Below are 115,343 nucleotides of genomic sequence, written 5' to 3'. Positions count from 1 at the left end.
CGGCCACCAGCTGGAAAATCCTGGCATGGGTCGCTTCGAACACCGCCGGGCGCTCCACGCGCAACCCGCCCAATTCGTTGACATCGAAGAAGCGTCGCCAGTTGATGTCGTCCGCCGCCGTGCGCCAACTAGCCAGGCGATAACTCTGGCGCTCCAGCAGATTATGCAGGCGTGGAAAACCTTCGGCGGTCAGCGAGTCGTAGTTGTTCAGGTGCCGCTCAATGGCAGAGGCAATGGCCGGATCGCTGGCGAGGTCACGCAGCTGCGCTTTAAGTGGTTGTGCCAGGCTGTGCGCGTCAGTCTGATAGCTCAGGGTACTGAAGCGATCAGCCAGGGCTTTGAGTTGTTCCCCGTGCTGTACGTTGAGCGGTGCGTCAATCTTGAGCAGTTCGCCATAATCACTGGGGCAAATCGGGAAACGATGTTCATGGTGCTCGACATGAAACGCGCCCAGCTGAGCATCGAAACGCAAGGGCAGGGTGCCTTCCTGCAGCGCGATGCCATAGTCGCTACCCAGGAACGGCAGTAGCAGTTGGCCTTCCATCAACGGGTCGGGTGAGTGCCACTGGATATCGAAAAACTCGCCGTAGGGGCTCAGGCGTCCCCACTCCAGCAGGTCGAGCCACCAGGGGTTATCGCCGCCGCCCACCGCCATGTGGTTGGAGACAATGTCGAGGATCAACCCCATGTTGTGCCTGCGCAGCGCGCTGACCAGACGCCCAAGCGCCTCTTCGCCGCCCAGTTGCGGGTTGATCGTGGTCGGGTCGACCACGTCGTAACCATGCATGGAGCCGGCGCGGGCGCTCAGCAGCGGCGAGGCATAGACATGGCTGATGCCAAGGCGGGCGAAGTACGGCACCAGCGGTACCGCATCATCCAGGGTGAAGTCCTTGTGAAATTGCAGGCGCAGGGTGGCCCGCAGTGACGGGCTGAACGCTTCGGTCATCGATCACGCTCGACGGCTTGTAGTCGCGCACAGGCGAGCAGCTCCAGGCGCCGGGCGGCGTCCACACCATCGAGCAGTGCTTCGCTGTCGCCCGATAGCCGTCGTGACCAGTTGGGGTGGATATCGACAGTGCCCGGCAGGTTGGCCTGTTGTTCGATGCCCAGGGCATCTTCGAGCGGCAGCAGCACCAGAGGCGCCCGGGTATGGCCGAGAAATCTTACGCTGGCGTCGAGGACCTGATCGGTTTCATCATGGGACTCTTCACGGAAATTCTGCGGGTCCTGGCTCAACGCCCGGCGCAGGCCTTCACGCTCGCGTTCGCGGTGTTGTCGCCATTCGATTTCGCCGCTGGCATCGACCAGGCCAAGGCGGGCGTACCAGTCGATATCGCGACCGTGCCACCAGCCGTTCAGAGTCGGCAGGTCATGGGTGCTGGTGGTCGCCAGGGCGTTGTCCGGCCAGTCGAGGATTGGCTTGAAGTGGGTGTTGTCCTGTTCGAACAACAACACGCGCATGCCGAGCATTGAACGGGCGATGAGTTTTTCCCGCAGGCCTTCGGGCACGGTGCCGAGGTCTTCGCCGAGCACGATGGCCTGATGGCGATGGGACTCCAGCGTCAGCAGGCGCAACAGATCGTCCACCGGGTAATAGAGGTAGGCGCCGTCGGCCGGTGGCGAACCGTTGGGAATCACCCACAGCCGTTGCAGCCCCATGACATGGTCAATGCGCAAGCCCCCGCAGTGGGCGAAGTTGGCCCGCAGCATCTCGATGAAAGCGCGGAAGCCGTGACGCACGAGGCCTTCGGGCGCGAACGCAGAAATCCCCCAGCCCTGTCCGCTACGGTTGAGTATGTCCGGCGGCGCACCCACGGTGAGGGACGCGAGCAGTTCGTCCTGGCGGCTCCAGGCCTGGCTGCCGGCGCCATCGGCACCCACCGCGAGGTCAGCGATCAGGCCGATGCTCATGCCGCTGCTGCGGGCGGCGGTTTGCGCGCGTTCCAGGCAGCGAGTGATCAACCACTGGCAGAACGCATGGAAACCGATGCGCGTGGCATTCTCTTCGGCGAATTCGGCGAGGGCGGCACTGCGCGGGTCGCGCCACTGGTCCGGCCACTGCCGCCAGTCGAGGCTCTCTCCGCGGGCCGCGCAGGTTTCCTGGATGGCTTCGAAGCGGCAGTGGTTCTCCAGGGCTTCGCCGCCGGCATGACGGAAGCTGCTGAAGTCCGGGTGCAATGGGTGTTCGCCCTGGACAAAGCCTTCATACAGCGCCTGCAACAGTCGATGCTTGGCTTCGGCAGCGGCCGGCCAGTCGATCAGTGGACGTTGTTCCAGATCCTTCAACTCGGCCGCCAGACCGGTAGCATCTATGGCGCTGCGCATCGCGCGCTCGCCAAGAATCGCCCCCGGTGCGCAGTACAGGCTATTGAGAAACAAGCGGCTGGACGGTGAGTAGGGGCTGTAGCGCCGGGTGTCGCTGGAAAACATCGCGTGCAACGGGCTGATCGCCAATGCCTCGGCGCCGCGTTCGCCGGCCACCCGGGCCAGGTCTTCCAGGGCCTGGGTATCGCCGAAACCGCCATCACCGGGGCGGCGCAAGGCGTATAGCTGCACGCTCAGGCCCCAGGCGCGGGGAATCGGGCTGTCCACGGCATCGCCCACACTGAAACAACGCTCAGGTGCGACGGCCAGCGTGAAGGATTGCCCGTCGATACTGACGTGCTGGTAGCCGACCGGAATCAGGCCGGGCAATACCGCGTTGGCGTCCAGTTTCAGGTGCAGCCACGCGCCATCCTCAAGCTGAATTTCACACGGGGTGTGCGGGGCAAAGTAGCGCGCCAGGTTCAGACCAACGCCAAAGTCGGCGGTAATCAGTGGCGGCAGGTGCAGAGTCTGCTGCGCCGCCTGCAACTCCAGCAGGCTGGCGTCGATTTCCTGAGCGCTGCCGGCGGGGTGGCCGAGCCCGGTCAGAACGGCGCGCAATACCGAGGGTGCGACTTTTTGCGGCCGTCCGTTGGCGTCGATCCAGTCGACCGCAAGTCCGGCTCGGCTGGCCAGTGTTTCCAGTTGCGCATCACTCATGGGCGCTCTCCATCCGGGGGTAGCAAAGGGGCTGCGATCGTCAGGCTGACGATCGCGCAATACGCAGCAAGGGTGCCCTGATCAAGCAGACCGGCCGATTGCGGCGGCTCTTCGAAGAGTAGCTCGGCACCGGCCTGTGGGGAGTGGACCACGGCCTTCTCGCTGAGGTTCAGGTCAATTCGCAACTGACTGCCATCGCCCAGTCGCCAGGTTGCGCTGACGGCGCCCGGGCCCAATACGGCGGATTGCAGCGCCTGTGCACCCGGCAAGCGCGGGACGATGTGGCGATGGCGCAGCTGCAACAACTGGCGATACAGTTCGTGCATCGGCCCATGGCCGGTCGCCGGCAGCCCAGGGCGTGATGCTTCAAAGGTTGCCTGGGCGTTAGGGTCGGGAATCTGCTCACGCCGCTGCGGGTCGGCAAAGGCGCTGAATGCGGCGAACTCGTTGCGCCGACCATCGCGTACCAACTGCGCCAGTTCACCGTGGTGGCTGGTAAAAAACAGGAAGGGCTGCTCGGCTGCGAACTCGTCGCCCATGAACATCAAGGGAATCATCGGCGCCAACATCAGCAGCGCGGTGGCTGCCCGCAACGCTTGCGGGTGCGCCAACTGATGCAGGCGCTCGCCAAAGGCGCGGTTGCCAATCTGATCATGGTTTTGCAGAAACAGGATAAAGGCGCTCGGCGGCAAGTGCCCGCTGGGCTCGCCGCGGGCGACGCCGTGGCGGTTGATATGGCCCTGGAACACGAAGCCCTGATTCAGGCAGCGCGCCAGTTGTTCGGTTGGGTTTTGCGCATAATCGGCATAGTAAGCGTCGGTTTCGCCGGTCAGCAGCACGTGCAGGGCGTTGTGGCCGTCGTCGTTCCACTGGGCGTCATAGCCTTGCTCGAGCAGGCTGGCCTGGTTGTGTTCGTTTTCCACCATCAGCCACACATGCCGCTGCGGCGCGATCTGCCGGCGCACCCGTCCGGCCAGTTCCTGGAGGAAGTCCGGGTCTTCTATGGCGTGAACCGCGTCCAGGCGCAAGCCGTCGAAGCGGTATTCCAATACCCACATCAAGGCGTTTTCGATAAAGAAGTTGCGCACCTCGCGGCGGCGCAAGTCGATAGCCGCGCCCCAAGGTGTGTGCCGGTCTTCGCGGAAGAAGCCCTTGGCGTAATGGTGCAGGTAATTGCCGTCGGGCCCGAAGTGGTTGTAGACCACGTCGAGAATCACCGCCAGGCCGTAGCCGTGGGCAGTATCGATCAAATGCTTGAGCTGTTCTGGAGAACCATAAGACGCCTGGGGCGCGAAGGCCAGGACGCCGTCATAGCCCCAGTTGCGGTCGCCGGGGAATTGCGCCACCGGCATCAGTTCGATCGCGGTAATACCCAGGTCTACCAGATGCGCCAAATGCTGCTCGACCGCGCTGAAGCCACCGAGCGCCCCCACATGCAGTTCGTAGATCACCGCTTCGTGCCAGGGCCGTCCATACCACCCGCTGTGGCGCCACTGATAAGCCAATGGATCGACGACGATACTGGGCTGGTCGATACCGCCGGCCTGGGCGCGGGAGGCCGGATCTGGGACCTCCAGTTCGCCGTCGATGCAGTAGCGGTAGCGCATGCCTGCCGGGCATCGGACGTCGCTGACAAACCAGCCATCGTCCTGAGGCAGCAGTGCCACGGATCGTCCATTTTCCAGTTCGACGCTGACGTAGAACGCATCTGGCGCCCACAACGCAAATTGCGTGTGCTGATCGTCCAGCATGAGTGCGCCGTGGGGCCAGGTCTCAAAGCTCCGTAACGGCATCTAAAAAGTCCCTTACTGTTTGCCCGATTTACCCAGGGCTTTAGCCACCAGTTGTTCATAAAGTTCGGCGTAGGGCTCGACCGCCTTGCACCAGTTGAACGGCGCGGCCATGGCCCGGCAACGCATGGCGTTGAGCAGGTCGGGGAAGGCGAACACCTTGAATGCACGGCTCACGGCTTCCTGGTAGCTCTGCACCGTCGACTCGTCAAAGAGGAAACCGGTCACGCCGTTTTCAATGGTGTCGGCCAGCCCGCCGGTGTTGCGTGCCACTGGCAGCGAACCGAAGCGCTGGGCGTACATCTGGCTCAGGCCGCAAGGCTCGTAGCGCGAAGGCATCAGCAGGAAATCGCTGCCGGCAAACATGCGTCGGGCATCGGTTTCGTTAAAGCCGATGCGTACGCCGATCTGCCCGGGGAAACGCACGGCCAGTTCACGCATGGCCTGTTCTTCTTCCGGTTCGCCCCGACCGATGATCGCGATCTGGCCCCCGGATTTGACGATGTATTCAGAGACCGCTTCGGTCAGGTCCAGGCCCTTTTGGTAGACCAGGCGCGAGACCACGGCGAACAGTGGGCCCTCGCAGGCGTCCAGGCCGAACAGTTCACGTACGTGGGCGGCATTGACTGCCTTGCCTTCCCATTCGCCGATTTTGAACGGGCAGAACAGATGGGGGTCGGTGGCCGAATCCCAGCTTTCATCGATGCCGTTGGGGATGCCGCTGAGCAGGCCTTGCTGAGTCTTGGAGGCCAGAAAGCCGTCCAGGCCGCAGCCGAAGTCCGGAGTGGTGATTTCCTGGGCGTAGGTCGCACTGACCGTGGTGATGTGGCTCGCATAGGCCATGCCGGCCTTGAGGAACGACATCTTGCCGTAGAACTCCATGCCTTCCTGCTGGAGCGCATGATGGGGGATGCCCAGCTCAGGGCATGAGCCAAGACTGGTCACGCCCTGGTACGCCAGGTTATGGATGGTGAACAGTGTCGGGGTCCGCTGCCCTCGCCAGTGCATGTAGGCGGGCGCCAGCCCCGCCGGCCAGTCATGGGCGTGCACCAGGTCCGGGCACCAGTGGATTTGTGCAAGATTGGCGGCCATGTCGGCAGCAGCAAGGCCCAGGCGGGCGAAGCGAATATGATTGTCCGGCCAGTCACGACCGTTGTTGGCACCGTAGGGCGAGCCTTCGCGCTCATAAAGCTCGGGGCAGATCAGTACGTAAATGACCAGACCGTCGGGCATGTCCATGCGCCCGATCTTGCACGCGGGCACAGCGGCGTGCCCACCGAGTTCGCCGACGATGTGAATCGGGTTTTCACTGTTGAGCACTTGCGGATAGCCTGGAATCAGCACCCGCACATCATGCAGATGGGCCATGGCACGGGGCAGCGCTGCAGACACGTCGCCCAGGCCGCCGGTTTTCACCAGGTCAGCGATCTCCGAAGTGACAAACAGCACTTTCTTGCGGTTGGGATTCTGGTTGACCACTGGCGTCAGCGTCTTGGAGCCTGGCACGTTGACAGGTTGACTGGTGGCGACAGTCAAGGCGCTCGTTTCGCCGACCTGATGAGCACGCTCTCCCTTTAATTCCAAAGCCGTACTGATCATATGAATCTCCCGTGTTGTGATCTAGTTCTAGGTCTGGCAAACGGTGTTCCATGGCCAATCCCGTGGCCGGGCGCAAACGCGCCGCGCATCAGTGAGCAAGCGCTGCCCAATGCGCTGAAGCAGGATGTGTGAATGAGCCGTTGCAAAGATTGCACCAGTCGCAACGCACCTTCTTGTCAGATGACCGACCGGTATAGGTAAAAGTTTCGCGACTATTTTTCCAGTTTGTGACCGACCGGTTTCATCTCGAGAAAATGAGTCTAGGCCAGAAGTTAGAGCGGTACAGGCTCGATGGCAAAATTGTTCGACAATCGGTTTAAAGCGGCACGGACGTGCCTGATAGAGAGGCAAGCGCACCGACGAAGGGCATGTTTTTATGCGTTTATGCCTCAAAATTTAACCATTCGGTCATATGAATGTGCGAGGGCTTGAAAGCGTGCGCACCGTTGTGGTGCGCGATAGGCGAGTCCCGCATTTGGCCGAACCACTGCCTTACTCCCCACCTTGGTGCCTTGTTATAGTTCTGTCCTCTTTTTTGCCCGCTAAAGGATCACAGGCATGTCTCAATACAGCGCGTTCAACGTCGAATTGGTCGAAAAAATCGCCCATGTGCAGATCAATCGTCCGGAGAAGATCAATTCGATGAACGCGGCGTTCTGGAGCGAGATCGTCGACATATTCCAGTGGATCGATGACACCGATGAAGTGCGTGTCGTGGTGCTGAGCGGTGCCGGCAAACACTTCTCGTCGGGCATAGACCTGATGATGCTGGCCGGCGTGGCCAATGAACTGGGCAAGGACGTGGGCCGCAATGCACGCCTGCTGCGGCGCAAGATCCTCAACCTGCAAGCGTCGTTCAATGCGGTCGATAACTGCCGCAAACCGGTGCTTGCGGCGATCCAGGGATATTGCCTGGGCGGCGCCATCGACCTGATTGCCGCGTGCGACATGCGTTACGCCGCCGAAGACGCCCAGTTCTCGATCAAGGAAATTGACATCGGCATGGCCGCCGACGTTGGCACGCTGCAACGCTTGCCCAGGATCATCGGTGACGGCATGCTGCGTGAGCTGGCTTACACTGGTCGCACCTTCGGCGCCGATGAAGCGCGGGGCATGGGCCTGGTCAATCGCGTGTACAGCGACAGCGCCAGCCTGCTTGACGGCGTGATGGGCATTGCCCGCGAAATCGCCGGCAAGTCGCCGATTGCTGTCACCGGCACCAAAGAGATGATCAGCTACATGCGCGACCATCGCATCGATGACGGCCTCGAATACGTCGCCACCTGGAACGCCGCCATGTTGCAATCGACCGATCTGCGCGTGGCCATGGCCGCCCATATGAGCAAACAGAAACCTGAATTTCTGGATTGATGAAAAATGATTTCTCGCTGGACCACTGCAGTACTGGATACCGATCAACCTGGTGGCTGGGCCGTGGCGCGCAGTCCCGAAGGCTTTCTGTTCGATGACAACGGCGCGCTGTTTCCCCGGGAATGGCTCAAGCGCCAGGATCTGTCGATCATCGCCGAACATGGCATCGGTCATCTGGATGGCGAGCCGGTCTATCTGCTGGAGCTGCGCAGTCACAGTGAAGTGCCGGGCTGCAACTGGAAGGGCTTGCGGGCATTCATGCTCGAAGGCGATCCCACGCTCTACAAGGTGCTCGGTTACGCCGCACAGATTGGCACCTGGGCCCGCGAGCACCGCTTCTGTGGCAACTGCGGGCAGGCGACTCACCAGGTAGTGCGTGAACGGGCGATGTATTGCCAGCCCTGTGATCTGCGCTATTATCCGCGAATCTCACCGAGCATGATCGTGCTGGTGACCCGTGGCGACGAGATCCTGCTGGGGCGCTCGCCGCGCTTCGTTCCAGGTGTCTACAGCACCCTGGCAGGCTTTGCCGAGCCGGGCGAGTCGGCCGAGGATTGCCTGATTCGCGAGGTTCGCGAAGAGGTGAGCATCGAGGTCAGGAACATCCAGTACATGGGCAGCCAGTGCTGGCCGTTCCCGCATTCGATGATGCTCGGTTTTCATGCCGAATACGCCGGGGGCGAGATCAAGTGCCAGGAAGACGAAATCGAAGACGCCCAGTGGTTCAACGTGCACGAGCTGCCGCCGTTGCCGGCGTCACGCTCGATTGCCCGCTACCTGATCGACGTCTATGTGGCGCGACGTTTAGGTCACGCTGAACCAGTGTTGCCAGGCTAGCCGTACGGTCAGGCCCAGCACCACGGTAATGAACACCGGACGAATGAATTTGGCACCGCCACTGATGGCGGTGCGCGCGCCGAAGAAGGCGCCGACCATCAAGGACGAACCCATGCACAGGCCGATGACCCAGTCCACCTGACCGGAAAAAATGAACACCGACAGCGCCGCCGCGTTGCTGACGAAGTTCATGCTGCGCGCCACGCCGCTGGCCTTCACCAGGTCGATGGGGTAGAGCAGCAGGCTGCTGACCGTCCAGAACGCCCCTGTACCGGGGCCGGCCACGCCATCATAGAAACCCAGGCTGAAGCCCTGGGTCGATTGCCATTTCTTCTTGATGGGTGCCTCGCTGTCGAGCGGCGCTTTCGGCGTGCCGCCAAACAGCAGATAGACGCCACAGGCAAACACGATCACCGGCAGCATCTTGTTCAGCCATTCCGCCGGCAGGTAATGGGCGACCACGGCACCGGTCAGCGCGCCGACCAGAGTGCCGACGATGGCGTGCACCCATTGTCCGGGGTGGAACAGCTTGCGACGGTAGAAGGTGAAACTGGCAACCGCCGAGCCGAAGGTCGAACTGAGCTTGTTAGTGCCCAGCACCAGGTGCGGCGGCAGGCCGGCGGTGAGCAACGCCGGGGTGGTCAACAGACCACCGCCACCGGCAATGGCATCGATGAAACCGGCAACAAAAGCGACAAGGGCCAGAATGGCCAGGGTAGAGAGGTCAACGCTGAGTTCGAAAGGCATGGGATCGGCTTATTCGGCGGGAGCATGAAGGCTGCGGGGAAGGGGTGACATATTACCCACCTGAACATCACAAAACCAATGTGGGAGCGGGCTTGCTCGCGAAAGCAATGTGTCAGTCAACGTTGCTGTTGAATCTGACGGCCCCTTCGCGAGCAAGCCCGCTCCCACAGGGAAATGTGATTCAAAGGTGGGAGCGGGCTTGCTCGCGAAAGCGGCTTCACAGACAGTGACAAGACCCGACCCCGTCGATGGTGTAAGCTCTCGGGTTCTTCGGATTCGACCCATTGCGAGCCCTATGCCGTCGCTTTTCAAACGCTCTCTGCTGCCAAAACTGCGCAGTTTTCCGCTGACCGCCGATAGCGTCAGCATCCTTTGCGGCGCAGCCGAATTCCGTCGTTGCCTGCTGGAAAAGATCGCCAGTGCAACCCGGCGCATCTATATCGTTGCCCTGTACCTGCAACAGGACGAGGCCGGCCAGGAAATTCTCGATGCCCTGCACGCGGCCAAACTGGCGCGTCCTGAACTGGACGTGGTGGTGGCCGTTGACTGGTTGCGCGCCCAGCGCGGCCTGATCGGTGCCGGCAAGCAGCCAGGCAACTCCGCCTGGTATCAGGAAATGACCCGCACCCACGCAAGCGTAGTGCCGGTGTACGGCGTGCCGATACAAACCCGCGAGCTGTTCGGCGTATTGCACCTCAAGGGCTTCGTGATCGATGACTGCGTTATTTATAGCGGCGCGAGTCTGAACAACGTCTATCTGCACAAGTTCGACAAGTACCGTTACGACCGTTATCACTTGCTGCACAACCGCGACCTGGCCGATTCGATGCACCACCTGGTGCAGCACGGTCTGGTCGCTTCCAAGGCCGTGCATCGCCTCGACCTGCCGAACCTGCCGACCACCCGCAGTCTGCGCAACGATATCGGCGACCTGCGCAGCCGCCTCAAACACGCCGCGTACGACACCACTGCAGGCACCACGGACAAGGCGGGGCTGTCGGTCAGCCCGTTGCTCGGGGTTGGCAAGAACAACCCGTTGAGCCGGGTCATTGGCGAATTGATTGCCGGCGCCCGGGATCAATTGACCATCTGCACGCCGTATTTCAACCTGCCATTGGCCGTGACCCGGGAAATCAACCGGGCGCTGGCGCGAGGCGTGAAGATTGACATCGTGGTTGGCGACAAGACCGCCAACGACTTCTACATTCCGCCGAGCGAGCCGTTCAAGGTCATCTCGGCGCTGCCATACTTGTACGAAATCAGTCTGCGTCGGTTCGCCAAACGGCATCAACGCAACATCGACAGCGGCCAGTTGAACTTGCACCTGTGGCGTGATGGCGACAACACCTATCACCTAAAAGGTATGTGGGTCGACCAGCGCTACACCTTGCTGACCGGCAACAACCTCAATCCGCGGGCGTTCCGTCTCGATCTGGAAAACGCCTTGTTGATCGATGATCCGAAAAGTGAACTGCAGGCGCCGCGCAGCAAGGAACTGGCGGAAATCTTCCAGCACACCCGGCGCATCGAGCGCTTCCAGGATCTGCAAACCCTCGCCGAATATCCGGAAGGCGTGGCCAAGTTCCTCAAGCGCGTCAGCCGGGTGCGCATCGAGCGGTTGCTCTACCGCATCCTGTAATGGGTTCTGACTTGCCAGCGATGGTCATTTCACAAACGCCATCGCCAGCAAGCCGGCTCCTACAGTAAATCTGCGTACGACTACAAATCCCCTGTGGGAGCTGGCCTGCCGGCGATGGCGGCGTGTCAGTCGCCAGTGATGTCGGGTGTGCCGGCCTCATCGCCAGCAGGCTAGCTCCCACAGTAAATCTGCGTACGACTACAACCCCCCTGTGGGAGCTGGCTTGCCAGCGATGAGGCCCTGCAGGCGCTAGAAGCTTCAGTTCAGCCCCAGCTTGCCACGCAACGTCGACAAATCCTCAGCCAGCGTATTGACCGGCCCCACCAGAGCCTTGCGGTCGTTGTCCTTCACTTTGTCGTAGGTTTCGAAACCGCCGTCCTGGGTTTTGTACCTGGCCAGGATCTTGTCCACGGTGGCGAAGTTCTTGTCGACCTTGGCCACAAACGCCGGGTCCTGCTGCTCGATCTGCGCACGGAACAGGTCGACGATTTTCTTCGCGCCGTCGATGTTGCCCTGGAAATCGTAGAGGTCGGTGTGGCTGTAGCGATCTTCTTCGCCAGAGATCTTGGTGGCCGCCACTTCTTCAAGCAAAGCGGCGGCACCGCCCACGACTTTCTCCGGCGGGAAGGTCAGGCCGGCGACGCGCGACTGCAGATCCAGGATGTCCTTGCTCAGGCCATCCGCCAATCCATCCAGGCCCTGGGTGCTCTTTTGCGAGAACAGCGAGTACTCGATGCGGTGAAAACCCGTGAAGTCTTTGGCCTCCACACCCTGCTCGTGGTCGTCAACGCGCGAATCGATAGACGCATCCAGGTCACTGAACAATTCGGCGATCGGCTCAATCGACTCGTAGTACACCCGGGTTGGCGCATAGAGTCTTTGCGCGGTGACCAGGTCGCCTTTTTTCACCGCATCGGTGAACTGCCGGGTATGGCTGGCCAGTTCGTCCAGTTGTTCGGTGACGTAAATCTTGTAGTCCGAAACCGGTCCCACCAGGTCCATGGGCGCTGTCGCAGCGAAAGCTGAAAGCGAGGTGTTGAGCAAGCCGAGGGTCAGGATTAACGCGAGGGGGGACTTTTTCATTGCAGGGTTCCGTGCGGGTGGTGCCGATCAGGCGGTGGTCTTCGGGTGTGTAGATTCAAGCAGCGAGCGACCGATGAAATCCTGCGCGCCAGTAACACCGGGCAAGGTAAAGAAGTACCCGCCACCGATTGGTTTGAGGTATTCCTCCAGTGGTTCGCCATTGAGTCGGGTCTGCACGGTGATGAAGCCTTTTTCCAGATCGGCCTGGTAGCAGATGAACAGCAGGCCCATGTCGAGCTGGCCGTTCTTGTTCACACCGTTGGAGTAGTTGAACGGCCGGCGCAGGATCAGGTTGGCCTGGGTCGCGGCGGTACGCGGATTGGCCAGGCGGATGTGGGCGTCGAGTCGGGTCAGCTTGCCTTCGGGGTCTTTGTGATAGTCCGGCACTTCGCTTTCGTGGGAGCCACCCATGGGCGCGCCGGTGCTTTTGACCCTGCCGAGAATGCTTTCCTGTTCCTGTAGCGGTGTGCGGTCCCAGCGTTCGACGAAGTTACGGATGATCCGCACTGCCTGGTAACTGCCGTTGGCTGCCCATGCCGGTTCGTCGCTGCCGGACTGCACCCAGACAAGGCTGTCCATGGCTTTGGCGTCGTTGGAATCGGGGTTGGCCGAGCCGTCGCGAAAGCCGAGGAAGTTGCGCGCGCTCTGGGCCGGCAGGCCGGGTTTGGCCGGGGCCTGGGGCGGCACGCTGCCTTCCTGTTTCCAGCGCACCAGCAGCAGGTCCGGCAGGTTCTTCACGATATCGCGCAAGGCATGGATATTGGTGTCAGTTGTGTTGGCGCAGAACTGCAGGCTGAGGTCGCCGTGGCAGCAGTCTGCCTCCAGCGCATCGTTGGGAAAGCCAACCATGCGCGTCAGCCGGCGCGGCTTGGCGTCGGCCAGGCCAAAGCGCTCATCGAACAATGAATGTCCCACCGAAACGGTAATGGTCAGGTTGTCCGGGGTCACCACCGGACCGAGGATGCCCGAGTCCACAGGCGGCAGTTTCGGGTCGACCTCGGCAACCGGGCCACCCTTCATCAGGAACGCGATGCGCTCGTTGAGCGTACGAAACAGCCGCTCGAGATCTTCGCGATCGCTGGCAAGCACATCAAACGCCACCAGCATGCCCGACGCCGGGCGGGGCGTGACGATGCCGCTCTGGTGCTTGCCATGAAAGGCGTGGCGGTCTTCGGTCTTGTCGCTACTAGGCGCTTCGGTGACTTGCGCCGGGCTTGCGGCCATGGCCGGACAGCTCAGTGCCGAACCTGCCAGGGCGACACCGGCGGCCCCCATGCCCATCAATACACGACGGCGCTGGAGATTGCATTGCTCTGAATCATTCATCGAAAGAGGGTCTTCTGTTTACAGGCCGGAAAGGCCAAGGGCGGGATCGATTGCATCGAGTGCGGCGGCCAGTGCCTTGGCCTTGTCGGCGATCTGCTGGCGCTGCCCGGCACTGACGCTGTCGTAACTGGCATAGCCGTTGTTGACCTTGAAACCATTGAGTTCGGTATCAAAAGCGTTGAGGGCACTGTCGATTTGGAGCAGCAGGTCGGCGGCGGACTTCACCAGCAGCGGACGTAACAGATCGACGACTTTGCGCGACGCTTCAAGGTTGGCGGCGAAGCCGTTCAGGTCGCTGTGGCTGTAGCGTTCTTCTTCACCGCTGCTGGCGCGAACATCAGCGAGGTTGTTGAGATTGCGCAGGACGATGCTGACCAGTTGCTCCGGCGGCAGCGACTGGGCCAGCAGTTGCTGCTTGAGGCGGGTGACATCCGTCAACAGGCCCTGGGCGACCGGCGCCAGACCGTCGAGATTGCGCTGCTGGAATAGGGCGTATTCAATGCGGTGGAAGCCGCTGAAGCCCGGGTCTTGCTCGCGCTTTTCGAAATAGTCGGCGCGCGCATTGATCGCATTATCCAGCTGTGCCAGACGTTGCGCGGCCGGGGCGAGCCGTTGATAGGCGGCGCGGGCCGGCAGGTACAAGGCTTGAGCCTGGCTGAGGTCGCCGGCCTCGATCGCCTGTTCAAGGGCGCTGACGGCCTTGATCAAGGCGCTGCCCTGGGTGCTCAGGTACACGCGAAATTCCGACAGTGGCCCGACAAAAGCCACCATCGATGGCCTGGCCTTGGCGGCCGCATCGGAGGCAGCGGTGGGTGTGACGTGCAAGGTGCCGCGCGGGTTGCTCAGCAGGCCGCAGGTGATCGCGTAGTCGCCGGGTAACAGGTTGGCATTGATCACCTGGCTCAGGCCGGGGGCGATGTTTTCCCGTTCCTCCACCACCAGCACACCGTCGAGGATCTCCCATTCGACGGCACGCTCAGAGCGGTTGACGATGCGGAAACTGGCGCGACCGGCCGGGACCGTCAGGGCATTGGGTTCACAGCTGTGCGGATGGATCGTCACCAGTACTTCATCGTGGTTGGCCTGGCGCTTGGCGGCAGCGATGGTCGAGGCGTAGTAGAACAGGCCGCCGGCGGCGATCATCACGATCACCGAACCGGCCACCGCCCAGCGCAGGACGCGGGGAGAGGGTGGGGTTTGATTTGGCATGGGTGCCCTTACTGACTGGAAATTCTGGAAGACTGTTTGACGGGAGTGGCGACCGGGTAAAAAAACAACACCAGCGCCACCAACAGATACAACAGCCAGGCGCCAAGGGTGCTGACGGTGGGCGCATCCTGATAACCGAACATGCCGGCCAGTACCGAGCCCAGGGGGCCATCCATCGGCAGCGTGGCGCTGATGTCGAAAAGTACCGTTTGCAGGTGATTCCACAGCCCGGCTTCATGCAAAGCCTGCACAGAGTTGGCGAGGATTCCGGCGGCGACCACGAGGATGAACAGCCCGGTCCAGCGGAAAAACTTACTGAGGTTCAGGCGCATGCTGGTGCTGTAGATGAGCACGCCAACGATGATTGCCAGAACCAGGCCGAGCAGGGCGCCGACCGGTGCCGCCGGGCCTTCGCTCTGCTGGAACACGGCGAGCAGGAAGAACACTGTTTCCAGGCCTTCCCGGGCCACGGCGAAAAACACCATGGCGATCAGCGCGGTCACCTGGTGCTTGGAGCCGCTCAAAGCGTGGTCGAGGGAGACGTGCAGCGAATGCTTGATCGAGCGGGCGACCTTGCGCATCCAGAACACCATGGAACTGAGGATGCCGACCGCCAGCAGACCGATGACGCCTTCAAACAGTTCTTGCTGCTTTTGCGGGAATTCGGCGCTGACCAGTTCCAGGCCACCGCCCACCAACAGGGCCAGGGCTGCGGCAAGGAATACGCCAATCCAGACGGCGGGCATCCATTGGCCGCGGCCGGTTTGTTTAAGGTAGCTGGCGATGATGCCGACGATCAGCGCCGCTTCGATGCCTTCGCGCAGCATGATCAGAAAAGGAACAAGCATTCAGCGGCGTCTCGGATTTAGATAGGGAGCTAAGTTGTAACATAATGACACTCATTCCTATATGGCATTGATTGTTATTTCCTGAACCTAAGCTGAACAGATCAAAAGATCGCAGCCTGCGCTAATATGCCAGCCACTCAAACAATAGGGTTCGCCTCGCTCAATGTCGGAAAAAGACACCATCTCCATCCACTTGGTGCGTGAAGCGCTGTTGCAAAGCTGCGCCCCGGGCGTTGCCACTGAAGAGGTGTTGAGCAAGGTCGGCATCGATCCGCAGTTGCTGGGCAGTGCCGACGCCCGCGTACCGGCCAGCGCTTATGCGCGTTTGTGGCGACTGCTGGCGCGGCGGGGGGACGATGAATTTTTTGGCATGGACCCGCGCAAACTCAAATCCGGCAGTTTTGCTTATCTGTGTCGTTACGCCATGGCCCAGCCGAGCCTGGCGGCTGGCCTGAACTGTGCTTTGGGGTTCCTGTCGTTGATGTTCGAGCGCATGCCGGCGCTGCTGGTGCGCCAGCAGAGCCTGGCAGAAATCGTGCTGCTCGAAGACGACCATGAACCGCGCCGGGCCTTCAGCTATTTCACCTACTGGATGATCGTGCACGGTGTTGCCTGCTGGCTGGCGGGACGGCGGATTCCGATCCTGGCCATTGAATTGCGCTGCCCGCGGCCGGATTTTTGCGATGACTACCAGGTGATGTTCTCCGAGAACCTGCGTTTCGACCGCCCACGCACGCGGATGATTTTCTCGGCCGATTGCCTGGACCTGCCGATCAAGCGCAGCGCTGAAGAGCTCAAGCGGTTCCTCGCTTATGCACCGGCCAACATACTGGTCAAATACCGCGATTCGCAGAGCCTGGCCAGCCGCATCAAGCATGACCTGCGGCAATTACCCGGCGAACATTGGCCGGAAACCGAAGCGCTGGCGCAGCGTCTGTGCATGTCGGCCTCGACTTTGCGCCGCCGCCTGGCCGAAGAGGGCCAGACCTATCAGGGGCTCAAGGACAGCGTGCGCAAGGAGTTGGCCATCGTCTGGCTGGCAGAGCCGAGCATCAGCTTCGCCGAGATCGCCACGCGCCTGGGCTTTGCCGATGTCAGCTCGTTTTACAAAGCCTTTCGCAAGTGGTCCGGTTCCAATCCGGGGCATTACCGCAGCCTGATCCTCAATGAAGTTGAGTAACCTCAGCGGCGCTCCAGCCACTCCTCGCGGGTGATTTCCCAGACCTCCCGGGTGAACTGCCCGGCGACAAACCTGCCTGAGTCGCTGCGAATCAAGCGCATGCCGGTGCGTTCGGAGAGCTTGCGCGAACCGATGTTCGGTGCGGCTTTCGGCACCCGCAACACGGATCGACCCAGGGTGTTGAACCAGAACTCGGTGACCGCGGCGCTGGCTTCGCTGATCAACCCCTGGCCCTGCCATTTTGGTCCCAGCCAGAAGCCACGGTTGTTGTCCTGTTCGTTCATCAGGCTGATGTTGCCGATCAGTTGCCCGGGTGCTGATTTCAGGCGGATCGACCAATGCCATTCTTCACCCCGGGCAACCGCCGGCAGGGCATTGTCGCGCAGATAGGTCAGCGCGCCATCAGCCGGGTAGGGCCAGGGCACGAAAGCGTTGAGGTAGCGCACCACTTCCCAGTGCGGGAACTGCTGCTGGATAGCATCGGCGTCTGCCAGTTTCAATGGCCGCAGGATCAGGCGCCCGGTGACAAGCGTGGGTGTGTCTTCCATAGGGGGAAACGTTCCTTGAGCAGGCTCTGTTAACGGCTGCCGGTAGTAGGCCCCGGCAGGTTTAGATTGCCACTATCGATGAAGCGCGTGGTGCTGAACCAGCCACCGCCCAGTTTTCCGCGCAGAATGTAGGGCATGTTGTTCAGCGATTGCATCTGGCCCAAGCCGTAGGTCTGGCGGATCACCGAAAACGCCGAAACGCTCACCGGAACACTCACCACCGTATCGGAATAACCTTCAACCGAACCGTATCCGTCCGTGACCCCTGAGGCAAATGGATGGCCGTTGATGTCCATGTCCAGTGCCACGCCGTGGAAGTTGATGGCCGCTCGATTGGGGTTCAGCACGCGGATGTGTACCGTATATCGCATCTCCATACCCTCGCCCCGCAGCGGTTCGAGGCCAACAACGCTGACCTTCACCGGATCGCGATGGGGATATGAATAGGGATATGTGGTACAGGCGCCCAGCAAGAGCAACAGGAAGGAAATCAACACCGCGTGGACGCTACGCATGGGTATGCTCTCGTCTGGTAAAGGGCTGGACCGCCGACGGCGCAACCCTGAGCCAGTCTAGCGGTTTGACTGTGTGAGACCTGCCGGCGTCGAGGATCCACTCTTGGCCGGTACCTCCGGATTCTCCATGACTTGCAGAATCGAGGCTTCCGGATCGAAATCGTCTTCTTCCAGCTCGATGAATTCTTCAGGCAGGAAGATATTAAGAACGATAGCGCACAGCGCGCCAACGGTGATGGGCGACTCGAAAATGTTGTGCAGCGCCTTGGGCAGCTCGCGCAAGACCTCCGGCACCGCGGCCACGCCCAGGCCCATGCCGATGGAGATCGCCACGATCAGCATATTGCGCCGGTGCAGCCCGGCCTCGGCGAGGATCTTGATGCCGGCCACGGCGACGGTGCCGAACATCACCAGCTCCGCACCGCCCAGCACGGGTTTGGGCATCAGTTGCAGCAGCGCGCCGATCATCGGGAACAATCCGAGCAGCACCAGCAGGCCGGCAATGAAAAACGCCACATAGCGGCTGGCCACGCCCGTCAGCTGGATCACCCCATTGTTCTGGGCAAAGGTCACCATCGGCATACTGTTGAAGACGGCGGCCATGGCCGAATTGAGCCCGTCGGCGAGCAGGCCGGACTTGATCCGGCGAATGTAGATCGGGCCTTTGACCGGTTGCCGGGAAATCATCGAGTTGGCCGTCAGGTCACCGGCGGCTTCCAGCGGCGACACCAGGAAAATCACCGCCACCGGGATGAATGCCAGCCAATCGAAGGAGAAGCCGTACTTGAACGGCACAGGTACGCTCATCAGCGGAACGGCGGGCAGGCTGTTGAAATCGACGTGTCCTATCAGCCAGGCGACGAAATAACCGAGGGTCAGGCCAATTACAATGGCGCCCAGGCGCAGGAACGGCACATCCACCCGGTTCAAGACGACGATTGTCCCCAGCACCAGTGCGGCCAGCCCCAAGTGGCTGGCGGCACCCAGGTCAGGCGCGCCAAAGCCGCCAGCGATATCGGTCATGGCGACTTTGATCAGCGACAGCCCCATCAGGGTGATGATAGTGCCGGTGACGACCGGAGTGATCAGCATCCTCAGCTTGCCGATGAACTGACTCAACACCACTTCGATGAATGCGGCGAAGAAACACACGCCAAAGATGGTCGAGAGAATCTCATCGGTACCACCGCCCCGGGCCTTGACCATGAAACCGGCGCTGAGGATCACGCTGATGAACGAGAAGCTGGTGCCCTGCAGGCACAGCAATCCCGACCCGACCGGGCCGAAGCGCCGCGCTTGAACGAAGGTGCCCAGGCCGGAGACGAACAACGCCATGCTGATCAGGTAAGGCACTTCACTTTGCAGCCCAAGGGCGCTGCCCATGATCAGCGTCGGCGTGATGATGCCGACAAAACTCGCCAATACGTGCTGCAGGGCGGCGAAGATGGTCGCGCTCAGGTGTGGGCGGTCATGGAGGCCGTAGATCAGGTCATTATTGTGCGGGCTTAGGACTTTTTCAGAGGCGGTCATGGTGGTCTGCGTGCCAAAAGGCTGGCCGGGTCGGAAAATGGAGGCGCAGGATGCCAGAACCGTCTGCCTACCGCAAAAAAGACTCGGCGCGCGTTTGCTCAGAGCCGTGGCGCCAGTACCTCGCCGACGCTACGGCGCCTGGCATGCAACTCGCTGGCGTGTATCAGTTGTTCGAGGTCTTCGGGGGTGACGTCAAAGAAAGCCTCCATGTCCGCCAGTGCGCGTTTGAGATCCTCGGTGGTGATTGCCTGGCTGTCGACACGCGGGTGATCGGCAGGAATAAGGGTTACCGGTTCACTGGCACGCTTGGGGTAGCGAACCCGCGTCAGGTTGTTGTAGGCAAGGGCGCACAGCAACATCGTCGCCGCGCCAAGCATGACCGGTCCCAGGGCTTTCCAGTCCATGGCGATGGTGGCCGGATCGGCCAGCACCAGCGTCAGGGCCAAGGCGCCGGCTGGCGGATGCAGACAGCGCAGCCAACACATCAGGACCACGGCCAAACCCGCTGCCAGGCAGGCGCTGCCGAGCGTGCGGCCCAACAGATGGGCCATCAACAGGGAAACCAGCGCGGCGCTCAGGTAGCCGCCGAGAATAGACCAGGGCTGGGCCAGGGCGCCGGACGACACGGCAAATAGCAGTACTGCCGATGCCCCCAGCGGGCCAATCAGGTGTTGTGCCACTTCGATACCGAACACCAGACTGCAGACCCAGACACTGAGCAGTGTCCCCACTGCCATGCCGATGGCGGCACGACTCCATTCGCTCGGGCGGGTATTGATGGTGGCAGGTAACCAGCGGGAAAACATTTGCAAAAAGCTCCAAAAAAACGAGGTAAAAAAAGGGCTTGGCCGGGAATCCCGGAAAGCCCTTGAAGTTGTTCCTGCCATTGGGGGAGGAACGGGCGATAGTGTGCCGTTCAGCTCATATGCTGACAAATTCATATTAATGAAGTTTCAGTGCATTAATTTTGCTTTAACGAAGCGCGACGCCCGCTCATGAAGCACAACAGACCGCCCACCGCCGCCAGGGCGCTCAGGGCATAAAACATCGTTGGAGCGGGTGTGTGCATCAACAGGAAGCCGCAAATCACCGGGCTCAATGCGCCGCCTAGCGCCGCCAGGTTTTGTGCGCCGTAGTAACTGCCACGCAGTTCTTCCGGAGCCAGGGTGTCGACGAAGAGGAATTCGGCCGGGTAGATGATGATTTCCCCGAGGGTAAAAATGAACATCGCCAAGCACCAGGAGATCAGGCTGTCTGCCAGGCTGAAGCCAATCAGGCCGACAATGAACAGAGCAGTACCCGCGACTATCCAGTGACGCAGCTGTTCTCGCTTGAGGAAACGCCCGATCTGGTATTGCAGCAGGATCACGCTGAAGGCGTTGCAAGCCAGCAGAGCGGCCATGATCTGCATGGTGTGCCCGGGATTGCTGGTCACCAACAGGTATTGCGACAAGTAGAAAGTAAAACGGCCATGGACCACGGTGCTGAGCAGGCAGCCACAGGTGAACATGATCAGCGTGCGGTCGTTTTTCAGGGTGATCAGGGTTTTAAGGAAGCTTTGAGCCCGACCGATGACAGGAGCCTGCGGCGGATCCCCGGGAATCCCGGTCATCAGGAAAATGCTGAAAAACGCGATGCCCGCTGCAATCAGGAACGGCGCAGCGGTATAGGCACCGGCGATCACCACACCGAGCATCGGGCCGACCGCGTAGCCGATGTTGGTCAGGGTGTAGCTCAGGGAAAACGCCTTGGCACGCTGACCCACGGGCAGGTTTTCACTGAGGACCGCCTTGGAACCGATGAGGAACAACGCTGAGGCAGTCTCGGTGACGATCAGGGTGAGAGTGGTCAGGTAGAGGTTGCTGGCAAACGTCAGCAATACCAGGCCGATGGCGCTGGAGAGCATGGCGAGGATCAGCAGCCGACGTTTTTCGAAGCGATCAATGATGTAGCCCCCATAAAGGGCGAGCAGCGTGGCGATGAACACGGCTATGCCAAGCAGCAGGCCGACGTCTTGTTGGTCCAGGCCAAGCTTGTCGCTGACGAAGAGCGTGAGCAGCGGGCTGGTGATGGCGCGGCTGACAACAATGGTCAGCGAGCAGATCAGTAACCGGCGAATAACGAGGGAGTAGGTTGCCACTGGAACGAATGTCCTTATTCACAGGCAGGCTGGGTCGTCGGAGTGATCATGCTGCCTTTAATGTGACAGTCAAGGCAATCCAGAGCGCATCGCACTGCGTCGATGGCCACAAAGGCAATGTGTTATCGCCGCACATCGGCCGGGGGAAAGCAGGTTGGCAAGCTGTTCATTTCCTGCCATTGAGCGGGAAAAGTCCTGCAGTAGTTTTTAGCTGTATCCGAAAAATGTTCTAATTATCAATTTTTTCTTTCTGTCGTTATCTCTCAAGGCTGTTCCGTTTGATTGACTTGTCTACTGCTGATAAACGTAATTCCATCACCAGTCCGCTGACCCTGTACCTGGCGCGACTGGCGCCCTCAAGCCAGTTGACCATGCGCTATGTGCTGCAAGATGCCGCCGACCGTCTCGGTTTCGAAGACAGCGACATCGAGGAAATCCCCTGGCATCACCTGCAGCCGGAGGATGTCATCGCACTGGTGGCGACCTTGCGTACGGACGGCTACGCGCCCAACACCTCCTCGCTGTACGTCAACGCAGTGCGCGGGGTGATGAACGAGGCCTGGCGCATGAGCCTGATCAGTCAGGAGCATTTGCTGAAAATGCGTACGGTCAAGGGCATTGCCGGCACGCGGCTGTCCCAGGGGCGAAATCTGCGCCGCACGCTGATCCAGGAATTGATGGCCGTATGTGCGGCCGATCCACGGCCACAGGGGCTGCGGGACGCGGCGATCATCGCGATTCTGTACGGCTCGGGGATGCGCAAGTCGGAGTCGGTCAACCTTGAACTGAGTCAGGTCAATTTCGCCGAGCGCAGCCTGCAGGTCACCGCCAAAGGCAATAAGCAGCTGATCAAATATGCCCCGGCCTGGGCCTTCGAGAAACTGGCCGCATGGCTGGAGCTGCGTCGCTCGCAGTTGAAGGAAGGGGAGGTGGACGATCCGTTCCTGTTCAACCGAATCCGGCGCGGCAGTCATATCACCCGCGAGCGCATCACCAAACACGCCATCTACTACATTGCCCGGCAACGGGGGACGCAGGTCGGAGTGAAAATCATGCCCCACGATTTCCGGCGTTCATTCATTACCCGGGTGATCGAGGAGCATGACTTGTCGATTGCGCAGAAACTGGCGCATCACAGTAACATCCAGACCACGGCCAACTACGATGTGCGCGATGACAATGAGCGGCGGCGGGCGGTCGATCGTTTCGATCTTTGAACTTGCTAGCTCAGGCTTCGTTCAGGACATGGGCATGGCCGATGGTCGAGACCTGAACCGCACTGCCGGCCGGTGGTGCGTACATGCCCGAACTGCGTACCAGCAGTGATCGACCGGGGAGTTCATCGCTGGCCGAAGTCTGCAGTTCCACCGTCAGGGTGCAGGTGTTGCCGCTGAAGTCGCGCTCGGTGACGACAGCTCTGCATCCGCCAGCGCCCACGTCATTGGGCAGAATACTGATCAGTTGCAACTGTTCGGGCCGCAGCATGATCTGTGCCGAGCTGTTGTTGCGATGGTTGTTGACCGGTATCCGCCCCAGGTCGCAATGGGCCCAGCCGGCCTCGATCCGCGCGGGCATGACCACGGCGTCACCGAGGAACAGCGCGGTTTGCTCATCCTCGGGGTAACGATACAAATCCAGGGGGTGCCCCGACTGGACCAGCCGGCCATGGCGCATCACCGCCAACTGATCGGCGAATGACAAGGCTTCACTCTGGTCATGGGTCACCAGAATGGTCGTGACGCCGGTGTCTTCGAGCAGTCGTGCGACCATTTTGCGCATCGCGGCGCGCAACCCCGTATCGAGGGCCGAAAACGGCTCATCCAGCAACATCAAACGTGGCTGTTGCGCCAAGGCGCGCGCCAGCGCCACGCGTTGCTGCTGGCCGCCGGACAGTTCGTGGGGCCAGCGCTCGGCCATTTTCGAATCCAGTGCCACGCTGTCCATCAACTCAGCGACGCGCTGCTGTTTTTCCGTGCCCTTTATCGACAGGCCGAAGCCAATGTTGGCGGCCACGGTCATGTGCGGGAACAGCGCGCCGTCTTGCGGCACGTAGCCAATCAGGCGTTGATGCGCCGGTACTTCGTGGGTGTTGTCGACCAGGGTCTGGCCATTGAGCGAAAGGCGCCCGGTGTCGGGAAATTCGAAACCGGCAATCATCCGCAGCAACGTGGTCTTGCCCGAGCCGGAAGGGCCGACGACAACCGTGCGGCTGCCGCTGGGCACCGACAGGCTGACGTTGTCCAGGGCGCGATAGGAGCCATAGGATTTGTTGAGGGCATGCAGTTCAAGTGTACTCATCGGCCGGCCGTTTTTTTCGATTGGTGATACAGGATTGCGGTCAGCGGAAGTGACAGCACAATCATCAGCAAGGCATAGGGTGCAGCGGCGGCGTAGTCGATTTCGCTGGTCATCGCCCAGAACCCGGTGGCCAGTGTGCGCGTGCCGTTGGGGGCGAGCAGCAGGGTGGCCGTCAATTCGTTGGTGATGGCCAGGAACACCAGCGCCGCGCCGGCAGCGGCCCCGGGGGCTGCAAGGCGCAAGGTGATCAGCCACAGTGCCCGGGAGGGTGTGCGACCAAGACTGCGGGCGATGTTTTCCAGCTCCACCGGCGCCTGGGCGATGCCTGCGCGCAGACTCACCAGGGCCCGGGGCAGAAACATCAGCAGATAGGCGAGCAAGACGGTGATCGTGGTCTGGTAGATCGGTCGGGCGAAATGGATGGTGACCGTCACCAGGGCCAGCGCGACGACAATCCCCGGCAGGGAGCTTGTGATGTAGTTGCAGCTTTCCAGCACCCGTTGCATACGGCCGGGGTAGCGAATCGACAGCCAGGCAATCGGGATCGCCGCGCAGGTTGTCAGTGCCGCGCCGGCAACTGCGAGCAGCAAGGTCTGTTCCAGGGCCGGCAGCAATTCAGCCATGTCCCAGACTTGTACGCCACCGGCGATCAGCCAGTTGCCCAGGGTAATCAACGGAACACCCAGGGCGAGGAGGCAGGTCAGGATCAACAGGGCCAGTGCGAGCACCGTCGACGTTGTCTTGAGGCGCAGCACCCGTTGCTCCCGGGCACTTCCAGAGCCGACCCGGGCATAGCGCGCAGAACCTCGGGCCGCCGATTCCAGGGTCAGCATCGCCAGGCAACACAGCGCCAGAACACTGGCCAGCATGTGCGCGGCGGGCCCGTTGAAAGTCGACTTGAACTGGTCGAAGATCGCCGTGGTAAAGGTGTCGAAACGAATCATCGCATACAGGCCGTACTCGGCCAGCAGATGCAGGCCGACCAGCAAGGCTCCACCGCAGATGGCCAGGCGCAGTTGCGGGAGCACCACACGGAAAAACACCGCCCAGGGTTTTAGCCCAAGGGATTCGCCGACGTCTTCGATGGCTGGATCGAGGCGGCGCAGGGTCGCCGCCACCGGCAGGTACAAAAACGGGAAATAGGCGATGACCGAGACCAGCACCCCGGCAAACAGCCCGTGAATCGGTGGCACCAGACTGACCCAGGCATAGCTGTGCACGAAGGCGGGTACGGCCAGTGGCGCGGTCGCCAGCAAGGACCACCAGCGCCTGCCCGGCAGGTTCGTGCGTTCCGTGAGCCATGCCAGCGTCACGCCCAGTGCCACGCACAGGGGGATCGTCAGCAGCACCAGCAACACGGTGTTAACCAGCAGTTCGCCGACCCGTGGCCGGAACACCAGCGTCACCACGCTCGACCAGCCGGTCTGCAGGGAGACCCCGATGACGTAGGCGATTGGCAGCAATGCCAGCAACGAAACCAGCACGGATAAACCGATCACCCACGCACCGCCGCGTCCGGCGAACACTCCGCGGGACCGTCGACGCAGGTTTGCGGACGTCGCCTCGGCGACGTCCGCTGGCAGGCTTTCAGGTATCAATTAGAGCAGTCCGGCTTGTGTCATCAGCTCTACGGCCTTCTTGCTGTCGAGTTTCGAGGCATCGACTTTGGGCGCATCGAGTTGCTGCAGGGGCATGAGTTTAGGGTTCGATTCTGCGTTCTTGCCCACGGCGTATTCGAACGATTTGCCGTTCTTGAGTACCGCCTGGCCATCCTTGCCGGTGATGTACTTGAGGAACGCCTGGGCTTGTTCCTTGTGCTTGCTTGAGTCCAGCACGCCGCCACCGGAGATGCTGACAAAAGCGCCAGGGTCCTTGTTCTTGAAGTAGTGCAAGGCTGTGTTTTTGCTGTTTTCGCCGGTCTTGGCCTGATCGATGAAGGCGTAATAGTGATAAATCACGCCGCTGTCGATCTGCCCGGCATTCACCGCTTTGAGCACCGAGCTGTTGCCTCGGTATGCAGTGAAGTTGTTTTTCATTGCCTTGAGCCATTGGAGGGTCGCCGCTTCACCTTTTTGCTCGAGTATGGCCGCGACGATCGCCTGGAAGTCCGCACCGCCCGGCGACGCCGCCCAGCGACCTTTCCAGTTTGGCTCGGCCAGGTCCATGATCGATTTCGGCAAATCGGCTTCTGCCAGTTTGCTCGGGTTGTAGACGAATACGGTAGCGCGGGCAGCAATACCTACCCATTTGCCGTGGGCCGGGCGGTAGGCGTTATCGACCTGTTCCAGGGTAGCGGCGTCGACCGGGGCGAACAAACCCGCGTTGTCGACCAGCACCATGGCCGGGGAGTTTTCGGTCAGGAACACATCGGCCGGGGACTCGGCGCCTTCCTGCACGAGCTGGTTGCCCATTTCGGTGTCGTCGCCATTGCGCAAGGTGACCGGGATACCGGTTTCCTCGGTGAAACCCTCTACCCAGGATTTCGTCAGGCTTTCGTGTTGTGCGTTATAGACCACGATGCCAACGGAGTCGGCCGCGTACGCCTGGCCCGCGCTCAGCAGGGCTGTGACCAGCAAGGCTTTTTTCAGCAACGAAGGGATCTGGGGACTCATTGTGCAGCTCCGGTATTGTTAGGATCGCGCACGCAGATTCGACGGAATCGACGGGAAAGGTCGTCGATCAGTGTAGAACAATAGGAATCATTTGCATGTTTGAGGTGCGCGAATGTAGAGGGCCAAATGAGAAAAAAACGTCAAATTATTGGTTAATTACCGTGAGCAATTGACGTGTCTGGGACGTTCGCTCAATGACGGGGCAAGCCGCCATTGAACGACGAGGGAAAGACCGTCCCGCAGGTCAGGCCGCCGGGCAACCCCCCTGTGTTTTGGCGGAGGCCTGGCTGATCAGCGCGGCCAGGCGTTTGACGTTGGTCTGCTGCGCCGTCACCAGTTCATCGATGGACGGTCCGGAAGGCGTCTGCAATGTACTGCGGCAAGTCATTAAGCCACTGTCACCTTGATTGACACCACGCAGGCGCCACTTCACGTCGATCAGGCCGTATTGCCCGGGAATCGAATCAAACCGCAGCACTTCCACCAGTACTGACACCTTGCGCTGAGGATTGTTGTTGACCATCTGGTCCGCCAGGGCGCTGCGCAGTTCGTCCACCAGGCTGGCACCCCACCACTGGGTTTCAAGAATGGCCATGCCCGTGTTGCCTTCGCGCACAACGATCTGTGGACGATCGACCTGTGGCGGTACGGTGAGTACCTCGATTTCAATCTCCGAGGTGGTTCTTGCGCTCGTGCCGAGTTGCACCGGGGTCAGGGTATGGAACTCGATAGGATCGCTGCGGCAAGCGGCGAGCAAAGCCAGCGCAGCGACCAGTGTGATCTTTAGCGGAAAAGCCATGGGGGTAGCTCCTTTGGTCATTTGCTCGGTGGCCCTTTCAGGTCCATGGGCGCGGCATGATCGGGACGGCCGCGAATCAGCGATTCCGGATGCCGGCCCAGATAATCCGCCAGGTCACGCAAGGAGCGCGATGTACGTCCCAGTTCATCCAGGGTCTGACTCAGTTTTTCCCTTTGCGGTGAATCCTCGGCCAGGGTCGAGCCGGCCGATTTCAGCGTTGTATCGGCGGTTTGCAGGGTCTTGCTGACGTCCTGCAGGGTGGTGTTCACACCAGGCAGGGTCTTGGCGTTGAACTGCACCAGGCCTTTGCGCAATTCCACCAGGTTGCTGTCGAGGTTGCCGGCAATGCGCTCGATCGGCAGCTGATTGAGTTTGGTGACCATGGCCTCGAGTTTTTCCTGCAACTGTTCAAGATTACCGGGCACCGTCGGAATGGTGACCGGGCGCGCGGCCGGATCGAAGGCGACTTTGTCGGCTTTCGGGAAGAAGTCCAGGGCAATGTACAACTGGCCGGTCAACAGGTTGCCGGTGCGAGCCTGGGCGCGTAGACCGTTTTCGATGAAGGTGCCGAATACGCGTACACCCGCCGCTTCGTCATTGGGGTCATGATTGAGGGCCTTGAGCATTTCGGTGTGGGCTTTGCCCAGGCGCTGCGGGTAAATCACGATGCCGACATTGAGCGGGAAACTGCGCTTTTTCGCATCGAAATCCAGATTGATCGACACCACCTTGCCGATTTCCACGCCGAGGAACTCCACCGGTGCATCAATCTTGAGCCCGCGCAACGCCTGTTCGAAACGCAAGGCCAGGTACTGGGGCTTGCCGTTGGGCGGGGCGAGGGCGGTTTGCTGGTCTTCGAAGAGTTCGTAGGTGTATTCCTCGGCCGCAGCCTTGTCGCCAGGGCTGTATTCAGGCGCGCGGAACGCAATGCCGCCCACCAGCACAGAGGACAGGGATTCGGTCTTGACTGCAAAACCGTTGGCGCCGACGCTTACGTCAATGCCGCTGGCGTTCCAGAATCGGGTGTTTTCGGTGACGTACTGATCGTTGGGCGCATGGATGAACAGGTCGATGTTCACACCTTTACCGTCCGGGTCCAGGGCGTAGGCCACCACTTGGCCGACTGGAATCTTGCGGTAGTAAACCGGGGAGCCGATATCCAGCGACCCGAGGTCCTGAGTGTGCAAGATAAAACGCTTTCCGGGCTCGCCGTAGGTGATGGCTGGCGGATTCTCCAGGCCCTTGAAGTTTTTTGCCCGGCCATTGGCCTGGCCGATGTCGGCGCCAATATAGTCACCAGACAGCAGCGTATCGATGCCCGACACGCCGCCAGCGCCAATGCGTGGCCTTACCACCCAGAACTGCGAGTCCGAGCGAGTGAAGGTTTCTGCCTGTTTGGCCAGTTTGATGGTGGCATTGACGCTTTTCTGGTCACTGCTCAGTTCCACATCCGAGACATGGCCGATCACCACATTGCGGTACTTGACCTCGGTCTTGTTGGCGGTCAAACCGCTACCGGTCTTGAACGTGACGGTGATGGTCGGTCCTTCCTGCAACATGCTGTGAACCACCAGCGAAATCCCCACCAGGACCGCGACGATCGGTACGATCCAGACGAGCGATACGCTGAAACGACTGGTCTTGATCGGTGCCTGTCCAGGGGGTTGTAACCCGTCAGTGGCTTTCGACTGCATCCTTGACCTCCTCGTTTAGTGGCTCTTTGCGCTTTGCATCCCAGATCAATCTTGGGTCGAAACTCATTGCCGCCAGCATTGTGAACACCACTACCAGACCAAAAAACAGAATGCCCAGACGCGGTTCGATGTCGGCCAGGGCTTGAAATTTCACCAGTGAAGCCACCAATGCGACGACGATGACGTCGAGCATCGACCAGTAACCGATGACCTCGACGAAACGGTACAGCGCCGATCGCTCCTTGCGCGCCCAGCGGCTTTCACGCTGCACGTTCACCAGCAGCAGGGTGAGGGCGACAAACTTGATGCCCGGTACTGCGATGCTCGCAATGAAAATGATCAGGGCGATGTCCCAGGCGCCTGCGGCCCAGAACTCCAGCACGCCGCTCATGATCGTACTGTCGGCACCGTTGCCGACCATCTCGGTGTTCATCACCGGCAACAGGTTGGCCGGAATGTAGAACACCAGCGCCGTGATCATGTAGGCCCAGGTACGGATCAATGAATTGGGTTTGCGCCGATGCAGCGGTGCGCCGCAGCGCTCGCATTCGTGAGGGTCCAGGGTCATGTCGCAGGCCAGCCCGCAACTGTGGCACAGGCACAGGTTAAGTTCGCCGGCGACTGGAGGCCTGCTCATACGATGTCCCACAGTTCACGGATGTCGCGCCCGGCGATGCGGATCATCATCAGGCTGAGCACCGCCAGGGCAAACAGACCAATGCCGGGCAGTACGTCCAGCAGGCCAGCGAGTTTGATCACCGCGACCATCGCCCCCAACAGACAAACCTCGAGCATGCTCCAGGGCCTGAGGGATTCCAGCCAGCGCATGCAGAATTTGAACCCGGGCGCTCGCCGGAAGGTAAGGGCAAAACCCAGGACCCAGATCAACAGCAAAAGCTGGAAGATCGGCGCAATGATCATCGCGATCGCTGCCACCAAAGCGATGAAGGTGATCGGCCCCAGAGTCAGGGCGAGCACCGAGTCCCACAGGGTGGCGCTGTTTTTCATGCCTTTGAGGCTGATGCTCATGACCGGATAGAAATTGGCGAAAATCCACAGCATCAACGCCGCGAAGGTCAACGCCAGGCGTTGTTCCACCGTCAGGCCGTTATAGCGCTGTAGCACGCCGCCGCAGCGTGTACACAGGGTTTTCTGATGTTTGGCGAGCGTCACTTTTTCATACACGCAATCGCAGTGCTCGCAGATGATCAGTTGATCAGTATTTGCCATGGGCCAGGCTCGACAGGAGGCAGGAAATTCAGAGCACCCCCTCAATATAGAAGTGACTCGCGATTGAGCAAATCGAAAGTCGAAACAAGGGGATGGAATCAACACGCGGTGCTGGCGATGTCGTGAGCCGGGATTTGACAGTAGCAGTTGCGCGAGGCGCCGGTTGCCCGGATGGAGCGACTGCCGGCGGTGCTAAAATGGTCACCTGACCCCTGGCCTTGCAGGAGCGAGCATGCTCGCGATGGGCTCAAGAACGCCGTGGTTGACCAGTAGACACGTGTTATCGTTATCGACCATCGCGAGCATGCTCGCTCCTACAGAAATACCACGGGTCAAGCGGCCATGTTGCCCGCTGCCCGATCCTTTTTAACACTGGCTCTCATGGCCTCCATCTGACTGCCGAGGTCATCAAGCCTGGCTTTGCCCAACAGTTTCTTCGCCTGAGGAAACATTTCGGTTTCCTCCTCTTCGATATGGTGTTCCAGCAACTCTTTGACCACCTTGACGCGACCCGCGAACTCCGGCGTGGACGGATCGGTCAGCTTCAGGTCCGGCAACACCAGCGAGTCCACGGTGCGGTGTTCTTCCTTGGCTTCAAAGTACATGATGTCCTGTTCCTTGCTGCCAGCCTCCTTGAACGCCGGATACAGAATCTCCTCTTCCAGCCGGGTATGAATTGAAATTTCCATTTCAAGTTTTTCCAGGAGCTCGGTGCGCTTCTTGATCGCACGATCCGTCGACTCGCTCAACTGGGCGAGGATGCTCTTTACCTTTACATGGTCGGCTTTGAGAAGTTCGATGGCATTCATGGTGGTGTGGCCTCTGCTCTTGACGGAGTGACGACCCGGGCGGGTCGACGTTGTGCATTCCTCAATGCAGTCGCATTTCCCATGCCAGCGCCGAAATCGGAGCCAGTGCTGAAAATTCAATGACTTGCGTCCGTCGGGCAAAAACAGTGGCGTGCAGTCTGCAAGAAACGCCTGGCAGAGCATTGCAGATAGCCGATATTCAGTTCCGCCGTTCGGCCACCAAGAGCAACGATTGCGGCACAGGACTCTGCGGATGCTGTGGCTCCTGCAGCCCGACCAACTGAAAACCGCCCATGTCCAGGGCATTGAGCCAACTGGATAATGTCCGCAAGTACCACGGCATGGGTTGCCACTGCCCCTTTAACCCGGCAAAGGTTTCCTCGCGCCAGCCGTCCTGATAGTCGCCCGCCGCCGCAGCCCAAGGGTGCAGCGTCTGGATCACCAGTGCACCACCCGGGGCGAGCAGGGCGTGCAGGGCGGCGAGCAGCGGGATGATGTCCTGGTGCAGCAGGGCGAAATTGGCGCAGATCAGGTCGTAATCCCTGCCGATATCCACGCTCGCTTCCACCAACGTTTGATAGCTGGCCAGATGCACCGGTGCTGATCCCGCCGCCCGTGCCGCCTCGACCAGGGTGGCATCGCCATCCACTCCAACCACCTCGACGCCGCGTTCACTCAGTGCACGCAGCAGCCATCCTTCGCCGCAGCCCAGATCGAGCACGCGCTGCGGTTGCCGGCCCAACACCGCCAGCAGGATTGCCTGGTCGGTGACCTTGTGCCGGCTTTCGATGCTGGCGCTGCGGATGGCTTCGATCCAGGCATGGGCGTTGTGGTGCCAGCTTTGGAGGAGGGTGGACTCAGGGTCGGGCATTTGCAAATCCGGCGGTTGAAGGATGCAAGCAAGGATAGAACATGCGGGTCTTGCGAACCTTTGCCCTGCTAATGTTCGCAGGACTCAACCGCTCACCTTTTTCCTGATTGACGTGTCCGAAGGGTAAAGCCTTGGCACAATGCGCCTTTTGTACACTCACTTCGATACTTTATCCAAAGTTCGGGGTGAGTACCTGGCGTGGTTTTATCTGAGATCAACCGGGTTTCATGCCGCGCAAACCCCATAACCAGGAGTCGCAATGCCTGACCGAACAGCAAGGGACGCGTTTACGCGAGGTGTCCGGGCGCTCATTCCTTTGATTCCCGGTGTCATTCCGTTCGGTTTGCTGACGGGGGTGATGGCGATCAATCTGGGCATGTCGCCAGCCACGACCATGGGCATGACGCTGCTGTTCTATTCAGGGTCCGCACAGATGGTCGCACTGCAACTGCTGAACATGGGGGCAGTGCCCATGGCCATTGTGGTCACGGCCCTGGTTATCAACTTGCGCTTCATCATGTACAGCGCGTCATTGGCCCCTCATCTGCACCATTTACCCCGACGCTGGACGTGGCCGGTGTCCTATATGCTGTCGGACCAGTCCTACGCATTGTGCAGTCTCAAGCTTTCCTCGGGCGAGTTGGGGCAATACGCACACTACTATTACGCCGGCACAGCCGTTGCCATGTGGCTGTCATGGCAATTATCGGTATTGGCGGGCGTTTACCTGGGTGCAAGTATCCCCGAAACCTGGTCATTGAGCTTTGCCATTCCGCTGTCTTTTCTGGCGCTTCTGGTTCCCGGCATACGCAGCGCTGCGAGTCTGGGCGCTGCTCTGGTCGGTGGTTTGCTCGCCGTGTTTGCCGTGGATATGCCCTATAACCTCGGGTTGGTAAGCGCTTCCATTGGTGGGGTCATGGCGGGTCTGTTGATTGAGACTGTTCGCCAAAAAAACATGAGCAATGCGCTGACAGATGACGTCGAGAGGGACACGCAATGAGTGATTTAGCCTTGTGGGGGCTTTTCCTGGCGGTTGGCCTTGGAACCTTTGCCATGCGCCTTTCCTTTGTCGAGCTGTATGGCCGGCTGCGAATCCCGACGCTGCTCAGTCGCGCCCTGCTTTACGTGCCGGCGAGTGTATTGGCCGCCCTGGTGCTACCGGCCGTGGTCTACCCCGGCGGGCATGGTGAATTCGTGCTGGATAACCCTCAGATCCCCGCCGCCCTTATTGCTGCCTGGGTCGCCTGGAAGACTCGCAATACTTTGCTGACACTTGCGATCGGGATGGGAACGCTGTGGTTATTGAAGTTTCTGGATTTGTGAGGCGCCAAGTGCCACGGATGTCTGCAGGCAAAAAGCACAACACCGGCGCCAGGCCGGTGTTGTGCTTTGCATCGTGTCACCCGGGGGTAGCAGGGCTGCCCCGACGAATGCCTTAGAAACGGTACTTCGCCGAAGCAGTAATGCTGCGCGGTGCGCCGTACGTCAGGGCACCGTAGGCATCGAAGATGTCGAAGTACTTCTCGTCGGTGATGTTGTCGGCATTGACCTGGGCCGAAAGGTTTTCGGTGATTTCGTAACGAGCCATCAGGTTGACCAGCGCATAGGCGTCCTGCTGGATCTTCTCGGAGTTGCCCGCCGGGTTGATGGCGTAGGTGTAGATCGAGTCTTGCCAGTTAACCCCGCCGCCAATGGTCAGCTTGTTGAAAGCGCCTGGCAGACGGTAGGTGGTAAACGTACGCAGCAGCTTGGTGGGGTACAGGGTGTTGACGTCGTCGCCTGCGGCATCTTCGGCGTTGAACTGGGTGTAACCCAGCGATGCATTCCAGTTTGGCGCGAGCTCTCCGGAAACTTCCAGCTCAAAACCCTTGCTGGTCGCGCCTTCACTTGCCTCGTAGGCGAAGCCGCCGACAGGGTTCGAAGGATCGATCAGTACGCCGGTGTTCTGGCCCAGATTGTCCTGTTTGATCTGGAAAATCGCAGCAGAGGCGTTCAGACGACCATCGAAGTACTCACCCTTCAAGCCGATTTCACTGCTCTCGCCAACGATCGGCTCCAATTGCTGGCCACTGGCGTCGCGTACCGACTGCGGCAGGAAGATTTCCGTGTAGCTGGCATAGGCCGAAAGATTTTCGGTGAGGTCGTAGACCACGCCGGCATAAGGAGTCAGCTCGTGATCGACATCGGTCTTGCTCACTTCCGAGAAAATGTCATCAGCGGTCTTCTCGTACCAGCTCTCACGCGCGCCGAGAATCACTTTCAATTCGTCGGTCACGTTCAGGCGGGTTGCTGCATAAAGCCCCTTCTGACGGGTCTCGCTGTAGCCATAGTCGGTTCTTGCACCCCAGATCGGTTCAGGGAAATTGCCGTTGTAGCCATCGAAGTCGGCCACGCCGCCAAAACCTGATTGCGCGTCGCGTGAATCGGCGTCGAACTCCTGCTTGCTGTCCACATAACCGAAAGCCACTTCGTGCTCACGACCCAACAGCGAGAACGGACCATTGAAGCGGATGCCGTAATCGTCCTGGGTGGTCTCGGTCTTGTAGGTCGCCGGGAACGAAGACATCGGCGCGCTACCGTTGCGGCCCGGGTTGCCGGACAGGTACAGCAGGGAAGAGTCGCCGTGTCGCTCGCCACGATTGTAGCTCAGGTTCATTTGCCAGTTGTTGGCAAAGGTGTGATCAAGATTGACGAAGTACGTGTCGTAGGAGGTATCCCACTTGCTCCAGTCTGCGGAGGTTGTCTTCGAACGACTCCAGTTGGTGCGGCTGCCATCTGCGTACCAGACTGGCAGGCCACCCCACATCGGCGATTCGGCGTTGCTTTCCTGGTGGCTCAGACCGAACCACAGGGTGGTGTCGGGAGTCAGGTCGATATCCATTGTGCCGTAGAGGGTCTGGCGCTTGTTCGAGTTCATGTCGATCCAGGTATCACCCTGGTTGGTCTCTGCGACAAATCGCCCGCGCACAGTGCCTTCCTGGTTCAGCGCCGTAGACACATCGGTCTCTACGCCAAAGGTGTCCCAGGTGCCAGCGCTCAGTTCTACCGAGCCCTTGAGGTCAGTGCTGTTGGCGCGCTTGCGCACCATGTTGATAGACGCCGAAGGATCGCCAGCACCGGTCATCAGACCGTTGGCGCCACGCACCACTTCAACGCGGTCGTACATGGCCAGGCTGCTGAAAATTTCTCCCGAGCTCCATGGTTGTTCATAGATGGTGGGAACGCCATCGATCATCAGCGAGTTGAGTTCGAAGCCACGGGCGTTGAACTGCGCACGGCTGGTTTCGTAGCGGTTGACCGACACACCGGTGGCGTTGTTGACCACGTCGAGAATCGTGTGCAGGTCCTGGTCCTGAATGCGCTGTTGGGTGATGACGCTGACTGATTGCGGCGTCTCTCGCAGTGACATGTTCAACGGCGTGGCGGTGCGCGCCGAATCGGTGGTGTATGAGTTGGTGTCTTCGGTGACGCCAAGGCGTTCACCCGTGGTGACTTCCGTAACAGCGATCGGGGCCAGGGTCACCGAGCTTCCCGTCTCGGTCTTCTCGTTCGGCTGCGCTGCGTGCGCTCCGGGCGCAGCGAAGGCGATGCCAGCTGCCAGCATATGCACTGCGAGAGCCAAGGGACGCACTGTCATTGGTGCGCGCGGCATGTCGGAGCTTTTTGAACACAGGAGAGTAGGGACGGGCATACGAACTCACATTTGGGATTTGGTGTTATTTGAGAATCGATATCATACGCAAATGTTATAAGTTGTTAAACACTTGTTTGCAAAATGTGTTTTGTTGTGAAAATCGGCGATTTCCGCCTTAAAACGCGATGTGTGCGAGCAGTGATTTCGTAATTGAGAATCACTATCGGGCGTGATAGTGTCGGCAACCTTCTCTGGCGCGACCTTTAACCGATAATGGCCCTACATGAACGTCTCTCCCTGACCCAACTGGTCGAGCTCCATTACGAGGACATCAAGGGGTATATCCAGCGCAAGGCCGGCTCAGCGGTGACGGCGTCGGATATCGTCCAGGAAACCTGGCTGCGCGCGGCCAGGCATTCGACCAAACAGCCCGAAAGACCCCTCGCTTATCTCTATCGTACGGCCGCCAATCTGTTGCTCGACAAGCAGCGCCATGACCAGACCTATATCCGTCACTTCGGTGATTGCGTCCTGGAGGAAGAGTTAGAGTGCCCGTTGGCACCACCGGACAAGGCTGCCGGCATCCGTCAGGAATTGGAAATACTGGCTGATGCGCTGGGGGATCTACCGGAGAAATACCGCGCGGTATTCCTGCTATCGCGTTGCGAAGGATTCACCCTGCGCGAGATCGCCACGCAGCTTGATATAAACGAAAGCACCGTCGAAAAGCAGATTGCCAAAGGTATGCAACACTGCCGTGCACGGCTGCTTGGCACCCGTAGCGGCATCAGGTAACGATATCGAACACGCACATCGTTCCCATGGGTGGGACCGATCAAAATCAAAAGATCTCAGCCTCGTTTCACTCGACGGCTCCTGCAAGCCATTGACTTGCGCCCGTCGCCCGGCTAATTTTCGGGCATGACTTTCACCGTATTGCGCTGCCAGCCAAGCATTATTACCGCCATTCCTCACTTGGCGGGCTAGCTCACGACTGCAGCACCCAACCCGCCCTCGAGGCGGGTTTTCATTTTCTGTCTCGGGGCACTGATCAATGTCAGGAGACGATCATGTTCACGCCCGCCCAACAAAACCTGCTTGAGTATTACGTTAAGAAGATTCTTGCCGCGCCGGTCTACGAGCTGGCCGTGTGTACACCGCTGCAAGCGGCACCGGCGTTGTCCCAGGCCTTGGGCAATCAGATCCTGCTCAAGCGCGAAGACCTGCAACCAACGTTCTCCTTCAAGATTCGTGGCGCCTATAACAAACTGGTGAACTTCAATGCCGAGCAGAAAAAACTCGGCGTGATCACCGCTTCCGCCGGCAATCATGCCCAGGGTGTGGCGCTGGCAGCACGGGAGTTGGGCATCGATGCCACAATCGTCATGCCGGGCAACACGCCGGAGTTGAAGGTGCTGGGCGTACGCAGCCGCGGCGCCCAGGCCCTGTTGCACGGTGACAGCTTTCCGTTCGCCCTGGCCTATGCGCTGAAACTGGCAGAGCAAACCGGCAGGAACTTTGTTTCACCCTTCGACGATCAGGAAGTCATAGCCGGGCAGGGCACTGTCGCCATGGAAATCCTGCGTCAGCATCAAGGGGCGCTGGATGCGATTTTTGTCCCGGTGGGCGGTGGCGGTTTGATCGCAGGCATTGCGGCCTACGTCAAATACCTGCGGCCAGAGGTGCGAATCATTGGTGTCGAGTCGCAACACTCCGCTTGCCTGTACGCAGCTTTACAGGCCGATGAACGCGTGGTGCTGCCTGACGTAGGCACCTTCGCCGATGGCGTGGCGGTGGCGCAGATCGGCGCCCATGGTTTCGAAGTGTGTCGCTTCTGCGTAGACGAGGTGATAACCGTCAGTAACGATGAGCTTTGCACTGCGACAAAGAACATCTACGACGATACCCGCTCCATCACCGAGCCTTCTGGCGCCCTGGCCGTGGCCGGAATCAGGAAGTACGTAGCGCGTTCTGGTGTCCGGGGGCAAACCCTGGTCGCCATCGACTCCGGTGCCAATATCAATTTCGACACTTTGCGCTACGTGGCCGAACGCGCCGCATTGAGTGATGCGTCGGCCTGATGAAGGCTTCTGCTGAACGGCAGTTATCCAGATGTAACTGCCGGCACTCGACATATTATCGAACTGTTCGCTTCTGGCCGATCGATGCCTGTGACATGTGCGGCAGTAAGATACGGTCAATGCCGGCAACTACAAAGCGTATTCAGCTACTTCCTTTTCTATCTCGACAAAATAATTTCTTATTATCCCAAAAGCCTGTTCTGTTGAAGGCACCAGGGTACGCAGCGCCAATCGTACGATTCCCAGCGTCATGTCCAGATCAAGTTTTGGGTACACGTCAAGGGCTACAACGGCTTTGCTCTTCAGTGGTTGCAGCATTGCGTTGTAGGTTGAGGGCGAGATCATGTTGGAGGAGGAGAGGAGTTTATGGATAGTTTCCAGATTGTTTATATTGACGGAGAAGTTTTTTTCAAGAGGTAGTTGCCAGCCGTACAGCTGAGAAATCTTGTAGGCTAAGGTACCGCTAATGTAACCAGATCCAATGATGGGGTAATGTTCCAGTTCGCTGATTGTAATTTTCTTTTTTCCGGCAAGCGGATGATCATGCCTTACAAACCAGCCGTAAGTGCATTTATATAATGGCTCGGCCAACAGATCCGCCGAACTCGCCGCCGCGCTGACGTCGCCAACGAAGAAATCAAGTTTTTCCCTGCGCAGTGAATCCAGCAAAACATCGGTGCTTTCGACCTGAGCCTGAACCCTCAGATTAGGGCCATTGGAAATCAATTCGTTGATCAAGGGCGCGAGCAGGTCTACCGCCAGGGAGGATCCGAGCCCCAACGCCAGTGGCCCATAGGCACCGTTCTTCATGAGACTCAATGCCCGCGCACCCTCGCGCTCGTCAAAGACGATGCGGCGCGCTCGATCCAGGTACTCGAGTGCGTAAGGAGTCGGGCGCAAGCGCCGGTTACTTCTATCAAAAAGCGATACACGGAGCTCGTCTTCCAGAGCTTTGAGGCTGCGCGACAGCGCCGGGAGGCTCAAGTGGACAGCCTCGGCAGCAGCGCTGAGCGACCCGGTATCCATAACCGCCACAAAATGGTGAAGCTGCCGGGTGTTCATGTGTGAGATCTCCAGTTGCAATATCTGCAAGATAATAAGCGGATAATTGCAATTTACCTAAATAAAGCTGGCTCCTACACTCGGGCCATACACACAAATACAAGTACAAATTCATGACCAACGCATTGCCCCTCTCGCCAGTCAAGCCACTGGTAGCTATCGCCGCCGACCGCGTGGAGCGTTACGGTCATCAAGCACATGCCCTATTGCACGGCTACGTGGATGCGGTGGTATCGGTATCCGGAGGGATGGCCCTGGCGCTGCCTGCTGACGAAGCGGCGATCGATATCGCCAGTTTGATCGCCCATGTAGATGGCGTCGTGCTGACGGGAAGCCCGTCGAATGTTTCCCCGCATCAATATGGACAGACATCGATTGCGCCGGGGGCAATGCTTGACCTGGACCGCGATGCGACGGTTTTACCCCTGATCAAAATGCTCGTTGCAGCGGGTGTCCCGGTGCTGGGGATTTGCCGCGGGTTTCAGGAAATGAACGTGGCCTGGGGGGGAACCTTGAATGCCGCGGTTCACGAGAGACCCGGGGCCATCGACCATCGGGAGGGTGATCAGACCCGACCCATCAAGGATTGGTATGAGGACTGTCATTCGATCGAGATCATCTCTGGCGGAATTTTGTCAGTGCTAAGTGCCGAAAAATACGTGCTGGTGAATTCGCTGCACCACCAGGGTGTAGAGAGATTAGGCGAAGGATTGAAGGTTGAAGCGATTGCCCCGGACGGGTTGATTGAAGCTTTCTCGGTAGAAGGCGCACCCGGTTTTGCTTTGGCTGTGCAGTGGCATCCGGAGATGCGAGTAGAGGACAGCGACCTGGCTCGAGGGATATTCGAGGCCTTTGGGGCTGCATGCCGACAGCGAGCAATTATTCGCGCGCAATCGTGCAAGGCAAGTCAGTGAAAAACGAGATTCCAATGAACACCAAAACAATAACTCAACTATTCAGTCGGACCTACGCGCAATCGCGGGAAAAATTCCTGAGCGCTGCGCATTCTAGAGGCCTGGCGGTCGAAAGTTATGAACTGCAACTCAAAGGTGCAGAGGGTGAGGCGCTCGCCACCGATGTGGTGGTCGATGGTCCGCTGGACGCCTCCAGAATGCTTATGGTCATCAGTGGCGTTCATGGTGTCGAAGGGTTTACCGGCTCGGCCGTGCAAACCGGTTTGCTGAGGCTGGAACTGCCAAAACCTGACGATACGGCTGTGCTGTATGTACACGCTATCAATCCGTTTGGATTCTCGCACCTGCGCCGCGTAACGCAGGAAAACGTCGACCTGAATCGAAATTTTATCGACTTTGGTTCCAACCTGCCGCAGAACCCGGGTTACGAACAGATTCATGACGCCCTGCTTCCGCACAAGTGGCCGCCCGAGAGCGATGAAGTATTAGAGACCTATCGCCTGGAACATGGTGACAAGGCCCTGCAAAAGGCCATGTCCATAGGACAATACACATCTGAAAATGGCATGTGGTTTGGTGGCAAGGCGCCCACCTGGAGCAACGATACCTTTAGAGAAATCCTGCGCAAGTACACCGGGCAAACAAAGGTAATTGCTTCAATTGATATTCATACCGGGCTCGGGCCCTATGGTTACGGTGAAAAAATATTCGCCGGTCATGATCATGGCATTTTCAGCATGGCACAGGATTGGTGGGGCGAACTGACCAATGTACACACAGGCACTTCCACCAGTGTACCGATGAGTGGCCCGATACAGACCGCAATCGTTCAAGAGTGTATGAACGCCAAACACATCGGCATTTGTCTTGAGTACGGAACCTACCCTCTGGAACGAGTGATTACTGCACTTCGGGCCGATCATTGGGCTCACCGTCATGAAATGCGCATGACAGCACAGGGATCAGCGATAGCAAGTCATCTCAAGGACACCTTCTACCCGGACGAGTCCGAGTGGCAGCTAAAGGTTTGGCAGCAGGCGGAACAGGCAGTCGTACAGGCCCTTAATGGACTCGCAGTCTAGAATTTTGACTGCGCCAGTCAGAGTGCCAGTTGATTGTAAACTTTAACTATCCTGATGATTATAATATGAATAATCCAACAATATCCCAAACGGTCAACGCGAGCTGTTCAGGCACTGACACCGCCGTGGGTCATGCAAGCATCAATAAAAAAGCGATTGCGGCGGCTGTCGCTGGCAATGCTCTTGAGTTTTATGATTTTGTCATTTATGCCTATTTTGCTGTTTACATCGGCAAAGCGTTTTTTCCGGTAGCTGGCGAGTACGGCAGCTTGATGGCCGCTGTTGCAACTTTTGGCGTTGGTTTCTTTGCACGCCCATTGGGCGGCATTCTGATTGGCGCATACGCCGATCGGGCAGGGCGTAAACCTGCCATGATTCTCACTGTGGCACTGATTACGATTGGTACGATTGGTCTGGCGATGACCCCCAGTTATCAGTCGATCGGGGTTGCCGCACCGATCATTGTCGTTATTTGTCGCTTGATACAGGGTTTGGCGCTTGGCGGTGAAGTGGGGCCTGCGACGTCGCTTCTGATTGAGGCAGCTCCGCCTCATCGCCGTGGGTTTTATTCCAGCTGGCAGATAGCAAGTCAGGGGATCGCTGTTGCAGTGGGTGGGGTTCTGGGCGTTACCCTGTCCCTGTGGTTGAGTGCAGAACAGCTGCAATCCTGGGGATGGCGCGTCCCATTCCTCCTTAGCCTTGTACTGATTCCTATCGTTATCTACATGCGTAGAGAGTTACCGGAAACCCATGAGGCTGCGCAAGAGCGCACCAGCACTGAAATCGTTGGCGTCGTGCTGCGCGATCATAAAAAAGTACTGGTGCTGGGTATTCTGTTGTTCGCGTCTATTGGCGTTGCGTCGCAGATCGGCAACTACATGGTCAGTTACGCTGTGCAAGTCCTCAAGCTTTCGGCGCCGATCGCCCAAGGAAGTGTTCTGGTTGGCGGTGTGGTTACATTTGTTTTTGCACTGTTGGGCGGTTTGCTCAGCGACCGCCTTGGAAGAAGGATTACCAACTTCATTCCCCGGGTTATTTTGACGCTTGCCATTGTTCCTCTCTTCATGTGGCTGGTGAATGCACCTGATTTGGTCACGCTCTTTACGGTAAATACCGTCATTGCCGCTCTGACTGCAATGTTCGCTACCGCCGGGCTTGTGCAAATTCCGGAATTGTTGCCGATCGCAGTGCGCAGTACGGGTTTGTCTCTGGTTTATGCACTGGGCACAGCCATATTTGGCGGCACCACTCAGTTTATCGTGACCTGGCTGATTGCCGTGACCAACAGCCCAATGGCGCCGGCATGGTATTTGGCTGCAATAAGTGTTGTGAGTTTGCTTGCCATGCTGTTCCTGCCTGAGTCAAAAAATATAGATGTTCGAAAGTAATTCGACATGAGTAGTTGAACAGCAAATACGATGCAGTTCCATGTTTGTCTGTTTTTTGTCTGCATACAGGCATGGGTTTGCTGTGGGTTACAGATTGCTCAACTCATTGATCTGGCATGTTCGTTTTGTCTTCTGGAAAATCTGGCGCCAGTTGCAGGGTGTCAGCGTAATTGGTTTTATTGAAAAGATTGTACTTACTGATTCCTGATCTAATAATAAAAACGTTAGGTGGTAAAAATGATTTATATACAGCGTACCGTTTTACCTTTGCTCTTCCTCGTAGCGGCACCAGCGGCCCTGGCTGAAAATGCCAACCAGGATTTTATCGCCACCCAGCTTAAATCCAGCAGTGCCCAGGACGAAGCCACCGGCCTTATTGCCGGGCAGTCGTTGTCGGGCTCAACCAAAAATTTCCTGTCCAAGGAACAAACCGACCGTGAAACTACCTTTTTCATCAAGAAAAATGGTAGTCCACCGCAGACGACGGATCGTCGTGATACCTGGGTGCAGGGCACGATCCTGGACTATCGCTCCGGGTTTACTCAAGGTGCGTTTGGTCTTGGCGTTGAAATGGCTGTCTACAACGCCATTGCTCTGGAACAGGGAAAGGGGCGCATTGCAGGTGGTGGCAATCGGACGCTGACCGACAGTGACGGCAATGCGGTGGATCAGTGGAGTAAACTGGGACTGGCAAACGTCAAGGCGCGAGTATCGAACTCGACGTTGACTGTTGGCCGCCAGGATATGCTGACGCCGATGATTGCCAACAACACCAACAGAGCACTGCCTTCGAGTTTCGAAGGTGTGAATCTGAACAGTGCTGAATTCAATAATTTGAGTTTCGATCTGGGTGCGTTTGACAAGGTGTCTCCGCGCTCGGAGCAAAGCACCACGAAAATCGTATCCGAATACGGTAATCGCGGTGTATCGAGCGACGAGGCCTACATTGCGGGGGCTACTTACACGCCAACCAAAAGTCTTAAAACCAGCGTTTATTCGACCCAGGTTGAAGATTTCTGGAATCAATACTATTTCGGCTTTGCTCACAGTGCTGGAGATCGCGCCACACTGGCTTTGAATACATCGTTTAACTACTACAAGACCACAGATCAGGGCTCGGCGAAAATGGGCCCCATCGACAATGATGCTTACAGTTTGTCGTTGAAGATGAGTCACGGTGCCCATGGTTTGCTGTTTGCGTGGCAGCAGATCAATGGTAACGAATACTTTGACTATATCCATGAAAGCAAGGGTACGGCGCTGGCCAACTCATTCTTGTCCAATTATAACGGGCCTAATGAAAAGTCTGTGCAGCTTGCCTATCTCCTGGACACTGCCCCGTACGGTCTACCGGGCTTCACACTTTATTTGTATAACGTGCGTGGCTGGGGCATTGATGGTACTCACTATCAGGGCAGCAGCTACAATGCGAGAAAACTGGACGGTGAAAAGCATCAGGAGTCAGGCCTTTTGACTTCATACACTGTTCAGAGTGGCGCACTGAAAAGCAGTACTTTTCAGGCAGGTTATGTAGCGCATCGCGCCACGCCTAATGAGATCGATGGCAGTGTCAAGGAATTCCGCATGGTTACAATGATTCCGTTCAATGTGTTTTGAATCATTATGCCAAGGCGCAGGTTTACCCTCTGTCGTCAGTATTGCAGACGGCGCAAGTGAATCACATATAGCAACGTCCTGAGCGAAACCACCCCCTTCCAGCTGCGTGTTGGAAAGGGGGGTACTCGGTTATCCCTCCAGATCCTCGGCCCGATGCCGTTCCGGCACCTGGCTCGCCTCATCGCCCCAGGTCCGGTTGACTCGCTGCCCGCGAATCACCGCAGGCCGCTTGGCGATTTCTTCTGCCCAGCGCTGCACGTGGGTGTATTGGTGTGCTGAAAGAAACTCGGCTGCCGAGTACACGTTGTCTCGCACCAGTTGGCCGTACCAGGGCCAGACTGCGATGTCGGCGATGGTATAGCTGTCACCGGCCAGGTACGGACTCTCGGCCAGGCGTCGATCGAGGACGTCCAGCTGACGCTTGGTTTCCATGGTGAAGCGGTTGATCGGGTACTCGAGCTTCTCTGGCGCATAGGCATAAAAATGCCCGAAGCCGCCACCCAGATAAGGCGCCGCGCCCATTTGCCAGAACAGCCAGTTCAGGGTTTCGGTGCGTCCTGCCAGATCGGTGGGAAGAAACGCCGCGAATTTTTCCGCCAGATACAGCAGGATCGAGCCGGACTCGAATACGCGGGTGGCCGGTTCCGTACTGCGGTCCAGCAATGCCGGGATCTTCGAGTTCGGATTGATCTCGACAAAGCCGCTGGAGAACTGTTCTCCCTCGCTGATGCGGATCAGCCAGGCGTCGTATTCCGCTCCCCTATGACCAAGCGCCAACAGCTCCTCCAGCAGGATGGTCACCTTCACGCCGTTGGGAGTGGCCAGGGAATAAAGCTGCAACGGATGCGAGCCCAGCGGTAATGATTTGTCGTGGGTCGGTCCAGCCGTTGGCCGGTTGATGCTGGCGAACTGGCCGCCAGACGGAGCGATATGTTTCCAGACCCTGGGAGGACTGTAGGACGCTTTGCTCATGAGACGAACCCTGTCGTTTGCCGGTAGTGATCCCATAGACCATACAGGTCAACGATAGTGCTCGGCCAATGGATTACCAGTGCCGCTCTACGAGTCCTGGCTGACCCCGGCGCGCTTCAACGCAGGCTCCACGACACCCCGACATACATGGCCAGCCCCTCACCCGGTGTCGACCGTGCCGCATCCAGCCCTTTATCGTCGTAGCCTGGAGTGACAGTGGCAGCGTAGTGCTTGTCCGTCAGGTTGCGCATGTCCAGCCAGGTCTGCCAGTCACCCTTGGGTGCGTTATAGCCCAAGGTCGCGCCGAATATCGCGTAGGGGTCGGCGTAGTAGCTGTTGGCGTAATCGACGGCCACCTTGGATACCCACTGTGTATTGATCCCGGCGAAGAAGCCCTGGGGCCAGTCGTAACGCAGTTCGCCCTGGTAGTAATGCATCGGCAGGCCGGGCAGGCGGTTGTCGCCAAAGCGCTCGTCGTCACGGTAGTGGAAGTCGCTGAAGGTGTAGCTCTGACGCAGGCTCAGTTGGCCGCCATCACCCGCCGACCACAGGCTGCTCAGCAGGCTGGCTTCCACACCTTGGTGCACGGTGGGGCTGGCGTTGAGCTCATAGGGCGTCGTGGCGTTGGCGTCTGGCAATACCGAGAGCAATTCGTGCCGTACTTGGGCGTAGTACCAAGCCAGGCTCCATTGTCCCAGCGTGCTGTCGCCCCGGCCGCCAAGCTCCAGAGTGGTAGCCGTCTGGTTTTGCAGTTCGACCGGTTGGCGCTGGGCGCCCGTGGCGGGTCCGCTGCCTGCGGGGAAGCGCAGGTGGGAGCTGTAGATCAGCGACCAGGGGTGCGGCGCCTCCACCGAACGACTGAGATTGCCGAACAATTGCAGGTCTGGTGTCAGTTGGTAGCGCAGGCCTACGCGCGGGGCGTAGTCCCAGTCGTGCAGGCTGGTCTTGCCGCCACTCTGCGGATAGGTCACGTCACTTTCACGGCGGGTGTAGATAGCCGCCAGGCCAGTGGTCAGCCACAGGTCGTCCGCGATCTCCAGGTCATTGCCTACATGCAGGACCGTGTCCGAGCCCTGGTAGGTGAAGTTGCGCATGAGCGTGCCCGGCGCATAGCCTGCGGTATTGCCGGTGGGGATGCGCACGAACTCGCTGGCGCCGGAATTGGGCAGGTGTTTCGTCACTCGCAGGCCCGCAGAGCTCTGGCTTTGCAAACCCCAGAGCGTGTCGCGCCGTTTGTAGTCGAAGGTGCCGCTGACGTCTGTGTACGCCACCTTCAGACGGTTGGGACCTTCGCGTAAATCCATTGGGTAGTCATGGTAGACAAGGCCGGTCTGGATACTGGAATCGTCATCGATGTAGTAGGTGGTCTTGTTGCCGATAAAAGTGCTGCCGGGCTGGTCGCGGCTGTCGTCCCGCGCCACGTAGGCGGGGTTGGCCGCCTTTGGGTCGTGTTCGATTGAGCGCTTGGTCACCCGTCCGGCGAGGTCATTGTCGGTCTGGCGGTGGCGCAGGTAGAAGCGGGTCTCAAGGTTCGGGTTGAAACGATAACCGAAGTTGGCGATCACCCCCTGGCTCTCACTGGCGGTGTGGTCCTGGTAGCCATCGGAATTTGCATCGGTCATGGCCAGGTAATAATCGAAGTCGCCCAGCACCTGCCCGGAGCTGACCTGGCGCTGCTGATAGCCGTGGCTGCCCATCGCGTAGCGCACTTGCAACTTTGCCGAGTCGTAGCCCGTGTGGCTGATGTAGTCGATGGCTCCACCCAAACCCAGGGCGCCCCTGTCAAAACCGTTGGCGCCGCGCAGCACTTCCACGCGCTCGAGCCACAGCGGCTCCAGCAACTCATAGGGCGTACCGCCCGGGCCAGTCAGCGGCAGACCGTCGAGCATGCTGTACAGGCCCGAGGCATGGGCACCCGGAGCCCGGTTGATACCCGAACCGCGGATCGAGATTTTCACGCCCTCATTACCCGCCGACTGGGCGTAAACGCCGGGCTGGTAAGCCAGCACATCCTGGTTGCTGGCCACGCGACCCTGCAAGGGACGGCGCATGTCGACCACATTGGTGCCACCAGGCACCTGCGCAAGCCGGGCTCTGGCGTCCTCGATCTGCTGGTCTTCGTCGCTCAAATCCTCTGCACCAATCAGCACTTGCCCCAGCTCCAGGCCTTCAGCGCCAGCCATGGCCGGATAGACAAGGGCCAGGCCCAGCAGAGCAGCGGGCAGGGATTTAGGCGAGGGCATCAAGGACTCCAAACGTACGGGAACGGGCAGTGAAAAGTGCGACGCAGGAAAATACCAAGGAAACACATGGCGATTTGTCTTTTTTTGTGTGCAAGTGCCGGCCGACGTTGCGATTGACCAAAACCTGCGTGGCTGGCAAAACTTCTGGCGGTAGACCTGGCAAGCAGGCTGGGCTATTTTGCCGCCGCTGCCGAACAAGGCGGCCACCGTTGCGTACTGGTTATGAATGGATAAAAGGACTGTTCATGGAAGCGGTAATGAGAAGTCGGCTTTTTGCGGTACTGATTGGCCTGGGATTCATTGCTGTGGAGCAGTGGGTCAAGGTACAGGCACTGGTTTCCCTGCAATCTGACAGTTTCAGGATTGGCGGCAGCTTCGCCTGGCTCGATATCGCCTTGAGCTTGAACCCGGGCGCCTTTCTGAGCCTGGGTGCGGGGTTGGCACCCGGGGTTAAACAGATGATCTTTATTGTCGGCGTGGCCGTCGTTGTTGTCTGGGCTACCGGGTGGGCGTTGGCACGTTGGGCGACGGTTCCTGTCAGGGCGGCAGCCGTCTATTTGATTGCGCTGGGTGGTGCATCCAATCTGATCGATCGGGTGTTTCGTGAGGGGCACGTGGTCGACTACCTGATCCTCAACCTCGGACCCTTGCACACCGGTGTGTTCAATATTGCTGACATCGCCATTATGGCAGGGGCCGGTGTGTTGCTATTGGATGAGCTGAGAGCAGCCAGGCGCAAGTAACAAAAGCGCTCCTGCTCAGATGCCCGCGATCACTTTGCCGTCTGACCACGCTCCAGTCCATGAGAGGTAGCGGGTGGGGGATATCCAGCCGATATCATCGCTTGCGTCTAAAGTGCATAGTAATCACTCACCACGATGAAGGAACGACCCATGTTCAAATCTCGTGCATTGATCGCAGCGGTTACAAGCCTTGCGCTAGTCTGCGGTTCAGCGACTGCATTAGCTGATCAAGGTAATGGAAAGGGCCAGGGAAACGGCAAGGCGCATCCGCACAACAGCCAGGCTCATGGCAATCAGGGCGGTCAGGGCAACAGCGGCAAGAACTCCGGGGACAGTGATTGGAGTCATGGTCCCAGCATCAATCACGGCAGCATCCTGGGGATTGTCGGCACCCATCGGGACTACTGGAGCCCCGGCCCGGCATTGCCACCGGGCATTCAAAAAAACCTCGCGCGAGGCAAACCTCTTCCACCAGGTATCGCGAAAAAACTGGACGGTCGCCTGATCGGCACCTTGCCTCGTTATGAGGGCTACGAATGGCAGCAGGCGGGCACCGACCTGATACTGGTAGCGCTGGCCACCGGGCTCATTTACGAAGTTCTCAATGGTGCCTTTGATTAATATTTGAATTGCGAATGCGAACAGCTCAACTATTAAACACCATCCTTGTTCGCCTCTTTTGCAACTTGTTTATCGGGGCAGGGTGCATTGCATTCCATCTGTCGCCAGACCTGAACTAGCCGGGACTTGGTGAGTCTTATGGCATGAGATATCAACCCATGGAAGCTATCATGCTTTTATATAACAAGAGTTTCGTTGCAGTATTGTCGTGCACCCTGATGCTTGCAGCCGCTCCACTACTACCTGCTGATCTGTCCATCATGAGCTCTGCCTCTGCCAAGGATGGAGGTGGTGGTGGTGGTGGTGGTGGTGGTGGTGGTGGTGGTGGTGGTGGTGGTGGTGGTGGTGGTGGTGGCGGTGGCGGTGGCGGTGGCGGTCACGGCGGTGGCGGTGGCGTTGGCGGTGGCCACGGCAGCGGCGCAGGCGGCGGCCATAGCGGTTCAGGCCACTCCGGCAAGGCTGACAGTAACGGTCGAGGCAACGGACTGAGTAGTGATCATGCGGGCAAGGCCGTTCGCGATCATGGTGAAAGCGGGAATCACTACGGCAGTGAACGCAACAGTGACCGCGGCCATGGCACAACGACTTCGGGCATCGCACACTCCAAAGATACTCGCGGCGTGAGCAAAGCCAGTGCTATTGCTGCCTCGACGCCAGGAGATCACAACTCCAAGGGGTTGAGCAAAGCCGGAACGCCAGTCTCTAAAAGTCGTACCAGCTATCCATAACAGCTGATGGCAAAGTACAAAAAACTGAACTCAGGCCTGACCCAGGCCTGAGTTCAGTTCGATCTTCTTCAGGTGCTTCGTAATCGAACCTCCCGAAGATCTGGTGCCTGTCTTGCCCAGCAGGTCAGGCACTACCGGAGAAAATCGGGCAAAGGTAGGGCGCCATTACGGTGCACAGCTCGTTTCATCTCCCGTCTTCTGATACTTGCGCACAAGTTGCAGCCGTCAGTTAGAGCACTCCGTTTGTAATCGCTTTCAGTCACTGTTCATATCCAGCATAAATTTCTCTCATGCCTAGAGTGGGAAGCGCAATCCTCGTCTAACCTTTGCCAGAGGGTTATGCACGGTCAGGGAAAAATGAACTTATTCATGTTTCCGCTAACGCAGCCGATTGCATGCTGTACATCCGACTCGCCACAACGACTTGCGGGAAATTATGCCGAACAGTTTCGCCTCTATTGAAAACTCCCTCTCCAATCGTTCAAGTGTGTCGCTGGCAAGGGCCTCACTCTTCAAGTTTCTCGGGTTACTGGCTGGCGTGTTCGTGCTAGCCAGCGGCTCACTGGTTTATCTGGCCAATGACCTGGACCATACCGAACAGGTCGAAAGCGCCTTCTACACAAAAAAGGCTGTGCAATCGTTGGAAAAATCAGTGCGCGCGACCGTCAAGGATTACGCGTTCTGGGGTGAAACCTACAAGTACCTGCATGTTCAGGTTGACCCTGACTGGGCCTATGTACGACAGAACCTGGGGCCTTCGCTCTATCCTGACTTTGGATTTCGGGGAGTGTTTGTCGTCAGCGATGACAATCGCACCGTGTACTCGGTGGTCGAGGGCAAGTTGAGCAGTGTTGCAGCCGCAGACTGGCTCAAACAGTCCATTGCACCGATTCTCGAGAAGGCTCGGGAAGGAGAGCAAGCAGAAACACCGATAACCGCCTTCATCGATATTGCAGGTGTACCCGCCCTGGTGGCGGCTGCAGCCATTACCCCCGGAACCGACCCGACAGTGGAGGCTGATGCCAGGCCAGCGTCGGTGCTGATTTTCGTAGACTTTCTCGACAGCGCCAAACTCCAGGTGATGGGCCAGGATTTCGGTGTAGACGGCCTGCACGTTGGCACGCCTGAGGAAAGGGATGCGACGTATTTCCTGCCCCTGGGTGAGAACGGAGCAGCCGGCAGTCTGCGTTGGAGTCCTTCCCGCCCCGGGCTGCGGTTGCTGGGGGTAGGCTTGCCGTTGATTGGCATCGCCGCGCTGCTGGTGTGCCTGATGACCTGGGCCATCTTGCGCCGCACAACCGCCAGCGCGCTTGCCCTGGACGCCAGTTACACATCGCTGCATCGCAGTCAGGACGCCCTGGCCATCAGCGAAGCGCGCTTTCGAGACGTCGTTGAAGCCATCTCGGACTGGGTATGGGAAATAGATGCCCAGGGTCGTTTCACCTATTTATCCGATCGATTTGACGATGTGACCGGGCTCTCCAGGATCGCCTGGATAGGGGCGCCAATCGATGATTTGCTAGGCACGGAACCTGGGTCATTAACTCAGTGGCTGAGCATTCCCAATCGCCGCCAGGATATCAGCCTGCAGTGCCGCTACATTGATAGCGCAGGCCGCGAACGAATCACGCGTATCTCGGCCAGGAATATGTCAGACACAGGCTTTCGAGGTACCGCAACGGATGTCACCGAGGAAGTCGAAGCCCGTCGGCGTATTGAATTTCTCTCCCAGCATGATGCCCTGACCGGACTGCCCAACAGAACACGTCTGCAGGAGTTTCTCGACGGTAAACTCAAGGCCTTGCCGACGCCGGAACAACCTCTGGTCATGCTCTGCCTGGACCTCGATCGTTTTAAACCGGTCAATGATTTGCTCGGACATGCCGCGGGGGATCTGGTGCTCAATGAAGTGTCGAGTTGCCTGGCCGAGTGCGTGCGTCACGGCGACCTTGTGGCCCGGGTTGGCGGGGACGAGTTTGTCCTGATACTCACAGACGTGAGTTCCCAGGATGAGGTCGAGGCACTGTGCCGTCGCCTGATCGAGTCGGTTGAACGGCCGATAGAGATTGATCAGCAGCAAGTGTTTGTCAGCGCAAGCATTGGCATCGCGATGGCGCCGAATGATGCTTGCGAGGCGGCGGAATTACTGCGCTATGCCGATATTGCACTGTACGAGGCCAAGTCTGCCGGCCGTAACACTTGGCGCTTCTATGCAGGCGATATGAACACCAGGATCATCGAGCGTCGCCGCCTGGAAAACGACCTGCGTTTCGCGATCAAGGACGGACAGCTGCGCCTGCACTTCCAGCCGCGCTACCGTATCGCTGACGGTCGCATGGTGGGTGCCGAAGCGCTGGTACGCTGGCAGCACCCTGAGCGGGGCCTGATACCTCCCGACACTTTTATCCCGATTGCCGAAGAATCCGGGCTGATACTTTCCTTGAGCAACTGGGTGATCAATACCGCCTGCGATTGCGCTTCGCGCTGGCCGCAAAACCTGTTCGTGTCGGTCAACCTGTCACCTACCGAATTCAAGCGCGGCGATCTGGTCGAGCGTATTCAGAAAGCACTGGTGGACTCGGCCATCGACCCCGCCCGGGTAGAGCTGGAAGTTACTGAAAGCGTGATGCTCGAAGACGCCACTGGCGCCCTGGAGCTGATGCGTACCCTCAAACGCCTCGGCGTACGCATCGCCATGGATGATTTCGGAACGGGATACTCCTCGTTGAGCTATCTGCGCGCTTTTCCTTTCGACGGCCTGAAAATAGACCGCAGCTTTTTGAGCCGGCTCGATCAAAGCGAGGACGACAGGGCCATCATCCAGGCTATCGTGGGCTTGGGGCGCGCCTTGGCGCTGACGGTGACGGCAGAAGGCATTGAAACGGCCGAACAACTGAGTTTGCTCAAAACGGTTTCCTGTGACGAAGGTCAGGGCTATTTCCTCAGCCGGCCGCTGGATAGCGATGCGTTCGACGCCTTGGCAGGCGTCGGCGAAATACAGAAGGCATAAACTGCGTACAACGTCAGTCAAGGGTACGAGGAAAGGTTGCCGTGAACGTTGTACCGGCTGCGAGAGAAGAGTCTACGACCACATCACCGTGGTGCGCTCTTGCGATCTCCCGAACAATGAACAGGCCCAACCCGACACTTCTGAGTTCTGCATTGTCATGACTGCCACGGATCATCGGCTCAAACAAATCCCTGAGTAATACCTTGGGTATCGGCGTGCCGAAATTGTGCACGGTGATAACCAGCGCTTGATCTTCAAAGGCAGTGGACACGGTGACTTCACTCTCGCTGGCGCCGTAGGCAAATGCGTTGGCGACCAGGTTGCCAATGAGCTGGTAGAGCCGATCACTGTCGGCAGTAAAGGCGCCTTGCCCATGGCGCAGATGGGTCAACTTATGCCCGGGAAAAGCCAGGCTCAACTCCTCCAGGCAGTCAGCCACCAATTCGTGTAAATCGACTGGTTTGGGTACGACGGCAATACCTCGGCCAACCTGCGTCAAGGTAAAATCCAGCAGGTCGGCAACCAGACGCTGAGCGCGATCGGCCGAATGGCTGATGTGTCCCAGTATTTGCACTTGCTTGGCATCCAGCTCCCGGCGACCCAACAGTTCCGTCGCCATTTTTATGGCCGACAAGGGGTTGCGCAGGTCATGGCTGACAATCCCGATGAGTTGCTCGGCGAACAGGGCTCTGTCCTCAGCCGCCGCATAGGTGATGCGCAATTTATCCTGGGTCAGATCCAGTACGCGCTGGTCCTTGAGGTGCTTGGCCAAATGTCTATCGGCAAGCATTCGGGCATTGAGCAGCTCGCGTTCGTATCTTTGCCTGTCCGCGGCTTTGAACAACGTCATCTCATGAAATATGCCTTGAGAATGCTCACACGCGATGGCGCTGAGCATCATCGCCATGGAATGTCCGTTGTAGTGGGTCAGATCGAACTTTACGTCAGCAACAACGCCCTGTATCTGCATCAGGGGCGCCCAGTACGTCTTATGAAATGTCCTCCCTCCATGCTCATCAGGTCCTGAATGTGCCGGCCGAGCAACTCTTCTCGCCGGTAGCCTAACCAGCGGCAGAAAGTCAGGTTGACCTGGGCGATCTGGCCATTTTCTGCGGTAAGCAGCACGCCACATTCAGCTTCGTCGAAGAGAACTTCAGAACCGGGTTTCGACTCGTAATCTTCCGGCATAGGGATCACAGAACAATGGGAGGGCGATATTTCAAAATTATAGCCCCCACCTGTACAAGCAGCCTTAATACTTGGCCATAACGTGCAATTGGCGTCCTTTATCCAGGCTTTACTGATGACAAATGACCTTCGGCTTTGCTACTTCCGTTGACGGTTTCGCTGCTGTTTGACGTTATACATCTCGCGGTCTGCCAGCTTTGTGGCCTCGTCCACCGTCATGTTGCCCGGTATCACTGCCACGACCCCGACACTCGCGCCGGTATATTCAATATCACCAAGACCATGGCCCAGCTCATATCGCCCTATCGTCGCTTTGGACAGGCGCTCCTGTAGCAGTTCGGCGGCGTGTCGCCGGTCACTTTCCAGTTCCGAGTGGTCAGCGGGTGTGCCCAGGGCGATCACGATGAATTCATCACCGCCAGTGCGTCCGATGACGTCGCTGGTTCTAAGGCCATGCTGCAGTTGGGCGGCCACACCGCGTAGTAGCTCGTCTCCTGCCAAGTGGCCGCGGGTGTCGTTGATTATCTTGAACCCATCCAGATCGATGACCCCCATCAGGATGTACTTGTTCTCCCGCTGGGCGAGGGCGAACATGCGCTCGGCATCGTTCAGAATGGCACGGCGGTTGGACAGGCCGGTGAGTGGATCTGTCAGGGCCAGCTTGGTCAACTCGGCGTTGGCCGCCTGAAGCCGCTCTACAAGCAGCCCACGTTCAAGGGAATATCCCAGCAACCCGGACAGCAGCATCAGCAAGGGTTCCACTTCAGCAGAGCGGGCCACCTGATTTGAGCTGGCGGCACATACCGTCCCCAGCACTTGTCCATCCTGGGACCTGATGGGCGCGCTCACGTAAGTTCTGATGCCCAAGGCCGCGGCAGCTTCCGAGTCGCCCCAACATTCGGCAACGTTATCCGAATACATGCGATTCTCTTCCAGCGCCCGCTTGCACAGCGTATCTGTCCAGGGCACGACCAACCCTTCCGGGATCACCATGTCACCGACGTTGCGTGCGAACTCGATACGCTGCACACCCTCGTCGGTATCAATGGTCGTCAGGTAGGTCGACTCCATGCCGGTGACCTGACTGAGCAGGGTCAGCAGGGGACGCGTAAGTTGCTCCAGGGTCTGGGCTTTGGGAATGGTATCGGAGAGAAGAGAAAGAATCTGATCCATTTTGGCGTCCCCATGGCTAAGCGGTTTTTTGATTATCGTTTAATCGTTCGAATACTGAACAGGGCGAGGCTTCTCCAAGCCGAGGCGCGGCAAAGCCATTACTTGCGCACATTCTGGTACAGCATCAATCGAGAGGTTTCATGCATGGCGCGGGTCAGTTGTGACAGGCGCTTGAACTCCTCGGGGTGTTGCTCGGCGACGTTGTCCAGTGGCGTCTGGGAGGCCAGGTCATGGAGACTTGGCGCACTGCCGTCGTGCTCCATCTGCACCATGTAGTGTTGCGTCACGCCGGCAATCAGCGGGAACGTGCCTTCACGTAACACCAATGGCACCACGCGTTCGCCTTCGGGCGCGGGCTGCTGGATATCACGGCCCATGCCGCTGTTGCGAAACTCAAGGCCGGCCATGCCTGCCACGGTCGGCAGCAAATCCACCAGGCCAACGGCTTGCTCGACCTTGCGCGTCCCGATCAGGCCGGGTGCGTGGATGATCATTGGCACCGCGTTGCTTTCCAGTCCCAATAACTCATAGGCCGGCGGCAGGAAAGGGATTTGGGCGATACGGGTGTTGTGGTCGCCAAACATCACGAAAATGGTGTTGTCGTACCAGCCGCCGGCCTTGGCGATTTCCATCAGGCGTCCGATGTTGAAGTCCAGCAGACGCACGGCATTGTATTGCTCGACACTGCGCGAGCCTGCCGCCTGGACTTGCTCCAGGGTAGGGTGCTTGACCTCGAATCCGTCATTGGTCGCTGGAATTGTGAAGGGGCGATGGTTGCCGGCCGTTTGTACATAGGCGAAAAACGGTTTGTCCTTGGGCAGCGCTTGCAGGATCTGGTCGGTTTCCTTGAACAGGTCCAGATCCGAGATCCCCCAGACGTCCACTACCGGGGATTTCCAGTCCCGCTCGTCGAACAGGCGAACGCCGTCGATGCTTTGCCGGATCAGGGCATTCATGTTGGCCCAACCGGAGTTGCCGCCAATGGTGTAGATCTTCTCGTAGCCGGTGAAGGCATTGACCAGCGTGTTTTGCCGGGTGATCAGCGGATTACGCGTCGCGGTTTCCTGTCGGGTAACGTCAGGCACTCCGCTAATGCTGGCCCAGACGGTTTTTGCGGTCCCCGTCACCGGTACGTAGAAGTGCTTGAAGAACCAGCTTTGGGTGGCCAGGCGATCGATATTGGGCGTTGGGTTGATCGGGTTGCCATAGGCGCCGACGGCGCTGGTGCCCAGCGACTCGAGCATGATGAACATCACGTTGGGTGGCCGCGATGCGGAAATTTTGTAGGGTTGCGGCCCCTGGTGGCGGACAAAGTTGAGGGTTTGCGGATCAGGCTGGTCGACACCCAGATAGTTGGCCATGACCGCGTAATGTTCGCGTACCAGTGCTTCGTCATAGCGCGACTGGCCGACCTTGACGGTGTCGTAGAGGAATATCACCGGGTTCAGGCCCAGTGCCGCGATCTGGTTATTGCCCGAGAAAAAGGCATCGCTCCAGCGCAGCGGTACCGGGTTTTCAAAGTTCAAGTGTTCGACTCGACCCAGAATACCCAGCAGCACCAGCACGACCATCAACGCACCACCCCAGGTCGCGGAGAGGGGGTGAATGGCTTGGCGGGGGCGATCCAGGGTGATGCGCTCCAGACGCACCAAGGCCAGTGTCACGATCGCGACAGTTGCCAGCCAGCCCAGGGAAATCCAGATGACCGGGTAGGTTTGCCAGACCATGTCACGGGATATTTGCGCATCCTCGATAAAGCGCAACACCGTGGCGTTGATCCTCACGCCGAGGTAGGCGTAATGGCCAAAGTCGATGATGTAGACAAGCAGCACGGCGCTGAGGATGGCGACCAGATACAGGCGGGCGACGCCGCGAAGGAGGCGGCTGCCAATCAGGTTCCAGCGGGGGATCCAGGCCAGCAACGCCACTGGCAGCATGACCAGAATGGCCAGGCGCAAGTCGAAACGAAAACCGATGCCCAGGGTTTGCAGGACGTTTTCGTCGCCCAGGGCTTTGGCGTCGAAACCGGAAAAGCCGAAAAAGAACACCACTCGCAGCAGTGCAAACAGAACAAACACGATCGCTGTTGCACCCAGCCAGTAATGCAGACGTCTCGATTTCAGCCAACCCATCATCTTTCCTTATTAAACAGTTTCGGTGAGTTTCAAACGGATTTGGTCATCATCGGCTCGCGCCGCGTGATCAACCTTTTATACGCCCGGCGCGCGGCCAGCATCAGCAGTGCCAGGCAGCAATACAGGCCCAGCAACGGGTCAACCAGGTAATCCCAATAGTTTTGGGAAGGTTTGATCCCGACGATGAAGGCCAGGGTCGCACAGGTCAACATCACAACGGCCAGGTAGTTGCGCAGGTAAAACAGGACAAATGTGAGCAGTGCGACGATAAACAACAGCGGGCGCGGGCTGTAACCACGCCGGTAAGGGTCCAGCTCACTCAAGCCCAGGGTAGCGGGGTAGAGCACCAGGGCCATCACCGCAAAGAGGATCAATACGCCTGTTCGATCACGCAGCGCCGGGGGCAGCATCCCCAGACGGCGCAAACACCCCCATCCCATGAACACCATTGAGGTGATCGCAAGGTCATCAATGTGGCTGCGCAGGTAAGCGGCCAGCGACAACCCGCCCAGCGGTATGAAGCTGGCCGCCAGCAACGCAAGCAGCAGCGTGATGCGCCAGCCCCTGTTCAGCCCGAACGAGGGCAATAGCAGGAAGATGATCATCGCGAAAGTGACGTGGGCTTGCCATAGGTTGATCATTTGAGACGCTCGGACAGCCAGGCATCGTTAAAGGTTACGTGCTTGATGAAGGTGTTGTTCCAGGAATAAACCATGTGATACATCCCGTCGGGACTGCGGATGAAGTACGGGTATTCATATTCGAACTCGCATTCGTCGTTTTTACAGACACGGTTATCGAGGTTGGCGAGGAATTGCGCCTCCAGGGGTTGGCGCAGCTTGCCGCTGGAACCGCGGAACTCAATCCCGATGATTTCCTTGTAGGCGAGGGGTGAAAACGGATCGCCCTCCGGATCCGGTGATTTGTCCAGATCGTGCAAGAGGCGCCAATCGATCATTTTTGCATCGGTGAGATACAGGCTCAGCTTGAAGCGGCCCTCCTGCAGGTCATTGAGCGCTACCAGCAAGCCGTGACCGGGCGTTGCCACGGCCGCCAACGAGGAATTGGGGTTCGAGGGCACGACCGGATAAGGTTCGCTCCAGTTTTGTCCGGCATCCTCGGTGCGGCTCGCCAGGACTCTATGGTGGATGTCGCCCGCATAGCGCAACAAGGCGATACCGCGCTGGCCATCCAGCGGAACGATCGCCGGTTGCAATGAGTTTTTGCCGTGGCTGATGCGGTATTTATCGATTACTTCACCGTCCGGGCTCAAATACAGGTACTCGGCAAATTTGCCCAGAAATTCGTGATAGACCGGTAAGCCGATGGAGCCGTCGACATGAAACACCGGTGCCGAACGCACCAGGGTGCTGATGTTCAAAAAGGGTGAGGTGATCAATTGACGCGGCGCTGACCAATGCACACCAAAGTCGTCTGAAACCATCACATTGACCGCGCTACCCGCCCAGCCGCCCATGGATACCGAGACGAAGAACAGCCACAGGCGATTGTCCGGCGCCAATGCGACGACCGGGTTGCCAAGTTTTCGAATGTATCTACGAGTGCTTTGCTGGGTCGAGTCCCGGGTCGCCATGACCTGTTCCTCCCCCCACTCGTCGGTGCTGACGTTGAAGCGGGCGGAGCGCACCTGTACATCGGCTGCGCCTTCGCGACTGCCGGCGAACCAGACCGCCATCAGGCTACCGTCCGGCATGGCCGTTACCGACGAGGAATGGACGAAGTCCACCAGCCCGGAGGAGGCGAACCGGCTGGTATAAATGGGCTTTGCATCGGTTTCTGCCAGTGTCTTTACCGGAGTGATCCGGGCAAAGGAAGAATGCATGGGTGCAGGGTGGGTGATCCATGCGCCCACAAAGAGGCAAGCCAAGGCAAGGTAAACGCCAAGGGCAGCAATGCCGGGGAATTTTATGCGCATAATTAAGCCTTTAGCATCTCCTAGCCCAATAAAGCGCCCACGGTAACACTCTAGTACAAGATTGCGACTCAATTGATCTCAATTATCCAGGCAGTTACTTCTAGTGTGCGGCGCCGCGTTATGAGATGAGCCCGCGCAGCTGAGCAGGGCTCAGGCCAAGGCGTTGCCTGAAAGTGGTCGACATGTGCGCCTGGGAATTGAAACCGCAGGCGTTGGCGATCGCCACCAAGGGCATTGTCGAATCGCACATCAGTGCACGGGCCTTGGCCAGGCGACGATCGATCAGGTAGCTGTGTGGGCTTTTACCCGTTGCGTGCTTGAATGCGCGTATGAAATAGCCTTCGGACAGTCCAAGCAGCCCGGCCATTGCCTGAATTCCCAGGGGCCCGTCCAGGCCCGCGTCAATGAACTCATCGAGCATACGCATACGGCCAGCGGTCATGGCGTCTTGGGGCGGTGCGGACAACGCTTGGTGACTCGTTACCCGTTCAGCCAGGGCCAGCGCCCAAGCCTCCCAATCGTCCGTCACCGAGGCTCTTAGCAGCGCGCTGCGCATTCGCAGCGCGAGGGCGATTGCATGCGGGTCAATGCGATTGTTGAAGGCACGGTCCCCAGGCAAAGCGCTGCCATCAGTGCGCAAGACCCGCAGGTACTCACCGCCCCTGGCGGACTCGGACAACACGTCACAACCTGCGGGAACGAATGCCAGGCCATTGGGCAAGGCGTCAAACGGCTGCACCCGGTCGCTGCCAATGGCGTGCACACCGCGCTGGCTGTCGAAGGCAAAGCCAATCGCCGATTGCGCCGCGACATATCGGGTTGCGTAGGCGGCGCCGGGCAGCAACTCGATGGCCCATGGCCCTGCCTCGATACGACGGACCGGTTCGGCGGGGAGCGGGAGCAGGGGGCGATTTTGACGGATCATGAACAGCATAGTAATGAAGAGCGAGCCTAAAAGTCAGGTCAGTTTTCTGAAAGCCGATGTGCTGTGCCTGTGTCTAGACTGGGCAAAACATTGGGAAGTCCACTGATGCAGACACTGACTCGCGACGAAATCGAACAAGCGGCCCGCCATGTCTACCAGGTCATGCCCGCTACTGCCCAGTACGCCTGGCCACTGCTGGCCGAGCGATTAGGCTGCACCGTATGGGTCAAGCACGAAAACCATACCCCTACCGGGGCCTTCAAGGTACGCGGTGGCATTACCTTCATGCACTGGCTCAAACGCGAGCACCCGGGCGTCAAGGGCATTGTCACCGCTACCCGCGGCAACCATGGCCAGAGCCTGGCGCTGGCGGCCGGCAAGCTTGGTTTGAGGGCGTTGATCGTGGTGCCCCAGGGCAATTCGCCGGAAAAGAACAACGCCATGCGCGGTTTTGGCGGCGAAGTGGTCGAGTATGGCCGCGATTTTGACGAGGCCCGGGAAGAGGCCGCGCGCCTGGCGCAAGTACATGGCCTGTACCTGGTGCCGCCGTTCCATGTCGAATTGGTCAAAGGTGTGGCGACCTATGCGCTGGAACTGTTCCAGGCCGCGCCGGATCTGGACACCGTCTACGTGCCGATCGGTTGTGGCTCGGGCATTTGTGCGGTGATCGCCGCGCGCGACGCGTTGGGCCTGACAACCCGGGTGGTGGGCGTGGTTTCCACAGAGGCCGCAGCGGCCAGGTTGTCGTTTGAAGCGGGCGAAATCCTCGAAACCGCGACGGCAAACACCTTCGCCGACGGCCTTGCAGTGCGTAGACCGATTCCCGAGGCCTTTGCCATCTACGGTGCGGCTGCGGCACGCATCGTTTCTGTCAGCGAAGCAGAGATCGCCCAGGCCATGCGTGTGTATTACACCGACACCCACAACCTGGCTGAAGGGGCGGGTGCGGCGGCTCTTGCGGCGCTTATCCAGGAGCGTGAAGCAATGGCGGGGAAAAGGGTCGGGGTGATTCTGTCGGGTGGCAATGTTGATCGATCGGTGTATGCAGGAGTGATTGAGTGAAGTGGATCAGCTTTGCGGGGAACCGGTCGAGTCAGGGCTGGACTCGGCAGCGAGCTTCAAGCGGTCAGCTTTACTGATGTACCTGGTCTTGCTTTGCGGTGCCAGTTTGGCGCTGGCCTTTTTGGCGTGAGCCTTCAATAGCTGTTTGATTTTTTTACGACGGTTCATGTCTTTCTACCCAGGCTGTTTATTCGTCAATCATATCAGCTTAGGCAATGGCCCAGACCCGCTGCGACCGGCGAGTAGTTTGCCTTCAAGGGTTTCGATGGAGTCGAAGACGTCGTCGATCACCTTGATCCCGATCGTGGCCTGGAAGTCGGCGAGTGTGGTTTCGCCAATGTAGTCGGTCCAGTTGTAGACGCTGAGCTGTGGCTGAGCCTGGGCACCGGCGCTGAAGGGCGCGGCCAGCGCGATCGGGAAATGGATTTCAATCCATGCCTATCGAAACCTCGTGGAGTTAGTGGCTTTTTCAGGGCATTTTTCGGCGTTGGGGGAGCCACCTTCGCGAGCAAGCCCGCTCCCACAGGGAAATGCATTCCAAATGTGGGAGCGGGCTTGCTCGCGAAGGGGCCGGGTCAGTCACCATCTGTTTTGAATGGCACACCGCATTCGCGAGCAAGCCCACTCCCACAGAGGGGCGAAAACAGTCAGCATCCCAAGAAGAAGGCGAATGACGGAAAGTCCGAGAATCATCGAGAGGACGGTGGCAACAATGGGGAAGTTGCTCATGCTTCTTCCTGCCCGGGAATGTTCCGGCAAGCGTAGACCAGTGGTTCGGGAAAGTTTGACCGCAGCACCGGGGCAGGCATTTACCGTGTCGCAAAAATGACAAGGTTCCTGCGCACCTTATTTTGTCTTTTCCGAGGTGGTGCAGATGGTGTGAACCTGGAACTGAACCCCGGCCAGTGACTCCCTGATCTGATCGGCCGCATGCTGACAGGCCTCCAGATTCGTGTACTCGGCATGGTCGATTGCCGGGGCCGGCTGTGCGCCGTTTGTAGCGAGAATGACCCAGAGAATGAAGTTCATGATGTCTCCGACGCGGCTGGTGGTAATGAGTCTAGCCCGGATTGATTTCCAGTGTGGGCAGTGTTCATGACTCTCCAGCTGATGCTTTTACCATCATGATCGGCAGCGGTCATTGCGCCTGATCAAGGAACTCGAGAACCCACAGCAGCAGACAGTCGCGCTCCTCAAGGTGCCCAACCGACTCAATGAGCGGGTAGAAACATCAGTCAGCACGCACTGCATGCCGCTTACAGCGGGTTTGTCAGAAGTTTTCAAAGATTTTCAGCGCCCGACAGAACAGCACAAAGCATTTCAGAACACCCATGTAATTGGCATGCGTTACTGCTGTCACTCGGCAAAAGCGACGATTATGTCCTCCCCCCGTCGTGCTCGCGCGGCACAACCTTTGCCCCTCCGGCTGCCTACCGCCCCTTCTTTGACTCCGTCACGAGGATGTCCAGTTGAACTGTTCAACCCCAGGTCCAACCGTGCCGGTGGCCGACGATCGCCCTCGCGTTCATCGACTGGATGCAGCGGCAGTCTCACTGGTTATCCATCTGCTTGCCCTGGCCTTGCCCCTGGCATTGCTGCAGATCTACGACCGCATTCTGCCAAGCCAGTCCTACGGCACGGCGGTGTTCCTGGTGGTTGGTGTCGGTATCGCCATCATCCTCGAAGCTATCTTGCGTTACGGCCGCACGGCGCTGTTTGCGCACATCGCCGCGCAATACGAGAGCGAAACGACCACGCGCATTTTTGACAGACTGCTCAAGGCGGATATCAACGTCGTTGAGGGCATGGGCACCGCCAGCGTGATTGATGGCATACGTTCGGTCGCGCAGGTGCGCGATTTGTCTTCCGGCAATGCCGCGGTGGCGCTGTACGAAGTGCCGTTCATCGCTATTTATATAGGCCTGGTGGCGTACATCGGTGGCTGGCTGGCCTTAATTCCGCTGGGGTTGTTCGGGGTCGCCGTGGGCATGACCCTGCTGGTCAAGACTGCCACCGAACGCACCCTGAGCCGCGCCGAGGCGGCCGACATCCGTCGCCGCAACCTGTTGTGGGCGTCCTTCGCCGGGCTGCCCGAGGTCAAGTCGCGCGGCGCCGAGCCCGGGCTGAGTCGCAACTACACAGGGATCAATGCACGGTACATGGCCGCATCGGCACGCCTGGAAATGCTCATCGCCTGGGTCCGCGAGAACGCTGCGCTGTTGGGCCAGCTGTCTACCGTACTCATCGTGATCTTTGGCTCGATCGACGTGATGAATGGCGAACTGAGCACCGGCGCACTGACTGCCTGTACATTGCTCGCCGGTCGCTCCATCGGGCCGGCGATGCTCGGCTTAGGCTACTTCGCGCGCCAGGCGCAAGCACGGGAAGCGCAGGCCAAAGTCCATCGCTTGCTGGAACTGCCGGTCGGCGATGCAGCGCGTTATCGGCAGGCACCCGACCAGCCCACGGCATCGCTCATCGTGACCCAGGGCTGCATTGAACTGCTCAGGGATAGCAATCCCGATTTGACCATCAACATTGCCTCGGGCGAGCTGGTTCATCTGGATGCTGCCGATGCGGCGCTGGCGTCAAAATTGCTGGCGATGGTGGCTGGCACAGGGTTGCAACAGGGGTTGGAAGTGCGTCTGGACGGTCATTCGGTGCGTGAGTATTCGGCCGCCAACCTGCGCCAGAGTGTCAGCCTGGTACCGCGTCATCCTGCTTTGGTGGCGGGATCGATACTCAACAATCTGACCCTGTTCGACCCGCGCTACAACGAACTGGCCCGTGAATATGCCGAAGCGTTGGGCCTGTTGCCATTTCTCGGCCGTCTGCGCAGTGGCGCGTTGACGGAAATAGGTACCTTGGGCGCCGAACAGTTCGATGAAGGTTTCTACCAGCGCATTGCGCTGATCCGGGCGCTTGTGCGCCAGCCCAGGATTTTGCTGCTCGATCACGCAGGCAGCGGTCTTGATCTGGACGGACAAAAACGCCTGGCCATGCTGCTGCAAAACATGGCCGCACGCCCCACGGTTCTTGTGGCCAGCAACAAGCCGATCATGATTGGTGCCTGCGATCGCAGCATCCGCATAGGCAGGAGCGACCCGCATGCAAACTGAAAACTTCGCTTGTGACCCGACGGATACCGCCGACAGACTCGATATGTTCTGGAGTGAGCGTGCGCGCATGCAACGCATCGCCACGCTGCTGGGCGAGGCACGACTGGGTGCCTCGGCGATCGCTCGCTGCCTGCCCGCACTGCTGGTGACGCTGGACTGGTTTGGTGCGCCGCGCAATCTGGTGCCCAGCCTCCCAGCCCAAGGTGCCGGGTTTACCGTTGAAGACCTGCGCACGCTGTTGGTGGACATCGGTTTCCGTTCCGATTACCTGCCCCATGGCAAGCGCGACAACCTGATGGAAAGCCTTCCAACAGGCACTCTGGCAATTACCGATGAGCGTTGCATGCTCTATCTTGGCCGTCTGGATAACCAGGACTGGTGGCATGACGGGGAAAGCCCGGTCCATGATTGGCAGCCGTCGAGCGACAGCGAATTTTTGCTGATCCAGCGCAAAGCGGGGTTCATACCCATCGATGCACCGCAGCCCGACTGGTTTGCGGGACTGATGGCCAAGGCTCAGGGCGAACTGTTTGGTATCGGGCTGATCAGTCTGGTCACTAACGTCCTGGCATTGTCGGTGTCCTTGTTCACCATGACCGTCTACAACTCCGTAATTCCCAGTGGCGCCACCGGCACCCTGACCACACTGGGGTTGGGGGCGATCATTGCCGTAATCTGTGGTTGGGGGCTGCGCCTGGGACGCGCGACACTGCTCGCACGCATGGGTGCATGGGCCGGTGCCAGCATTGGCACCGCGGCGTTTCGCAAGACCCTCGGTTTGCCATTGGAGTATTCGTCGCGACTGGGCCTGAACAACAACCTCGCCCGCATGCGTTCGCTCGAAGGCGTGCGCCAGTACCTGAGCGGCGCTGGCGGTGTGGCGCTGGTCGACTATCCATTCGTGTTGGTGTTCATCGTGGTGATTGCCCTGTTGGGCGGTTGGATCGTGTGTGTGCCGATCATCGGACTGCTGCTGTTCTTGCTCGCTGCGTGGCTAGTACAGCCTTATTTGCAGCGCAAAGCGGTGCACGCCGGGCGCGTCGGTAACCGGCTGCTGGAGGAGTATGCCAGCGGCATCCAGCGGCTTCGCTCCCTTCAGGGCATCAGTGGCAACCACCACTGGCTGCGACGCATGCGCGACATGTCCAGCCAGGCAGCGCAAGCCAATCGTGATCTGGCCCTGGCCCAGGCGTTGATGCAAAGCATTGGTCAGGCGCTGAGCATGTTCATTGTGCTGGGCACCATGGCCGCCGGCATCGCTCTGGTCCTGGCCCAGGGCATGACGGCTGGCGGGTTGATCGCCACGATGATGCTGGTCTGGCACGTCACCACCCCGGCCCAGCAATTCTTTTCGCTGAGTCTGCGCATGAGTCAGATCAAGGAATCGCGCTTGCAGCTGGACCGGCTCATGCAGTCCGCTGGCGAGGCGCAGCACCCGCAGATGTATTCGCCGATCGAGCCGCTGGCGCCTCGCATCGCCGTGGACCATTTGTTTTATCGCTATAGCGTGGAGCAGGAGCCTGCGCTTAACGGCGTCAGCTTCGAGTTGCAGCCGGGCCAGCGTGTGGTGGTGGTCGGGCCCAACGGCGCTGGCAAGAGCACTTTATTGCAGTGTCTGTCCGGGGTGCGCATGCCTCAAAGTGGCCGCGTGGTGCTCGACGGACGTGATATCCGCCAGTTCGACCCGGCGGATTACCGTGTCTGGGTCGGCTTTCATGCACAGACCCTGCAGAACCTGCCGTTGTCAGTGCGTGACTTCCTCCAGTTGTCTCATCCAGCTACCTGTGATGCACGGATCGTGGCCTGCTTTGCCCGGGTAGCGGGCGAAACCTGGTGGCGTTTGCTCGGCTGCACCGGCGAGCAAGAGGCACTGAACATGCAGCTTGATCCCTGGCGCGAAGACCCCGATGCCCTGCGTATACGCCACGTGGTGGGCATGGTCGAAGCCGTGCTGGGCGATCCGCCCCTGCTGTTGCTGGATGACCCGCTGCGTGACGGCGATCCCGTGCTCGATGACATGTTCAAGCGTCTGCTCGACGACTTGCGCGGCACCAGCACCGTGGTAATCGCTACCCACCGTGCGGACCTGATCGAAACCGCGGACCTGATCGTGATTCTCGAACAGGGCAAATTGATTCATGTCGGACCAGTCGCCCTTCAGAACCCCAAAGGTGTGGCGCAAGACAGCTTAAAAGGACCGGTTCATGTTTAAGATCGATTCACTGCCCAAGATCATTGCCATCACCGGGGCCGACGACCGTGCCGGTGCCAACATAGCCAACCTGCTCAACGATGGCCGCAGTTCCCGGCATTTGCGGCGCATGCTGCTGGCCATTGTTGCCCTTGTGTTGCTGTTCCTGCTCTGGACGCTGGTCGCACAGGTGGATGAGCTGGCCAAGGCGCGCGGGGAGGTTCAACCGGTGTCGCGCATTCAACTGCTGCAATCGAAGGAAGGCGGCATTCTTACCGAGTTGCTGGTCGAGTCGGGCGAGCAGGTCAAGGCCGGGCAGGTCATCGCCCGGTTTGCCACCACCGATGTGCAGAAGGATCGCGCCCAGGCCAGTGTGCGTCGCGCCGCCTTGCAGATCGATCTTGAACTGTGGGGGGCTGTCATTGAGGCACGTCAGCCGAAATTTTCAGGTTTCGCCGATCAGCAGGGTCTGGTGGATGAGGCGATCAAGCGTTACGCCAACGAACTGGCACTCAACACCTCGCTCGCCGATGCCAAACGAACAGTCTTCGAACAGCAGAAGGCGGCACTGCTTGGCGCACAGAGCGAGTTGCCTGCGATGCGCAATCAATTGGACCTGGCTCTAAACGTCCAGGCCCGCTACGAGGATGGCTACGCCAGGGGGGCTATTTCTGCTGTGCGCATGGCCGAGGCGCAGGGGCATGCGGCGGAGCTCGAGCGCAATCTGGCGCAATTGCGATCGCGTATCTCCGAGCTGAACAAGACCATCGCTGTTGCCCAGGCGGAACACCAGCAGGTGCTGGACGAGATCAAACAGAAGGCTGGGGCCAAGCGCAGCGAAATGATCGAGAAGATTCATGAACTCGATGCCGAGTTGGTTGCGCTGGAAGACCGCCAAGGGCGTACCGAAGTGGTGGCGCCGGTGGCCGGGTTCATCAAGCAACTGCCCGATACCCGCGCCGGCGCTGTGATTGCACCCGGCGGTACGGTGGCGGAGCTGGTGCCAAGCGAAGGGGGTGTGGTGATGGAAGTCCTGGTCTCACCGCGCGATATCGGGTTCGTGCGTATTGGGCAAACCACACTGGTAAAGGTCGATGCTTTCGATTTCAGCCGGTTCGGCTCAGTGACGGGCGAGGTCAAACGCATCTCCCCGTCGGCTTTTCGCCAGGAGCAGAACGGCGCGACTTACTACAAGGTGGATATCCAGCTCGATCAGGACCATGTCGGCAAAGACACAGACCGGCGACTGATCCCCGGTATGACGGGCGAGGCGGATATCGTCACGGGGCGAAAGTCGGTGTTCCAGTACCTTGCCAAGCCCGTATTCATCGGTGCCGACATGGCATTCCACGAACGCTAGGCCCAGGTGCACAGGTAATCGACCATGACCATTAATAATGAAGGTTCGACGTTGGGCGCACATCCGCGGATGAGCCCGGACGAAGCCGCCAGGCGCCTGGCTGCGCGTGAGCAGCCACTGGGCACGCAGTCTCAGGTTGACCAACGCAACCCCCTGGGCTGGACCGAAGACAAGCAAGGGCAAGCACTGCCTGGCCAACAGCCCACCGCTGGTGGCGCCCCGGGGCCACAGCATGCCGGTGTGCCGGCCAGTCAAGAGGCCGTTGTCGAGCAGACGTGGCCCGGTCCTGACCTGGTGCCGGTACCCCATGCGCCTGCAGCCAGCCAGACTGGCGCCACTGCTGATGCCGGTGACTATGGGTCGTTGCCGGGCAACGACAAGCCTGCCGGGATATTTGTGGCAGCCGATCATGGCTCTGCAGCGCTGCCGGCTGCCACCCTGGCGCCGGTCGCTGACGGTGCCAGGCCTCTGCGCGGCGGTGGGTCGTCGGGATTGGCGGCTGCCGACGCAGTTGCCGGCAGCGTCCAAGTGCCGCCATTGCTGCCCGCCGAAGAGGTCGCGGGCAATGATGGATCGGTGCCTTTTTTCGCTGTTGGCGATCTGGCCGGCAATGTGATCGAGGACTACGAACAGCAGATCAGCGGCCAGCTCAGTGCAAGCGGTGGTGAGAGAGGCGTGGTCACCCTGTGGCACGCGATGGCGCCGGACGGCTTTTATGGGACATTGCAGGTTGCGCCCGATGGCAGCTGGCATTACATCCCAAACACCAACAGCGCGGCGTTTCAGGGGCTCAACGAAGGTCAGCATGTCATCGAGGAGTTTGTGGTGCGCGCCAGTTCGGGCGCTATGGCGCCCGTCGATCTAATGATCAGGATTGACTTGCGAGGTACGAACGACCGCCCCGAAATTACCCAAGGCTCGGTACTCACCGGCAGCAGTCGCGAAGACTTGCAAACGTTTGCCAGTGGCCAGCTCGAGGCCCGGGACGCGGACCTGGACGCCCGGCTGCATTGGCAGGTCGACACCGTGCACGGCCAATACGGCGAGTTGACGCTCGATGCTGCCACCGGCCAGTGGCAGTATCAACTCGACAACGACCGCGCGTCGACTCAGGCGCTCGCCGAGGGCCAGGTGGCCAGCGAGTATTTCCTCGCCAGTGTGGTCGACGAACACGGTGCGACCTCCACCGCGCGCCTGACCATCACCATCGTCGGGCTCAATGATGCCCCGGTCATCGCACGCATCGGCACGCTTCAGGCGACGCAAGATGGTGAGATTGTGCACGGGAAAATCCCCGCGACCGATGTCGACACGCTCGACCACCTCACTTTCAGTACCACTGCCAATGTGCCGGGCTTCACCCTGGCAGCGGACGGCAGCTATCGTTTCGACCCGAGCAATGCCGCCTATCGCTCCCTCGCAGAAGGTGCCACGCAGCAACTGATCATCCCGGTGACGGTCAGCGACGGCCATGGTGGCGTCGCCACGCAGAATTTGTTGATTAACCTCACCGGCAGAAATGACCTGCCAGTACTCGACACTCTTGTTACCCGCGCAGCCAGTGAAGGTGGCGCGCCGTTGACCGGCCGCCTCAGCGCAACTGATGTGGATGCCGGCCACACGCTGACCTACGGCACCACAGCCCACGTCGACGGTTTCACCATCGACGCGCAAGGCAATTACCGCTTTGACCCGGGCCACAGCACTTATCAGTCGTTGCCCGCCGGTGTTCAGCAAACGCTGGTTATCCCACTGACTGTCACCGACGAACACGGTGGTTCGGCCACGCAAGATCTGCGCATCATTTTGACCGGGACCAACCAGGGCGCCGTCATCAGCGGCGTGATCAGCGGCACCGTCACCGAGGACAACACCAGCGGCGGCACGCACCTCCTTGAAACAGGTGGTCAACTGACGATCAGTGATCCGGACCTCGGCGAAAACCGGTTCTCACCCCACGGTGGTGGCGATGCCCTGAGCGGTGAATACGGCGTGCTGACCATTGACGCGAGCGGTGCCTGGCATTACGTGGCAGATCCCGACCAGACAGTGATCCGGCAACTGGGGCAAGGCGACACGCTGACCGAACACTTCACGATTACCAGCATCGACGGCACCCGGCAGAGCATCGATATCACCCTGACCGGCTCCAACGATGCGCCGCAAATCGGTCACGACTCGATCACCAGCGGCGCAATTTCAGAGGACGACTCGGCGAACACCCTGGTCGGTGTGCTGAGCGCCAGTGACGTCGATTCAGGTAGCCGGCTCAACTGGAGCCTGGCGCCAACCGAGGGTACCTATGGTTCGTTGGCCATCGACCCGCTCAGCGGGCAATGGACTTACACCCTGGACAACAGTCGTCTCGCCACCCAGAACCTGGCAGAGGGGCAGCAGGTCACTGAACACTTCATTGCGCTGCTCACCGACGAGCATGGCGCAGTGGTGCAACAGCCAATCGAAATCAGTGTGCGCGGCACCAATGACGCCCCTGTACTGCTGCAGGTCCCGGCGCAGAGCCTCACCGAAGGTGACGCCGTCGTGCACGGCCAGCTTATCGCTACCGACATCGACACCGCCGACACCCACACCTACAGCACCAGCGCCCAGGTCGCCGGTTTCATCCTCAACCCGGACGGCAGCTACAGCATGGATCCGGGGCATGCTGCCTATCAGCACCTTGCCGAGGGCGCACAGCAAACCCTCACAATTGCGGTCACCGTAACCGACAACCATGGCGCCACGGCCATCGAGCAACTGGTGTTCAGCCTGACCGGCACCAATCAGGTCGCGGTGATCACCGGCATCGACAGCGGACTCGTTACCGAGGACGGCGTCAGCGCCGGCACACACCTGCTGGAGACCGGTGGCCAACTGGTCGTCGTCGATCCGGACCAGAACGAAGCTTACTTTGTGAGCCATGCCGACACAGCGGCGTTAACCGGCAGCTACGGCAGTCTGACTATCGATGCCAGTGGTGCCTGGCACTACAGCGCAGACAACGCTCAGGCGGCGGTGCAGCAATTGGGGCAGGGGGCGTCCCTGACCGAACACTTCATCGTTACCACCGTCGAGGGCACCACGCACCAGATCAGCGTGACGTTGATGGGTACCAACGATGTGCCGCTATTGAGCGCCATCGCCGAACAAAGTACTGACGAAGATGGTGCGAAGGTCTTCGGGCAGCTTGTCGGCACCGACGTGGATATCGGCGACACGCTCAGCTACGGCACGTCTTCGACAGTCGCAGGTTTCAGCCTCAATGCCGACGGCAGCTACAGCTTTGACCCCGGCGATGCGGCTTACCAGCACTTGGCCGAAGGGGCACGACAGATTCTCTCGATCCCGGTGACGGTGACCGACTCCCATGGCGCCGCGGCCACGCAAAACCTGGTGATTACGATTACCGGCAGCAACGACTTGCCGGTGATGAGTCTGCTCACCCCATGCACAGCCATCGAAGGCGGCGGCGCGATCACCGAGCAGATTGTCGCCACCGACATCGACACCGGTGACGTGCTGACTTACAGCACTGGGGTCACAGTCGACGGTTTCAGCATCGACCCGGACGGCACCTACCATTTCGACCCGAGTCACGCAGCCTACCAAAGCCTCAATGCCGGTCAGACGCAGATTCTGAGCATCCCGTTGACGGTGACCGACAACCACGGCGGCACGGCGACGCAAATCCTCACCATCACCCTGACCGGTACCGATCAGAGTGCGCTCATCGCTGGTGTGGATGTCGGTGGCGTTACTGAAGACCAGGGTAGCGGTGACTCTCAACTGCTGGAAACCACAGGGCAGTTGAGCATCACCGATCCGGATCACGGCGAGGCCTGCTTCGTCGCCCACAGTGGCGACGAAGGGATCAATGGTGCCTATGGCGTGCTGACGATTGATGCTTCAGGCGCCTGGCATTACGCGGCGGACAACAACCAGGTGGCGGTCCAGCAGATGGGGCAGGGCGACACGCTGACCGATCACTTCACCATTACCAGCGTCGACGGCACCCGGCACAGCATCGACATCACCTTGAACGGTACCAACGATGCGCCGGTGATCAGCCAGAGTTCGATCACTGGCGGTGCGATCAGCGAAGACGCCACATCGAACACACTGGGCGGTGTACTGATCGCCAGTGACATCGATATCGGCAGCCGGCTCAGCTGGAGTCTGGAGGCGGGGTCTGGCACCTACGGCACCTTGTCCCTTGACGGGGCCAGCGGCGAGTGGATCTACACCCTGGACAACAGCCGTGCGGCCACCCAGGCCCTGGCGCAGGGACAACAGTCCAGCGAGCGCTTCAGCGTGCTGGTCACCGACGAGCATGGCGCGTCCGCTCGCCAGGATGTCGTCATCAGCGTGCAGGGTACCAACGACTATCCACTGCTGCAGAATGTCCCGCCACGGAACGTGATGGAAGGCGGTGCGGTGGAACACGGCCAGCTCGATGCCCGTGATGTCGACAGCGGCGATACCCTCGGTTTCAGCACTTTGGCGCAGGTCCCGGGGTTCACCCTGAACGCGGATGGCGCCTATTCGTTCGACCCGGCGAACGCCGCGTACCAGCACTTGAATGCCGGTGAGACACAGACCCTGAACATCCCGGTGACGGTCACCGACGGCCACGGCGGCACGGCGACGCAGATACTGACTTTCACCCTGACCGGCACCAATCAGGGCGCCATCATTGCCGGCGTGGACACCGGTGGCGTCACCGAAGACCAGGTATCTCCCGGCACCCAGCTGTTGGAGGCTGTCGGCCAGTTGACCATCAGTGATCCGGACAGCGACCAGGCGGTATTTACCGAGCACTCCGGCGCCACGGCACTGACCGGCAGCTACGGCAGCTTGAGTATCGACGCCAGCGGCGCCTGGCACTACAGCACCGACACCGGGCAGCAGGCGTTGCAGCAATTGGGGCAGGGCGCCACGCTGACCGAGCACTTCACCATTAGCAGCGTCGACGGCACCACGCATAGCGTAACGATCACGTTGAACGGTACCAACGATGCACCGGTGCTCAACGCAATCAGTGCGCGAAACGCGGTGGAAGACGGTGCCAAGGTGACGGGGCAACTGACGGCGAGTGATATCGACAGCGGCGATACCCTGAGCTACAGCGCAACCTCTGTCCCTGCGGGCTTCACGCTCAATGCCAACGGCAGTTACAGCTTCAATCCCGGCGATGCGGCTTACCAGCAACTGGCCGAAGGTGCACAGCGGGTCCTGACCATCCCGGTGACGGTCACCGATAACCACGGCGCCACGGCCACGCAGAACCTGGTGATTACCATTACCGGCACCAACGACCTGCCGGTAATGAGCGTGCCGGTCGCGCGCGTGGCCACCGAAGGCGGCGCCGCGATCAACGGCAAGGTGTTTGCCACCGACATCGACACTGGCGATACGCTCACCTATGGCACGTCAGCGACGGTTGACGGTTTCAGCATCGAACCGGATGGCAGCTACCGTTTCGATCCGTCCCACGCGACCTATCAAAGCCTGAACGCCGGTGCGCAGCAGGTGCTGAACATTGCGGTGACGGTGACCGACAACCACGGCGGCACGGCGACGAAAATCCTGTCCATTACCCTGACGGGCACCAACCAGGGCGCGGTAATCGCCGGGGTGGACAGCGGCAGCGTCACTGAAGATCAGGGCACCGCCGGCAGGCTGGAAACCGGTGGTCAGCTCACCATCAGCGACGTGGACAATGGCGAGGCGGTGTTCACGCCGCGCAGTGGCGCCGGCGCCCTCGTGGGCACCTATGGCAGCCTGACGATCGATGCCAGCGGCGCCTGGCACTACAGCGCCAACAACAATCAGGCGGCAATCCAGAAACTGAGCGAAGGCGCGACGGCAACGGACACTTTCTCCGTGCGCAGCGTTGATGGCACGGCGCACCAGGTCACGATCACCTTGCTGGGCACCAACGATGCGCCGCAGATCGGCGGGAGTTCCGTTATTACAGGTGCGGTCACTGAAGATGCCGCCAAATCCAGCGCCACCGGGCGCCTGGTGGCCAGTGATGTCGACACCGACGCACAGCTGTCCTGGAGCCTGGCGTCGACCGCAGGTAACTACGGCACCTTGGCGCTCGATGCGTTAACCGGCAACTGGGTCTACACCCTGGACAATAGCCGCACGGCAACCCAAGCCCTGGCGGCCGGTCAGAAGGTGCATGACAGCTTCGTTGCCACCGTCACCGACAACCACGGCGCCATCACGCAGCAGACCGTGGACATTGTCATCACCGGGGCCAATGACCTGCCAGTGATCAGTGGCAGCAGCGCCGCAGCGGTCACCGAAGATGACACTCAGAGCGTGGTTGGCGGCACCCTGACCCATGCCGACGCGGATACCGGTGATATCTTCAGCTGGTCACTGGTCGATGGTAACGGGACCTACGGCGCCTTGACGTTCGACACTTCGACCGGCATCTGGAACTACAGCCTCGACAACTCACGCGCCGCGACCCAGGCCTTGGCAGCTGGCGAGCGACACACCGAGACCTTTACCGTGCGCGGCGTCGATGGGGCTGGCAAGCCGGTCAATCAGGTGATCTCGATCGAGGCCAACGGCAGCAACGATAATCCGGGCATCAGCGGCGCCCACCAGGGTAGCGTGGTCGAAGACAGGACCATGAGCGCCAGCGGTGCGCTGTCATTCAGCGACATCGACACGGGCGACAAGCTGGGGGCTTGGCAGGTGCTCACCCCGCAAGGCATCTATGGCGCGCTCAGTATCGACCAGAGCGGGCGTTGGACCTACCGCCTTGATGAAGCGCGTTCTCAGTCGATCAAGGCCGGCGACTCGGCACAAGACAGTTTCATTGTGCGCGTCAGCGACAACCACGGTGGTTATGCCGATCAACAGGTCACTATCCAGGTCACCGGCACCAATGACGGCCCGGCCATCGACCCCAATTCACCAGCGCTCACAGGGGACGTGACCGAAGACCAGATCGGCGCGACCACAGCCCAAGGGACCATTGCCAGTGGGGACACGGACATTGGCGACCCCCTGTCCTGGTCGATCGACGGTTTTATCGGACAGAGCGTGGGCAGCTACGGCACGCTGACGCTCGATCAGAGCGGGCATTGGACCTATACGCTCGATCACACCAAAGCAGACAGGCTGGCCCAGGGCGCGACAGTCGTTGAGCGCTTCGTCGTCAATATCACTGATGCGGCTGGCGAGCGCAGTTCCGCCACTATCCAGGTGCAGGTACACGGCACCAATGACGGCCCGCACATCGGCGGGACCAGCAGCGGCGAAGTGACCGAGGACATCGCCACCCGTGTCAGTGGGCAGTTGCTGCCAGGGGATGTGGACAGCGGCGATACCGCGAACTGGGCAGTGGTTGGCGACCCCCATGGACAGCTCGGTACGCTGATCCTCAACGCGCAGGGCGTCTGGACTTATCAGCTCGACGCGGGCTCGGCCACGGTCGATGCCTTGGGTGAGGGCGCCAGCGCAACCGAGACGTTCCGCGTCCAGGTCACTGACTCGCATGGTTTGACTGACTTCAAGGACATCACCATCACGGTTCGCGGCCACAATGATGCTCCGGTTATCAGTGGCGTCGACAGCGCCGACATCACTGAAGACCAGATGGACAGCGTCACCGGGAGCCTCATTGCCCGGGATGTGGACAGCGGCGACCAGACGAGCTTCGAGGAGAATCAGTACGCCGGCGCCTACGGTCAGTTCTCGCTGAATACCGATGGGCAGTGGATCTACCAGCTGTACAACTCCCAGGCGTACGTTCAGGCCCTGGCCCAGGGACAGACAGCCACTGAAACCTTCACTATCGCGGCGCTCGACCAGAACGGCGGTGTCACTTACCGGCCGGTTACGGTCACGGTGCATGGTACCAACGATGCGCCGCTCATCAGTGGCGTCGCCACCGGCGTGGTGTTCGAGTTCATCTCGCAAACCGCATCCGGACGGCTGGTCGGCCAAGACCCGGACCAGATCGACAGCACCACCTGGAGCCTCAGTGAGGGGCACGGTGTGTACGGTACGCTGACACTCGATGATTACGGCCGCTGGACCTACACGCTCGACATCAACGACGCCGACACCAAGGCGTTGCAGCCTGGAGAGCAGAGGATTGACAGCTTTCGTGTGCAACTGACCGACAACCACGGCGCCAGCGCAGAGTGCTTCGTCAATGTCACCGTGGTCGGCACCCAGCCCGCCAACGCGCCGCCCGATCCAGACACAGGCGCTGGCGGCGGTGGTGGCGGTACGCCGCCGCTGACCCTGCCGTCGGTCAGTGTCAGTGTGACCGAAGATGTTTCCATCGTACGTTCTGGCCAATTGGTCGGCGCATCGCCCGAAGGCAGCCCGGTCACCTGGCAAGTAACGCCCGTCAACGGCACCTTCGGTGTCCTTACCCTGGGGCCCGACGGATCGTGGGTCTATAACCTGCATAACGACGCGCTGCAGGTTCAGGCGCTCAATCTCGGACAGTCCGTCCAGGAGTATTTCAACGTCCACGGCGTCGACGCCAGTGGCAACAAGGTGCAGACACAGTTCACTGTGACGATCAATGGCACCAACGACACGCCACACATCGTTGGAGTGGATACGGGCACGACGATCGAGGACCAGCAACTCACCGCCGTTGGCAGTCTCGCGGCGCGAGACCTCAATACCGGCGACAGTGCGACCTGGAGCGTTCAGCAGGGCACAGGCCTGCTCGGCGACTTCAGCATCGACGACAAAGGCGACTGGACCTACCACCTCGACAATGCCAAGGCGCAATACCTCAATGCCGGCGAGTCCGTCGTCGAGCGTTTCCTGGTCAATGCCACCGACGGTCAAGGCGCGACAGTGTCCCATGAAGTCCTCGTTACGGTGCATGGCACGGCCGATGGCCCGATGGTCCCCAGTGTCATTGAAGGCATCGCCCAGCCCGGTGCCAAGGAAGTGCTGAGCGGCAAGATATCGATCGACGATCCGGATATTGGCGATACCTTCAGCTTCAGCATGGTGTCGAGCGCGCACGGCCAGGCCGGCACGTTGTCGATCGAAGCGGACGGCAGCTGGCACTACCAGCTGGACCAGGCCGCTGCCAACACCGCACTGAAAAGCCTCGCTGCGGGCCAGCAGCTCACAGACACCTTCACCGTGCAGGTCAGAGACAGCAACGGCCATATCGCCCTGGAGCGGATCCATCTGGTGGTGAGCGGGGTTAACGATGCGCCGGTGATCAACGGCGCTATCAGTGGTTCCGTTACCGATCGCAGCCAAGTGCAGGCCACTGGCAAGCTGATCGCGAGCGATCCGGATACCGGCGATGTCGCGACGATCGAACCGCAGGCTGTGGACAGCGCACTCGGCCATTTCGAGATCGCAAGCGATGGCCGCTGGGTCTACACACTCGATGGGCTCAATCCATCCGTCAAGGCACTCAATGCCGGTGCCAGCCTCACCGAGACCTTCCATGTCACGGCAATCGACGGCAGCGGCGTCTCGGTGGGCAAAGATGTGGTCATTACCATCTACGGAAGTAACGACCTGCCCGTGGTGGCCGGCGACGTGCGTGGCAGCACCACGGAAGACACCACCGTCGAAGCCCATGGCCAATTGACCACCACCGACGTGGATAGCGGTGACACCACGCAGTGGACCGGCATGAACACCGCTGGCGCCTATGGCCGTTTTACGATGTCCGCCAATGGCACCTGGAGCTACGTGCTCAATGGCAACTCGCCCCAGGTGCAGGCGCTGCAGGAGGGGCAAGTCGTTAGTGAGACTTTCACCGCTCACGGCAGGGACCAACACGGTGGCGAAGTCACGCAGGTCATTACCATCGACGTCCACGGCACCAACGATGCCGCCATCATCAGCGGACAACGCACTGGCGACCTCACCGAGGACCAGAATGTCAGCGCAGGCCAACTGGTGGTTTCCGGGCAGATCCGCCTGACCGACGTCGACACCGGCGAAGGCATTCTCACCGCGCAGACCGTACAGGGCGCCTATGGCACCCTGGAGCTGAACAGTGACGGCACCTGGCGCTACTCGGCGGACAATGCCCAGCAAGCCATTCAACAACTGGGCCAGGGCGCGACCCTGACCGATCATGTCAACCTGACCAGCGCCGACGGTACGCCGTACCAGATCAGCGTGACGGTGCACGGCACCAACGATGTGCCGGTGCTGAGCGCGCTCACCGCGCAGAACGCGGTGGAAGACGGAGCCAAGGTGACTGGCCAGTTGCTCGGCAGTGATACCGACACGGGCGACACGCTGCTCTACAGCAGCACCTCGAGCGTCGCAGGTTTTACCTTGAACGCCGATGGCAGTTACAGCTTCGACCCGTCCGATGCGGCCTGGCAGCACCTCGCCGAAGGCGCGACCCAGGTACTGATCATTCCGATGACCGTTACCGACAGCCAGGGCGCGAAAGCGACGCAGAACCTGGTCATCACGCTGACCGGCAGTAACGACCTGCCGGTGATGAGTGTGCTCGTGGGCGAGACAGCTGCCGAAGGCGACGCAGCCATCACCGGCCATGCCAGGGCGACGGACCTGGATACCGGCGATACGTTGACCTACAGCAGCGATGCCACGGTCGACGGTTTCAGCATCAGCCCCGATGGCACCTACCATTTCGATCCGGGCCACCCGACGTACCAAAGGCTGGTGGCGGGGGAGACGCAAACCCTGAGTATCGCGCTGACCGTCACTGACAACCACGGCGGCAGCGCCACGCAGACGCTGACCATCACCCTGACCGGCACCAACCAGGAGGCAGTGATTGCCGGGGTGGACAGTGGCAGCGTCACCGAGGATCAGAGTGCGAGCGGCCAACTGGAAACCGCAGGGCAGCTCACCATCAGCGACCCCGACAACAACGAAGCGTCGTTCGTAGCGCATACCGGTGCGGACGCGCTAGTGGGTGCTTACGGTTCGCTGACCATCGACGCCAGTGGCGCCTGGCACTACAGCGCCGACAACACCCAGGTTGCCGTGCAGCAATTGGCCGAAGGCGAACAACTGACCGAGTCCTTCACGGTCAGTAGTGCCGATGGCACCACGCACAATGTGACTATCACCCTGAACGGCGTCGACGCTGTACCCGACCCCGGCATCCTGAGTGCGGCCGATGGCGACGATACAACAAGCATGGAGGTCCCTCTGGCCAATTTGGCTGTCGCGCCCTCGGCATACGCACTCGACGCCAAGGCCGCGGAGCCAACTACGGACGTGACGGTACAGCAAACAAGCGCTGGTGATTTGGCGAACGCTACAACGACCCAGCCATCGCCGCTGGATCACTACCTGCAATTTACCCATACCGAGACTGATTCTTTGGCGGCTGGGGGCGAGGTGCCTGGCGACAGCAAATTGGCCGAATATGCAGGTGCCCCGGTATTACCGACAGTCGAGGTGTATCTGCAACTTGGCGGTGTGGATTCGGCGCACCTCAGCACTCCGGAACCGGCGCAATCGCCACATGACCAGCCGCCACCGGATAGCCCCTTGTACCCAGGTACTGCAACGCCCGAGCCGATGGATTTGGCGTACATCGATGCGAGTCTGGCGGATGTGCCAGTCATGCCGATGCCGGATCCCGCTGCGCAGACTCACGGTTGAGGTCTGGAAAATTGCCTGGGGGCCGGGTCGCATAAATTTGAAATAAACGGCATTGCTCGACACAATCGCCCCCGATCCGGCCAACGCTGGCGGACGTTCGCGTTGAAAAGGGGCAGCAGTTGAACGAACAGACATTGTCCATGCGCCTGGAGCGCGTGGCCGCGCATGTGCCGGCGGGGGCGCGCCTGGCCGATATCGGCTCGGATCACGGTTACCTGCCGGTGGCGTTGTTGCGTCGTGACGCCATCGTGTCTGCGGTGGCCGGGGAGGTGGCATTGACGCCATTCAGCGCGGCGCAGCGCACCGTGCGCGAGAACGGCCTGGAGAAGCACATCACCGTGCGCCTGGCCAATGGGCTGGCGGCGATCGAACCGTCAGACGGGGTCACCGCGGTCAGCATCTGTGGCATGGGCGGCGAGACCATCCGCGACATACTCGACAGCGGCAAGTCACACCTGAGCGGCCAGGAACGCCTGGTCCTGCAGCCCAACGGCGGCGAGCAGCCACTGCGCCAATGGTTGATGGAAAACGGCTACTGCATCCTCTTGGAGGAACTGCTGCAGGAAAACCGTTTCTACTACGAAATCATCGTTGCCGAACGTACCGGCCCGGTGGTGTACAGCGCCGAGCAGTTGTACTTCGGCCCTCTGCAGATGCAAGAGCGCAGCCCGGCGTTCCTGGCCAAGTGGCAGCGCATGCTGCGCCTGAAGCAACGGACCCTGACGCACTTTGCCCGGGCGCGACAGGCCGTGCCCGAAGAGAAGGTGCAAGACATCGCCCTCCAGGCCCGGTGGATCACCGAACTGTTGGCCTCTAGTTGAACAACTGAGGTGTTGGCTTGCTTGCGGCGATCGCAGAAGGCCGGTTTCTCCAGGACGAAGGACTGCAGTCGAAGAGCCGGCTGAACCAACGGGAAAAAGCGCTCAACTCGGAAAAGCCAAGAACACCTGCAATCTCGCTCAACGGATGGTGGGGATTGGCCAGGTAACGTGTCGCCAGTTCCCTGCGGACCTGCTCGAGCAGCGAAGAGAACGTCTCACCCTCGCGCGTGAGCTGGCGGTGCAGGGTGCGCCTGTCGCGTCCCAGGTGGGCGGCCACCTGTTCTACCGAGCAGCGCCCGGTAGGCAACAGCGTCCAGATCATCTGGTGCACCTGCTCCAGCAGGGCGGTCCGGGAATCTTCGTGAATACTTTTCAGGTACTGATGGACGTGGCAGGCCATTTCCGCATCGGCACTGGGCAGGGCACGGTCAAGGTCACTGGTGCGGCAAACGATGCCGTCCAGCAAACAGTTGAACTGGACCGTGGTGCCAAACACGCGCTGATGCCGGCCATCGTCCAACGGGTCGCTGTGACGGAAACAGACCGCTGAAGGATGCCAATGGTTACCGAGCAACGTCTTGAGCATTCGGTGCGTCACGGCCACCGCCAATTCTACCGACTGGCGCACAAACAAGTGGCTGACCGTCACCAGTTCAAGCCTTAACACCGCCACGCCGGCACTTTCCTCGATATTCAGGACCAGCCCTTGGTTGTGCAGATAGAGGAACTCCTGGAGTGCCTTCAAGGCCGAACGCAGCGTGGGTTCGCGCCATAACAGTGCCAGGGGTCCGAGATTGGAGGCTTTGCGGCTTTGCGCCATGCGCAGGCCGAAATCTTCCACACCGGCCTCCCGCGCGGAACTGTCGAGCAAGCGTGCCACTGCATCGATGGAAATTTTCAGGTCCGGCTGCAGCAGACAGCGCGGATCCAGGCCGACTTGACGCAATTGCTGCATGGGCTCGACGTTCAACGAACGGGCAGTTTCCGCATAGTCGGTAAGGCTGGCACTTCGGACAAGACCTTTCATTGAAAATTGACCCATAGAGTAAACGCGTCCCGAGAGGTGATGCCGCTGTCCCCTGAAGTCAATACAGAGAGCACCGGCACGCTTAGAGTTGAAAGCAACCACTCAACCTCGAGGAACTGCAAAATGAATGAAGACCGGACCAATCCCGACACCCCGACCTGCGATGCCATGCGTGAAGCCGGCAACTGGAATCCCGCCTGGGACCCGCTGACCGAGCTGGACGCGCAGTGGGTGGAAAAGTTCTTCGGCATGGCCACACACCCGATCCGCAAGGGGATTCTCGACCCCAAGACCTTTGAACTGATCGCCATCGCCGTCGATGCCTCTTGCACGCATATGTATGCCCCCGGTGTGCGTCGCCACATCCGCAAGGCTCTGGAAATCGGCGTCAGCGTCGAAGAAATCCTCGCGGTGCTGCAGCTGACTTCGATACTGGGGATCCACAGCATGGCGCTCGGCGCCCCGATCCTGCTCGAGGAAGCGCAAAAGCTGGCCGATGACGGTCCGGCAGGCACCTTTTGAATTCATCACCACACCCCTTGCTCTGATGCGAAGGCCGGGCCGGCCTTCGCAGACCCCGCTCTACAGTCCCCAATGCAGCAACAGCAGTACCAGTCCCACGAGAAACACGGTTTCTCCCAGCATTAACAGGATGGGCTTGATGCCTATCGTGGCGAGTTCCTTGAGCTGGGTCTTCATACCCAGGGCGCTGATGGAGATCACCAGGCACCAACGCGACAGCTCGTTGACGAAGCCTTGCACCGCCGGCGCTATCCAGCCGGTGCTGTTGATACAGGCCAGGACCAGGAAGCCGACAGCGAACATGGGTAGGAGCGGCGGGCGTTTGCCCGTGCAATCGGTACCCTGCGCACGGGTGATCAATGTGGCGCAGAGAATGACCGGCAACAGCATGGCGACCCGCATCAGCTTGACCACGGTGGCGGTATCGCCGGTTTCGGTGGACATGCTGTAACCGGCACCGACCACCTGGGCGACATCATGGATAGTCGCGCCGAGGAAAACGCCGGCCTCCTGCGGCGACAAGGCAAACCAGTTGGCGATCATCGGGTAGAGAATCATCGCCACGGTGGACAGCGCCGACACGCCAATCACCGTGAACAGGGTGGCGCGCTCCTTTTGTGGATGGTTGGGAAGCGCGGCAGCCACGGCCAGGGCCGCCGAGGCACCGCAGATGGCCGTGGCGCCTCCGGTCAGCATGCCGAAGATGCGCTTGAAACCCATAAACCTGGCTGCCACTACCGACACGGCGATGGTCGTCACCACGACTATCACCACCAATGCCACGGGCTTCCAGCCCAGCGTGGCGATCTGTTCCAGCGTGATTCGCATGCCCAGCAGGGCGACGCCGAGGCGCAGGACCGCACGCGCGGCGAACTCGATACCGGCCTTGCACTTGCCTTCGCCGGCCAGGAAATTCATCGCGATACCCAGCAGCAAAGCGAACAACATCACCGGTGCGCCATAGTGCTCGGCAAGGAAGGTCGCCGCTATGGCGACAATCGCGCTGACGAAAAATCCTGGCGCCAGTTCAAGTGCGCGAGATTGAATGTTGACGAGAGCGGTTGAGCTCATGGAGTGAAGTCCTCGCAGGCGATGCCATGGGGATGTGAATGCCGGTGTAGCAGTAGATCGACTCTAGGATATTGGCGGCTCTGGAAATTCTCATTTGATGCCAGTGACCTTTCATTTGGTGCCAAATGCCGTGGGCGGCATGAGCCGACCAATGCCCTGACGCTCGCCCAATACGCTTTAACCGGCGTGAAATAGACCCTGCGCAACTGTCCTTATCGGTCTGGAGGCCTTCGCGTGCATGAATCGGGGAGGGAGTGATGCGTTGGCCAACCTTGATGGGGTCGGCCAACTTGAGCGGCATTCGGTTATGACCAAAGTAAGCGGGCCAACGCCCGCTACAGCTCTAATGTTGTTCACTTAAGCAGGGTCCAACACTTGTGGCGAGGGGGCTTGTCGGACCGCCGCACCGCCCCGCCACGGATTTCACCCGTTCAACTGACCAGATCCGGTTCAGGCGAAATGCTCGAGGTTGCTAGTACGCGCAAATCCTTACGCAATATCTTGCCCACCGTAGACTTGGGCAACGCCGCTAGGAAACGTATCTGGCGGGGTACTTTGTAAGCGGCAAGGTGCGCGCGGCAGTGCTCGATCAGCGTGGTTTCATCGAGCGTCGCGTTGGCGGCCTTGACGACGTACAGGCACACGGCTTCGCCACTGCGTTCATCCGGCACGCCGATCACCGCGCATTCGCTGACACCTGTGCAACTGGCGACAACGACCTCCACCTCGTTGGGGTAGACGTTGAAGCCCGAGACAATGATCAGGTCCTTTTTGCGATCGACGATCTTGAGTAAACCATCGGCGGCAAAGATGCCGATGTCGCCGGTACGAAAGTACCCATCGGCGGTGAACGCGCTGGCGTTGGCCGTGGGTTTTTGCCAGTAACCGGCCATTATCTGTGGCCCCTTGGCGCAAATTTCCCCGGCCTCGCCGAGTGCCGCCGGTTGATCATCATCCTTGAGTAACACGATATCGGTCGAAGGCAAAGGCAAGCCCACTGCTGCAGAGAAATTGCGTCGGCCCATCACATTCAGGCAGAGGATGGCCGACGTCTCGGAGAGGCCGTAGCCTTCGAGGATTTCCTGGCCGGTGATGGTCTTCCACTGTGTCGAGGTTGCCGGCAGTACCGCGGCGCCACCACCAATGGCCAGGCGCAAACGCGAGAAATCCACTTCACCGATACGTGGATGGCGCACCAGTGCGCCGTACAGGGTGTTGACCCCGGTCAGCAGTGTCGGCCGGGCCTTGATCAGCGTGTCGACCAGGTCATCGGTATTGCGCGCATCGGGCACCAGCCAATTCTCGGCCCCGGCCGAAAAACCGATCAGCAGGTTGATCGTCAAGGCAAACACGTGGAACAACGGCAGTGCGGTGACCACCACGTTGTCGCCCGCCGTGTCGAACATGTCCGGGAGAAATGCGCGCGCCTGCATGATGTTGGCCATCAGGTTGCGGTGGGACAGGGCAGCGCCTTTCGACGGGCCGGTGGTTCCGCCCGTGTACTGCAGGAAGAGCAAGTCATCACCCGTCAGGTCGACCGGTGTCAGCTGCAATGTGCTGCCCTCGCGCAGGGCATCGACGAAGCGCACCAAGGGGAAGCTGGGCGATGGCGGGACAGCGATCTGCGCGCCCGTCACTGGCTCGGCCAAGGTGTCACCGGGCTGTACCACGATGATTTTTCTGATGGCGGTGCTGACCAGTATCGTTTCAAGTGTCGGCAGGGCACTGGCAATGATCACGATGGTCTGGACCCCGGCGTCGTTGAGCTGGTGCAAGAGCTCCTGCGGGGTGTACGTCGGGTTGACATTCACCTGCGCTGCACCCGCCCGGAGGACGCCGAACATGGCGACGGGAAACGCCGGAATATTGGGCAGCATGACCGCGATACGGTCCCCGCGCTGCACGCCGAGGTGCTGCAGGTAGGCGGCAAATGCACGGGACTGCGTGTCGACATCGGCATAACTGAGCGATTGGTTGAAGCAATGGAATGCGTTTTGACCGGCATGGCGCTGCATGGCCGCCTGGGCCATGGCGACGACCGATGGACAGGCATCGGGGTTGATATCAGCCGGCACGCGAGCGTCGTAACTCTGTTGCCAATGACGGGCGGTGGTGAATGATGGGGTCATGATCAACCTGCTATTGAAGTTATAAGTGGCTGGTGATTGGGGTGGACACAGTGATGCGAATGCAGCCCTCGGCGATCTCGTCGGGATAGGCGCGCACGTTCATCGCGCCCCCGCGCATGCAGCCGCTGGCCAGGTTGAAACGCAGCCCATGGGCGGGGCATTGCACGGAGCGACCATCGAGTTTTCCGAACAACAGTGAAGCGCCGCTGTGCGGACAGCTGTCGTCGATGGCGTAAATCCGGCCATCGACATTGAACAGCGCGATGTCGACGCCGTTGGCCTTCACACGCGCACGCTTGCCGGCGCTCAGGTCGACCGTGGCTGGCACCTCGATGGTGTCTTTCATGACGTGGCCTCGCAGAGGGAAAGGGGGGCTTTGACGACAGCGTGTACCGGTCATGGCGCCCGTCTCAGGAACATGGCTGAGCACAGACGCGCTCAAGATCAGTCTGGTAATTACGCACCCCCACCATCAGCGCCAGCGCTGCGGCTACGCCGGCCAACGGCAGCAGTTGCAGAGCCGAAGCCAGGCCAATGCGGTCAGCGAGCAGGCCGGTGACGAAGGGGCCGGGGGCCATTCCCAGCAGGTTGTTGGCAATGGCCAGGGTGGCCATTGCCGTGCTGTGAAGGGCGGGCGGAGTCAGGTCGGCGACCATGGTGCCGGACGGGCCGACGATGCCACCGCCGACGAACATTGCCAGGCCGATCATGACCAGTTGCGCCATGCCCACCGGCAGTTGAAAGGCCACGGTCAACAGCGCACTGCAGAGCAGGCAATAACCCATGGTCAACCTGATTTTTCGGGTTGGCGAGCCATGGCAGAGTCGGTCGGCGATGGCGCCGCACACTGGCATGCCGACGGCGGTGCAGAGCATGAAGATCGCGGTGACGGCACCCGCGCTGGTGAGCGGCATGTCGTAGACGCGGTTGAGGTAGCTGGGCAGCCAGGTCAGCAGGGCGCCGATGGTGAACAATTGCAGGCCGCTGCCGATATAGATGCTCAGTACCGAAGACGTCGAGAACAGCGTTCTGAGCGGGGGGTAGACCCTTGGCAGACCGCAGTCCGCATTGCACCGAGGCGCTTCAATGCGGGCAGGTCGCACGACCAGTGCGTACACCACAGTCAATGCCAGGCCATAGACCGCCATGCCGACAAAGGACGCCCGCCAGCCGAAATGAGTGGCGAGGACTCCGCCCAGGCCGATGCCGAGTACCGAACCCACCATGCTTCCGGCCAGGAACGCGCCGGTGATCGTGGAGCGTTGCTGCGGCGGGAAAATGCTCAGCACCACGGCCAGACCGACGCTGCCATAGGCTGCCTCGCCGACGCCGATGAAGAAGCGCGCCACAAACATTTCCTGATAGTTGGAAGCGAAGCCACACATCAGGGTGGCCAGGCTCCAGATGGCGGCCATGAGGATCAGGCTGCGAATACGCCCCCAGCGATCGGCGAATAGCGACAGCGGAAAGGCCAGCACTCCGACGGCGACAGCGACAACGCCGGAGAGCGCTCCCAGCTCGGAATCGGAGAGGCCCCACTCGGCCTTGAGCTGCGGAAAAACCACGGTCAGCACCTGCCGCGACATGAAGTCTGACAGCAGCAGCCCAAAGGTCAGGGCGAAGACCACCCAGGCGTAGGGCCGCGCGATACGCCGCCAGGTGTCACCACGTAATGCTATAGGGGCGTGCAAAGTCACCAGGACTCTCCTCTCGTTACGGCCACGTTCATTGCGCAGCTCTTGTAAATGGGGTGCAGCGATACTTGCGCAGTGCGCTCGTGTTTATGCGAGGTGCACTGCGCAAGCGGGTTTCAACCGTGTTGCGTAAAACCTTTCTGGCCGGACTTGCGGTTCGGCGCAAAGCCGTTTTCGGCCAGGGCCTCATCGGCATCCCTGTAGAAGGTGCCGATCTTGTAGATCTCGCGGGCTTCTTTGCCGTTGGCGACTTCACGGCCCATTTCCCTGGAAATGCGCACCAGTTGTTCGATCTGCTCGACGTTGCTCATCTTGCGATCACGGCCTTGGGTCCAGAGGTTGTCCTCGGTACCGCAACGCACGTGCAGGCCCATGGCAATCGCCATGACGTTCAGTGGTAGTACATTGAGCATGGCGGTTTCCAGGGTCAGCACGGAGCCGTCCGGACAGGCCCGCACGAAGTTCGCCAGGTTGTAGAGGTTGGGAGCGTCGGAGCCGCCACCGATAGCCACCCAGGTCAGGATCAACGGCACGTTGCAAACGCCGCGGCGCATCATGCGCTCGACGGTTTCGAACGAAGGCATGTTGCCGAGCTGAAATTGCGTCTGAATACCGGCCGCCGAGAGGCGTTTGATGTGCTCTTCAACCCATTCCGGGCCGGCCGGAATGGTCATTTCGCGATAGGCGCGATAAATCTCGGGCGTAGCAATGCTGGTGCCGGCAAGGTCGGCTTCGCACATCTGCTCGACGATGTTCATCTGATTGCTGTTGATGGCAATCGTCACCTGGTCGGGCTTGGGCGAGAGTTCGGCCAGCATGTGACGCGTGTCGTCGGAGAGCCATTTGGCGACGTCGCCGTCATCCTCCGGGGCGAAGGAAATCGAGCCGCCTACCTGAATGATCATGTCCGGTACCGCTTCGCGTACGCCGGCGATCAACTCGTTGAACTTGGACAGTCTCTTGGAGCCCTTGCCGTCCAGCTCGCGGACATGCAAGTGGAGCACAGTGGCGCCCGCGTTATAGCAGTCGACTGCCATCTGAACCTGATCCGCCATGGTGACCGGAATGTCTTCCGGGAAGTCCGAAGGCATCCACTCGGGTGCGTAAGGCGCAACGGTGATGACGAGCTTCTGTTGATTTTCGGGGAGCAGGGATCCGTCGAGGAAGTTCATGCATGTCTCCAATCGGTTGTTGTTTTTGTGGTGCTTGTAAGTGATTTCACTGTGGGGTAGCTGGCAGGTTAAAACCTCTCATGTCATGCCAAAAACCTTTCATTTCGTGCCAGCGACAGTGAAGGTTGCCTTCGCTGCCATATACTCGATTGCAGGCCATTGGCGATCGTGCGATCGGCTTCGCACAGAGGAGAAGTGAGGCGATGGGAGCATTCGTAAGGGCTGCAACGCTCAAGCACTACATGGAGGTGGCGCAGAGTCTTGGCCTCAATCCGGGCGAGATGCTGCGTGGCGTGGGCCTGGTGCCAGGCATGCTCAACGACCCGGAATTCCTGCTGCCGCTGGAGGCGGCGCTGAAGCTGCTGGAGAGCTCCGCGGAGCATTCATCGTGCCCGACCTTTGGCCTGCGCATGGCACAAGCCCGGCGCATGTCGGATATCGGCGTCGCCAGTTTGCTGCTCAGTCACCAGCGCACGTTGCGCGACTTGTTGATCACCAGTATCGAGTACCGGCACTTGCTCAATCGCACACTGGCGATGAACCTGGAAACGCTGGGCAAGCTGGTAGTGATCCGCGAGGAGGTCATGGCGCAGGAGGGCGTCGCCAAGCGTCAAGCCACCGAGCTGGCGATTGGAATCCTGCACCGCACGTGTAAATCCGTGATGGGCAGCCAGTGGAATCCGCAGAGTGTGCACTTCACCCATCAAGCGCCGGCAAGCCAGAAGGAACACACGCGATTCTTTCGTTGCCGGGTAGTGTTCGACGCCGAGTTCGATGGCATCGTCTGCAGTAAAGAGGATATTGATCAACCCAATCCGCAGGCGGATCCGGCGATGGTCGGCTATGCGCGGCAGTTCATGGAATCGATGACTGGCGCCAACGAACAATCGGTGGTTTTCGATGTGCGCAAGGCGATCTATCTGTTGATGCCGGTCGGGCGTGCCACTATCCACCAGGTGGCCTACGCACAAGCCGTCAGCGTGCGAACCCTGCAGCGTGAGCTCGACGAGGCGGGCCTGACATTTTCCGCTTTGCTCAACGCTGTGCGTCGCGAGCTGGCGTTGCGTTACATGGAAAACAGGAACTACTCCCTGCAGCGTGTGGGCATGATGATCGGTTACGCGGCGGCGACTTCATTCACTCGCTGGTTTTGCGCTGAATTCGGTTGTTCGCCACGGGAATGGCGAAACCGCAGCAAACAGGCTGCCGGCGATCCGCCTGGTGGACAGGCCCTTGTCCCGCCATGTCAAGGCTGATGTGCGTGGCTGAGCGACACTCCGTTTTCCATCAAGACGGAGTGTTCTTCAATGAAGTTGAAAGATCGAGTTGCCTTGGTTACCGGTGGCGCAGGCGGGTTAGGCCAGGCCATTGCCCTGCGCATGGCTGGCGAAGGCGCCAATGTGGTTATTTGCGACATCAACGAACAGACGCTTGAAACCACCCGTGCCATGCTCGAGGACCTTGGCGCGCAGTGCCTGGCGCTGCGCTGCGACGTCTCGTCGAGCGCTGAAGTAAACGCCATGTTCGAGCAGATCGACGCGCGTTTCGGCACGCTGCACATCCTCGTCAACAATGCCGCGCTGGTGCCGGACAAACCCCATGATGACGAACGACGCAAGCGCCACTACGCGCTGGTGACCCAGCCGCTGCCCCGACAGTCGCTGGAGATCACTCGCCACATGGACGATGCGCAATGGAAGCGCTTCTGGGCGGTGAACGTCGACGGCGTGTTCTATTGCACCCGGGCGGCCTTGCAGCGCATGGAGCCCCAGGCCTACGGCAAGATCATCAACATCGCCAGTATTGCCGGTATTTCCTCCATGGGCGCGCACAGCCCTCACTACTCCGCGGCCAAAGGCGCAGTCGTTGCCTTCACCCGCGCGGTGGCCTACGAGGTGGCCGGCGCCAATGTGCAGGTCAATGCCATTTGTCCCGGTGGCGTACTCACCCCGGCCTTCGAGCACTACCTCGGTCAACAATCACCTGAGCAACTGAGCGTGTTCAAACAGGTCCTGCCGCTGGGGCGGTTGGGCAAGGGTGAGGAATACGCGGCGCTGGTTTCCCACCTGGCTTCTGATGAGTGCTACCTGGTCGGCTCGATCGTCAACGCCAGTGGCGGCACCTACATTTAAGGTTTTCGGGAGGGCCGGTCGGGCCTCCGGTCGACCGTCCCGAAATGTCAAATCGATGCCCCGCCAAGTCAATCCTGCTCAAGGCACTCCTCGTAGAGTGAGTTCCGGGACTAGCGCTTGCCCATCCGTAGCATGAACCCCGATTACCCGTCGTCAACTGCAAGGCTGGAGCCCGCCCGCCATGTCTGACGGCAAGCCACAACACAAAAACAATAAAGGTGTATCACCCGATGAAGAGTCGCAATCTCCTGTGCGCGCGCCGTCAACTGCTCGCCACGGCTATCCTGGCCTCGAGCCTGCCGACCACCCACGCTTTCGAGTTTGACACTGGCAGCGAAGACTGGTCCGTGCGCTTCGACAACACCGTCAAGTACAACTATGGCGTGCGTACGGAAAGTGCCGACAAACGTATCCTGGATACGCCCAACAGCAACGACGGTGATTACAACTTCCGCAAGGCCGGCACCAATATCACCAACCGCGTCGACCTGCTGTCTGAACTGGATGTGGTCTACCAGAACACGATGGGCTTTCGTGTCAGTACCGCGAGTTGGTACGACAAGGCTTATGAGAACACCGGCTCGAACTCCAACCCGTTCGTAAACGGCAACGACGAGTATTCATCGATTTCCGGGTTCGGCGGGCGTCCGGCGGCGCCAGCCATTTTTGGCAGCCCGCACCTGAGCAACTATGCCCAGCGTTATTACAACGGGCCGTCGGGTGAAGTCCTCGATGCCTTCGTGTTCTACAACACGCAGATTGGCGACGAGACCCTGCTGGGTATCAAGGCTGGCCAGCACAACGTGTTCTGGGGCGAGACGGTACTCAATCCGGTGCATTCGTTGAGCTATGGCCAAGCGGCCCTCGACCTGGCCAAGGCGGCGGCGTCGCCGGGTACCGAAGCCAAGGAACTGTTTGTGCCACGCAACCAGATCTCAACGACCTTGACCCTCAACCCGGAACTGACCCTGGGTGCCCAGTATTTCCTGGACTGGGAGGGTGCACGCTTGCCTGAGGCCGGTACTTTCTACAGCGGTTCTGACGTAGTGGGCTTCGGTGCTCAGTCGTTCCTGCTGGGACATACAGGCGGTGCGGGACTGGCGGGGCCGAACGGCACCTTGACCACTGTGCGCCGCGGCGATGACTACACCCCGGACAATCAGGGTGATTTTGGCCTGATGCTCAAATGGTCGCCCGAGTGGCTGGACGGAACCCTGGGCGCTTACTACCGCAAAACCTCGGACATTCTCCCGCAAGCGGTCCTCGACACGCGAGGCCTGACCAGTGTGGGTGGCGTGGCAGGGCTGCGTAATTCGATCAGCACGGCCACCTATGAGTTTGCCTATGGCGACGACATCGACATCTACGGCCTGAGCCTGTCCAAGGAAGTCGGCGGCGTCAGTGTCGGCAGTGATTTGAACATTCGCCATAACATGCCGCTGGCCAGTATTCCGGCAATCATCAGCGCAGCCGGTCCTGGCGGATTGCAGGCAGGTCTTGGCTTGCTCCCGGCGCGCAGTCCGGGCACCGGCGTGATCACCGATGTGCCACGCGACGGCGACAGCCTGGCCGCCACCGGCGACACGCTGCACTGGACCATCAACGGTCTGGTCTCGATCGCCGACACGCCGCTGTTTGATTCAGCCACCCTGCTGGGTGAGTTGTACTACAGCAATCTGCTGAGCCTGGATAGCAAAAACGAGGCGCTCTACAAGGGCGAGGACACCTATCGCGGTATCGACAAACCGACGCGGGACAACTGGGGTGTGGCTGTCAACTTCACGCCGACCTGGTACCAGGTGTTTCCCGGTGTCGACCTGAGCGCACCGATGTCGGTCAACGTCGGCATCGATGGCGTGTCCCCTGTGGTAGCCGGTGGTGCGGAAGATGCCGGCAACTACGCCGTCGGTGTCAGCGCTGCGATCTACAACCAGTACTACGTCGACCTCAAGTACGTCGACGCCTTTGGCAAAACCACCGACTGCGACGACGGTGCAAACGATGGTTCCACCCCCAATGCTCTGGATGGCACGCAGCGCTACACCTGTTACGCAGGCGGTCTGGCGTCTGCCTCCGGCTCCGGTGCCACGGAAGATCGCGGTGCTGTCTACCTGACGCTCAAAACCACCTTCTGATTCACCCATTGCCACGCGCATGCAGGAGAACAATAAAATGAAATTCGCCTATACCCTGATGGCTGCCTCCCTGGCCCTGGCCCTTGCCGGGCCATCCCACGCCGCTGTCGACGCCAATGAAGCCGCCAAACTGGGTAATCAGTTGACCCAGATCGGCGCCGAGAAAGCCGGTAACGCCGACGGTTCAATTCCAGCCTACGCGGGCGGCTTGACCACCCCGCCGGCCGGCTTCAAGGCGGGCGACAAAGGACGTCCCGATCCGTTCGCAGCAGAGAAACCGCTGCTGGTGATCGATGGCAAGAACGTCGACCAGTACAAGGGCCAGTTGACTGCCGTGACCGCTGAGCTGGCCAAGCGATACCCCACTTTCAAAATCGAGGTGTACCCGACGCATCGTACGGCTGCGCTGCCGTCGGGCGTGTTGGATAACACGGTAAAAAATGCCACGGCGACTCGGTCCACCAACGGTGGCAATTCCATCGAGAATGCGCTGCCAGGCATTCCATTTCCGATCCCGAAGACAGGCGCCGAGGCCATCTGGAACCACTTGCTGCGCTACCAGGGCGTCAACCTCCAGACCAAGTATGACAACTGGAACGTCGACTCCGCTGGTGTCTCCAGCCTGGCCACGACCGGCGTGGCGCAGATCAACTATGCCGCCTATGACGACCTGTCCAAACCCCTCGCGGCCTCGGACACCTATTACCAGATCAAGCTGGCTTTCACAGGTCCCGCCCGCCGTGCCGGTGAGGCCGTACTGTTGCGCGATGCGGTGAACCCGCTGGAGCAACCGCGCCGTGGCTGGCAATACCTGCCGGGGCAGCGCCGCGTGAAGCTGGCGCCGAGCCTGGCGTACGACACGCCTAACCCGGGCAGTGCCGGCGCTTCCACCTGGGACGATTCTTTCGTCTTCAACGGTGCGCTGGACCGCTATGACTGGAAGCTGGTTGGCAAGCAGGAAATGATCGTTCCGTACAACACCTACCGTGTGACGTATCAGAAAGATTTGAAGCCGATGATGACGCCCAATCACCTGGCTCCCGAGTTCGTTCGCTGGGAAAAACACCGCGTCTGGGTGGTTGAGGCGACCCTCAAGCCGGGCGCTCGCCACATCTACGCCAAGCGCCGCTTCTACCTGGATGAGGACAGCTGGGTGGCTCTGGCATCCGACCAATACGATGCGAACGGCCAACTGTACCGGGGCGTTTACACCTTCCTCAGCCAAAGCTATGACCAACAGGTACCGGATGCCTCGCCTTACCTGAGCTACGACCTGATCGGCGGGACTTACAGCGCCGTCGGTTTTCCCGGCCCATACGGTGGCATCAAGTACAGCGAAGCGCTGAGCAAGACCCAGTGGACGCCGGAATCCCTGGCGGGTGCCGGTATCCGTTAACGACGTCTCCGCTACTGCCGATCGCTGATCACTGACCGCGCAGTTTTTTGCGCCGGGTTGTACTCGTGTACACACCGGCGCCTTTTTTCATGAGGGCGCCATATGGGCTCCTGTCACAAGAAAATGGCATTACTGGTGCTGGGGACGCTGGCGTTGCTGCAGGGAGCAGTGCAGGCATCGACCTACGTCGACGTGCTGGACCTGCCGGCCCAATCCAGTGCTCTGGCGGTGCGCAGTCCCTTGCTGGGCGTTGCCCATGCCGGGCAACGCCTGGTCTCGGTGGGACAGCGCGGTCACATTCTTTATTCCGATGACGCCGGGCAGAACTGGCGGCAGGCCACAGTGCCGGTCAGCTCCGATCTCACGGCGGTGAATTTTCCTACGGCAACCCAGGGCTGGGCGGTCGGCAATGACGGCGTGATATTACACAGCAGCGATGCCGGAGCGACCTGGACCAAGCAGCTGGACGGCCGCCAGATCGGCGCGCTGATGCTCAAACACTACACCGCCTTGGCCAATGCCGAGCCGGGGAACGAACAATGGGCCGCGCTGGCCGCCGATGGCCAGCGGCTGAGCGAGGAGGGCGCGGACAAGCCGCTGCTCGACGTCTGGTTCGCCAACGAAAAGCTCGGTTATGCAGTGGGCGTGTTCAATCTGATCCTGCGCACCGAAGACGGCGGTCAGAGCTGGACGCCGTATCAGGACCGAACCGAGAACCCACAGGGGTTGCACCTCAATGCCATCGCCTCCACAGGTGATGCGTTGTATATCGCGGGCGAACAAGGCTTGCTGCTCAAATGGGACGAGGCCGGGCAGCGTTTCATGGCACTGCAAACCCCTTATCAAGGCAGCTTTTTCGGTGTGGTCGGCAAGCCTGGCGAAGTGATTGCCTATGGTCTGCGCGGGCATGTGTTCCGCAGCACTGATGGTGGCCTCAACTGGGCCCGGCTCGACAGCGATATGCAGGTCATCCTCACCGCCGCGACGCTGGACGCCGATGGCCACTTCCGGCTTTTCACCCAGGCTGGGCACATGCTCATGAGCCCAGGCGGCAACGCGCCGCTGCAACTGATGCCACAGGCCCAGCAGACACCGGTGGCCGGTGCCACCCTGGCCACCAATGGCGCGCTGGTATTGGTTGGCGGTCGCGGTGTACGCACGCTGTCCGTCGAATAACGATAAGAATAAGAGCGAGTACCCAGACATGGGCAATATGAAGCAAGACACCATGCCGGTGATCCGCGAACTGCTGGACTTTGACCAACGCTCCGGCAATCGGCTGGAACGACTGGTGTTCAACCATCGCCCGTGGTTCATGCTGATCATGGCGCTGGCGACCGTGGTGCTGGGTTACATGGCCGTGACCCGGCTGGAACTGCGTCCCAGCTTCGAAAAGATGATTCCGCAGAGCCAGCCATACATCCAGAACTACCTTGAGCATCGTCAGTCGCTGCGCGGGCTGGGCAACTCTGTACGCGTGGTGGTGGAAAACACCCAGGGCGATATTTTCGATCCGGATTACCTGACGGTCCTCAAGCAGGTCAACGACGAACTGTTCCTCATGCAGGGCGTCGACCGTGCCTGGATGAAGTCGCTGTGGAGTCCGGCTGTACGCTGGACCGAAGTCACCGAGCAAGGCTTCCAGGGCGGCCCGGTGATGCCGGATGCCTACCAGGGCAGTGCAGCGGACATCGAACAACTGCGCCAGAACATCAACCGCGCCGGTATGGTCGGCAGCCTGGTGGCCAGCGACTTCAAATCGAGCATGCTCATCGTGCCGCTGCTGGACAAAACCTCGGCCACCGGCCAGAGCATCAACTACCACGACTTCTCCCGTCTGCTTGAACAGCGCTTGCGCGACAAGATCGAGTTCGCCGGCGGCGCCCAGCACAAGGCCGGGGAGGAGGGCACCGGCAAGTACAAGGTGAGGGTGATTGGCTTCGCCAAGCTGATGGGTGACCTGATCGACGGGCTCATTCAGGTGATGATGTTCTTCGGTCTGGCGGTGTTCACCTCGTTGCTTATCATCTACGCCTACACACGCTGTGTACGCAGCACCTTGCTGGTGGTCGGCTGCTCGCTGATCGCAGTGATCTGGCAACTGGGCATTGTCGCCTGGCTGGGTTATGCCATCGACCCGTACTCGGTACTGGTGCCGTTCCTGATCTTCGCCATCGGCGTGTCCCATGCGGCGCAGAAGATGAACGGCATCATGCAGGACATCGCCCGTGGCACCAACAAACTGATCGCCGCGCGTTACACCTTCCGCCGTCTGTTCGTTGCCGGCGTCACCGCCTTGCTCGCCGATGCGGTGGGTTTTGCCGTGTTGATGCTGATCGACATCCCGGTGATCCAGGACCTGGCGATCACCGCCAGCATTGGTGTCGCCGTGCTGATTTTCACTTCCCTGCTGCTGATGCCGGTGGCGTTGTCCTACATCGGCGTCGGGCGCAAAGCCGCCGAGCGCGCGCTGAAGATCGACACCCGCGCCGCCGGGCATCGTGGCTTTGGCAAACTGTGGGACCTGCTCGACCGTTTCACCACGCGCAAGTGGGCGACCGGCACTCTGCTGGTGGCGGTGTTGCTGGGTGTCGGCGGCTTCATGGTCAGCCTGCAGCTTAAGATCGGCGACCTCGACAGCGGTGCGCCGGAGCTGCGCGCCGACTCGCGTTACAATCGCGACAACGCCTACATCACCAGCCATTACGCACTGTCCAGCGATCAGTTTGCGGTGATGATCAAGACCGCGCCGGAAGGCTGCCTGAACTATCAGACGCTGGTGTTGGCCGACCGCCTGGCCTGGGAGCTGCAGCAGCATCCCGGGGTACAGACCACGGTGTCGCTGGTCAACGCGGTACGGCAGATCACCGCCGGTACCTACGAAGGCAATCCCAAGCTGAACAACATCCAGCGCAACCAGAACGTGCTCAACTACGCGGCGCAACAGGCCTCGGTCAACGCCCCGGAGCTGTTCAACACCGACTGTTCGCTGATGCCGGTGATTGCCTACCTCAAGGATCACAAGGCCGAGACACTCGACGCCGTGGTCGCCATCGCGGACCGGTTTGCCCGGGAAAACAGCAGCGAAGATCGCCAGTTCCTGCTGGCTGCCGGCAATGCCGGGATCGAGGCGGCGACCAATATCGTGGTGCGCGAGGCCAACCGCACGATGCTGCTGTACATCTACCTGGCCGTGACCCTGTTTTGCCTGATCACCTTCCGCAACTGGCGGGCGACGCTTGTGGCGATGTTGCCGCTGGTACTGACCTCGATTCTCTGCGAGGCCTTGATGGTGGCCATGGGCATCGGCGTGAAGGTGGCGACCCTGCCAGTGATTGCCCTGGGCGTCGGCATCGGCGTGGACTACGCCTTGTATCTGCTCAGCGTGCAACTGCAATACCAGCGTCAGGGCCTGTCGCTGTCAGACGCTTACCGCAACGCCGTGGCGTTCACCGGGCGGGTCGTGGGACTGGTCGGGATTACCCTGGCGGCCGGGGTCATCTGCTGGGCCTGGTCGCCGATCAAGTTCCAGGCCGACATGGGCATCCTGCTGACCTTCATGTTTCTGTGGAACATGCTTGGCGCCTTGTTGCTGATTCCGGCGCTGTCGTACTTCCTCCTCCACGGCGCACGAGTGAATGGACGTGTCCGTGAATCAAACCACTTGAAAGTCCAGGAATCACAATGAACGTTTTGATCGTACACGCTCATCCCGAGCCACAATCGTTTACCGCTGCCCTGCGTGACCAAGCGGTTGAGACATTGCAAGCGCAAGGACATCAGGTCAGGGTGTCCGACCTGTATGCGATGAGCTGGAACCCGGTGGCGAGTGCCCGGGACTTTTGCATCCGGGAGAACCCCGAGTACCTGGTCTACGCGCTCGAACAACGCCGCAGCAGCAAAGAGCAGACGCTCGCCGCCGATATCCAGCAAGAGCTCGACAAGCTGCTGTGGGCAGACCTGCTGATTCTCAATTTTCCGATCTACTGGTTCTCGACACCGGCCATCCTCAAGGGCTGGATTGACCGGGTCCTGGTATCCGGCATCTGCTACGGCGGCAAACGTTTCTACGATCAAGGTGGCCTGAGCGGCAAAAAGGCACTGGTGAGCGTGACGTTGGGCGGGCGTGAACACATGTTCGGCGAGGATGCCATTCATGGTCCTCTGGAAGACATGCTGCGCCCGCTCTTGCGCGGGACTCTGGGTTATGTCGGACTTGAGGTGCTGCAGCCATTTGTCGCCTGGCATGTTCCGTACATCAGTGCTGAAGCCCGACAGGAATTTTTGCTCGGTTATCGCCGGCGGCTAGAGAACATAAATGCGGATGAACCCATGGTGCATCCACGCTTAAGTCAGTTCGATGATCAGCTTTATCCTCTGCACCCGTACCGTCAATCCGGCTGCATACCCCCCCAGCTGACAGGCGCCGATAAGCCGCCTGTTCAGCCTTGAGGATCGCCGCGCCCATCGCCGAATACACCGCGTCATCGATGATATCGGCGGCGCACACCCCCCAGGCGAAGCCCTGGGCGGTCGAAACGTGAAGCAGTATCACCGGCACGTCAACGCTCTGCACGATGTCATTCAGTGCCCGGCTCCAGGTGTACTTCAGGAACTCCGAGGGGCAACAGAACGCCTTGGGCAAGTTCATTGCAACTGAAGGTCGGACGGTGGAAACCGGGGACACTGTCTAGAGGTGGCATGCAAGTTCCTTTCTTGATCAAGTTGCCGACATTGCATGCAAGCGCAGGTATGGGCCTGGTTTACGGGTGGAACGGCGGCCATTGATTCAAAGCGGTTGAGTGCAACGCATTATTGGAAAAACAGCGTTTGGCAAAAAACCACTTGGTACGGGCAAAGCCCCCAATGTTGGTAATGCTGCTCACTTAAGCTGGGGCACACTCTTGTGGCGAGGGGGCTTGTCGGACCGCCGCACCGCCCCGTTCGGCTGCGGAGCAGTCGTAAAACCACTACACGCGGTATACCTGATACACCTCGGTGGCAGGTTTTGGGGACGCTTCGCGGCCCAGCGGGGTGGTGCGGCGGTCCGACAAGCCCCCTCGCCACAAAGTGTGCTACCCGCTTAAGTGAAAGCATTACCCCAATGTCGGGGATTACAACTAAAAGCGGTCTACAGATTTTCTAGACAGTGGCCAGGATCAACAGCAAGTCAATGCGCGACATGAACTCCGTTGCGGTCACCAGACTCCCGATAACCAACAGTACGATCGTCATGACGGGCATTGGCGTGGCCCCCAGATCTGCCAGCAATTGAAGGCGTGCAGGCGTGCTCTGGACAGGCGCGTTGGTTGCCGGTAAGGCGATGGAGTTGGCTGTTGTCAGCACCGTCAAATTCATGAGTGTCGCTGCCAACGCAATCATGACAAGTGCCACATTTTCTTCCTCCATCTTGAATGCCTCCACCACCGGCCGGGCCACTGCGGTTGTATTGTGAGATGGGCTAACGCAAGCCTTGGGCCAACATGCGGGAGGCCTGGGGTAAGCGATGAAAGGAGGGGATAACGACGCTACAAACCGCTTCGCTGCGCCATGGGGCGTTGTGAGTCAGAGGGAACTCCTCTGCCGTTAATTCGCAATTTACCCGTCCACCATTTTTCAGTTGCCTGTTCTGGCGCCTGAGAAAAAAGCGGTCAGCACCCGCCTGGTGATCCAGCGCAGGTGCTCAAAGCCGGGTTTATGCAAAACCGATAAATGACAGGATAAACAGGACAATCACTACAGCACCGACGATGTAGATAATATTGTTCATGGCATCACCTCTCCGTTTCGATTGGCTTGCGACACAGGGGTGTCTTAATACAGCTGACACCAACGCGCGCAATTGCGTTCCGCAATCCATTGCACGGATGAGTGTGTTGCCACGCAGGCAAGCGTCAGCGCTGCTGCGACTCGTGCAACGTAAAGGTCCCAATGGAGGAGGCAGGCGGTGGATATGCCGTGGCCGATAGATGCCTGTTGCCCGACTGGGCAACAGGCGTTGATGGCTAGCGGTTAAAGCGTTCAGCGAGGCTGTGCAGGTACTCGGCCATGGCTTCCAGATCCTGGCTGATGGCGGCGCCTTGCTTGGCCTGTGCGGCGCTGTCGTCACACAGTTGCGCAATTCGCGTGATCTGTTGATTGATATCTTCAGTCACGTGGCTTTGCTCTTCGGAAGCCGACGCCATTTGCTGGCTCATGTCGGTGATGCGGCTCACGGCCTGGCTGATTCCCACCAGGGCTGACTGCACCGCCTCGACACGCTGCATGCTGTCGCGGGAAATCTGCTCACCCCGGCTGGCGGTCGTGACTGCCCGTTCGGCACCGACATGCAGCGAGGCGATGATGCCGTGGATCTGCTCGGTGGATGTGCGCGTGCGTTGTGCCAGTGAGCGTACCTCATCGGCAACCACGGCAAATCCCCGACCTTGCTCGCCTGCCCGGGCCGCCTCGATCGCCGCGTTGAGCGCCAGCAGGTTGGTTTGTTCGGCAATCGAGGTGATGACGTCCACGACACTGCCGATCGACTGCGTCTCGCTGGCCAATGCGTTGACCGCCTCGCCGATTTCGTTGACCGCGTCTTTCATCGTTGCCATGGCGAGCAGACTTTGCCGGGCCAGCTCACTGCCGTCGCGAGTCAACTGGTCGGCTTCGGACGCGGCATGGGCAGTGCTGACCACGTTCTGCGTGACTTGCTGGTTCGTTGCCGCCATCTGCGAGATGGCAGCGGCAGACTGATCCGTCTCACTGCGCTGGCGATCAAGGGCCTGGGCTTGGGAACCTGAGAGTTCCGATGACTGTGCGGCCTTGGCCTTTACATTGATCCCGGCATCGACAAGTCGGCTCAAGGCGGTCTGCAAGCGAGCTTCCTCACTGAGCATGGCCATATCCAGTCGCCCCTGGGGACCGTGGTTGTCGCTATAAGTGAGCGCGACCAACGGGTCGGAAAACGCTTTCGGATGTTCGGCCAGAGTGCGCTCGATGGCTCTGCGTTGTCGGGACTCGATCAAATACCAGGCGATAAACAGACTCGCCACCAGGGCCCCTTGGGCCGCTGTTTTTGGTAGCCACTGATAGGCCGACAGAGAAATACCGGCTGCCATCAGTAATGGCCAGCCGTGTTGCAACGGGCGAAGAATGCGCGCGCTCAGCGAAACGATCGGCTTACCGGCGCGCATCCTTGCATAAAGTGCTGCTGCGCGACGCACCTGGTCGCGGCTGGGTACCGAGCGAACCGACTCGTAACCACTCATGCGACCGTTTTCATAGATGGGCGTGACGTAGGCACTGACCCAATAGAAGTCACCATTTTTCGCGCGATTTTTGACAATGCCCATCCAGGGTTTGCCTTGCTTGATGGTGTGCCACATGTGAATGAAGACCCCCGGTGGCATATCGGGGTGGCGAACCATGTTATGGGGCTGGCCGATCAATTCGTCGTAGGTGAAACCGCTGATGGCAACAAAGGCATCATTGCAATAAGTGATGCGGCTATCGAGGTCAGTGGTGGAGATCAATCGTTGGTCGGCGGGAAATATTCTTTCATGCTCGGTTACGGGCAAATTCACACGCATAGAGTGCGATTCCTCTTGGAATTATTAGTATGAGTCAGAGCATGTAATTCGGAACCATGGCGCAAGGCATCCAACAAGTACGCTGTGCTACAGCCTCCCCATGTACTTGTATGACACAGTGGCTCGCGCCAATCGGCTGGTCACCGACACTGCTGGCGATCGTTTCTACGCGAAAAACATGGCAGATGGCCATGCTTTCAGCGACAAATACTTTTCATTCCATGACAATAACGGTGTGTTAAACACAGATTTTCCAGGCGTGCAGCCGGGGCAGATTTTCTGTGGGGGGCGAGTAGGGGGATCGACCGAAGTCAGAGGTGGATCGACTGGCCGCACAAGTACGAATCCTCCCTGCCCGTTGGCCAGGAAAGGGAGGTTCGCAATGGACTGGCGTCCATGGTGCACAATCGTGGCTGCGTACGCATCCATTCAGATGAGTCGCAGCCGGTTTACAAGGCTGGCGTTACAACAACGAAATCGGGTAGCTGACGAAAATCCGGTTTTCATCGAATTCATTGGTGCTGAAGTCCCGACGAATGCTGGAGTTGCGCCACTTCACGCTCAGGTTCTTCAAGGCGCCGGACTGAACGACATAGGCCAACTCCGATTCGCGACCCCATTCCTTGCCATCGGTGATTGCACCGATATGCACGTTATCGCCACTCAAGTAGCGGTTCATCATCGTCAGCCCGGGAACACCGACGGTTGCGAAGTTGAAGTCGTGACGAACCTGCCAGGACTGCTCCTGCGCGTTATCGAAACTGGAGTTGTAACTGTCGTTGGCCAAGGTACCGCCGCTGGCACCGTTGACGCGCATCCACGCGGTATCTCCGGTGAGCTTTTGCAAGCCGACATAAAACGTGTTGCCGCCCAGTTTTGCAGAGAACAGACCGAAAGCGGTCTTGTTGTCCATGTCACCGGCCAGGCTGGCACCGTCTTCCTTGCCAATGAAGTAGCCCATGTTGGCGCCGAGCGTCCAGTCACCTACAGGCTGGCTGTGGCTGAGGCTGAAGTACTGTTGCTGGTAGATGTCCTGGAGCTCGTCGTACCAGAGCCCGACCGTAGTGCGCTTCTCGTTGAAGGTGTACTCACCGCCGCCGTAGTTGAATCGGTCGGAAGTGAACGCCGCTTTGCCGTTCATGGACATGTCTTCCATGCTGGCGTCATTGCGTGGGCTGTTCTGCCTGATCTGACCACCATACAAAGTCAGCCCGCCGATTTCCTGGGAGGTAATCTGCGCACCACTGAAGGTCTGTGGCAACGAACGACCGTCGTCGGAGCGCAGAATCGGCAGTGCACTGACGAATTCGCCTACTTTTACCACGGTTTTTGAGACCTTGGCCTTGGCGGCAACCCCCAGCCGACCAAAATCATCAGCCGGACGCCCATCATCATGGACCGGCAACAGCTGGGTGCCACGGGTGCCTTTGCCACCGTCGAGCTTTTGCGAATAAAGCCCCAGTACATCGACGCCAAAACCTACCGGCCCCTGGGTATAGCCGGAGCGGGCATCGAGGATAAAGTTTTGCGTCCATTCCTCTGCTTTGTTCTGAGGTGCAGCGCTGGTCGGGTAGGCGGGGTTGACGAAGTTGCGATTGATGTAGGCGTTGCGCAGATTGAGGGTGGCAGTAGCGCCCTCGATGAAACCGCTGTTTTCGTCGGCATGGACAACAGTCGTCGAGCCGGCACCAAGTGCCAGGGCCAGGCCGATCAATGAGTATTGTGCGGGCACGTTACGGCGAAAAGGGGTGTGGCGCATGTTGGTTTCTCGCAGTGAATTATTATTTTTCAGCAGTGTTTTGCAGCCGGCGACGCAATTTCAGGTGCAGGCGGCCCTGGCAACAATTTGCCGAGAGACCGCCGTGCAAGCGTCTGGAGAAGAGGTGGATCAGTTGTTGGCTGACTGACGACGCAACAGGTCATCAATGGCCCGGATTGCCAGGGGATACCCATCGGCTCCCATGCCGCAAATCACCGCATTGACCGCGCCGGACATGATCGAGTGGCGATGCAGTTCATCGCGGGCATGGATGTTCGACAGGTGCAGTTCAATCAGCGGTGTACTGAGCAACTTCAGGGCATCGAGTACCGGAATCGAGTGAAACGAAAAGCCGGCCGGGTTGATGATCAGTGCCGCGCCTTGTTCGAAAGCCTCTTGAATCCAGTCGACCATCACGCCTTCGTGGTTGGTCTGGCGAAAGTCGCATACCAGGTCAAGTTCCTCGGCCAGCCTTTCACTTTGCTGGCGAATCTGGTCGAGTGTGGTGTGCCCGTAAATGTGCGGCTCACGACGACCCAGCAGGTTCAGATTAGGGCCGTTGAGGATGAAGACGGTGCGGTTCATGGTCGTCCTGCTGCGTTATTTGGAAAGAATGGCTGAAGCGCGAGTGTCGACCGCGTCGTCTTCGGCGACAGCGTTCAGGTCGATGCCGCGGGTTTCCGGACCGATGACGATCATTGCCAGCGAGATCAGGTTGATCACCGCGCACAGGGTCACCAGAGGCCACGGCGAGTTGTTCGACTGGCTCATCAGGTACACAGCGATCATTGGCATAGGGCCGCCGATGACCAGGTTCGCACCGGTGTAGGCCAGCGCCGAGCCCGAGTAACGGACCTGGGTCGGGAAGGCTTCGGCGAATGCCACCGGCTGAATGCCGCTCTGGAACTGGGTGAAGCCCAGGAACAGCCCCATGATCGCCATGATGGCAGGGACGTTCATCGTGTTGAGGATCGGGAAGTAGACGAACAGGATCAGCAAGGTCATGCACGAACCAAACGCCAGCGCCTTTTTACGGCCCCAACGGTCGGACAGATAACCACCGGCCAGCGCACCGAAAATCGCACACATGTTCGCCACCATCAGCGACATGAAGCCCGTCGACTGGCTGAAACCCAGGTGCTTGGTCAGGTAGCTGAGGGAGAAGATCACGATCAGATAGAACAGTGCTGCGGGCGAGCAGAAGAAAAACATCAGGCGCAGGATGGTTTTGTAGTGGCCACCGACTGCGGATTTGAGTGGGCTTTTTTCCTGCTTGACCGGGGTCTTTTTCAAGGCGACGAAGGCCGGGGTTTCATCGACTTTCAGGCGAATGAAGATCGCGACAATCACCAGCACAAAGCTCATGAGGAACGGAATTCGCCAGCCGAAGCTTTCGAACTGCTCGCTTGAGAGTGTCGCTGCCAGGCCCATCAACACGCCGTTGGCCAATATCTGACTCAGTGGTGAGCACAAGCCGAGCATGCCCGAATAACGCCCGCGACGATCTGGGGTTGCGTGCTCCAGCGCCATCAGTTGCGCCCCGGTGGACTCACCACCCAGAGCAAAGCCCTGGATGATGCGCAGCAGTACCAGAAGAATCGGTGCCAGGATGCCAACCTGAGCATAGGTAGGCAATAAGCCCATCAATACCGACGCCAGGCCCATCATGCTCACGGTGGCCAGCATCAGGTTGCGGCGCCCGAGTTTATCGCCAAGGTAACCGCAGGTAATGGCGCCCAAAGGCCGTGCCGCAAGGCCCACGCCGAAGGTCGCCAGGGAAGCGAGCAGGCCGGCAGTCGGTTCCATCGCCGGGAAAAACAGCTTGGGCAGAATGGTCGCCGACACGGCGCCATACAGGGTGAAGTCAAACCATTCCAGGGCGGTGCCAATGGTCGCGGCGGTCACCGCTTTGCGAGGCATGCGCAAATCAGGAGTCTCGTGACTGGTTGTGCTCATTGAGGTGCTCGTCATGTTTTTTATGGTTATGGGGTGCCCCTACGATCCAGTCCGGGCTAGGGCGCCAGCAGGAAACGTCGAAGTGAGTAGACGTTAACCGATACTGCCTGCAGAATAATTATCGAAATCCAGACAAATAGATAAGCCAGCCTTATGGGTGGAGGAATATGGAACTGCGTCACCTGAAAGCCTTTGTGGTAGCCGCCGACCTGCAGCACTTCAGCCGCGCCGCCGAGCAACTGGGCATTGCGCAGCCGGCGCTGAGCCAATTGATGCGCACGCTCGAATCCGAGTTGGGGCTGGCGCTGTTCCGGCGGGAAAACCGTGGAGTGGCGTTGACCGCTGCCGGCGAGGCGTTCCTGCCCCATGCGCGGCAGTCCATCGAGTCCAGCGAGCTGGCAACCGCCGCCGCGCGGCGTGCCCGGCGCGGGGAAGTCGGCGAAATCAACATCGGCTATCACTCGGCGTTGTTCGAGGCCAATTTGCCGCAATTACTCCGGCATTACTTCAGCACCTTTCCCGAAGTCAAAGTGACGCTGGTGGATGCCGGTATTCGTGCGCAGTTCGACATGCTGCTCGACCACAAGCTTGATCTGGCCTTCGCGCGGGTATTCAAGGATCACCTGCCAGACCGTTTGCGCACCCATCATTTCAGTCAATCCAATCTTGTGCTGCTCATGCCGGACAACCATGAACTGGCCGAAACTTTTGCCGGAGAATTGGCGATGTTGCGCCACGAGAAGTTCGTTTTCCTGCAGGACACCTCGGGTATCGGGCTGACCTCGCACACGCTTCAGGCCTGTCGCCAGAATCAATTGCATCCGAAGAACATCATGTACGTGCCGTCGCTGATGAGTATTCCCGGATTGGTTGCAGCGGGCATTGGTCTGAGCATCGTGCCTGAAACGATGACACGCCTGAGCATGCCGGGCATACGCATTGTACCCTTGGCTCAACCGGAGATGGTCAGTGAGTTGTCGCTGATTTCCAGGATCGACGAGCGTTCAAGCGCGGTGCTGCACTTTATCGAAGAGGCTCACGGGTGGGGATGAAGACTGTGAAGGACAGAGTGATGTAGCAGGGCGCTGGCATCGGCCGCCATCACTCGTCCGATGCCCAGCCAGGCGGGAGGTACTAGCGTTTGATCAGGGAGATTTTCGTCCCTTCGATACTGACCCCGGCCATTAACCCTTGCTGGTCGAAGATGAAAGCGTACGCATCTTCTTTGAGCGTCGAGCTGGAGAGATTCTTCGACACCCCTTCATCGACTACAACAACCGTTGGCCCGACACCGATTTCCCAGCCCTTGGTTTCAGCTACGTATTTCACGGCTTTGTCGGACATCAGAAAAACCGCATAGCCATACGACTGGGCGCCAGCCTGCAGACCCCAGGATCCGCTGACGGAGTTGTAATAATCGACAACCTGGGTGCCTTTCATCAGTACGCCTTCACCATAGCTGCCGCCGAATACCAGGCCCGCCTTGATGATTTTCGGGAAGACGAGTACTGCCTTGGCCTGGCGTGCGATGTTTTCAGCAGCTGGATTGGCTTTGAAGAGACCTTGCAAGGCTTGTTTGGAGTCAGCATTCAGATCTTCGGCCGTGGCCGCGCCGGCGGTATTGAGGAGGCTGGCCGATGCCAATGTTGCGGCGGCGAGGAAGAACGACAGGAAGTAGCGCATTGATTGATTCATTTCCGTACTCCGATAGGGGAGCGGTGGATGGGATCAGCAGGCAGTGCCTGAGTGAGGCAGGAACCGAGCCTGATGAAGTTATCCGGCGCACCCTGAAATTGAGGATTGCAAGCATCGCACTTGAGTGAAACAGGCCCAATGCCATTGAACAGGCGCGATGCCATCACCTGTTGTGACCACTGGGCAAGGGCAGGGTTCGTTGCCCGGACCTGGATCGAAAGAATAAATCGATTATCGTGCGCCGCGCTGTCTTCTCCATTATCTGGCCTGATCCTGACCTTTGTAAGGTAACTCAACCCGCGCCACCAATCCTCCACCCTTGCGATTGTGCAAAACCAGGTTCCCGCCCAGTTCACAAACAATCCCCCGCGCTGCCGAGAGCCCAAGCCCGACCCCGGCGGTGTCACGGTTGTGTGGTGACTCGAGGCGAAAGAACGGATCGAACACCCGTTGCAGTGCCGCTTCGGGAATACCCGGCCCCTCGTCGCTGACTTCGATGCAGACCCCATGCTCGTCACAACTGAGCGTGGTATGGGGATGCTTTCCATACTTCACGGCGTTTTCCAGCAGGTTGACGATCACGCGTTTGATGCCCAGGGGGCGGCCGTCATACACCAGCTGTGGGGGGGCGGTGAAATCGATGACGATGTCCTGGTCTGCGTAGTCATCGACGATGTTTTGCAGCAACTGCGACAAATCGAATGCAGTGGATTGCTCGCGCTGAAAGTCGTCGCGAAAAAAAGCCAGGGCGCCGTTGATCATCGATTGCATCTCCTGGACGTCGCTGATCAGTTTGCGCTGCTGGTCTGGATCCTCAATAAATTCGCAGCGCAGGCGCAATCGGGTCAAAGGCGCACGCAAGTCATGGGAGATGGCCGCGAGCATGTGGGTGCGTTGCGCGATGTAGTGCTGGGTCTGCGCCTGCATGGCGTTGAACGCCATGATTGCCTGGCGTATCTCCAGTGGGCCCTCCATTGCGACTGGTGGTGCGCTGAAGTCTGCGCCGAAGCGCCTTGCGGCACTGGCAAGACCCTGCAATGGTCTGGCCAGTTGGCGGGTGGCAACCCAGGCGACCAGCAAGGCGGCGATCAGCCCCGGGGTGATCACCCGGGCAGCCGCTGCTATCTGGTCCAGCAGGCCAGCAGGCTCGATGGATGGACGAGCCCAGGTGCCGGTCACCTGAATGAATAGCGCATTGAGCACCAGCGATATCAGCATTGCCACGACGATGGTCAGGGCAATCCGTCGCCTGAGGGAGTCGCGCCCCAACATCCGGCTGATCACGAATGGGTAACCCTGGCGGTGAACATATAGCCTCCATTGCGCACGGTACGGATCAGGTCCGGGCGCTTACTGTCCGGTTCGATCTTGCGCCGCAGCCGGCTGACCTGCACGTCGATGCTGCGATCGTAGGCATCGTGGTCCCGGCCGTGGGTCAGGTCGATCAGTTGTTCGCGGGTGAGGATGCGCTGGGGGTGTTCGAGAAAGACCACCAGCAAGTCGAACTCTCCTGCGGACAGCGCAATCATTACCTGTTCGGGTGAGCGCAACTCACGGCAGGTAATGTCCAGGTGCCAACCTGCAAAAGCGATGACAGGCCGAGTCAATTCTCCGCCTTGGCTTTTCTGTTCACCGGCGCGACGTTGAACGGCGCGCAAACGCGCGAGCAGCTCCCTGGGGGCGAATGGCTTGGTCAGGTAATCGTCCGCACCCATTTCCAGGCCGACAACGCGATCGCTCAGCTCGGCCATGGCGCTCAGCATGATGATGGGGATCGCTGTTCTTGCCCGTACTTTCTGGCAGAGGCTCAGGCCGCCTTCACCGGGCAGCATCAGGTCGAGGATGATGGTGTCCGGACGATCTTGCGCGATTGCCGCCCACATGGCCTCGCCATGAGGGGCTACTTGCACCTCATAGCCGTGCTGAACGAAGAATTTTTTCAGCAGGGACAGGATTTCCACATCGTCGTCGACGATCAGCAGTTTGCTCACGTCTGCACCAGTGATAAAGCGCAAGGAGGGGAGGGATGATCAGATCTTGCATCGAGCAACCGGCACGGCCGCTCGATGCAAGTGGGGCTTAGAAGAGAATATAAGCAGAGGCGGTTGTCTGATTCAGGTCTATGTCGCCGACCTCCAGCACTTCGTATTCAGCACGGATGCCGATGTTGCGAAACACATCAAATTCAACGCCCGCACCGTACGTCAGATCCACGCCGGTGTCGTCATCGTTGGCATTGCCATCGCTATCCCAGGCGTGCGCACCGACGCTGCCAAAGAGTCGCACCCGATCTCCCAGGGGAAAGCCGAGATGGGCCGCGGCCTGGACGGACTTGCCATCAAAGTCCAGGTCCTTGTCTTCGAACTGGCCCAGATCAACGTAGGCGCCTTCGAACGCCAGATAGCTGTTGAGACGATAGCCGGCAAAAACCTTATAGCTGTTGTCTTCATCACTGAGCTGGGATTCGTCGGTTTCAATGCTGGTAACACCGGCGCCAAGATACAGGCCTCTGTCATCTGCAATCGCTTGAAAAGACAGTAACGAAAGCAGTGAAACGAAGCCAAGGTTTCTTAATAGCATTTGAGGCAGGGTCCTTCTACGGGTTGTCGATTGTTAGGGGTGTTTGCCAAGAATTTGAGTGAACGCCAGGACTGATAAAAATCATTGATTGATATTTTTGATTCACTTCATTCAGCGTAAGGATCGACGTTCATGGGGGGCTGAAAATGCCGCCTGGCCAATGCCTGCACAGAGAGCTCTTTGGAAAACAGCCACCCTTGAGCCAGTAGCACACCCTCTGAAGCCAGGTGCGGCAGTTGCTGCCTGGTTTCAACGCCTTCGGCGACGACCTTGAGCTTCAGCGCCTGGGCAATTTTGGCAATGTGGCGCCACAGGGCATCCTTGCCAGCGATCTTCTCGTGCGCGATGAATGAGCGGTCTATTTTCAGTATGTCGACAGGCACTGATTCGATGAGCGAGAGACTGGAATAGCCAGTACCAAAATCGTCGATGGCAATGCGATGCCCGCACGCTCGAAGCCTGTGCAATTGAATCGCTGCGCTTTTCTGGTCCAGCAAGGCTCGTTCGGTGACTTCAAAGACGATGGCTGAGGCCGGCATGTTGTACGTGGCGGTGATGCTGGCGACAAAGTCCGCAAAGGTTTGATCTTGAATGTCTTGGGCGGAAATATTGACCGTGACGTAGAAGTTCTTGCACGCCCAGAGATAGGTGCTGTAATCCTCCGCAACCTGGCGTATGACCGAGCGCGTAAGTTCGCGGATCAAGTCGGACTGCTCCGCCGCCACGATGAAGACATCCGCCGGGACGCTGACGCCTTTAAAGCGCCAACGCGACAGCGCTTCGGCGCCGACCAGGTCTCCGGTGCACAAATTGACGATAGGTTGGTAGTGAACCGCCAGTTGGTTCGCCCTTATGGCCTTGCGCAGTCGAACGGCGGTGGAGGTGTAATACCTTTGGGTCTTCCAGGCGATGAAGAGCAGTGCCCCGAACATGAGGACCAGGCCAATGAATAGCTTCCATCTGAGCGCTGTCAGGTCGCTCAGAGGCAGTGAAATGACAGAGGTCAGTTCATCGCGATTACCCGCAAAGGCCACATAGACCTTGTCCGGTGAAGTACCGAGTTTGCCCAGGGGAGGCAGTGCTTGCAGCTTCAGGGGGCCTCGGCCCACTGGAGTAACGGAACTCACACCATCTGGACCGCGCAACTCCAATTGCACACCTTGCGGGATGTTCAAGTTGTCCAGAAGGATTTTCCTGTTGATCCAGACGTAGATTGACTGCTCCGATACGATGATGAAGTCCTGATCTGCGGTGACGTCCTGGCCGGAACTGACTTCGTAGGATCGGCCTTGAATCGAGGTCCGGCTGCTAGCGCTGCCTATTGATACCGATGAAATTTCACGTCCGTAGGATGAACAGATCTTGCCATTTTCGAGCTGGACTGCAGCCTGGTAGATAAACCTGTAGTTTTTCACCAGATCGGCAATGTGTGCATATTGCCCGGCGGAGCATTCCTCGCCTGAACGATCGAAACTACCCAGCGAGCGCATAACTTTATCTATTTGCGTATTGGGTTCGACTTGAGCTGCGCGCAACTCCTTATGGATGGTAGTCAGGCGCTGTTCAATACGATATTTGGCGAGACTCCCGGCACAAAACCATGCGAAGGTACCGACCGCAGCACTTGCACATAAAGCGAGTGCGTACCTTTTGATCAAGGCTTTATACGCTGCAATCATAAGTAGCTCCGAAAACAGATTGACTCACCGGGCGGGGCGGTCCTGAGGAAAACAGGGCGGGGTCAGTAGTAGTCAATCAACCAGGCCAATGCGACGCCAAATAAATAGGCTGCAAGACAAAAGATGACTTTCTGTTTGAGCGGCAGTGAATTCAATCGGTAGCGCATGCTTGGTCCCTTGATCAAGAAATGGCCAATCCTGGCAATTGAGCTTGGCGGACGGAAATCATTGATTGTCATTTCGCGCCTTGCGCCGCTTGAAGGCCTGTCAAATGCGGCGCGTGCGATCCTGCCCAGGCAGCGGGCCTGGCGGGTATTACGCTTTATTGCCAATGACGAAGCTTCGCCATATCAAGATTCAACGTCGCGGCAATGCCGGTTTTGCAGAGCTGCGCCGGGCCGTTTCCGAAGGTATCTCTCCATAAGCATCCTGATAGGCCTTGGAGAACCGGCTCAGATGCTGGAAGTTCCAGTACATCGCCGTTTCGGTCACCGTTGGCCAGGTGTTGCGGATCAAGTCCCGACGCACATTGGCTAGCCTGAGATTTCGAATATACGCAATCGGCGATATTCCGAATGTCTCGACGAAACCGTGGTGCAAGGTGCGAGTCGAGGTTTCCAGGTGTTTTACCAGCGCCTTCATGCAAAGCGCCTTTTTAATATTCTTGTGGATGAACTCGATGGCCTCTATCGCAACCTTTCTTCTCGTCGGCACTTTAAGCGCAGAGCGGCCAACAGGTTTCAGTGCCCTGAGTAGCGCAATCAGCAGCGCGCTTTCCAGCGCTAAAACTTGCTCACTGCTGCGCGATTCTGCTGAAGGGGTTTTGGCGTCGACGGAGTAGGCGCTGATGGCCTGAATGGCAGATTGCATCAAACCGAAGTTAGCAGACTGAAAACGATGTTCCTTTCGATGTGCCAGTATATCGAAGGTCGAGTGGTTTTCGAGGCACTGTTGGTAATGTTCTAAAGTGGTAGTCAGGGTAAAAAGCGTTTCATTTGGCTCGCAGGTGTAGTGCACCGGCTCGTCGCTATACAGCACGATGATTTCGTTGGGACGCAACTCATGATTGTTTACGGTAGGACGGCCCACGGTAGCCTGGGAGATGGCAACGGTCACGCAGCCATGGGGAACCGAGCTGATCAGGGTGACAGCAGAGTCGAACTCCAGTCGACTGCACTGGATCCTGGGGCTATGGATCAGTTTATGTTGTCGAATGCTTGCTTCTTGCTCTGATGGCGTGAGGCTGACTTCCCACCGGCCAATTTTTCTATTGGCGTTTTGCTCGGGAGTAGAAGTTATATGAAAGACTTCGTCAGGGATGCTCATGGAGTTGAACGCTCTTCAGCTAAATGGTAAGTGCCAGGCAATGTCTGTCAAAGGCGGAGAAGTTGCTTGTGAATGCAGGAGTCGACTATGACGCAACGGTCCCTGAGTTGACCTCGACACTGGTGTTGTTTTTCTCAGGGGTGGAAATGGAAGACTCCGGCGTCAGCTCCAGCTCAGCTGAAAAAACATAGGCATCGTTCAAGGGTATATCCAACAGGCTTTCAAGCTTGCTCGGTGCGATGCGCGAGCCAAAGATGGCCGACTGTTGTGAACCCAAAGCAGCAGCATTAAAGGCGGCAAGATCATTGGCACGATAGTCAGTGCAAATTTTATAGCTCTTCTGTTCGTCGCTCAGGGTCTTTTTGCTACTTGCAATACGGGTCTGTTCGACATTGCAAGGCTCTTTGTCATAGGCCATCGCCTTGACCGAAAGCAATACACCAAAGGTTGCGGTTGCGATATTTTTCAGCTGCATGACGTGCTTTCCTTATTAATGATTTATCAGTCAGAGCAAAGTGTCGGCCGCTTTGCTGCCACGGCCTGGTTCGAAGATGTTCTCGCTCCCACGATGCGTATAGAAGTCAAAAAGTCATATTTTCGAAAATCAAATGGGCAATCTGTTGGCAGGTCACGCAAGGAGTAGTTTCGCCCTGGATGACAACGCAGGCTGCCAGGCAAAAATCATCATCAAAGTGCAATGAATGAAAAGTCGTTTTCGTCGGCAGTATTCTGTGGTGGCAAAGGGAGGTCGTCATCAACGACCCCTTCGTCGTCATGGAGTTCGTTTTCGGAGTAGATTTTCAGGTGCGACATCTTCAGCTTTTCATTCGGACTCAATTCAATTTCGTAGAATTCGATTTCCGTGCTGCCGATCGAGTGTTCGTTGTGCGCCATTGAATGAAACGGCAGCACCACGAGCGTTAACGCTGCCAGGACTCTGCACATCATAGGCATGATGGCTCGCAAATTTGTGTTTTCACCTGACCCCCCAGGAGATGCTGTCTTGGATGAACCATGAAGCTCAAACATGGCGTCAGCAGGCATCATGATTGTTGAAAGCGTGGAGCCGGCCTCGTACCGATTGACGGCAGCGCGGCTCCGAAGGCTATAGGGGGGCGACTTTGGAAGGCGGGGGCGTCTGATTCAAATTAGTAATTATTATTTTCTTGTCGAATCGGCATCAGGGAGGCAGCGCTCGTCGACTCCTGGGGCCTGGATCAGGCTGGGCGTGACGTCATCGGCCAGCGAAGGCTCAATGGTTCATGCAGCGCAAGCGACCCAACTCGTGGACATAAAAACATACTGCGTTTTTATTGTTGGTTGGAATCAGTTCATAGTTCAGAACAGCGCCTTCTTGCAGAACGTACTGGCGTCTGAAAAAGAGGTCGGGTGTCTTTTCTATGGCGAACAGTTCGTTATCCTGGCTCAGCCTGACGTTACTGATTTTTATCTGAACGTGATGATTGCTTTCCCGGATCACATCCGCGGAAATAGTCGCGTTACGGATTTTTCCGTTCAGGCTTTCCAGCGTCGTTTGTGTCAGTCGGCCATGTCCGATGGTCAAATATTCTTCAGTGTTGAGCTGATTCAAATCTTCGAGCCACTGCCGGGTGATTGTCTGGTAGCTCGTATTTTCCATGTAATAGGATGGCGAATAGATCAATGAAAAAATACAGGCAGCGTTGATAATGCCCAGCACTACCCAGTGAGCCATTGAAGGTATGCCTGGCTTCATATCGTTGCTTCCATACATTGGCGAATCATCAAGGCAAGGTCTTTTTGATCGCTATTCAATTGCAGGTTTGCGGTGCTCATGTCCGGGCGAATGCAAGAAACGGAATAGTTTGATTTAAACAGATTCAGCCAGACTTCGCCTTTTAGATTGGGTGAGGACTGTTGCACCTGTTGCGCCGTAAGATCACGCAGTGATTCAGCCTCAGTCACGCTGTGTGCGACCGCATGGATGACCAGTTCGTTTTGTTTAAGGCTGGCAATTTCGATTTTCGGTGTATCGAAGCCTGAGTGGAAACCGGTGAAGGCGCACACGCCCAGGGTCAAGACATAGCCCAGGGACTGAATCTTTGTAATGTAAGTTGACTTCGCGGGCTTTTCTTCAGGCAACAAGACATCGTCGGTAGCGGTGGGTACAACTTCCTCGACGACGGGCGCAACCGGTTGTTCCGCTTTATCCGCAGGCATCGGCAAGTCAGTTGGTGTATCCACAACGTAGTGACGATTGAAGCAATAGCCTCTACGAGGAACCGTCATCAGAATCTCGTGATCCCGGCTGTCATTGAGTATGTTTCTAAGGGAGAAGACGGCCTGGTTCAAACTTCCGGAGGCGACGACGCGGTCATTCCAGGTGTAGTCGATGATCTCCTCACGGCTTTTGGTCTGGCCGGGCTCCATGAGCAGCAGGTCCAATAGACGCGATTCAGCTCGGCCTATCGTGGAGCTTTGTACATCGCCATGGGGTGACGTGATGGAAAGCAAAGCGGTGTCTGGGTCGAAAAGGGCCATGGCTCCATTTTTCAACTTGAAGGCGTAGCGCATGGGAGTCCTCCGTTCAGGTGTTTCTGGCTGAGTGTCGAGACGATGCGATGGGCTGGAGTTACCGCTATGCATTCTGGTCGGCGGAGATGAATAGCCGTGTGCGGGCAAGTGCGCAAGGTGCAGAAGGAGCCATTAGATGATGCTGGGACAGCCCATCAAAAATCTCACTGGAATCAAGCAAGGGTAATCCACGGGGTTTCAATCGGGGGCAGTAATGATGCCCGCTAAGCGTGATTTGCGCTATCCGAAAAGTGCGAGCAAGGGCGCCGGGGCGCATGAGACAGGGCCGCAAGCGCGGCTGCCGGCCGAACTGATTCGTATTTGCCGAGCTACTGGCCGTGGCCGGTCTAGTCGCGTTCGAGGCTCGAAGGCGTGAAGGTTAAGACAGGCGTCGATGTTGCCTTCACGGTGCCAAAAAGCGGCGGGCTCAAGGCAGAACGTTATAGCCGCGCTGCTGCAGGCAACTGCTGTAAACGGAGTTGTTGGCGGTGATGTTTTGCTCGGTCGCGCCCATGTTCTCTCTGCGCTCCTGACGTTGTCTTGAAGCACCGACAACCGTGCCGGCCGCCGCGGCACTGCGCGCACGGTTCTGGCGATAGTCTTGCTTGATATCGTCGTCGACCTGGTCATAGAAATTGTCATGTTGACGGCCCCGGGACTCAGCGGCAACGGCCCCGGCGACGGCGGCCGTGGTAGCGCCTTTGACCCGGCCGCCCGTTGGCGCTGGTGTCTGAATCGGGAACTGAGCATTGGCCTGTGATTGGCAGGCGCTGGTGTCTTGCTGGATCGTCTGGGAACTCTGGTTTTTGAGTGGAACGACGGTGACCGCCAACGCACTGGTGCTTGCGAGCACTAGCACGGCCGGTAAAGTAAAGGTCAGTATTTTCATCAAGTCGGACTCCCGTCAGGCGCAATTGCGTGGCATGACGATTTGATCAGGCAGGTGTAGCAAAATAGCCATTGTGAAACCCCATGCCCCGTCTGCCCGTGATGCCATCCCATGACAATGGATGACAGGCAATTGAACGGTTGTGATGGGGTATCCTGCAGTTGTTACTGTTTGTTAAGCATCGCCTGCATATCTTTGCTCATGCCGTTGAGTGCGGCCTTGAAATCATTGGCCGCGATCGGCTGGCTGGCATTTTTCAATGTCTCGCCGAAAACCTTGCGTACCACTTTGGCTACCGGCAGACCGGTTTTGGCATCGATCAGGTCGGCTTCGATATACAACTCGGCAGTCTGATCGCGATGACCGGTGGCAGCCTGGGTGGCACCGACGATAGCGGCGATAGGTACCGCCTCATACCAATGCATGCCTTCGTTGTTGGCGCCGACTTCGGTGATCGCCGCGTTCAGGATCAATGTCCGTGAATGGGCCGGTGCTTGCTGGGCATTCGGGACGATCTTGTAGGAGGGGGCAACGGCGTTTTTGACACTGTTGCTGGCCATGGTCTGCACATCTTGCAGGGTTTTGAGGTTAACGCGTTCGGTCGCTTTCGGCGCCGGGTACAGGTCTACCTGGTTGAACACGACAGTGGAGTAGGCTTTGGGATCAAACCCCGGGGCTACCCAGCGCAGCACCTTCTGTTCAGACGGGGTGGTTTGCTCTTCCAGGCCCTGGTA

General features: G+C 59.3%; 91 protein-coding genes and 4 pseudogenes (2 of these 95 running past the window's edge). 33 read left to right on the top strand and 62 right to left on the bottom strand.

Annotation, left to right across the window (positions count from 1 at the left end; genetic code table 11):
- The 4 genes in view from ASE98_RS15685 to glgA are tightly spaced (at most 12 nt apart) and all read right to left on the bottom strand, a layout consistent with a single transcriptional unit that may run on beyond the window.
- Positions 1 to 946, bottom strand: the start of a protein-coding gene (locus tag ASE98_RS15685; protein ID WP_060542248.1) for a malto-oligosyltrehalose synthase. 1,850 nt of this gene lie to the left of the window's left edge; the window shows 946 of its 2,796 coding nt (coding positions 1–946); the start codon lies at positions 944 to 946; the stop codon falls past the left edge of the window.
- Positions 943 to 3,024: a 4-alpha-glucanotransferase gene (gene malQ, locus ASE98_RS15680; RefSeq protein WP_060542247.1), complete on the bottom strand. Its 2,082-nt coding sequence runs from the start codon at positions 3,022 to 3,024 to the stop codon at positions 943 to 945. The genes ASE98_RS15685 and malQ overlap by 4 nt, the downstream gene beginning before the upstream one ends.
- The gene (gene treZ, locus ASE98_RS15675) at positions 3,021 to 4,817 is read right to left on the bottom strand and encodes a malto-oligosyltrehalose trehalohydrolase (protein WP_060542246.1); all 1,797 of its coding nucleotides are present in this window, start codon (positions 4,815 to 4,817) and stop codon (positions 3,021 to 3,023) included. The genes malQ and treZ overlap by 4 nt, the downstream gene beginning before the upstream one ends.
- Before the next feature lie 12 nt (positions 4,818 to 4,829).
- Entirely contained in the window at positions 4,830 to 6,413 is a 1,584-nt protein-coding gene (gene glgA, locus ASE98_RS15670; protein WP_060542245.1) for a glycogen synthase GlgA, read from the bottom strand.
- A 558-nt stretch (positions 6,414 to 6,971) separates the two neighbouring features.
- Between glgA and ASE98_RS15665 the strand changes: the two genes are divergently transcribed.
- Positions 6,972 to 7,784, top strand: a complete 813-nt coding sequence (locus ASE98_RS15665; protein WP_060542244.1) for a crotonase/enoyl-CoA hydratase family protein — start codon at positions 6,972 to 6,974, stop codon at positions 7,782 to 7,784.
- Positions 7,785 to 7,790: 6 nt separating this feature from the next.
- A complete protein-coding gene (gene nudC / locus ASE98_RS15660) occupies positions 7,791 to 8,621 on the top strand; it encodes an NAD(+) diphosphatase (RefSeq protein WP_060542243.1) in 831 nt (276 codons plus the stop codon).
- Here the strand turns inward: nudC and ASE98_RS15655 are convergent.
- Positions 8,589 to 9,368, bottom strand: a complete 780-nt coding sequence (locus tag ASE98_RS15655; protein ID WP_060542242.1) for a TSUP family transporter — start codon at positions 9,366 to 9,368, stop codon at positions 8,589 to 8,591. The genes nudC and ASE98_RS15655 overlap by 33 nt on opposite strands.
- Before the next feature lie 295 nt (positions 9,369 to 9,663).
- On the opposite strand from ASE98_RS15655, the gene pssA reads away from it, so the two are divergent.
- Positions 9,664 to 11,007 (top strand): CDP-diacylglycerol--serine O-phosphatidyltransferase, encoded by a 1,344-nt coding sequence (gene pssA, locus ASE98_RS15650; RefSeq protein WP_060542241.1) that lies wholly within the window; start codon positions 9,664 to 9,666, stop codon positions 11,005 to 11,007.
- A gap of 258 nt (positions 11,008 to 11,265) precedes the next feature.
- Here pssA and efeO (ASE98_RS15645) read toward each other — a convergent pair whose 3' ends face one another.
- Genes efeO (ASE98_RS15645) through efeU form a run of 4 tightly spaced genes read right to left on the bottom strand, consistent with a single transcriptional unit; the run spans position 11,266 to position 15,473 of the window.
- On the bottom strand, positions 11,266 to 12,090 hold the full coding sequence (gene efeO, locus ASE98_RS15645; RefSeq protein ID WP_060542240.1) for an iron uptake system protein EfeO: 825 nt from the start codon (positions 12,088 to 12,090) through the stop codon (positions 11,266 to 11,268).
- A 27-nt stretch (positions 12,091 to 12,117) separates the two neighbouring features.
- On the bottom strand, positions 12,118 to 13,416 hold the full coding sequence (gene efeB, locus ASE98_RS15640; RefSeq protein ID WP_060542239.1) for an iron uptake transporter deferrochelatase/peroxidase subunit: 1,299 nt from the start codon (positions 13,414 to 13,416) through the stop codon (positions 12,118 to 12,120).
- An 18-nt stretch (positions 13,417 to 13,434) separates the two neighbouring features.
- The gene (efeO, locus tag ASE98_RS15635; protein ID WP_060542238.1) at positions 13,435 to 14,625 is read right to left on the bottom strand and encodes an iron uptake system protein EfeO; all 1,191 of its coding nucleotides are present in this window, start codon (positions 14,623 to 14,625) and stop codon (positions 13,435 to 13,437) included.
- A gap of 8 nt (positions 14,626 to 14,633) precedes the next feature.
- Positions 14,634 to 15,473 carry an iron uptake transporter permease EfeU gene (efeU, locus tag ASE98_RS15630; protein WP_060542237.1) on the bottom strand — a complete coding sequence of 280 codons (840 nt, stop codon included), beginning with the start codon at positions 15,471 to 15,473 and terminating at the stop codon, positions 14,634 to 14,636.
- A 163-nt stretch (positions 15,474 to 15,636) separates the two neighbouring features.
- On the opposite strand from efeU, the gene ASE98_RS15625 reads away from it, so the two are divergent.
- A complete protein-coding gene (locus ASE98_RS15625; protein ID WP_060542236.1) occupies positions 15,637 to 16,653 on the top strand; it encodes an AraC family transcriptional regulator in 1,017 nt (338 codons plus the stop codon).
- A 2-nt stretch (positions 16,654 to 16,655) separates the two neighbouring features.
- On the opposite strand, the gene ASE98_RS15620 is transcribed toward ASE98_RS15625, so the two are convergent.
- From ASE98_RS15620 to ASE98_RS15600, 5 genes are all read right to left on the bottom strand, one after another.
- Positions 16,656 to 17,201 carry a GNAT family N-acetyltransferase gene (locus ASE98_RS15620; RefSeq protein WP_060542235.1) on the bottom strand — a complete coding sequence of 182 codons (546 nt, stop codon included), beginning with the start codon at positions 17,199 to 17,201 and terminating at the stop codon, positions 16,656 to 16,658.
- 29 nt (positions 17,202 to 17,230) lie between these two features.
- The gene (locus ASE98_RS15615) at positions 17,231 to 17,716 is read right to left on the bottom strand and encodes an LEA type 2 family protein (protein ID WP_060542234.1); all 486 of its coding nucleotides are present in this window, start codon (positions 17,714 to 17,716) and stop codon (positions 17,231 to 17,233) included.
- A 57-nt stretch (positions 17,717 to 17,773) separates the two neighbouring features.
- Entirely contained in the window at positions 17,774 to 19,246 is a 1,473-nt protein-coding gene (locus ASE98_RS15610) for a nucleobase:cation symporter-2 family protein (protein ID WP_060542233.1), read from the bottom strand.
- Positions 19,247 to 19,344: 98 nt separating this feature from the next.
- Positions 19,345 to 20,052 carry an HPP family protein gene (locus tag ASE98_RS15605; RefSeq protein ID WP_060542232.1) on the bottom strand — a complete coding sequence of 236 codons (708 nt, stop codon included), beginning with the start codon at positions 20,050 to 20,052 and terminating at the stop codon, positions 19,345 to 19,347.
- Between the two features lie 155 nt (positions 20,053 to 20,207).
- Complete coding sequence (locus tag ASE98_RS15600; RefSeq protein ID WP_060542231.1) at positions 20,208 to 21,386, bottom strand: MFS transporter; 1,179 nt, start codon at positions 21,384 to 21,386, stop codon at positions 20,208 to 20,210.
- A gap of 278 nt (positions 21,387 to 21,664) precedes the next feature.
- On the opposite strand from ASE98_RS15600, the gene ASE98_RS15595 reads away from it, so the two are divergent.
- The gene (locus ASE98_RS15595) at positions 21,665 to 22,603 is read left to right on the top strand and encodes a site-specific integrase (protein ID WP_060542230.1); all 939 of its coding nucleotides are present in this window, start codon (positions 21,665 to 21,667) and stop codon (positions 22,601 to 22,603) included.
- Positions 22,604 to 22,613: 10 nt separating this feature from the next.
- Here ASE98_RS15595 and ASE98_RS15590 read toward each other — a convergent pair whose 3' ends face one another.
- The 9 genes from ASE98_RS15590 to ASE98_RS15550 form a co-directional block, all read right to left on the bottom strand.
- Positions 22,614 to 23,684 carry an ABC transporter ATP-binding protein gene (locus tag ASE98_RS15590; RefSeq protein WP_060542229.1) on the bottom strand — a complete coding sequence of 357 codons (1,071 nt, stop codon included), beginning with the start codon at positions 23,682 to 23,684 and terminating at the stop codon, positions 22,614 to 22,616.
- Positions 23,681 to 25,279 (bottom strand): ABC transporter permease, encoded by a 1,599-nt coding sequence (locus tag ASE98_RS15585; RefSeq protein WP_060542286.1) that lies wholly within the window; start codon positions 25,277 to 25,279, stop codon positions 23,681 to 23,683. The genes ASE98_RS15590 and ASE98_RS15585 overlap by 4 nt, the downstream gene beginning before the upstream one ends.
- 3 nt (positions 25,280 to 25,282) lie before the next feature.
- Positions 25,283 to 26,296, bottom strand: a complete 1,014-nt coding sequence (locus ASE98_RS15580) for an iron ABC transporter substrate-binding protein (protein ID WP_060542228.1) — start codon at positions 26,294 to 26,296, stop codon at positions 25,283 to 25,285.
- Between the two features lie 244 nt (positions 26,297 to 26,540).
- A complete protein-coding gene (locus tag ASE98_RS15575) occupies positions 26,541 to 27,095 on the bottom strand; it encodes a PqiC family protein (protein WP_060542227.1) in 555 nt (184 codons plus the stop codon).
- A 17-nt stretch (positions 27,096 to 27,112) separates the two neighbouring features.
- On the bottom strand, positions 27,113 to 28,789 hold the full coding sequence (locus ASE98_RS15570; RefSeq protein WP_060542226.1) for a PqiB family protein: 1,677 nt from the start codon (positions 28,787 to 28,789) through the stop codon (positions 27,113 to 27,115).
- Positions 28,770 to 29,426: a paraquat-inducible protein A gene (locus tag ASE98_RS15565; protein WP_060542225.1), complete on the bottom strand. Its 657-nt coding sequence runs from the start codon at positions 29,424 to 29,426 to the stop codon at positions 28,770 to 28,772. The genes ASE98_RS15570 and ASE98_RS15565 overlap by 20 nt, the downstream gene beginning before the upstream one ends.
- Entirely contained in the window at positions 29,423 to 30,019 is a 597-nt protein-coding gene (locus ASE98_RS15560; RefSeq protein WP_060542224.1) for a paraquat-inducible protein A, read from the bottom strand. Before ASE98_RS15560 ends, ASE98_RS15565 begins: the two co-directional genes overlap by 4 nt.
- Before the next feature lie 332 nt (positions 30,020 to 30,351).
- The gene (locus tag ASE98_RS15555) at positions 30,352 to 30,828 is read right to left on the bottom strand and encodes a hemerythrin domain-containing protein (protein ID WP_060542223.1); all 477 of its coding nucleotides are present in this window, start codon (positions 30,826 to 30,828) and stop codon (positions 30,352 to 30,354) included.
- 199 nt (positions 30,829 to 31,027) lie between these two features.
- The gene (locus ASE98_RS15550) at positions 31,028 to 31,699 is read right to left on the bottom strand and encodes a class I SAM-dependent methyltransferase (protein ID WP_060542222.1); all 672 of its coding nucleotides are present in this window, start codon (positions 31,697 to 31,699) and stop codon (positions 31,028 to 31,030) included.
- A gap of 259 nt (positions 31,700 to 31,958) precedes the next feature.
- Between ASE98_RS15550 and ASE98_RS15545 the strand changes: the two genes are divergently transcribed.
- Complete coding sequence (locus tag ASE98_RS15545) at positions 31,959 to 32,699, top strand: AzlC family ABC transporter permease (protein WP_060542221.1); 741 nt, start codon at positions 31,959 to 31,961, stop codon at positions 32,697 to 32,699.
- On the top strand, positions 32,696 to 33,022 hold the full coding sequence (locus ASE98_RS15540) for an AzlD domain-containing protein (RefSeq protein WP_060542220.1): 327 nt from the start codon (positions 32,696 to 32,698) through the stop codon (positions 33,020 to 33,022). The genes ASE98_RS15545 and ASE98_RS15540 overlap by 4 nt, the downstream gene beginning before the upstream one ends.
- 112 nt (positions 33,023 to 33,134) lie before the next feature.
- Here the strand turns inward: ASE98_RS15540 and ASE98_RS15535 are convergent, their stop codons facing one another.
- Positions 33,135 to 35,222 carry a TonB-dependent siderophore receptor gene (locus ASE98_RS15535; protein ID WP_236707806.1) on the bottom strand — a complete coding sequence of 696 codons (2,088 nt, stop codon included), beginning with the start codon at positions 35,220 to 35,222 and terminating at the stop codon, positions 33,135 to 33,137.
- A 384-nt stretch (positions 35,223 to 35,606) separates the two neighbouring features.
- On the opposite strand from ASE98_RS15535, the gene ASE98_RS15530 reads away from it, so the two are divergent.
- Complete coding sequence (locus ASE98_RS15530; protein WP_060542218.1) at positions 35,607 to 36,128, top strand: RNA polymerase sigma factor; 522 nt, start codon at positions 35,607 to 35,609, stop codon at positions 36,126 to 36,128.
- 272 nt (positions 36,129 to 36,400) lie between these two features.
- Positions 36,401 to 37,414, top strand: coding sequence for a threonine ammonia-lyase, biosynthetic (ilvA, locus tag ASE98_RS15525; protein WP_156465515.1), 1,014 nt, complete (start codon positions 36,401 to 36,403; stop codon positions 37,412 to 37,414).
- A 129-nt stretch (positions 37,415 to 37,543) separates the two neighbouring features.
- Here the strand turns inward: ilvA and ASE98_RS15520 are convergent, their stop codons facing one another.
- On the bottom strand, positions 37,544 to 38,476 hold the full coding sequence (locus ASE98_RS15520) for a LysR family transcriptional regulator (RefSeq protein ID WP_060542217.1): 933 nt from the start codon (positions 38,474 to 38,476) through the stop codon (positions 37,544 to 37,546).
- Positions 38,477 to 38,589: 113 nt separating this feature from the next.
- Here ASE98_RS15520 and ASE98_RS15515 point away from each other — a divergent pair, with 113 nt between their 5' ends.
- The 4 genes from ASE98_RS15515 (at position 38,590) to ASE98_RS15500 (ending at position 43,477) form a co-directional block, all read left to right on the top strand.
- On the top strand, positions 38,590 to 39,390 hold the full coding sequence (locus tag ASE98_RS15515; protein WP_060542216.1) for a gamma-glutamyl-gamma-aminobutyrate hydrolase family protein: 801 nt from the start codon (positions 38,590 to 38,592) through the stop codon (positions 39,388 to 39,390).
- A gap of 14 nt (positions 39,391 to 39,404) precedes the next feature.
- Positions 39,405 to 40,472 (top strand): M14 family metallopeptidase, encoded by a 1,068-nt coding sequence (locus tag ASE98_RS15510; protein ID WP_060542215.1) that lies wholly within the window; start codon positions 39,405 to 39,407, stop codon positions 40,470 to 40,472.
- A 65-nt stretch (positions 40,473 to 40,537) separates the two neighbouring features.
- A complete protein-coding gene (locus ASE98_RS15505; protein WP_082457560.1) occupies positions 40,538 to 41,860 on the top strand; it encodes an MFS transporter in 1,323 nt (440 codons plus the stop codon).
- Between the two features lie 237 nt (positions 41,861 to 42,097).
- Positions 42,098 to 43,477: an OprD family outer membrane porin gene (locus ASE98_RS15500; protein WP_060542213.1), complete on the top strand. Its 1,380-nt coding sequence runs from the start codon at positions 42,098 to 42,100 to the stop codon at positions 43,475 to 43,477.
- A 129-nt stretch (positions 43,478 to 43,606) separates the two neighbouring features.
- Here the strand turns inward: ASE98_RS15500 and yghU are convergent, their stop codons facing one another.
- The gene (yghU, locus tag ASE98_RS15495; protein ID WP_060542212.1) at positions 43,607 to 44,449 is read right to left on the bottom strand and encodes a glutathione-dependent disulfide-bond oxidoreductase; all 843 of its coding nucleotides are present in this window, start codon (positions 44,447 to 44,449) and stop codon (positions 43,607 to 43,609) included.
- 116 nt (positions 44,450 to 44,565) lie between these two features.
- Entirely contained in the window at positions 44,566 to 46,692 is a 2,127-nt protein-coding gene (locus ASE98_RS15490) for a TonB-dependent receptor family protein (protein WP_060542211.1), read from the bottom strand.
- A 245-nt stretch (positions 46,693 to 46,937) separates the two neighbouring features.
- On the opposite strand from ASE98_RS15490, the gene ASE98_RS15485 reads away from it, so the two are divergent.
- From ASE98_RS15485 to ASE98_RS15470, 4 genes are all read left to right on the top strand, one after another.
- Complete coding sequence (locus ASE98_RS15485; protein ID WP_060542210.1) at positions 46,938 to 47,435, top strand: signal peptidase II; 498 nt, start codon at positions 46,938 to 46,940, stop codon at positions 47,433 to 47,435.
- Positions 47,436 to 47,585: 150 nt separating this feature from the next.
- Positions 47,586 to 48,056: an anti-virulence regulator CigR family protein gene (locus ASE98_RS15480; protein WP_060542209.1), complete on the top strand. Its 471-nt coding sequence runs from the start codon at positions 47,586 to 47,588 to the stop codon at positions 48,054 to 48,056.
- 170 nt (positions 48,057 to 48,226) lie between these two features.
- Entirely contained in the window at positions 48,227 to 48,784 is a 558-nt protein-coding gene (locus tag ASE98_RS26955; protein ID WP_177336976.1) for a hypothetical protein, read from the top strand.
- Positions 48,785 to 49,220: 436 nt separating this feature from the next.
- Complete coding sequence (locus ASE98_RS15470; RefSeq protein WP_060542207.1) at positions 49,221 to 51,794, top strand: bifunctional diguanylate cyclase/phosphodiesterase; 2,574 nt, start codon at positions 49,221 to 49,223, stop codon at positions 51,792 to 51,794.
- A 13-nt stretch (positions 51,795 to 51,807) separates the two neighbouring features.
- Here ASE98_RS15470 and ASE98_RS15465 read toward each other — a convergent pair.
- From ASE98_RS15465 to ASE98_RS15440, 6 genes and pseudogenes are all read right to left on the bottom strand, one after another.
- Positions 51,808 to 52,982 (bottom strand): annotated as a pseudogene (locus ASE98_RS15465) (ATP-binding protein).
- A gap of 138 nt (positions 52,983 to 53,120) precedes the next feature.
- Positions 53,121 to 54,155: a sensor domain-containing diguanylate cyclase gene (locus ASE98_RS15460; RefSeq protein WP_060542206.1), complete on the bottom strand. Its 1,035-nt coding sequence runs from the start codon at positions 54,153 to 54,155 to the stop codon at positions 53,121 to 53,123.
- Positions 54,156 to 54,253: 98 nt separating this feature from the next.
- Positions 54,254 to 56,287, bottom strand: a complete 2,034-nt coding sequence (locus tag ASE98_RS15455) for an LTA synthase family protein (protein ID WP_060542205.1) — start codon at positions 56,285 to 56,287, stop codon at positions 54,254 to 54,256.
- A gap of 32 nt (positions 56,288 to 56,319) precedes the next feature.
- The gene (locus ASE98_RS15450) at positions 56,320 to 56,931 is read right to left on the bottom strand and encodes a hypothetical protein (RefSeq protein WP_060542204.1); all 612 of its coding nucleotides are present in this window, start codon (positions 56,929 to 56,931) and stop codon (positions 56,320 to 56,322) included.
- On the bottom strand, positions 56,928 to 58,226 hold the full coding sequence (locus ASE98_RS15445; RefSeq protein WP_060542203.1) for a sialidase family protein: 1,299 nt from the start codon (positions 58,224 to 58,226) through the stop codon (positions 56,928 to 56,930). The genes ASE98_RS15450 and ASE98_RS15445 overlap by 4 nt, the downstream gene beginning before the upstream one ends.
- 118 nt (positions 58,227 to 58,344) lie before the next feature.
- On the bottom strand, positions 58,345 to 59,160 hold the full coding sequence (locus tag ASE98_RS15440) for a helix-turn-helix transcriptional regulator (protein ID WP_060542202.1): 816 nt from the start codon (positions 59,158 to 59,160) through the stop codon (positions 58,345 to 58,347).
- 96 nt (positions 59,161 to 59,256) lie between these two features.
- Here ASE98_RS15440 and ASE98_RS15435 point away from each other — a divergent pair, with 96 nt between their 5' ends.
- The gene (locus ASE98_RS15435) at positions 59,257 to 60,213 is read left to right on the top strand and encodes a threonine dehydratase (RefSeq protein ID WP_060542201.1); all 957 of its coding nucleotides are present in this window, start codon (positions 59,257 to 59,259) and stop codon (positions 60,211 to 60,213) included.
- A 6-nt stretch (positions 60,214 to 60,219) separates the two neighbouring features.
- On the opposite strand, the gene ASE98_RS26005 is transcribed toward ASE98_RS15435, so the two are convergent.
- The 3 genes and pseudogenes from ASE98_RS26005 to ASE98_RS15430 all read right to left on the bottom strand — a co-directional run bounded on the left by ASE98_RS26005 (position 60,220) and on the right by ASE98_RS15430 (position 61,242).
- Positions 60,220 to 60,381 carry a DUF2986 domain-containing protein gene (locus ASE98_RS26005; protein WP_082457558.1) on the bottom strand — a complete coding sequence of 54 codons (162 nt, stop codon included), beginning with the start codon at positions 60,379 to 60,381 and terminating at the stop codon, positions 60,220 to 60,222.
- A gap of 57 nt (positions 60,382 to 60,438) precedes the next feature.
- A pseudogene (locus ASE98_RS26000) lies at positions 60,439 to 60,645 on the bottom strand (polyamine ABC transporter substrate-binding protein); the annotation flags it as partial.
- Between the two features lie 414 nt (positions 60,646 to 61,059).
- The gene (locus ASE98_RS15430; RefSeq protein ID WP_060542200.1) at positions 61,060 to 61,242 is read right to left on the bottom strand and encodes a hypothetical protein; all 183 of its coding nucleotides are present in this window, start codon (positions 61,240 to 61,242) and stop codon (positions 61,060 to 61,062) included.
- A gap of 440 nt (positions 61,243 to 61,682) precedes the next feature.
- Between ASE98_RS15430 and ASE98_RS15425 the strand changes: the two genes are divergently transcribed.
- The 5 genes from ASE98_RS15425 to ASE98_RS15405 all read left to right on the top strand — a co-directional run bounded on the left by ASE98_RS15425 (position 61,683) and on the right by ASE98_RS15405 (position 79,323).
- Positions 61,683 to 63,332, top strand: coding sequence for an ABC transporter transmembrane domain-containing protein (locus ASE98_RS15425; RefSeq protein WP_082457557.1), 1,650 nt, complete (start codon positions 61,683 to 61,685; stop codon positions 63,330 to 63,332).
- A complete protein-coding gene (locus ASE98_RS15420; RefSeq protein ID WP_060542198.1) occupies positions 63,322 to 65,544 on the top strand; it encodes an ATP-binding cassette domain-containing protein in 2,223 nt (740 codons plus the stop codon). Before ASE98_RS15425 ends, ASE98_RS15420 begins: the two co-directional genes overlap by 11 nt.
- Entirely contained in the window at positions 65,537 to 66,883 is a 1,347-nt protein-coding gene (locus tag ASE98_RS15415) for an HlyD family type I secretion periplasmic adaptor subunit (protein WP_060542197.1), read from the top strand. The genes ASE98_RS15420 and ASE98_RS15415 overlap by 8 nt, the downstream gene beginning before the upstream one ends.
- Positions 66,884 to 66,907: 24 nt before the next feature.
- Positions 66,908 to 78,502: a VCBS domain-containing protein gene (locus ASE98_RS26630; RefSeq protein WP_060542196.1), complete on the top strand. Its 11,595-nt coding sequence runs from the start codon at positions 66,908 to 66,910 to the stop codon at positions 78,500 to 78,502.
- A gap of 119 nt (positions 78,503 to 78,621) precedes the next feature.
- Positions 78,622 to 79,323, top strand: coding sequence for a tRNA (adenine(22)-N(1))-methyltransferase (locus ASE98_RS15405; RefSeq protein ID WP_060542195.1), 702 nt, complete (start codon positions 78,622 to 78,624; stop codon positions 79,321 to 79,323).
- On the opposite strand, the gene ASE98_RS15400 is transcribed toward ASE98_RS15405, so the two are convergent.
- Positions 79,316 to 80,350: an AraC family transcriptional regulator gene (locus tag ASE98_RS15400; RefSeq protein ID WP_060542194.1), complete on the bottom strand. Its 1,035-nt coding sequence runs from the start codon at positions 80,348 to 80,350 to the stop codon at positions 79,316 to 79,318. The genes ASE98_RS15405 and ASE98_RS15400 overlap by 8 nt on opposite strands.
- A gap of 123 nt (positions 80,351 to 80,473) precedes the next feature.
- Between ASE98_RS15400 and ASE98_RS15395 the strand changes: the two genes are divergently transcribed.
- Positions 80,474 to 80,872: a carboxymuconolactone decarboxylase family protein gene (locus ASE98_RS15395; RefSeq protein WP_060542193.1), complete on the top strand. Its 399-nt coding sequence runs from the start codon at positions 80,474 to 80,476 to the stop codon at positions 80,870 to 80,872.
- 60 nt (positions 80,873 to 80,932) lie between these two features.
- On the opposite strand, the gene ASE98_RS15390 is transcribed toward ASE98_RS15395, so the two are convergent.
- The 5 genes from ASE98_RS15390 to ASE98_RS15370 form a co-directional block, all read right to left on the bottom strand.
- Positions 80,933 to 81,943, bottom strand: coding sequence for a YeiH family protein (locus tag ASE98_RS15390; protein ID WP_060542192.1), 1,011 nt, complete (start codon positions 81,941 to 81,943; stop codon positions 80,933 to 80,935).
- A 431-nt stretch (positions 81,944 to 82,374) separates the two neighbouring features.
- Positions 82,375 to 84,072 carry an AMP-binding protein gene (locus ASE98_RS15385; RefSeq protein ID WP_060542191.1) on the bottom strand — a complete coding sequence of 566 codons (1,698 nt, stop codon included), beginning with the start codon at positions 84,070 to 84,072 and terminating at the stop codon, positions 82,375 to 82,377.
- A gap of 19 nt (positions 84,073 to 84,091) precedes the next feature.
- Positions 84,092 to 84,418 (bottom strand): Rieske (2Fe-2S) protein, encoded by a 327-nt coding sequence (locus ASE98_RS15380; RefSeq protein WP_082457555.1) that lies wholly within the window; start codon positions 84,416 to 84,418, stop codon positions 84,092 to 84,094.
- Positions 84,419 to 84,482: 64 nt separating this feature from the next.
- Complete coding sequence (locus tag ASE98_RS15375; RefSeq protein ID WP_060542190.1) at positions 84,483 to 85,772, bottom strand: MFS transporter; 1,290 nt, start codon at positions 85,770 to 85,772, stop codon at positions 84,483 to 84,485.
- Positions 85,773 to 85,882: 110 nt separating this feature from the next.
- On the bottom strand, positions 85,883 to 86,938 hold the full coding sequence (locus tag ASE98_RS15370) for a 3-keto-5-aminohexanoate cleavage protein (protein ID WP_060542189.1): 1,056 nt from the start codon (positions 86,936 to 86,938) through the stop codon (positions 85,883 to 85,885).
- Between the two features lie 203 nt (positions 86,939 to 87,141).
- Here ASE98_RS15370 and ASE98_RS15365 point away from each other — a divergent pair, with 203 nt between their 5' ends.
- The 7 genes from ASE98_RS15365 (at position 87,142) to ASE98_RS15335 (ending at position 97,053) form a co-directional block, all read left to right on the top strand.
- A complete protein-coding gene (locus ASE98_RS15365; protein ID WP_060542188.1) occupies positions 87,142 to 88,194 on the top strand; it encodes an AraC family transcriptional regulator in 1,053 nt (350 codons plus the stop codon).
- 51 nt (positions 88,195 to 88,245) lie between these two features.
- Positions 88,246 to 89,070 (top strand): SDR family NAD(P)-dependent oxidoreductase, encoded by an 825-nt coding sequence (locus ASE98_RS15360; RefSeq protein WP_060542187.1) that lies wholly within the window; start codon positions 88,246 to 88,248, stop codon positions 89,068 to 89,070.
- 230 nt (positions 89,071 to 89,300) lie between these two features.
- Positions 89,301 to 91,205, top strand: a complete 1,905-nt coding sequence (locus tag ASE98_RS15355) for a DUF1302 domain-containing protein (protein ID WP_060542186.1) — start codon at positions 89,301 to 89,303, stop codon at positions 91,203 to 91,205.
- A 37-nt stretch (positions 91,206 to 91,242) separates the two neighbouring features.
- Positions 91,243 to 92,601, top strand: a complete 1,359-nt coding sequence (locus tag ASE98_RS15350; RefSeq protein WP_060542185.1) for a DUF1329 domain-containing protein — start codon at positions 91,243 to 91,245, stop codon at positions 92,599 to 92,601.
- Between the two features lie 102 nt (positions 92,602 to 92,703).
- Positions 92,704 to 93,777, top strand: coding sequence for a WD40/YVTN/BNR-like repeat-containing protein (locus ASE98_RS15345; RefSeq protein ID WP_060542184.1), 1,074 nt, complete (start codon positions 92,704 to 92,706; stop codon positions 93,775 to 93,777).
- A gap of 28 nt (positions 93,778 to 93,805) precedes the next feature.
- Positions 93,806 to 96,289 (top strand): efflux RND transporter permease subunit, encoded by a 2,484-nt coding sequence (locus tag ASE98_RS15340; protein WP_060542183.1) that lies wholly within the window; start codon positions 93,806 to 93,808, stop codon positions 96,287 to 96,289.
- Positions 96,286 to 97,053: an NAD(P)H-dependent oxidoreductase gene (locus ASE98_RS15335; protein WP_082457554.1), complete on the top strand. Its 768-nt coding sequence runs from the start codon at positions 96,286 to 96,288 to the stop codon at positions 97,051 to 97,053. The genes ASE98_RS15340 and ASE98_RS15335 overlap by 4 nt, the downstream gene beginning before the upstream one ends.
- 128 nt (positions 97,054 to 97,181) lie before the next feature.
- On the opposite strand, the gene ASE98_RS27490 is transcribed toward ASE98_RS15335, so the two are convergent.
- The 5 genes and pseudogenes from ASE98_RS27490 to ASE98_RS15320 all read right to left on the bottom strand — a co-directional run bounded on the left by ASE98_RS27490 (position 97,182) and on the right by ASE98_RS15320 (position 101,931).
- The gene (locus tag ASE98_RS27490) at positions 97,182 to 97,304 is read right to left on the bottom strand and encodes a hypothetical protein (protein WP_269084474.1); all 123 of its coding nucleotides are present in this window, start codon (positions 97,302 to 97,304) and stop codon (positions 97,182 to 97,184) included.
- A gap of 439 nt (positions 97,305 to 97,743) precedes the next feature.
- The gene (locus tag ASE98_RS15330) at positions 97,744 to 98,010 is read right to left on the bottom strand and encodes a hypothetical protein (RefSeq protein WP_060542182.1); all 267 of its coding nucleotides are present in this window, start codon (positions 98,008 to 98,010) and stop codon (positions 97,744 to 97,746) included.
- Positions 98,011 to 98,606: 596 nt separating this feature from the next.
- A pseudogene (locus ASE98_RS27770) lies at positions 98,607 to 99,581 on the bottom strand (methyl-accepting chemotaxis protein); the annotation flags it as partial.
- A gap of 279 nt (positions 99,582 to 99,860) precedes the next feature.
- Positions 99,861 to 100,172: pseudogene (locus tag ASE98_RS27765) on the bottom strand (PAS domain-containing protein); the annotation flags it as partial.
- A 463-nt stretch (positions 100,173 to 100,635) separates the two neighbouring features.
- Positions 100,636 to 101,931 carry an OprD family porin gene (locus tag ASE98_RS15320; protein ID WP_156465513.1) on the bottom strand — a complete coding sequence of 432 codons (1,296 nt, stop codon included), beginning with the start codon at positions 101,929 to 101,931 and terminating at the stop codon, positions 100,636 to 100,638.
- On the opposite strand from ASE98_RS15320, the gene ASE98_RS26620 reads away from it, so the two are divergent.
- Positions 101,930 to 102,079, top strand: coding sequence for a hypothetical protein (locus ASE98_RS26620; protein WP_156465512.1), 150 nt, complete (start codon positions 101,930 to 101,932; stop codon positions 102,077 to 102,079). The genes ASE98_RS15320 and ASE98_RS26620 overlap by 2 nt on opposite strands.
- Here ASE98_RS26620 and ASE98_RS15315 read toward each other — a convergent pair.
- Both ASE98_RS15315 and ASE98_RS15310 read right to left on the bottom strand, forming a co-directional pair.
- Positions 102,061 to 102,516, bottom strand: coding sequence for a type II 3-dehydroquinate dehydratase (locus tag ASE98_RS15315; protein ID WP_060542180.1), 456 nt, complete (start codon positions 102,514 to 102,516; stop codon positions 102,061 to 102,063). The two genes, ASE98_RS26620 and ASE98_RS15315, sit on opposite strands and share 19 nt — an antisense overlap.
- 15 nt (positions 102,517 to 102,531) lie before the next feature.
- On the bottom strand, positions 102,532 to 103,887 hold the full coding sequence (locus ASE98_RS15310; RefSeq protein WP_060542179.1) for an MFS transporter: 1,356 nt from the start codon (positions 103,885 to 103,887) through the stop codon (positions 102,532 to 102,534).
- 167 nt (positions 103,888 to 104,054) lie between these two features.
- Here ASE98_RS15310 and ASE98_RS15305 point away from each other — a divergent pair, with 167 nt between their 5' ends.
- Positions 104,055 to 104,939, top strand: a complete 885-nt coding sequence (locus tag ASE98_RS15305) for a LysR family transcriptional regulator (protein ID WP_060542178.1) — start codon at positions 104,055 to 104,057, stop codon at positions 104,937 to 104,939.
- An 82-nt stretch (positions 104,940 to 105,021) separates the two neighbouring features.
- Here the strand turns inward: ASE98_RS15305 and ASE98_RS15300 are convergent, their stop codons facing one another.
- The 13 genes from ASE98_RS15300 to ASE98_RS15245 all read right to left on the bottom strand — a co-directional run.
- Positions 105,022 to 105,582: a YSC84-related protein gene (locus ASE98_RS15300; protein WP_060542177.1), complete on the bottom strand. Its 561-nt coding sequence runs from the start codon at positions 105,580 to 105,582 to the stop codon at positions 105,022 to 105,024.
- A gap of 258 nt (positions 105,583 to 105,840) precedes the next feature.
- On the bottom strand, positions 105,841 to 106,866 hold the full coding sequence (locus tag ASE98_RS15295) for an ATP-binding protein (protein WP_060542176.1): 1,026 nt from the start codon (positions 106,864 to 106,866) through the stop codon (positions 105,841 to 105,843).
- Entirely contained in the window at positions 106,863 to 107,573 is a 711-nt protein-coding gene (locus tag ASE98_RS15290; RefSeq protein ID WP_060542175.1) for a response regulator, read from the bottom strand. The genes ASE98_RS15295 and ASE98_RS15290 overlap by 4 nt, the downstream gene beginning before the upstream one ends.
- Before the next feature lie 88 nt (positions 107,574 to 107,661).
- The gene (locus tag ASE98_RS15285) at positions 107,662 to 108,162 is read right to left on the bottom strand and encodes an outer membrane beta-barrel protein (RefSeq protein WP_060542174.1); all 501 of its coding nucleotides are present in this window, start codon (positions 108,160 to 108,162) and stop codon (positions 107,662 to 107,664) included.
- A 107-nt stretch (positions 108,163 to 108,269) separates the two neighbouring features.
- On the bottom strand, positions 108,270 to 109,841 hold the full coding sequence (locus ASE98_RS15280; protein ID WP_060542173.1) for an EAL domain-containing protein: 1,572 nt from the start codon (positions 109,839 to 109,841) through the stop codon (positions 108,270 to 108,272).
- Positions 109,842 to 109,903: 62 nt separating this feature from the next.
- Positions 109,904 to 110,080, bottom strand: a complete 177-nt coding sequence (locus ASE98_RS26615) for a hypothetical protein (RefSeq protein WP_156465511.1) — start codon at positions 110,078 to 110,080, stop codon at positions 109,904 to 109,906.
- Between the two features lie 118 nt (positions 110,081 to 110,198).
- Positions 110,199 to 111,167, bottom strand: coding sequence for a helix-turn-helix domain-containing protein (locus ASE98_RS15275; RefSeq protein ID WP_060542172.1), 969 nt, complete (start codon positions 111,165 to 111,167; stop codon positions 110,199 to 110,201).
- Positions 111,168 to 111,252: 85 nt separating this feature from the next.
- Positions 111,253 to 111,642, bottom strand: a complete 390-nt coding sequence (locus ASE98_RS15270) for a hypothetical protein (protein WP_060542171.1) — start codon at positions 111,640 to 111,642, stop codon at positions 111,253 to 111,255.
- 212 nt (positions 111,643 to 111,854) lie between these two features.
- Entirely contained in the window at positions 111,855 to 112,214 is a 360-nt protein-coding gene (locus tag ASE98_RS15265; RefSeq protein WP_236707805.1) for a hypothetical protein, read from the bottom strand.
- 205 nt (positions 112,215 to 112,419) lie between these two features.
- The gene (locus ASE98_RS15260; protein WP_060542169.1) at positions 112,420 to 112,902 is read right to left on the bottom strand and encodes a hypothetical protein; all 483 of its coding nucleotides are present in this window, start codon (positions 112,900 to 112,902) and stop codon (positions 112,420 to 112,422) included.
- Positions 112,899 to 113,720 (bottom strand): winged helix-turn-helix domain-containing protein, encoded by an 822-nt coding sequence (locus ASE98_RS15255; protein ID WP_060542168.1) that lies wholly within the window; start codon positions 113,718 to 113,720, stop codon positions 112,899 to 112,901. The genes ASE98_RS15260 and ASE98_RS15255 overlap by 4 nt, the downstream gene beginning before the upstream one ends.
- 427 nt (positions 113,721 to 114,147) lie before the next feature.
- A complete protein-coding gene (locus tag ASE98_RS15250; protein WP_060542167.1) occupies positions 114,148 to 114,609 on the bottom strand; it encodes a hypothetical protein in 462 nt (153 codons plus the stop codon).
- Positions 114,610 to 114,773: 164 nt separating this feature from the next.
- Positions 114,774 to 115,343 carry the 3' portion of a DUF3313 domain-containing protein gene (locus ASE98_RS15245; protein ID WP_060542166.1) on the bottom strand. The gene runs 111 nt beyond the window's last position, so 570 of the gene's 681 nt are visible here — the last part of the coding sequence; its start codon lies off the right edge, out of view — the gene reads right to left on this strand; its stop codon occupies positions 114,774 to 114,776.

Source organism: Pseudomonas sp. Leaf48, assembly GCF_001421885.1.
Classification (GTDB): domain Bacteria; phylum Pseudomonadota; class Gammaproteobacteria; order Pseudomonadales; family Pseudomonadaceae; genus Aquipseudomonas.
The sequence above is the reverse complement of the archived record's forward strand: the minus strand, read 5'-3'. Positions and strand labels throughout refer to the sequence as shown.

Bases quoted from the DNA above. Each gene is read 5' to 3' on its own strand.
- malQ (WP_060542247.1), bottom strand. From the start codon at position 3,024: ATGAGTGATGCGCAACTGGAAACACTGGCCAGCCGAGCCGGACTTGCG.
- treZ (WP_060542246.1), bottom strand. From the start codon at position 4,817: ATGCCGTTACGGAGCTTTGAGACCTGGCCCCACGGCGCACTCATGCTG.
- glgA (WP_060542245.1), bottom strand. From the start codon at position 6,413: ATGATCAGTACGGCTTTGGAATTAAAGGGAGAGCGTGCTCATCAGGTC.
- ASE98_RS15665 (WP_060542244.1), top strand. From the start codon at position 6,972: ATGTCTCAATACAGCGCGTTCAACGTCGAATTGGTCGAAAAAATCGCC.
- nudC (WP_060542243.1), top strand. From the start codon at position 7,791: ATGATTTCTCGCTGGACCACTGCAGTACTGGATACCGATCAACCTGGT.
- ASE98_RS15655 (WP_060542242.1), bottom strand. From the start codon at position 9,368: ATGCCTTTCGAACTCAGCGTTGACCTCTCTACCCTGGCCATTCTGGCC.
- pssA (WP_060542241.1), top strand. From the start codon at position 9,664: ATGCCGTCGCTTTTCAAACGCTCTCTGCTGCCAAAACTGCGCAGTTTT.
- efeO (WP_060542240.1), bottom strand. From the start codon at position 12,090: ATGAAAAAGTCCCCCCTCGCGTTAATCCTGACCCTCGGCTTGCTCAAC.
- efeB (WP_060542239.1), bottom strand. From the start codon at position 13,416: ATGAATGATTCAGAGCAATGCAATCTCCAGCGCCGTCGTGTATTGATG.
- efeO (WP_060542238.1), bottom strand. From the start codon at position 14,625: ATGCCAAATCAAACCCCACCCTCTCCCCGCGTCCTGCGCTGGGCGGTG.
- efeU (WP_060542237.1), bottom strand. From the start codon at position 15,473: ATGCTTGTTCCTTTTCTGATCATGCTGCGCGAAGGCATCGAAGCGGCG.
- ASE98_RS15625 (WP_060542236.1), top strand. From the start codon at position 15,637: ATGTCGGAAAAAGACACCATCTCCATCCACTTGGTGCGTGAAGCGCTG.
- ASE98_RS15620 (WP_060542235.1), bottom strand. From the start codon at position 17,201: ATGGAAGACACACCCACGCTTGTCACCGGGCGCCTGATCCTGCGGCCA.
- ASE98_RS15615 (WP_060542234.1), bottom strand. From the start codon at position 17,716: ATGCGTAGCGTCCACGCGGTGTTGATTTCCTTCCTGTTGCTCTTGCTG.
- ASE98_RS15610 (WP_060542233.1), bottom strand. From the start codon at position 19,246: ATGACCGCCTCTGAAAAAGTCCTAAGCCCGCACAATAATGACCTGATC.
- ASE98_RS15605 (WP_060542232.1), bottom strand. From the start codon at position 20,052: ATGTTTTCCCGCTGGTTACCTGCCACCATCAATACCCGCCCGAGCGAA.
- ASE98_RS15590 (WP_060542229.1), bottom strand. From the start codon at position 23,684: ATGAGTACACTTGAACTGCATGCCCTCAACAAATCCTATGGCTCCTAT.
- ASE98_RS15580 (WP_060542228.1), bottom strand. From the start codon at position 26,296: ATGAGTCCCCAGATCCCTTCGTTGCTGAAAAAAGCCTTGCTGGTCACA.
- ASE98_RS15575 (WP_060542227.1), bottom strand. From the start codon at position 27,095: ATGGCTTTTCCGCTAAAGATCACACTGGTCGCTGCGCTGGCTTTGCTC.
- ASE98_RS15570 (WP_060542226.1), bottom strand. From the start codon at position 28,789: ATGCAGTCGAAAGCCACTGACGGGTTACAACCCCCTGGACAGGCACCG.
- ASE98_RS15565 (WP_060542225.1), bottom strand. From the start codon at position 29,426: ATGAGCAGGCCTCCAGTCGCCGGCGAACTTAACCTGTGCCTGTGCCAC.
- ASE98_RS15560 (WP_060542224.1), bottom strand. From the start codon at position 30,019: ATGGCAAATACTGATCAACTGATCATCTGCGAGCACTGCGATTGCGTG.
- ASE98_RS15555 (WP_060542223.1), bottom strand. From the start codon at position 30,828: ATGAATGCCATCGAACTTCTCAAAGCCGACCATGTAAAGGTAAAGAGC.
- ASE98_RS15550 (WP_060542222.1), bottom strand. From the start codon at position 31,699: ATGCCCGACCCTGAGTCCACCCTCCTCCAAAGCTGGCACCACAACGCC.
- ASE98_RS15545 (WP_060542221.1), top strand. From the start codon at position 31,959: ATGCCTGACCGAACAGCAAGGGACGCGTTTACGCGAGGTGTCCGGGCG.
- ASE98_RS15540 (WP_060542220.1), top strand. From the start codon at position 32,696: ATGAGTGATTTAGCCTTGTGGGGGCTTTTCCTGGCGGTTGGCCTTGGA.
- ASE98_RS15530 (WP_060542218.1), top strand. From the start codon at position 35,607: ATGGCCCTACATGAACGTCTCTCCCTGACCCAACTGGTCGAGCTCCAT.
- ASE98_RS15520 (WP_060542217.1), bottom strand. From the start codon at position 38,476: ATGAACACCCGGCAGCTTCACCATTTTGTGGCGGTTATGGATACCGGG.
- ASE98_RS15515 (WP_060542216.1), top strand. From the start codon at position 38,590: ATGACCAACGCATTGCCCCTCTCGCCAGTCAAGCCACTGGTAGCTATC.
- ASE98_RS15510 (WP_060542215.1), top strand. From the start codon at position 39,405: ATGAACACCAAAACAATAACTCAACTATTCAGTCGGACCTACGCGCAA.
- ASE98_RS15505 (WP_082457560.1), top strand. From the start codon at position 40,538: ATGAATAATCCAACAATATCCCAAACGGTCAACGCGAGCTGTTCAGGC.
- ASE98_RS15500 (WP_060542213.1), top strand. From the start codon at position 42,098: ATGATTTATATACAGCGTACCGTTTTACCTTTGCTCTTCCTCGTAGCG.
- yghU (WP_060542212.1), bottom strand. From the start codon at position 44,449: ATGAGCAAAGCGTCCTACAGTCCTCCCAGGGTCTGGAAACATATCGCT.
- ASE98_RS15490 (WP_060542211.1), bottom strand. From the start codon at position 46,692: ATGCCCTCGCCTAAATCCCTGCCCGCTGCTCTGCTGGGCCTGGCCCTT.
- ASE98_RS15485 (WP_060542210.1), top strand. From the start codon at position 46,938: ATGGAAGCGGTAATGAGAAGTCGGCTTTTTGCGGTACTGATTGGCCTG.
- ASE98_RS15480 (WP_060542209.1), top strand. From the start codon at position 47,586: ATGTTCAAATCTCGTGCATTGATCGCAGCGGTTACAAGCCTTGCGCTA.
- ASE98_RS26955 (WP_177336976.1), top strand. From the start codon at position 48,227: ATGCTTTTATATAACAAGAGTTTCGTTGCAGTATTGTCGTGCACCCTG.
- ASE98_RS15470 (WP_060542207.1), top strand. From the start codon at position 49,221: ATGCCGAACAGTTTCGCCTCTATTGAAAACTCCCTCTCCAATCGTTCA.
- ASE98_RS15460 (WP_060542206.1), bottom strand. From the start codon at position 54,155: ATGGATCAGATTCTTTCTCTTCTCTCCGATACCATTCCCAAAGCCCAG.
- ASE98_RS15455 (WP_060542205.1), bottom strand. From the start codon at position 56,287: ATGGGTTGGCTGAAATCGAGACGTCTGCATTACTGGCTGGGTGCAACA.
- ASE98_RS15450 (WP_060542204.1), bottom strand. From the start codon at position 56,931: ATGATCAACCTATGGCAAGCCCACGTCACTTTCGCGATGATCATCTTC.
- ASE98_RS15445 (WP_060542203.1), bottom strand. From the start codon at position 58,226: ATGCGCATAAAATTCCCCGGCATTGCTGCCCTTGGCGTTTACCTTGCC.
- ASE98_RS15440 (WP_060542202.1), bottom strand. From the start codon at position 59,160: ATGCTGTTCATGATCCGTCAAAATCGCCCCCTGCTCCCGCTCCCCGCC.
- ASE98_RS15435 (WP_060542201.1), top strand. From the start codon at position 59,257: ATGCAGACACTGACTCGCGACGAAATCGAACAAGCGGCCCGCCATGTC.
- ASE98_RS26005 (WP_082457558.1), bottom strand. From the start codon at position 60,381: ATGAACCGTCGTAAAAAAATCAAACAGCTATTGAAGGCTCACGCCAAA.
- ASE98_RS15430 (WP_060542200.1), bottom strand. From the start codon at position 61,242: ATGAACTTCATTCTCTGGGTCATTCTCGCTACAAACGGCGCACAGCCG.
- ASE98_RS15420 (WP_060542198.1), top strand. From the start codon at position 63,322: ATGCAAACTGAAAACTTCGCTTGTGACCCGACGGATACCGCCGACAGA.
- ASE98_RS15415 (WP_060542197.1), top strand. From the start codon at position 65,537: ATGTTTAAGATCGATTCACTGCCCAAGATCATTGCCATCACCGGGGCC.
- ASE98_RS26630 (WP_060542196.1), top strand. From the start codon at position 66,908: ATGACCATTAATAATGAAGGTTCGACGTTGGGCGCACATCCGCGGATG.
- ASE98_RS15400 (WP_060542194.1), bottom strand. From the start codon at position 80,350: ATGAAAGGTCTTGTCCGAAGTGCCAGCCTTACCGACTATGCGGAAACT.
- ASE98_RS15395 (WP_060542193.1), top strand. From the start codon at position 80,474: ATGAATGAAGACCGGACCAATCCCGACACCCCGACCTGCGATGCCATG.
- ASE98_RS15390 (WP_060542192.1), bottom strand. From the start codon at position 81,943: ATGAGCTCAACCGCTCTCGTCAACATTCAATCTCGCGCACTTGAACTG.
- ASE98_RS15385 (WP_060542191.1), bottom strand. From the start codon at position 84,072: ATGACCCCATCATTCACCACCGCCCGTCATTGGCAACAGAGTTACGAC.
- ASE98_RS15380 (WP_082457555.1), bottom strand. From the start codon at position 84,418: ATGAAAGACACCATCGAGGTGCCAGCCACGGTCGACCTGAGCGCCGGC.
- ASE98_RS15370 (WP_060542189.1), bottom strand. From the start codon at position 86,938: ATGAACTTCCTCGACGGATCCCTGCTCCCCGAAAATCAACAGAAGCTC.
- ASE98_RS15365 (WP_060542188.1), top strand. From the start codon at position 87,142: ATGGGAGCATTCGTAAGGGCTGCAACGCTCAAGCACTACATGGAGGTG.
- ASE98_RS15360 (WP_060542187.1), top strand. From the start codon at position 88,246: ATGAAGTTGAAAGATCGAGTTGCCTTGGTTACCGGTGGCGCAGGCGGG.
- ASE98_RS15355 (WP_060542186.1), top strand. From the start codon at position 89,301: ATGAAGAGTCGCAATCTCCTGTGCGCGCGCCGTCAACTGCTCGCCACG.
- ASE98_RS15350 (WP_060542185.1), top strand. From the start codon at position 91,243: ATGAAATTCGCCTATACCCTGATGGCTGCCTCCCTGGCCCTGGCCCTT.
- ASE98_RS15345 (WP_060542184.1), top strand. From the start codon at position 92,704: ATGGGCTCCTGTCACAAGAAAATGGCATTACTGGTGCTGGGGACGCTG.
- ASE98_RS15340 (WP_060542183.1), top strand. From the start codon at position 93,806: ATGGGCAATATGAAGCAAGACACCATGCCGGTGATCCGCGAACTGCTG.
- ASE98_RS15335 (WP_082457554.1), top strand. From the start codon at position 96,286: ATGAACGTTTTGATCGTACACGCTCATCCCGAGCCACAATCGTTTACC.
- ASE98_RS27490 (WP_269084474.1), bottom strand. From the start codon at position 97,304: ATGCCACCTCTAGACAGTGTCCCCGGTTTCCACCGTCCGACCTTCAGT.
- ASE98_RS15330 (WP_060542182.1), bottom strand. From the start codon at position 98,010: ATGGAGGAAGAAAATGTGGCACTTGTCATGATTGCGTTGGCAGCGACA.
- ASE98_RS26620 (WP_156465512.1), top strand. From the start codon at position 101,930: ATGTTGGTTTCTCGCAGTGAATTATTATTTTTCAGCAGTGTTTTGCAG.
- ASE98_RS15320 (WP_156465513.1), bottom strand. From the start codon at position 101,931: ATGCGCCACACCCCTTTTCGCCGTAACGTGCCCGCACAATACTCATTG.
- ASE98_RS15315 (WP_060542180.1), bottom strand. From the start codon at position 102,516: ATGAACCGCACCGTCTTCATCCTCAACGGCCCTAATCTGAACCTGCTG.
- ASE98_RS15310 (WP_060542179.1), bottom strand. From the start codon at position 103,887: ATGAGCACAACCAGTCACGAGACTCCTGATTTGCGCATGCCTCGCAAA.
- ASE98_RS15305 (WP_060542178.1), top strand. From the start codon at position 104,055: ATGGAACTGCGTCACCTGAAAGCCTTTGTGGTAGCCGCCGACCTGCAG.
- ASE98_RS15300 (WP_060542177.1), bottom strand. From the start codon at position 105,582: ATGAATCAATCAATGCGCTACTTCCTGTCGTTCTTCCTCGCCGCCGCA.
- ASE98_RS15285 (WP_060542174.1), bottom strand. From the start codon at position 108,162: ATGCTATTAAGAAACCTTGGCTTCGTTTCACTGCTTTCGTTACTGTCT.
- ASE98_RS15280 (WP_060542173.1), bottom strand. From the start codon at position 109,841: ATGATTGCAGCGTATAAAGCCTTGATCAAAAGGTACGCACTCGCTTTA.
- ASE98_RS26615 (WP_156465511.1), bottom strand. From the start codon at position 110,080: ATGACAATCAATGATTTCCGTCCGCCAAGCTCAATTGCCAGGATTGGC.
- ASE98_RS15275 (WP_060542172.1), bottom strand. From the start codon at position 111,167: ATGAGCATCCCTGACGAAGTCTTTCATATAACTTCTACTCCCGAGCAA.
- ASE98_RS15270 (WP_060542171.1), bottom strand. From the start codon at position 111,642: ATGCAGCTGAAAAATATCGCAACCGCAACCTTTGGTGTATTGCTTTCG.
- ASE98_RS15265 (WP_236707805.1), bottom strand. From the start codon at position 112,214: ATGATGCCTGCTGACGCCATGTTTGAGCTTCATGGTTCATCCAAGACA.
- ASE98_RS15260 (WP_060542169.1), bottom strand. From the start codon at position 112,902: ATGAAGCCAGGCATACCTTCAATGGCTCACTGGGTAGTGCTGGGCATT.
- ASE98_RS15255 (WP_060542168.1), bottom strand. From the start codon at position 113,720: ATGCGCTACGCCTTCAAGTTGAAAAATGGAGCCATGGCCCTTTTCGAC.
- ASE98_RS15250 (WP_060542167.1), bottom strand. From the start codon at position 114,609: ATGAAAATACTGACCTTTACTTTACCGGCCGTGCTAGTGCTCGCAAGC.